A 115,343-nucleotide genomic window follows, 5' to 3' on the forward strand; every position below is an offset into this window, starting at 1 on the left:
GAGGGGGATGAGGGAGATGAGGGGGATGAGGGGGATGAGGGGGATGGGGGGGATGAGGGGGATGAGGGGGATGAGGGAGATGAGGGGGATGAGGGGGATGAGGGAGAAATAACTCCTGCCTTTTGTCTTGTGGGTAGTTTGCCAAACACCTCTTTAATTGTTTCCAGGGTATTTGCAGTTTGAAAATCTCCAACAACCACTAAGACGGCATTATCGGGACTGTAAAAATTGCGGTAATATTTTTCTACCTGCTCAACCTCAAATTTCTCGACATCAGCTTTAGTGCCACCTACAGGCAACCCATAAGCATGATTGGGAAACACCGCCTGCATGACGGCGCGGTTGAGGCGATATTCTGGGCTATTTTCGTAACCCTGCAACTCAGAAATTACTACCCGCTTCTCACTCGCTAGTTGCTCTGGCTCAATCTGGCAATTTTGCATTCTGTCAGCTTCCAGCACTAAGAGCGCTTTCAGCTTGTTTCGTTCCACAGTACCGTAATATGCAGTTTGGTCATAGCTGGTGAAAGCATTGGAATCACTACCCAAAGCACTAAACAAACGACCAAATTGAATTGGACGGTTTAGAGTACCTTTAAACATCATGTGTTCCAACTGGTGGGCAATCCCATTCACGCCCGGTTCTTCGTTGCGTGAGCCAACCTTGTACCACACCTGCACCGTCACTACTGGCGCAGTATGCACTTCCTTTGTCAGCACAGTTAGACCATTCTCCAGCACTGTCTTACGGACATTTTGTGTCAGTGTTGAGGGCATTATTCTTTTTGCTAGCAAGGTTGATTGGTATTTTTCTTTGTTAGATATGGCTGCATGTTGGCTATGAGCAGGTTTATTGCTTAACAAAAAAACTGCTACTAGCCATAAGCTTAAAAATAATAATGGCAAGGGATATTTATAAAATCTGGAAAATCCATACATGTATTTAGCAGATTATGTAAATTAAATTACATAGTTATTTTGGAAAGTGACGATAGTTTAATCTGTCCAAAAAATCTGTTGCCTCAGTAACAATACAGAAAAACAATATATTAGCAAGAAAGGTAATAAAAAAGCTAAATTATGGGAGTTTTGCTAAAACCCGAATGAATTCAAGAGGTAAGCCATCGGTATCGGCGATGAAAGCCACTTCGTAAATGCGATCGCCTATTTGCTGTTGTGTCGGTTCTAAAAGTACTTTCAACGGTTGTAATTCTTCAGTTTGACTCTCAGCAGCTAGTGATACACGCTCTTGTAAATTTGTCAACCAGCTAGGTAAATCTGATGTAATCTCAGTCAAATCAAACGAGAGATGATAATATCCCACATAATGCTCGTCAGCAAAGGCATCTGGGGCTGGTTTTGGTTCGGGAATTTGGATTAGTTCAATTCTGCCGCCCAATCCTTCCATCCAACAAGCTAGGGTGTAGCCTGTAGTAAAGCGTTCCGAAATTGTAAACCCTAAATGTTCGTAGAAGGCGATCGCTCGATGAATATTCGCAGTCCGAATAGAAGCGTGGTGCATAATTTAGTCATTAGTCATTAGTCATTAGTCATTGGTCATTTGACTAATGACTAATGACCATTACTCAAACAACCTGAAATAAGGGTAGCGTACAGGGACACCAGGCTCTTTTTCCAAGTCAAAATTAATCACTTCCCAACAGGGATCATCTGAGGTATCGGGGCTAAACTCCACAGGTAAGCCGTATAAACGCGCAGCAATAGCTTCTGGTTGTCCAGAACGCCAAGGTGTACTGCGTTCTAAGTAGCCACTCATCAATTCCTGATAGCGTCGAGCAATAATTACTCTTGTTGCTCGAAAGCCTTGGGTATAGAGCTTGTCTAATGCTTCGTGAATCTCAAACCGAATACCATCGGGATGAGTATGCTGTCTATACCATTCATTATTCCACCTCCGCCAATGACGCCCCGATTGCAAATGGATTAACTCTCCATTTTTAGGATTAGCTTCAAACGCGCCATGACGCGAACACAAATAGGTATCTGTTAATGTCAGCGCCGGAATAGTCTGGCGACAATGGGGACACTGTATTTCAGGCCCAAACATCGGGTACTGCAAGCCTGGATTCATCATGAAGTGCGTACAAACATAATTTTGTCTTCACCAGCACTAGTGTATTGGATTATACACTTTGGCTCCACCACTTTGGGTTACTTGCTCACTGCTGCACAGACACGGAGTTGTGGCAGGAACATTCTTCACTAGTGTTTTCCTCACTGTAGAGGCTTGACGCTGTGATATCCTAGTTGTGCAACCAGCCTCAAAGGTTGGAGTTTCTCCAGTGTTCCTGGGTACCATATTCAATATTCTATCGTGTCTACCGCTTCTTACTGGACATCTCCTGATTTTTCTCAAGCTGCCTTTATCGCAGCCAATGCTGTTGTTATGGGTTCGGTAAATATAGCAGCAGGGGTGAGCATTTGGTATGGAGCAGTGGTTAGGGGAGATGTAGAACGGATTGAAATTGGCGAATGCACAAATATTCAGGATGGTGCAATTTTACATAGCGATCCTGGTTTTCCGACAATTTTAGAAGATCATGTGACCGTAGGGCATCGCGCTGTGGTACATTCTGCTTACATTGAGCGTGGAAGTTTGATTGGCATTGGCGCAGTGATTTTAGACGGGGTAAGAGTGGGCGCTGGTAGCATTATCGGTGCTGGTGCAGTCGTAACCAAGGATGTACCGCCTTTGTCCCTAGTTGTGGGCATTCCTGGGAAAGTATTACGGCAAATAACAGAGGCTGAAGCCGCAGAACTGATTGAACACGCCCAACGTTACCAAAAGTTAGCTTTAGTTCATGCTGGTAAGGGTACTGATATTGGGTTTAGCAAGGCTTAGGGAGTGGGGAGTGGGGAGTGGGGAGTGGGGGAATGAGGGGGATGAGGGGGATGAGGGAGATGAGGGGGATGAGGGAGATCGGGGAGCAGGGCAAGCAGGCAAATAACTAATTACCAATGCCCAATGCCCAATGCCCAATACCCAATAATTTAATCATTCTTTACATATCTAGTTGGAAAAGTTGCCCACTTCAGCTAAAAATAAAAATGAGAGCAGTTGACAAAACTTTAATTTCTACTTAAGAGAGGGGTTCTAGATATGGATATCGATTACCGTATAGCGATCGTTTTAGCACCAGTTGTCATTGCTGCTAGCTGGGCAGTATTTAATATTGGCGCTGCGGCTTTAAGACAAATCCAAGGCTTTTTGGATAGAGAAGCTTAAATTCATTAATCGGGGATTGGGCATGGGGCATTGGGGATTGGGCATTGGTTATTTCTCCCTCATCTCCCTTATCTCCCTCATCCCCTCATCCCCCCACTCCCCACTCCCCACTCACCCTTCCTTGGATATCGACTCTGTAATACAACCCCTGCAACGCTTTGGTGTCCATTTGGGACTCGATCGCATCCTCAACCTTTTAGCAAATCTTGGTAATCCTCATCACCAAGTCCCCGTAATTCATGTTGCTGGCACTAATGGTAAAGGTTCAGTCTGTGCCTATCTTTCCTCAGTACTTACTGAGGCTGGTTATCGTACAGGACGTTATACTTCCCCCCATTTAGTCGATTGGACGGAACGTATTTGTCTGAACGAACAGCCAATTTCCTCTGAGGAATTGAGTCAATTATTCCAACAAGTCCAAGCTGCTATTCGCCCTGAAGACGAATCGCCAACTCAGTTTGAAGTAATTACCGCAGCTGCTTGGTTATATTTTGCCCAGCAGCAAGTTGATGTGGCTGTTGTAGAAGTCGGACTAGGAGGGCGCTTAGATGCTACCAATGTCTGCTTGGAACCCTTGGTTACGATCATAACTTCCATTAGCCGGGAACACTGGCAGCAACTTGGCCCTACCGTCGCTGATATTGCTAGAGAAAAAGCAGGTATTCTTAAACCTGGATGTGCCGTTGTGGTTGGAGCATTACCACCAGAGGCAGAGAAAGTTGTGCGATCGCGTGCTTTAAAATTACAATGCCCGATTTTTACGCCTCAAGCCGCCCGTCAAATCGCTACAGGATGGGCAGAATATCAAAATATTCAAAATTCAAACTTAATTAAATACCCTTTGCCATTAGCCGGACAAATTCAATTAGCAAATTCAGCTTTGGCAATAGCAGCTTTAGAAATTCTCCAACAACAGGGTTGGCAGATTTCTGAAGAAGCCATAATTAACGGCATGGCAAAAACTAAATGGCCGGGGCGGATGCAATGGGTTACTTGGAAAAACCATAAATTATTACTTGATGGCGCTCATAATACCGCCGCAGCCCAAGTTCTCCGCCAGTATGTCGATAGCTTAGACGCAGTTAACCTTAAGCCAGTCAATTGGGTTATGGGAATGTTTGCCGATAAGGATCATGCTGATATTTTTACCGCTTTACTGCGCCCAGGCGATCGCCTTTATTTAGTACCAATACCAATAGAATCTTGGCCAGGTAGAACTTCTGCTGATTTAGACTATTTAGCAAACCTAGCTTACAGCCTCTGTCCCAAATTAAGCGATCGCCAAATACATCCAGATTTATTCACAGCACTAGAAGCCGCTACCACAGACGATTTAATAATTGTGTGTGGTTCCCTTTATTTAGTAGGCGATTTTTTAGCAACAGCTATATCTATAAGTTCACTACAATGATTGTTGCAATTGCTTAAGCCTTTCTTATACATGTAAGAGTATTTGTTGCAAAGGTTAAAGTAATTGCAGCAAATGATTATACATTTCTTGCAAATACTTAAGCCTTTCTTATATATGTAAGAGTATTTGTTGCAAAGGTTAAAGTAATTGCAGCAAATGATTATACATTTCTTGCAAATACTTAAGCCTTTCTTATATATGGAATAACATTTGCTGCAAAGGTTAAAGTATTTGCTGCAAATGTTCAAAGTTGAGATACTAATACCATTTATTTTTGAAGATGCGCCTATAGGATTTAGGCACAACGACAAGCTGTAGCGGCAATTCATGTAGACGCAAACGCGAGTGCGTCTCGTAGAGAAGCGAAGCAATCCCAGCCCCTGCGATTGCTTCATTCCGCTTCGCTCCATTCGCAATGACATTGCAATACGGTTCGGTTAAGGTGCATAGGCCTTAAAGATCCCCCTTAGTCCCCCTTTTTAAGGGGGAAATACAGCCATTTTTAGCCCCCCTTTTTAAGGGGGGTTGGGGGGATCGAATCTTATCCGAACCGTATTGAATGACATTGTGTAATTAATTCTGGTCAGGCGATGATATTCTCATCGGTGGATTCGGCAATGATACTCTCCTTGGCGGTGCTGGCAATGACGTACTCACAGGTGGTACGGGTGCTGACAAATTTATTTACAACACTGATGCTGCTTTTGCCCTGAGTGGTATTGGTGTAGATGCGATGTCTACGACGGGCTATGACGCTCGAATACTCGCTAACGCAACGCTTACGGCGTCGCTGACTTTAAGAGTTCCCAAGGTGATCAAATTATCCTGGATAAAACTACTTTTAGTGCGTTCCCGCTTCGGGTTGCCGTAGGCATCGCTTCAACTGCGGGAGCAAGTTTTAGTAACAACAGTGATTTTGAAATCACTTCTTGGGCAGGAACTAGCACGGCAACAATTGTCTACGATCCTGTGAGTGGGCAGTTGTTCTACAACCCTAATGGCAGCGCGGCTGGTTTTGGTAGCGGTGGTCTATTTGCGACTCTAACTGGTGCGCCAACTCTTACGGCATTAAATTTTGTGGTGCTGTCTACTAACTCCTAGTACTGTTCCACTCCTGCGCCGCATCTTCTACAGCTTTATCTACAGTCTTCTGCCCTAACATTGCTGCTTGCAAGTTTTCGTAAATTGCCTTTTGCAGTTTGTTGGAATCCTTCAAAGTAGGGGTTAATATTTCTGCCTGTTGCAGTTGTTTAGCAGTGATAACTCGTGCTTTTTCTATTGTTGAAGCATTAGCTGGAACATCTTTAAAGTAACTATCAGATAATGCTTTGACTGTAGAAGGGAGGACATTCGCAGCTTTAGCAAAAGCTAACTGATTTTCGTCATTGGTGACAAATAAAGCAAACTTAACCGAGGCGTCTGGTTGTTTGCTATCGCGGGGAATAAGCATGTTCATCACCGCGACATTTTTCTTACCTGTGTCACCAGTGAGTTGAGGTGCTATTCCCGAAGCTTGAGCAATTTTCGGGGCATTATTAGCGATCGTTTTCAGAAACTCTGGCCCCGAAGCTAGAAACGCAGTCTCTCCAGATTGGTATAAATCGATCGCGTGGCGATGTCCTTGCGTCAAAGCTTCTTTAGGAAGCAACCCTTTTTTATACAAGTCTACCCAATACTGAAACGCTGCCTTCCCTTGTGCTGAATTAAACGCTGCTTTACCATCAGCATCTATTAGGGTGACTCCCATTTGCACGAAAGATTCCAGCACTTCACCAGAATCTTGCGGTACGAAAGTCACAAAAAAGGCATATTTGCCAGTCTTATCTTTAATTTGTTGCGCTGCTTGTGCCAATTCTGCGTAGGTTGCAGGTGGTTTATTGATACCTGCCTGTTTTAATAAATCGGTGTTATAAATGGTTAGCCGTGTGGTGAGATACCAGGGAATCCCAAAACTCTTGCCATTCAGCGTACAAGATTCCCAGATATTCGTTAGATAGGAGGAACGTACATCGTTTGGGACTTTCGCATCTAAATCTAACCAGGCATTTCGTCCTGCAAGTTGGGAAGCAAAACCCGGATTCAGGTTAACTACATCAGGTGGCGTTTTTGCTGAGACAGCTGTTAAAATTTTGTTCTCCATCGCTGCCCAAGGTACATCAACCCAGTTAATCTTTATACCTGGATTTTGCGATTCAAAATTTGCAATTAGGCTTTTGAAGTAGTCGGTAAATTGAGGTTGGAGTTGCATCGTCCAAAACTCAATAGTTGCCACTCCAGAAGTAGCCTGTTTTGTACCTGTACCAACATTACTTGTGCCGCAACTTACAATCCAACTGGTTAATAAGCCAAGCAGTGTAAAAGCAACAAGTAGTTTAAATTTTCGCAATTGAATCATTTTCCCAGTATTTTTACGCTTGCTCAGTGTGAAAAGCTTAGATCAGAATTGTCGAGATTATAGGCTAAATAAATTACCAGTAATAGAGGCGACTAGGGACTAGGGACTAGGGACTGGGGACTAGGGACTAGGGACTGGGGACTGGAGACTAGGGACTACGGACTAGGGACTGGGGACTAGAGAAAAGTTTTCTTAATACCCAATCCTAATGCCCAATGCCCAATGCCCAATGCCCAATGCCCAATGCCCAATGCCCAATGCCCAATGCCCAATGACGGCAGTTGCTCCACTTGGGGAGACCCCAAGACCGCACTGCCTCCCCAATGCCCAATTCAATTTAGCAGTCCAGCGGGCACAACTGTGGTAAAAAGCTTCAAAAGTCTGTTTGGCAAATCAAAAAAAGGGGTCGGCATTGAACTTGCTCCCGAACGGGTAAATGTAGTTCAGCTACGCAAGCAGGGTCAAGGCTTGAAGCTAGAAACCTTTACATCGGTAGCAGTTCCAGAAGGCGTAGTTACCGATGGTCAAATCACCGACCCCGCAGCAATGGCGCAATTAATCCAGCAGGCGCTAGCTGAGAGCAAAATCAAAACTTCTCGCGTTGCCACTGGTGTACCAGGGCGAGATTCCATCGTTCGGATTATACCAGTGCCAGCAGAGTTAGATGATAAAGAACTGCGAGAAATGGTTCTCAACCATGAAGCAGGTCTATATTTACCGTATCCTCGTGAAGAGGCTGATGTAGATTATCAGAAACTCGGGTACTTTGTAGATGAAGATGGCATTGAAAAAGTACACGTACTTCTAGTTGCCACCCGTAAGGAGATAACGGATACCTATATCAGTACATTCGAGCAGGCAGGATTGCAAATCGATGTTTTAGAAATTAACAGTTTTGCTCTGATTCGGACTATTCGTGAGCAACTGCGACAATTTGGCCCGCAAGAAGCAGCAGTACTAGTTGATATAGAGTTCGACAGTACAGAAATCGCCATCATCGTTAACGGAGTGCCACAATTTTCTCGCACAGTCCCAATCGGGACTTATCAAATGCAAACTGCCTTAGCAAGGGCAATGAGCTTACCCACATCACGAGATATGGAACTGTTACACGGAATGGTTATTCCCCCAACTTCTCTAGACGGCGGGAAAACTGGGGTTACTGAAATCAATCCTGGTATGGCAGCCATATTGAGAGTATTGGGAGAACTAACGGATGAACTGCGCCGTTCCGTCGATTTTTACCTCAATCAAAGTGAAAATTTGGAAGTAGCGCAGATTATATTAGCTGGCCCAGGAGGTGGACTCCAACAGCTAGATGAATTCTTTACCCAACGATTGAGCTTGCCAACTACCCAAATAGATCCAATCGGGGCTTTGTCTTTGGCAGTTGACACTGATAAATATCCACAGGTGGAACGCTCTGGCTTGGCGATCGTACTTGGTCTAGGAATGCGGGAGGTGTAACAAAATGTACAGCTTAGATGTTAACTTTCTTAAAGATCGCCCAGCATACCAGAAAAAGCCTGAGAGATCGGGAGGAATATCCCTAAAGTTTCCTGCTGGGAATTTGACACTACTGTATGTGGGAGTTGCAGTAGGTATAGGTCTTCCAGCTTTATTGGGACTTAGTTGGTGGTTGTTGCAAGGCAAGATTGTTGAATTAGATGGTCAGATTGCACAACTAGATCAAGAAAGCAAGAGGTTAGATACAGAAATAGGAAATATTAATAAAATCAAAGCCGAGACGAACGCAATTAAAGGGGAAACCCAAGCTTTAGTCACTGTATTTGACCAAATTCGACCTTGGTCAGCAATGCTGCAAGATTTGCGCGATCGCATCCCAGCAGCAGTGCAAATTAAGACCATCAAGCAAATCCCACCCATTGCGGCAGCGGAAGGTAAGCCAGCAAGCAATCCCGCTGGAGGGTTAGAAATTACCGGATTGGCTCGTTCTTTTAACGATGTCAATGATTTTTTATTGAGTCTACAACAGTCTCAATTCTTGAAGTCCACAGAAAGCAGAATTCTGACGGCAACGTTAGTAGATGCTCCCTTACCACCAGGTCTGGGTCAACCTACTAATGGTGTAACAATTAAGCCGCCACAAGTAGTTGAATACACTATCCAATCCAGTATGAATGATGTTCCAGCTTCGGAATTAATCCGGGAGTTGGAAAAAAAAGGCACAGTGGGGTTAGTGACTCGAATTCGTAGTATCCAACAAACAGGAGTCATTTCAAAATGACGCTGAGTGATGATTTAAATTTTGCCGAACAAGGTGGGGAATTCGATCAGGAAACGCCAGCATCCCCCGTGCTATTTGGTATTGCCTTTACACCAAAAATTATTGGCATATTGGTGGGGGTAATTGGTTTAGCAGGAGCAGGTTATATATTTTTAAACCTGCTGATGCCAGCTTTGGAAAGCTATCAGCAGCAGCAAGCCAAAAGCTCTGAACTGCAAGGGCAAATTGAGCAGAAAAAAGCCAGTATCAAAGAAATTGGCAAAGTTAAAGACGAGCTAGCACAGGCAAAACAGCAAAAAGTTCAGGTTTTAGGTTTATTCGCTAACGAAAAAAGCTTAGATACATTGCTGTTGGATATGAACCGCTTAGTTGAGTCTGGGAATACTCCAACTTCTGTTAATGCAGTGAGAGCCAAACTGAAGAAATTTGTGCCAGTTTCCCAAAAACCAGAACCAGTTACCGATGGAACTCTAGGACTACAGGTTGACGGTAAGTTGCAACGCAGCAGTATCAATGCCGAAATTACAGGAACTTATGAGCAAACACAATCGATAATTCGTAACATTGAGCGTTTACAACCTTTGTTAATAGTTAAAGATTATCAAGCAACTTTGGCTCCAGTAGAGTCAAGATCCCCATTAGATAAAACGCCTGTACAGGTAGGCCCAGCAGCGATTAATACATCATTCCAGTTACAGGTATTGATGCCACTTAGTCCAGAAGAAATAGCCGCCGCCGCAGCCGCCGCAGCTAAAACTGCTCCGAAAAAGTAGTTAGGAGTAGAGACGCGATTAATCGCGTCTGTACAGGAGTTAGGAGTTAGGAGTTAGGAATTGCGAGTTAAGAGTTAAGAATTACAAATTATCATTCCTAACTATTCACTCCTAACTCTTAACTACTTTTTCTCAACTTCTCAGAATTGTTTGTAAACAAGGTTTTATAAAGTGAGGAATGAACTGTGAAACAGCTTCACGGTAATAGTTTTATATTAGGTACTACCGCTTTTGTATTTTTGGCAGCTCAACCAGTTTGGGCACAAATTAGTCAAATTACTAATGTCCAGTTAAATCCAGTTAATGGTGGAATTAGCGTTACTTTGAAAACTTCTTCCGGGTCGCGCCCCCAAGTTTTCACTACAAAAAGAGGCAAGGTTTTAGTCGCAGATATTATCAATACTCAATTACGATTACCACAAGGTAATAGCTTTCGTCAAGATAGCCCAGCACCAGGAATTGCCTCTGTTGAGGTTAATCAGCTTGATGCCAATAGCATTCGGGTGACGGTAACGGGCAGCAACAACACACCTAATAGTCAACCTGTGGTGCGATCGCAAAATGGAATTACACTCAGCTTTAGCCCATCTGCTGGCACCATAGCATCAGCACCAACGCCAACAGCGCCAACACCACCTGTTACTACTCCAGCCCAACCGGGTCAAAATCCAAGTGTTCTCGTTCCCAACCCGGAAGTCACCATTGACGGACAACTTGCACAAGCTGCTGGCCCAGGTCAACCTGTGAGTCAGGCTCCACCTTTCTTACCTAGAGCCGTCGCCCCACCAGTGGGAGATATTGCCATCTCTAATACTGATGCTTCTCCTAGCACCATTGACTTAGGAACTCAGGAACGTGTACCCCGTTTAGTGCTGCGAGATGCGCCAGTGCGTGAGGTTTTGTCATTGCTTGCCCGTGCTGCTAATTTGAACCTAGCTTATATCGGAGGTGAGCAAGGTGCTGCTGCTAATGCACCGGCAGTTTCTCAAACAATCTCGTTAGATATAGAAAACGAACCAGTGCAAGATGTGTTTAACTACGTCTTGCGCTTGAGTGGTTTGGAAGCTAACCGCAGTAATCGCACGGTTTTTGTTGGGCCTAAACTACCTAATTCTACCCGTGACATGGTTATGCGTAGCCTGCGACTTAATCAGGTGACAGTGGGAGTCGCCCTGAACTTTTTGGTCGGCTTGGGAGCAGAAAGTGCCGTCAGCCGCGAACGACAAGTTACCAGTGTTAATGCTGTGCCTGTAGGGGCTGGAGCTACGCCTATCACCCAAACTCAGACCACCACAGAAACCAGAGTTGAAACTCAACGTGTTAATTTTACAGACTCTAACCCATTACTGAGAGGTTTACAGGCATTAGGAGATGAGCGTACTAATTCTCTAACCTTAATTGGCCCTCCCAGGCTAGTTGAGATGGCGATGGCTCAACTAACTCAGCTTGATATCCGCCGTCGCCAAGTGGTAGTCAACGTCAAGATTATCGATGTTAACCTCTTGAACACCCAAGACTACAACACTAGCTTTTCCTTTGGGGTTGGTAATAACTACTTTACTAGTGACGGCGGTGCAGCATCTCTAAATTTTGGCGGTTCGAGACCAGCTACAAGAGCTGAAGCATCAACTAGTGTGACTAGTACACCTGTCATCCAGAATCCCGTTACAGGAGGAACATTTCTGGGTGATGGGTTTTTTAACCCACAAGGCAACAGACCATCAGCTACTGCTGCTTTAGGCGATCCACTACAACCTGGTGTGACAAACTTTACCCCAGGAACATTTACAAATCAAATTGTGCCAATTGAGATTGATCCTGTTACTGGTACACCCACTAGGTTCGGCTTTCAACCCACAACAACTTCTGATACATATACATTTGGCCTGCCGAGTTTATTCCAGTTCCCTAAACGTCTTCTCGCTAGCTTGCAGGCTCAAGTGCAAAATGGCAATGCCAAGATTTTGACAGACCCGACGTTAATTGTGCAAGAAGGTCAAACCGCTAATGTCAACCTGACTCAGGAAGTGGTAGGTAACATTGTAAGGGAAATAGTTCGTGACGCAAATTTAGCCACAGAAACGATTTCAGCGCAAAAAGACCGAGTAGGTTTAACTCTAGGTGTCAAAATTGAGCGGATTGACGATAACGGTTTTGTCTCTCTATCGGTAGCTCCTGTGGTCAAGGCTCCCCAAGCTCCGGCTACCATAAATGTTGGAGGAGGCGGTAGCCAACAAATATTCTTGGTGTCTGAGCGCTCTCTTAATTCTGGCTTGATTCGCTTGAGAGATGGACAAACACTGATTCTCTCAGGAATTATTCAAGATTCAGACAGGACGACTATCTCCAAAATTCCCATCTTGGGCGATCTTCCACTAATTGGTTCGCTATTTAGAAGTACAAACAGACAGAACCAGCGCAATGAGGTGATTGTATTGCTCACACCTCAAATTATGGATGACTCTGAAAACTCCTCCTACGGCTATAACTACAACCCCAGCCCAGAGGTGCGGCAAATCCTTGAGCGTCGGGGGTTAAAGGTTCCTGGCAGGTAATAAAGATAATAAGCAGGTAAGTTACATCTGGCAAAAGCTCAGATCCCCGATTTCTTTAAGAAGTCGGGGATCTTCTTGTTCACGAGTAGGATTAAATTTAAATGTCATTCTAGAATAAAACTACCCAATCACAATAGAAGTAACAGTAGTGGGTGAATACTAATGAGTTCAGAACAAGAGTTATTAACAAAGTGGCGTTCTCTTCCACAAGACAAACAAGAGGAAGTTTTAGATTTTGTTGAATTTCTTGGTTTGAAAAACTCTGCAAATAAAGTCCCATTGGGAGAACGTTTGCAGCAAATTCGCACTAAGATTGTTGCTTCTGGTAAACATTTATTAGATGAAGATGAAATTGAAAAAGAACTCGCCAGTCGCAGAGGTGGGCTACAGAGTAGAGAAGAATGAAAATAACTTATATTGATTCTGGGGTATTACTCAGCGCAACAGATGGTATTGGTAGAATTGCCGAGAAAGCCCTTGAAATATTGGGAGCATCCCAATTTTGCTAAAAGACACAGAACTGGTACAAAAACCCTGTACAAACCTCTTTGCTTTGCGTTCTTTGCGTCCTTTGCGGTTCGTTATTTCATTCTCCGCCTAAGTCCAAATACCGTATAAAAATAAACTTGCACATTTGGGATGCTCCCGAAATATTAGGAGATTCCAAACGGGAATTTGCTTGTAGTGAGTTTGTCAAATTGGAGGTAAGTCCAAAAGCGGTTTTTAACAAGCAAACCGAAGAAGCTCAATTCTATGAAGAATTTTTTAGTGATGTTACCTACTGGGCGAGTGATTTGACTCATATTGTTCAAGAGGCTTACCAAATTGCTTCTCAGTATGGTTTAGCAGCTATGGACGCGCTTCATGTAGCTGCGGCGTTGTCAGTTGGTGCAGAAGAATTAGTCACAACCGAGAAAAGAACAAAGCCCATGCATCGATTAACTAGTATTAATGTAGTTTCTATTTTCGATTGAATTACTATGAGAAATGTCATAAATAATCTAGAAACTGTAATATGAAGACGACGATTTATCGCGTCTTTGTGATTTATAATTTTCATTAAAAATTTTTAACTGAAGGTTTGTAGCCAGTCAGCTAACAAAAAGGGAAATACTCTTATGACAGCACTTACATTAAACCTCAATTCTGTAATTAAACTGACAAGAGAGCAATTTTATCAGTTGTGTAAAGAAAACCCCGATTTAAAATTAGAACGCAATGCCGAAGGAGAGTTGATTATAATGCCACCTACGGGAGGAGAAACAGGAAAAAGTAATTCTACTATTAACGCTCAAATATGGTTCTGGAACGACCAAAATCAATTGGGCGAAGTTTTTGATTCATCAACTGGATTTACTTTACCTTCAGGGGCTGACCGTTCTCCAGATGTTTCTTGGGTAGAAAAATCTCGTTGGGATGCTTTGACTAAAGAACAAAAAGAAAAATTTATTCCTTTATGTCCTGATTTTGTTATCGAAATACTTTCGCCTAATGACAGCTTGAAAAAAACTCAGGACAAGATGCAAGAGTATATCGAAAATGGTTGTCGTCTAGGTTGGTTGATCAACCGAAAAAAACAGGAAGTAGAAATTTATCGTCCAGGACAAGATGTGGAAGTTTTAAAATCTCCTCAAACTATTTCTGGGGAAAATGTTTTACCTGGTTTTGTACTCAATATACAACGAATTTGGTAAAAGGTTCGGTGTGTGGACTTTAGTTATCACACACTTATAAAACAGCAAGTGTGGTTGTGGCTACGTTGGTAGACCTCCAGCTTTAAAAATCTGTTCGGCTGTTAAATTCAATTCCGGGAAAGTAGGCGAGACGATGCGATCGCTGCCTCTAAATTGAGTAACTTGGTATTCACTATCGATTAATTGATAAATAGATATAGTAGGCTGTTTAGGGTTGCCGGTAAACTTTTTAGCGCCTAGACCAAGATAATCTACAACCCAGTATTCAGGAATTCCAATACCCTCATACTTACCCTGTTTTGTGTAGTAGTCATCATCCCAGTTGGTACTAACTACCTCAACTACTAAGGGAATTGATGCTGCAAGGCTTACAGTTGATTCTTTTTTCCATAGCGGCTCATTTATTAAATTAGGGCGATTCAGTAATAGCACATCTGGGGAATAGGCAGATTCCGAATTAGTTGGTTTTACCAGCGCAGTTTTGGGGATTGTATAAGGTAAATTTAATCGGTCAAATTCTACTGTTAGTTTTCTTGCTACAAAACCAACAACATCTTCATGGTCTCCTACTGGTTGTGCCATTTCAACAATCACTCCATCATGTAATTCATATCTTCCACCTTCGGGTCGCCACGCGGCAAAATCTTCAAAGGTTACTAGTTTTGGTATGGCTTGAGTCATAATCTATTACCCCTAGTAGTCGTTTCGATCATATCGCTTTCTTACGTTCAGCCTTAACAGTAATATTAAGGGGTACAGTACTGGAAAAGGTTTGTTGCGGAGAACTAAACTATGGTGGCAATAACAACATCCGCAGAAAATAGGGTTTTACTGCAAAACATCAGCTGGCAAACTTTTAAAACCATGCTGGCTGAAATGGGTTCAGATCGTAACTCCCGACTGGCTTATGACAATGGAACCGTAGAAATTATGACCCCACAAATGCCGCACGAGAACTCAAACCGTGTAATTGAAGGTTTTGTTGGGGTGTTGTGCGAAGAGTTGGACTGGGAAATTAGACGCGCTGGTTCGCTAACTTTAACGCGGGATGATTTGCAGCGAGGAGCCGAGCCAGATAGTAGCTACTATATTCAAAATGAAGCATTAGTTCGAGATAAAGAAAATATTGACATAGCGATCGACCCGCCCCCTGACCTTGTGCTGGAAGTGGAATATTCCAGGTCTGCAATAAACAAGCTTAGGCTTTATGCTGCGATGGGAGTCCCGGAATTTTGGCGTTATAACGGCAGTGTGTTGCGAGTCTACACGCTTGCAGGTGGGCAATACTCAGAAGTCGAAACCAGCCCTACTTTTGCGCCTGTGTCAGTCAAGGAGATTCCTCGATTTATCCAAGAAGCTAAAAAGAATGGGGAAATTGCTACTACCCGTGTTTTTCGGGTTTGGGTGCAAGAGAAAATTTCTACTAAGAAACAGTAAAATCATGACTAAAGCTAGCCTAATGAGTCGGATTACGCAAAATCCTGGGCAATGTGGAGGTCGCCCTTGTATTAGAGGAATGCGAATCCGTGTAAGTGATATTTTAGAGATGCTGGCCGAAAATGTGAGTTCAGCCGAAATTTTAGAGGATTTTCCTGATTTAGAACCAGAAGACATCCAAGCCTGTCTGTTATTTGCAGCGCGGCGCACAGACTTTCCTCGATTGACTGCATGAATATCTGGATTGATGGGTAAGCAAGTTCGTAGTAAGGACTGAAGTCCTTATTTTTTTAAGCACTAAAGTGCTTACTACAAACTTTTTTTTATAAATATTAATTAATCTCAGCAATAACTCTTCACCATCGGTAATGAATCCCAACAAACGCTAACCATCTCTCACCTCATCACTATCCTGTTTTCTTGGCGATTGCGGGATTTACTAGGTATTTTTTCCTACTTTTGGGGTGGTTTTTAGTGAAACAAGTACCCTAAAATTACAAAAAATCCTGAAATCTATATAAATTAATGGTTTCATCTATCCACATCAGGCTACAACACCTTAGAATGATTCATTGAAAAGTCGAGCCGATGGGATGTACAGCCGTTTTGAGTAAAGCTACTCCCAAAGGATGATTTTTGTATTTTCGCAAACGAAGATTTCAGTACAGATGCATCAGGGTGCATCCGTAAAGAATCTCAAGTAAACTTTCAGGAGTTTGACATGAACAAAGGTGAATTAGTTGATGCCGTAGCTGAAAAGGCTAGTGTTACCAAGAAACAAGCGGATGCAGTCTTAACTGCCGCTTTGGAAACTATTATTGAAGCGGTTTCCTCTGGTGATAAGGTAACGTTGGTAGGATTTGGCTCTTTTGAATCACGGGAACGTAAAGCCCGTGAAGGTCGCAATCCGAAAACAAATGAAAAAATGGAAATTCCAGCGACGAGGGTTCCTGCCTTCTCGGCAGGAAAACTGTTTAGAGAAAAGGTAGCACCCCCAAAAGCATAGGTTCTGTCTTCGGGAACCCTTTTTTAATGCGGCAACCTGCACACGGGGGAAATTTAGCCTGGGCAGCAGCACTGGCTGGCTGTCCCCCTGATGCTATTCTGGATTTCTCTGCTAGCATCAGCCCGTTGGGGCCTCCAAATAGCGCGATCGCTGCTATACTGTCCCAAATCGGTAATCTTAAGCACTATCCAGACCCCAACTATAGTGAACTGAGACTAGCTCTCAGTCACTTCCATCAATTGCCGCCTGAGTGGATTCTGCCGGGTAACGGCTCCGCAGAATTACTCACTCTCATAGGTAGGGAATTAGCCCAATTAGCCGCGACAATTTTAATAACTCCAGCCTTTGGCGACTACTACCGAACCCTGAAGGCGTACAACGCTAATGTGCTGGAGTTTCCTTTGTCACTTGTACTGAGCGAAGCCGTTGGCGCAGCCTCTCGTAGAGAAGTATTGGTCACTGGTCATTGGTCATTGGTCATTGGTCATTTGTCATTGACAAAGGACAAGGGGCTATTGCTGAATAATCCCCACAATCCAACCGGAAAGCTATTTTCGCGGGACTCTATTTTGCCCTACCTAGAGCAATTTGCTTTGGTGGTGGTGGATGAAGCATTTATGGATTTTGTGCTGCCTAATGAGGAACAAAGCCTAATTTCGGTGGTGCAGGAATATAGGAATTTAGTAGTATTGCGATCGCTGACCAAATTTTACAGTCTTCCTGGACTGCGATTAGGATATGCGATCGCACACCCGGACTGCCTAGCTAAATGGCAGCTATGGCGTGACCCTTGGCCCGTAAACACGCTAGCGGTGGCGGCGGCAATTGCGGCACTTCAGGATACGGAGTTTCAGCAGCAAACCTGGGCATGGCTACCACCTGCACGAAACCAACTCTTTCAGGGTTTGGCTGAAATACCAGGATTGCAACCCCAAATAAGTGCTGCTAACTTTTTACTGATTGAGTCTCAACAGTCTACTTCGCAGTTACAGCAACAATTACTCAAGCATCACCAGATTTTAATCCGCGATTGCCTTAGTTTTAAAGAACTAGGCGATCGCTTTTTCCGGGTTGCTGTACGTTCCCACTCCGATAACCAACGCTTACTAACAGCGTTAAAAGAGAGTTAGGAGTTAGGAGTTATAAGTTAGGAGTTATAAATTGAAGAAGGGTTTTAATTCCTAACTCCCAATTCTTAACTCTTAACTCCTAACTCCTGTACAGACGCGATTAATCGCGTCTCTCCTGTACAGACGCGATTAATCGCGTCTCTACTCCTAACTCCTAACTCCTAACTTTAAATTCACGTGACCGTTGACTACGATGTTGTAATTATTGGCGGCAGTCTTGCTGGATACTACGCTGCCCTTGCTGCAACCCAACTACGTGCTACAGTTGCCCTGGTGGAACCTAAAGTAGACTACGGGTTTACTCATCACCATGCTCTTACCGAAATCGGTAAGCTGGCGCAGAAGTTGAATGATGCCGCTAGTTTTGGTATTCATGTCACACACACTGATACCTCAGAAGAATGCCACATATCTATAGCATGGCAAGAAGCTATGCTGTATGCTCAATGCGTTGCCTCAAATCTCAAAGAACAGCATTCTCCAGCCATCCTAGCCGCGTCGGGGGTAGATATAATCGTTGGCAGTGGTCAATTTCAATCTTCACCTCAACTGGCTTTTGCCGTTAACAATCGCCTATTACGCGCCCGTACCTATTTACTCGCTAGTGGTTCGCGTCCAGAAATTCCAGATATTGAAGGATTGCAAGCCACTGGCTACCTAACCCTATCTAATATTTGGCAATCCTTACAGCGAGGGACATTACCCAAAAATTGGGTAATTATAGGCGGAATTCCCCAAAGCATTGAAATTGCTCAAACTTTAGCGCGGTTTGGTTGCAGTGTGACGCTGGTAGTCAAGCACCCTTATGTTCTACCCAATATTGACCCTGAGATAGCCATATTGCTTCAGGCACAGTTAGAAGTCGAAGGTGTGCGCGTCCTCACCGATAAACCAGTGACTCAGGTGAGGCTAATTGAGGATAAAAAGTGGATTCAAGCAGGAGATAAGGCAATTGAAACTGATGAGATTTTAGTGGCGACTGGACAGCAGCCGAATCTTGAATCTCTAAATTTGGCAACAGTAAATGTGAAATGGCATCGGCGTAGCTTGGTAGTGAATGATAAACTGCAAACCACTAATCACCGCATTTACGCCTGTGGTGATGTAATTGGTGGTTACGACTTTGCCAATATCGCTAATTATGAAGCAAAAATTGCCCTGAACAATGCACTATTTTTCCCCAGGTTACAAGTAGATTATCGCTTCATTCCTTGGGCAATGTTTTCTGTGCCGATGGTGGCGCAAGTGGGTTTGACGGAGGCGCAGGCAAAACGCCTCTTTATTCGAGATGAAGTTTTAGTTTTGCGACAATATTTTAAAACAGTGGCAGCAGCCCAACTTCGGGACGAAACTACTGGTATGTGTAAATTAATTGTGCTAGACAACGGCGAAATTTTGGGAGCTTCGATATTGGGGGCAGAAGCTGGAGAGTTGATTAATTTGATTGCCTTGGCAATGTCCCAAAAAATTAAAGTCAAAGATTTAGCAAATTTATCTCCGGTCTATCCGAGTTTTTCAGAAATTCTAGAACAAGCTGCTAGAGAGTGGAGTAAGCAAAGGTTAAATAGCAATATTGCTTTGCAAGAGTTTTTAGAAGGCTTCTTCCATTTCCGCCGCAATTGGAATTTGTGAGTCAATACAGTTCAGTTAAGCATTTCTTCCTTCTCTTTGCGTCCTTTGCGTCCTTTGCGGTTCGTTAAAAAAATTGACTTTGACAAAGAGTTTTAGCCTTAAGTGAACCGTATTGATTTGTGAGTGGGGAGTCAGAGCTATTTCATTCTCATCTAGCCCACCTCAGAATAAATTCTGAGGCTAATAGCAAAAGTTGTCTAAAGACGACTAAGAAAGGCTTTTAGTCCACTTTAGTGGACTTGGGCTATTAGCCCGGAACTTTAGTTCTGGGCGGTTTATGTCTAGAACGAAATAGCCCTGAGTAGGGAGTAGGGAGTTAGAAGTTTGGAGTTGAGCCTCTGAACTCGGAAGTTGAGCCTCTGAACTCGGAAGTTGAGCCTCTGAACTCGGAAGTTGAGCCTCTGAACTCGGAAGTTGAGCCTCTGAACTCGGAAGTTGAGCCTCTGAACTCGGAAGTTGAGCTTTTGAACTCGGAAGTTGAGCTTTTGAACTCGGAAGTTGAGCTTTTGAACTCGGAAGTTGAGCTTTTGAACTCGGAAGTTGAGCCTCTGAACTCGGAAGTTGAGCCTCTGAACTCGGAAGTTGAGCCTTTGAACTCGGAAGTTAAATTTTGGTTTAAAACCCCTGCATTATTACCCACACTACCCCAGCCGCTACTAGAGGCACGCTGAGGTTATCTGTGCCGTGGGGCGAGACTGCCTCTGCTAGGGTGGCGAAAGTAGCAGTTATTACCGCCGTCAATAAAGCCCATGCCAAACTAAAAGGTTTTGCTAGGGGACTCAGCGAGGAACCTGGTAGCAGCAACAGTACTAAGAAAATCACTACTGTACTCGCTACAAACATTGCTGCTGAACCTTCCCAGGAACGCACAGAATTTCCCACTTGGTATTTATGCTGCCCGAAGCGTCTACCAATTAAGGCTGCCAGTGCATCACCCCAGGTCATCGCCATTATCCCAGCTACGGCGATCGCAACGCTATCTACTGGCCCATCTGGTCGCCATAGTAGCCCGAAAAGCAGCGTTACTGAGATAGCGAAATAAACTGTACCAGGGGAGCTATCCTGAGTATCCATTGCGCCGATGATTCGGTAGCGGTAAAACAGGTAGTTGAGTCCGATAAAGCTAGCAAAAGGTATAATTCCGATTTCCCAGTGGTTAAACAGTAGCAGGACGCCGAAAGCCCACATCCCTGCACCGATATGGATTAGCTTGCGAGTAAAATCCGGCTTTACACCAAACAGCCTACGCAGTCCCTCGCCAATAACGAGCAGACCAATAGCGTAAACATAAGAAATTGCTAGCCCGATAAAATCATTGTTAGTCATTAGTCATTAGTCATTTGTCATTGGGCATTCATCAATAATTCTTCTTCCCCTGCTCCCTCATCTCCCTCATCTCCCTCATCTCCCCCTGCTCCCTGCTAAGAGCTCCCTGCCCCCCTGCTTCTTCACTTGAATCGATCGCTATTTCGTCTAAAGTTCTTTTCTATTAACGAAGCACTACCAATACCTTGAAGAATACCACGACCGATTAAACCTAAACCTCTACCAATGATTTGGGTGAGAATGAAGACTATACCGCTACCGACAATAGCTAATAGTGATTTTAAACGCGGTGCGATCGCATCACTAAATTCTAAAAGCAATGTCACTACTAAAGGAATATTAGAAAGTTTTACTAGCTCCTCATTCCGAGGAGCATAAACTGAAGTAATGGCAATACCACGAGGCGCAATTACAAAGAGTTCGTAGCGACTTTCAAAAACGGCTTTTGGTTCATTTATATAATTATTTAATCGATATTTCCACGACAAATCATTTCTAAATCGTTCAATCTCTCTTGTGGAAATCAATTGCCGTCCATAAAAGTTGTGCTTAATCTCCTCTACATCTGCTAAAGAATTTAGCAGTGGTTGCACTACCCCATTCGCTACCTGAATCAACAAGTTCTCTAAAATCATTAATGCTTGGGACTTGGCTTCAGCGCTGACTACTGGATAGGAGGTATTATCAATGTTCAATTCTGTTTGAAATATTAGATAGGAATACAAATCACAAATTAACGGAATTTTATTAAGAATATCTCTTTGCACAACTTCTATACTTGGTAATAAATAATTAACAAGTTCTATGTTTTGATTCCCTAGTTTTATCCGAGAAAACTTGCCAAAGTAATCTGTAATTGCTGCTTGCCATAACTCGCGTAATAAGCTAAATTTTACCTCATATAATTGATTTATATCTATTTGAGAAGCACGCAATTCATCCAACTGTTCAGCCAATTTTTGCAGGATAAGATAAAGTAATTCCCGTTTTTTATCTTCACGAAATATGTCGATTTCTAAAGGTATATCTGTGACATTTCGTAAAGGAAATTGAAGTTTGGTAACACAAGATGCAAATAATGCAGATTGTAGTGTTCCCGGACTAAGTAAAGGTGGCACAGTTTGCCTTTGTTGAATGGCACTACTCAACGAAGCAGCCTGAGGCGGTTCATCAGCAACGGAGACATTTTCCTCTTGCCTTTCTTGTGATGAAACCAACAACTGATTTAGCAACCAACGAGCCGCTAGCAGTTCTCGCCTCTGTCCAGCTAGAATTGCTCGATCTAATACTGGTAGTCCGGGAACTTGTAATTGTGCTGTTACTGCGGCTAGGGTAGCTTCAATGTGAGCAATTCCTGACAAACGTAAATTATTTCGGAGTTTGGAGAAGGGAAGTGGTGAGTGGGTAGAGACGCGATTAATCGCGTCTGTACTATGAAGTAAGGAGTTAGGAGTTGTGATTGCTTCCATGTCCCGAAACCAATAGTCACCACCATCTGCAACTTCTTGCATGGCGGCGACTAACTCAGGAAGTGGTGTACCTTTGGGGCAGTAGCCATTAATACCAACAGATTTTGCAGCCAATAGCAGTCCTTGTTCTTGAACAGAACTGAGAAGTAAAATTGGCAGGTTGGGATATAAGGCTTTGAGTTGCCGACAGAATTGTAAACCTAACTGTTGACTGGTGGTAGAGCGACCATTACCGAATTCCAAAACCACCAAATTTACCTGATTTGGGTCTTCTTGGGCAATTTCTGCTAAAATCTGCAAGGCAGCAGTATTAGTTTCTACCACTCCTGTTACTTCTAGGTTAGGAATTGCTTCTAGAGCTACCCGTAATCCCAGACGAAAAATCGGGTCTTGGTCGATTAACAATAATTTTAGAGGGCGATCGCTCATAGTTTACTCAATTACACAAGCACTGTTTTTTACCAATCAGAAAACAGCTTTGATACAAAACTTTGTCTTCCCCATTGTCACCTGTTTTCGCAAACTGATAAATCGATCATAATTGCCTTATGCAGCCTTCACTGTGTAATTAAATGAACTTGAGTATTCGGCACTGGTTGGCGGAACGCTATATCGCAATCAATCAAATCAGAGGATTTTCGGCGGGACAATTGGCAGGTATTGCCTACCGGATTGTTCAGGATATGGAAGTCAAAAGCCTGATGCCTTTTGATATCTGTACCTTGGTAGAGGTTTTAGAACTGCCTTTAGGGATTGTTTGGGAAGAAATCAGTGTCATTTCCCAGTTGACAGAAAACCTGTTGCGTAGCCTCAGCCAAAAAAAACCGTTAAAACGTAACGAAGGCACATGGCTGGCGTTTCAAATTGGCTATCTCCAAGCTTTGCAAGCAATTATAGAGCAGGAAGCAAGCTTGCAAAGACCGTGGCTAGACCGGGCAAATATACCCATCCTGAAGGAGGAAATGGGTAAACTCACCCTCCAAGATTCACAACTGCAAGGGTTACTAAAAACTCTCAGTCCGGGTAAATTAACTGACACTCAAGCTGAACAAGCGCTGTCTTTGGTTGCCGATTCATTACTGGTGCAACAAATAAATAACGCTGCCATAGCTTGGTTAATTGCCAATGGTGCAGAGGAACCTGAAGCTAAACTCCTAACAGAGCGTTTGCTCAACTCACTTCCTGGTCACTTACTGGTAGTCGTTACCGAAAATGCTGCACCTTTAGCTCAACTGCAAAAATTTTTTCGTTTAGGGATTTCATTATCTCCCAATTTGATCACCCCAGAAGTGGGTTCTATAGTCGGTGAAAAAATTGATTTGCACCGAGAACATTACCGTGCAAGTTTGATTAAAAATCTCAGTATGCCTTTGCTCATGGAATCCTTTGCCCTCAAGGATATCTATGTTGCACAAAAAGGCTTACCAATAGAGGAAAGTATTTCTGAGCAGGATAAAAAAACTGTTAAGCCAGTTGATTTAAAAACATGGGCGCAGCAACAGCTAGCTGATTTAGAAACGATCGCTCTCATTGAATCGGAACCTGGTTATGGAAAAACTAGTTTTTGTCAACTTTGGGCAGCACAGGTAGCACAGGAATTTTACCCTAATTGGATGCCTATAGTAATTAGGTTACGAGATGTAACTTATGGCAAAACCTTCATCGAAACCCTAAATTCTGCCTTTGCTGTTAATCTTTCAACTTGGTTAGAGCAAGAAAATCTCCCTTGTTTGTTGCTGCTAGATGGTTTGGATGAACTGCCCCCTTCTGCTCATGGTATAAGGGCAAAAGCAATTTTTATTCAGCAATTACTGAACTTTCAATCTCAGCATAGACACAAAATTTTGTTAACGAGTCGATCAACGACATTACAAGAAATTGCCCCAGAGATCCCGTTGCCATTGAAGCGAATTATCATTCAGCCATTGGATGCGGAGGAACTCAAACAATGGTTTCAGCAATGGACAAAAGTGCAATCGTTGGCGAACGCTCAAAATTTCTTTACATTCTTAAAACAGGCAGGGTTGTTTGCCAGCCAATCAAAGTTAAGAGAATTATCTGCCCTTGTCCGTCAACCCCTAATGCTGCATTTGTTGGGCATTTTACACCGCGAGGGACTGCTAGATGATGAACTATTACACTTAGCTGCTCATAACCCAAAGTCTTCTCTGTTATGGGAAATTTATCATCGCCTGAGTCGATGGTTGTTGGGCTATCCGCTAACTGGCGGTATTAAGACGATGCTACTGCGATCAGGATTGGCTCATATCCACCGGACTCCAGAAGCGATCGCTAATTTACTCGCTAGTCGTCATCCCGAAGATTTACTTGAGCAGATGCAAGCGATCGCTCTGAAAATTTTACACTCACAACGTCATCAAATTAATTTGGCTGGTGAATTTAATTCTCTACCAGGGTTTTATTTTAAAATTCGGGATTTAGAAAGCTCAGGCAAAAGCGCAGCGAAAACTAGTTTAATTGAGTTTTCGCATATTAAGTTAGGAGAATATCTTTGTGCTGAGGCTGTGACTGCTGAGTTGAAATTACTGACTCAGTGCCAAGATGAGGTTTATGGCAAGCTCACCTTTGTGCTTGATTCTCCTAGTAGCGTTGCCCAGCATATTTACAATTTACTGGGTTACGGGATACTGAGCCAAGAAATTGAGGAATTGGGCATCGCAATTTTACGCCGGGAGCAAAAGCACAAGTTTTCCTTTGAAGTTTTGTTCCAACGGCTTTTGTCTTTCTGGCGTGCTTACTGTCAAGGCTGCTGGTTAAATGAAGGGATAGCCCACAAAGCTTTGACTCATTTCCACGAACTACAAAACCCAGTGAATGTTGAGCAGGTGAATGCTGCGGTGGGACTGAATGTGTTTTTATTGCTTTGTGCTTGCTACCGAGAAACAAAAGTTCCCTTTTGGCCTTGTGGGAATCCAGTCAATTTAGCAGAATTCAATCCAGAGGCTTTAAGTGCGCTGATTGCTAGAACAAGCCTTTTGCATAAGAATGCCTTCGCAACCCGAATTAAGTCTCTGGCTGGACTCAATTTATCGGGAGCCTCTTTGTTACAAGTAATGTTAACTGGGGTAAATCTTGAGCAGACAAACTTATCCAATGCGGAGTTAATCGGGGCGAATTTGGCTGGAGCGAATTTGCAACAGGCGAACCTCGCAGGCGCAAACCTGCAACAGGCAAACCTCGCAGGTGCAAACCTGCAACAAGCAAACCTTACAGGCGCAAACCTCCAACAGGCAAATCTTACAGGCGCAAATCTTAATTCTGCCAATCTCACTAACGCGTGCTTATTTGATGCCATTCTCGCTGAGGCTGACAAAAAATTAGCCATCGATAATGATGCTTTGTTCTCCCAAGAATCGTTTCAAAGATTGAAGCATTTGCGATCGCAACAGCCTTTCTTAAGTACAGTCAAAATTGCGACAAACACAGATAATTGGAACAAACTCCCTGCGATCGGACTAATTGAAAGCTCTGAAGGCACAATTTTACCAGTAGATTTATATGATGATGATGCCGATGATCAGACAATTTTTGGCAATAATTCTATTGGGGAATAGGGCATTGGGGATTGGACATTGGTTATTAATTCTTGTCCCTCACTCCCTCACTCCCTCACTCCCTCATCTCCCCCTGCTCCCTCATCTCCCCCTGCTCCCTGCTCCCTATCCCTCTTGCGGGTTACGGTAACCAAAAAAGTTAATACTGTAATCAGTAATCCGCACTCCTGTTTCTTCTTCAATTTTGCGGATTAACTCTTCTGGCAGTTCCACATGGACATCAAGAATTTGATTTGTATCTATACAGTTTACATGACTGTGAGAGTCACTGATATTGCCGTACAAACGCCCATCACAGCGTTCAATACACTCAATGATGCCCTGACTGGATAATGCTTCTAAATTTTGATAAACAGAAGTATGACCGATATCTTTACCTTGTTGGTTCAAGCGATCATAAATCTCTCTAGCAGAAAGATGTTCATTTGCTTGCCAAAGTAATTCCAGAATAAAGCGACGCTGGCGGCTGACGCGCATACCCAAGATTTGGCACTGCTCAAGCGCATCTTCTAGGGAACGAATTGGTTTTGTAGAAATTGTTTCTTTTTGCATATTACAGTTTCTTAACTGTTGAGGGAATTTTCCCATTTAAATGTTTATTGCTTATTTAATATATGCAATGATATTGCATACTACTTTTTCACCTGTACTTGTGTTTTGGCTTTTGATGCTGCGGAAGTTACAGGTTGCGATAATGATTTTTTTGCTTATTGACGGCTACTTTGTCAGACCTTAATCTAAAACAAACTCATTACAACTTTAACTTAAAATTGCTGTAAATGTCCACCTTGGGAAAGGCAACGTCTGCCCCAAGTAGGCTAATTCTAATGGCACACCATGTTAATCGTGTAGTAATTTTTTAGTTAAATGCGAGTATTTATCGCCATTACGAAAGTAACATTTAAGTGGAGAAATTTGGTGTACGTGAGTGGCGTAGGCTAGCAAAAACCGCAGGCATCACCATCTGCTCATATCAAGGTTAGCAACGAGATGTATATTTGTTATAACGAGCGGAAATTAAGCAAAAGTATCAAATAAATTAGAGAAGGTCAGACTTGTATACAGACCTTGTATATAACAGTCCTATTTGATTCGTGAAAAATATAAATAAAAAAACGAACCGCAAAGTATTGGCTTTGGGCGCAAAGGGAAGAAAGAAGAAAGAGATATATAATTTTCACAAATGATTTAGGACTGCTATAGGTTGACCAATTATCAGCAAAAAAAGTATTAGTAAATACTAATTTATTTCTAAAGGTTAATCTAGCGTCAATCCCTGAAAGCTGCTACTGTAGATTCTCGATCCTACAGTTGAGCATCAAAAAAGTGGCTGCTGAATCAAAGACAATCGCGATCGCACTCAATAATGACTTCATTAACAATCTGGATCTGTCGCCTGCGTCAACGGTGATTGAAGAACTGCTGCAAGATGGGGCCGCATCCCATGAACAGCAGCTACGCTTTGATATCAATTATGAACTCGAACCTGGCGACCCACGGGAACTCTCAGAAATTCCAGAGGTGCGGCTGTGGTTTGTGCGCCTAGATGCCAAATACCCTTGGTTGCCATTTTTACTAGATTGGAAAGCTGGAGAATTTGCTCGTTATAGCGCCATGCTTGTACCACACCAGTTCAGTTCCAAAGAAGGCATTCAGTACAATCCTGAAGCCTTAGAAATATTTTTGATGCACAAAATCTTTATTTTAGGTGATTGGCTCAAACAACAAAATATCCCCAGCCTCTCGCGGCTGAAGTCTATGGCCCAAATGCTGGGTTATGAATTAGAGGATGCTTTTTTTGAAATATTTTAATCCTGAGTTCTCGTTTACGTGAGGTATACCCGTAGGGGCACGGCACTGCCCATTGGTGTCAACTTAAACTCAAACGCTTATCCCACAGGCGTTTTACCCCCCTTAATCCCCCCGATATATTGGGGGGAAACAAGAAAATCCAGTTCCCTCCCCTTGGAAAGGGGAGGGTTAGGGTGGGGTAACGCGGATCGTGATGGGAAGTCAGAGAACTGAATATCACGTTTTGACAAGGGTTTCACGTTAAGTTGACACCAATGGGCACTGCCGTGCCTCTACACCTTGCGATGTAATGTTGTACCGCATCTGAATGGGAACCGCTATAACCGCAAAATCTAGCTGTCACGTCTAGGTTTTGCGGCCATTCAACAAACGCATAACTATATTGGATATCCAATAGACTGATTGCAGAAGTTGAGACAAACTGCTGGTTTAGCCGCCCCAAATTTTCTCCAAAACTGCGTTTGGTAAAACATCTGCCGTTTTTCCCGTGGGGGATTCAATAGCCAGGAATTTATCGTTTTTCGGCAACAACTTAGCTGGATCAGTGGGCCCAAATAGGGCAATGGTATAGGTTTGGACTGCAACACTCAGTTGTAGTGCCGCACTATCAGTAGACAACATCAGATTTGCCCCGGCAATTATGGCAGCTAACTTACCAATATCATCTGGGGCAGTCACCTTGATATCTAGAGAAGACCCCAGAAGCGATCGCACAAACTGCTCATCGTCAACTCCCTTAATCACCACCACAGGCAGATCCGGTTGCTTATCTTGGAAGTTTTGAATAATTTGATGCCACTTCTGGACAGGGTAGATTTTATCCAGTTCTTTAGCCTGGGATAACTGGCCAGAACCGCCATGAATCAAGATATAGCCTGTTTCATGCACCCCTAAACGTTTTTGTTCCTTTTCTGCCCAGTCAATATCTGTTTTTGGCACATTTACAGCTAATTCTGGAACAGGGGTTTTTATGCTTAATGGTTGCAGCAAATCATGATATAATGCCGCCGCATACCGGGATGGTTTGAATGGGACAGCGTGGGTAAGAAAAACCGCTCCTTTGCCTTGGTAGCCAATGCGTGTGGTAATTCCTGTCAACCAGAGTAAAAGACCCACCAACCAATTTTGCTTAACAGCAATGGCAACATCGTATTCGCGATCGCGAATTGTCCCCACCAAGTTACCCCAATCTGCCAGACTATTACGGTCTTGAAAATCAAAGGGCAGTACCTCGTGAACTGACTTGCTCACTCGGTAGGCAGCCTTTGACCGGGGTTCAACAACGACATCTATCTGAGCGTTAGGGTAATTGCGCTTCAGGTCATCTAGAGTCGGAAAGAAGAGAATTTGGTCGCCAATTCCGCCAGGTACAAGGGCTACTACTCGCATAATATTTATTGACGCTTACTCGCTCCCTATTTTAGGGGAAAATATATAGCTTAAAGATTGAGGAATTCTGTGTATTTACTAATTCCAGCTGCGGGAATCGGAAAAAGAATGGGGAGTAACCGCAATAAACTCCTACTCCTCGTGCGATCGCAACCAATTATTGCCTGGACTCTATTAGCCGCAGAAGCCGCCAGTACAATCAGTTGGATCGGAATTATTTCTCAGCCTACCGATTGGCCAGACTTCAACGCAATTCTCGCCGATCTGAAGCTGACTAAACCAGTGGAATTGATTACAGGTGGTTCCACCCGCCAAGAATCTGTTTACAATGGCTTGCAGGCGCTACCAATAGCCGCAGAACAAGTGTTAATTCATGATGGGGCTAGATGCCTGGCCACACCAGATTTATTTAACTCTTGTGCCGAGGCCATTCGCCATTGTCCCGGTTTAATTGCTGGTGTACCCGTCAAAGACACCATCAAAGTTGTCGATGAACAAGGCATAATTCAAAAAACACCCGACAGACGGCAATTATGGGCGGCACAAACTCCCCAAGGATTTGATGTCAAGTTGTTGAAACAGTGCCACGCTGAAGGTGTCCGTCAAGGTTGGGAAGTAACTGACGACGCCGCTCTATTTGAAAAGTGCGGTATTGAAGTGCGAATTGTCGAGGGAGAAGAGACAAATTTAAAAGTGACAACTCCCCAAGATTTAGCGATCGCAGAATTTATTCTCACAACAAGAGGTTTTTGAGGGAGTGGGGAGTGGGGAGTGGGGAGTGGGGGGATGAGGGAGTGAGGGAGATGAGGGGGATAAGGGGGATGAGGGAGAAGAATTAATAACCAATGCCCCATGCCTCATGCCCCATGCCCAATGCCCCATGCCCCATGCCCCATTTGAGAGTTTCAAACAATATTTTGACAATTTAGGATATAATGCCACACACTTGTTGATTGTTAGTTGTCATCTGCTAATGACCAATGACTAATGACCAATGACCAATAACTAAATGATTACAGCCACAGCGACGAAGATAGAAGCAATTCTCTATTTAAAGGGTAAACCCTTGTCGCTCGGCGAAATCGCCGAGTATGCCGCGTGCGATCGCGCCAGTGTCAAAGAAGGCATAATTGAACTAATGGACAACTATGCCCACCGAGATAGCGCCCTAGAGGTGGTAGAAACCCCAGATGGTTACAGTTTGCAACTACGGTCTGATTTTCATGACTTAGTGCAAACTATGATACCAGTAGAATTGGGTGTAGGTGCATTGCGAACTTTAGCTGCGATCGCCCTCAATAGTCCCATACTCCAGAGTGACTTGATTAACCTGCGCGGTTCAGGAGTATATCAGCACGTTCCAGAACTCGTCGAACTTGGTTTCATCCGAAAGCGCCGAGACAGCGATTCTCGTTCCTATTCACTCCAAGTAACCCCGAAATTTCATCAGTATTTCCAAATCGAACAACTCCCCCAAATACTTTCCACTAGCCAGAAAGAAGAACAACTAGAACTAGAACTGGAGGGAGTGGGGAGTGGGGAGTAGGGAGTGGGGGGATGAGGGGGATGAGGAGGATCAGGGAGATGAGGGAGCAGGGGAGGTAGGGGAAGAAGAACTATTGATTATTCCCGATTCCCGATTCCCGATTCCCGATTCCCGATTCCCCATTCCCCATTCCCCATTCCCCCTCTTTTTGACTTATACCTGTGGTGAATGCGCTACCCTTGTACTATGGTTTAGAGTAGAGTTAGCAATTAAGCTAAATAAAACTGCCAATGGTGTTTAATCCTGACTTTTTAAATGACAACTCTGAGGAACACCCTAATCAACTTCTTTCAGACCACTCTGAGCAATACCCCAATCAGTTACTCAAATATCTACAGCATCAGTCTCCTGATGTTTTAGCCAGGATTGCTCAGTCCGCCAGCCCCGAAATTAAACAAATCATCTCGCAAAATGTCCAAGGGCTTGTGGGAATGCTCCCGCCAGAAAGTTTCAACGTGCAAATCACAACAGATCGGGAGAATTTAGCTGGGCTTCTAGCGTCGGCCATGATGACAGGGTATTTTCTGCGCCAGATGGAACAAAGAATGCAGTTAGAGCATTTGTCTAATGGTCAATAATCAATAGTCAGTAGTCAAATATTCTGGGACTATTGACCAAATAAGTACTAATTCGTAATTCGTAATTCGTAATTAAAAAGGGTATAGCAGCCCACACTAAATTAAAAATTCAGTGGTTAACAAGACATGTGTGGAGAGTTCAAGCTTCCACTGATAGCGACGCCCAAAGCGAGTCCGCCAGCGTCTTGCAACTACGAATTACGAATTATCAATTATGAATTATTTTGACTACTTCGTTTCAGGATAAGCTCCTGATTGTACTTTGAAGGTTTGAATTTTACCGCTACGGTTGACTTCGATAGCTATTATGTCCCCAACTTTGCTGGACTCTACCAGCTTCTGAACTTGGGCTGAGATTTTGACTGGTTTACCGTTAACTTTTTGAATCACGTCTCCAGGAAGCAGCCCTCCACGCTTGGCTGGGGAATCCTCTGAGACTCCTTTAATCACAATCCCAGCTTCCTGCTGAATGTTCAGTTGATTTTCTTGATTAATCTGCTGTTTTCTGATGGGAGAAAGGTCTGCCATTTCAATACCTAAGAAGGGATGTTCCACACGCCCTTTGGTAAAAAGTTCGTTGGCGATGCGGGCGGCGGTTTCAATGGGGATGGCGAAACCGAGTCCTTGAGCATCAGCGCGGATGGCAGTGTTAACACCAATCACTTCGCCTTGGGCGTTTAACAAGGGGCCACCAGAATTACCAGGGTTAATTGCGGCATCAGTTTGGATAAAGCTGACTCGCTTATCTGGGACACCAACTTGAGTGCTGGTGCGATCTGTAGCGCTGATGATGCCGATAGTGACAGTATTATCTAAACCTAGAGGATTGCCAATAGCGATCGCCCATTGTCCTGGTATTAAGTTTTGCGAATTGCCTAACTTTACTGTCGGTAAATGATCTGCTTTTATTTTGACCACCGCCACATCTGTCACCGAATCAACTCCTACCACCTTCCCCTCTAAACTCCGACCATCCTTGAGGGTGACTTGTACTGTATCTGTATCTGCTACTACATGAGCGTTGGTGAGTAATTCTCCATCTTCGCTCAAAATAAACCCCGATCCTGTACCGCGCTCAATGCGTTCTTGGGGAATTGGTTGCTCATCCTCTCCAAAGAATCGCCGCAAGAGGGGATTTTTCAAAGCGTCAGAGATAGGATTGGCGACTTTGCGAGTGGCATTAATTCGCACCACAGCCGGGCCAACTTTTTGTACTGCCGTCGCAATAAAATTCACATTATCGCCCCCAGTAGCCCCAATCGCTCCGTTAGAAGAATTTGGCACTACAGATTCTGGAGGCGAAGCCATTGTTACATTTTTTAACTGTTGGAACGAAGAATTTTTGAGCAGGAGATAGCGACTGCCAAATAAACCTGCACCACAGCCAAACGCCAGTAAAAATACATAAACCGCCAGTTGCTTTAAGGATAACTTCATAATCATTCTGCTTAAGGACAGAAATGCAGTTGCTAATTTCTAAGTGTAGTCAAGCTAACGGCAAGTGGACAGATCAATTTACGAGGAATTGGGGATTGGGGATTGGGGATTGGGCATTGGGCATTGGTTATTCTTCTTGTCTCCCTGCTTCCCCTGCTCCCCCTGCTCCCTCCACTCCCCACTCCCCACTCCCCACTTTTCCCATTTAAAATTTAAAGTTAATGCGATCTTGACCTGTATACATGACTTTACCCTTTCGTCAACTGTTTCTCTGTAGCTTAGTTAGCGCCTTGAGCTTAGTATCCATACTGCCAAACATCAACAGCGCCAACGCTGCTGTGGGTGGTTGTCCAACTCCAGCCCTATCTCGCTTCCAACGCCATAAAGTTGTTCGTGGCGAAACTCTAGAGAGCATAGCCCAGCGCTACAATCTCATACCTACAACTATTATCGGCATGAATCCAGCTTTGCAAAGCGGTGCAATCGCAGCCGTTGGTAGTGTACTTCAGATTCCTCCTTACAATGGGATTGTCGTCGAAGTACCTCGCGGTCAAACTTGGCGACAAGTGGCAGCACAATACAAAGTTCGTGCTGATAGCCTTTTTGAAGTGAATGGCTGCCAACAAGACCCCAGAATTGTGTTTGTTCCGGGGGTAAATTGGTCGCCCAATGGTGTTGTAACTAAGTCCGCTTTACCTACTAATGCAGGTACGCCAAACCGTGCATCCTTGTCTGGCTATCCTTTGGAGGAAGTGGCAAATGTGGGATTAGCTTACGGCTGGCAAATTAATCCTGCTACAAGTCAAGTTTTCTTCCATAGTGGTGTTGATTTATTAGCACCAGTTGGTACAGATGTGCTAGCGATCGCGCCTGGAACCATAGCCTTTGCTAATGACCAAGGTTCATACGGCAAGTTGGTCATTATTAACCATAGTGGCGGACTCCAAAGCCGCTATGCCCAGCTTGACAGTATCAAGGTTACAGTTGGTCAACAAGTAAAAAAAGGAGACTTACTGGGAACAGTAGGCACTAGTGGACAACCAACCTCCAGTCAACCGCACCTCCATTTTGAAGTGCGTTCTAGCTCATCTCTGGGTTGGGTAGCGCAAGATCCAAAGGGTTATTTGAAGAAATGAGGTTTGTTTTGAAACGCAGAGGAACGCAAAGGAAAGCGCAAAGGAACGCAAAGGAAATCTCTGTGTTCCTCTGCGAAACCTTTGCGATCCTTTGCGTTAAAAAAAAGATGCTATATTTTCGCTAGATTTTACAATGTGCATTCCTGCCTCTGCAAACCTTGTAAATGCTGCATCTGCCTGTTCTGTGTAGTCCACAACACCGGGAACAACAACAGGCGAAGTAGAATCTTCTAGCAAATAGATTTTTTGAGCAAGGGTGGCATCTACCTGTTTAATTTCTGTTAATAAATCGTCAATTGTCCAGGCAACACAGTGACTTTTAGCTTGACCACCAATAATAACAGTATCAAATTCTAAAAGTTGCTTAATCAGACGCGTGTTCTTTTGGGCAAGTGGACGTTGCTCAAAATCTTCCAACACCTCTGGACGCAAAATAGAATAGTTTTCTGTTAAGGGATTCTCACCTTTGATTTCAAATTGAGTCTGACTCTGACGAGCAATACCGTGAAAAAATATCGTTTCTTCTACTGATGGAACTAAAGCATGACCAATACCACCTAACATAGAATGATAAGGCCAAACTGTGAGGGGATATTTACCGTCTTGACTTAGTTGCTTAACATAATGGTAAGTATGTTTTTCTAATAATTCATAATTCCCATTAGTAACAGTGTCAGCAACTGCTGGGTTGACTTTCCAAATACCTTGTTGAATATCTGCTGGGGTGATGCTAGTCGCTGCTGGAGTGGGATGTTCTCCGGCGGCGTTCACCCAAAAGATCGGATGGAAGATTTGTGTTGCTGTGTGGGTATCTAAAGTAGGTACAATTTTTGTAATTACTCCCAAGTTGCGATAGATAAACTCACATAATCTGACATTATCATCCACTGCTCCATTCCCGGATTTTCCACCTACAAATAATTCAAATCCAGGGATGCAGAAGGTGTTTTGGACATCAATTAACAGTAGGCAAATACGGCTTTTATCAGAAGATGCAGGTTTAATATCGTGTTGTTTTGCCCAGATTTCAGCTTCGGCGGCACGTTCTTGGTAAGATACGCGCCAGACTTCGCCCACTTCTTCAGGGTTAAAGTGTGGGGGAATTGGTAGTTGGGGGGTTATTTGGGTGTTCATAATTACAGCCGCTTTTATTCTGTAATAACATCTATGATTTCAATCCCCAAATTTTCTCAAGTCTAGCGTTACCTTAGTAAACATCATCATGAGAACCTAAGGTCAATAAAGAAATTACTAATTCCCCAGAATCGGGATGAGGAACAAACTCAAATAGAATACGATTGTTGTAGTCTATGGAACAAGCCCATGTACCCAATAAATCCCCTTTAAGTTTATGAGTACGCAAGCTAGGGTAAAACGGATCTTCAGCAAGTTGTTGTAATCTTTGCTCAACTACAGAGCGTAATTCTGAATTCCTACGGGCTAAACGCTTAAAATCTCGAATAAATCTTGCACTCCATAGCAGTTGCATCAATCATCTAACTCCGCCATTAAATCAGCAACAGTTCCACTACGTACTTCCCCTTTAGCATAGGCTTCACGAGCTTCTGCAACCGCCTTTAATAAGTCATCCCGTCGCTGTTGTTTGAGGCGCTTTTGGATAATATTTACAAGAATAGCCTGAGCTTCTGGATCTAATGCTTCTACGGCTTCTATGGCTTTCTGGAATGTAGATGTTTTTTCTAGCATGGGCGTCAAAGAATTTAGCGATAAGTCTAATTTAGCTGCTGGTGTGTGTAATCTGTTTACTCAATAGTATATTTTTATTAAGTAAAACGGCGTAAATAATTAAAGGTTTGTAGTAAAGACTTCAGTCCTTCTTTTAGGACTAAAGTCCTTACTACGAACTCGATTACAATAATTTTACATTACAAAACACATAGTTCGATTTATTTGCACCGACTTACTTATGAAAACATAAATTTAGCGTTAGCAAAGCTTAATGAAGTTATCGCTCTCATCCAAACTTCGCAACATTGCCAAACGTTGATCTAACCACTCATCTGTAAACCAACCATAAGGCAAAACATCGCCAACGACATTTGTGCTGATTCCCATCACCCAAATATGAGCGGCTTTCACAAACACAGGAATTGATGTCAGTTCAGCCTCACTCAGTTTACGAATAGCTTGATATCCTTTAATAAAACTGTTTCTGACTGTGATATCTATCTTCACCCTCAACGCTACGTGCAAAAACTTCGCTATCTCAAAAGCACGCCAACCATAGCCGCACTGGTCAAAGTCAAACAAAGTAGGTTCATTCTATTCTGTAAAATGAGCATTTCCTGAATGTACATCTCCAACACAAATTCCATATTCAGGTGCTGTTAGATGTAGTTTAAATCCTGCAAGTTGGCTTTGAAGTTTTTTTATTTATTTTTGAAGATAATCGATATCATTTTTTCGATATTCGTAGATATGTTTAATTGCTCTCATTGACCAATCGAGCAAGTATTCGTTGTTTAATGCAGGACGGCTAAAACTGCTATTAAAATTGTCTAGTTTCTGATGAATTTTTGCCAGTACCTCTCCCAAGATATAACTTTGTTTGCTATCAAGCTTGTCATCAACTGCGTGCCCAGGTGCGTAGTTAAATACTGCTATATAGCGCACGCCTTCAGGTGCTAAAATGTTTGTAGTAAAGCTACCATTTTTTTTTTAGCAATAGGATATGCAACTGGCTGTTTTTGCTCATGCAAAAATACTAATAATTCCAGTTCAAAATCAATTTCTTCTTTATTCCTCCACCCACGCCGATAAACTCGCAAAATATAGTTTTCTCTCTCGGTTGTCACTAGGTAAGTATCGTTTAGACCTCGTTTGTATAACTTACAGCTATGAGGCTTGGGAATTGGATACTCACAGAGTACAGTAGTAATTAAAGCCGCACCATCAGGAATTGAGTGAATTACAGGTATTGCAGTTTGGGTCATAGAATTACGATGGTATTGGTAGTATTTATGACTCAGGAATAAAGTGATCGCTTCCTTAAGCTTTCCTGCTGAACGCTGGGCGATCGCTACTCAAGCTACTCAGTTAAAAGAATTTTTCAGCAATATATCTTTATAAATGAGCAAAACCTTTGAATTGCTTTTTATTTGTTTGCCTGTCTTTTTTTCTTTTTTTTCTATATTAATCGTTCAAAAAAGCCCTAGCTGTGGCAATCTGGGAAACAGAGATTTATCAAATCTGATATTTTAACGACAGCAAATTTACCTAATCAGGTTATGCAAACTCTGCCCATAGTAGATACTTCAAATACTACATCCAGTCAACCTACCTTTGATACAACTATCAAGCGGCGTAAAACCCGTCCTGTAAAGGTGGGAAATGTCACCATTGGCGGTGGCTACCCCGTTGTAGTGCAGTCAATGATTAACGAAGACACCCTTGATATTGATGGTTCCGTGGCTGGTATTCGTCGTCTGCACGAAATTGGCTGCGAAATTGTCCGTGTCACAGTGCCGAGTATGGCTCATGCTAAAGCTTTAGCAGAAATTAAACAAAAATTAATAAAAACTTACCAAGACGTGCCCATTGTGGCTGATGTCCATCACAACGGACTAAAAATCGCTCTGGAAGTCTCCAAGCACATAGAAAAAGTGCGGATTAATCCGGGGTTATATGTCTTTGAAAAGCCCAACGTCAATCGAACCGAGTATACTAAAGCCGAATTTGACGAAATTGGCGAAAAAATCCGCGAAACCTTAGAACCTCTAGTAGTTTCTTTGCGCGATCAAGGTAAATCGATGCGAATTGGGGTAAATCACGGTTCCCTCGCTGAAAGGATGCTATTTACCTACGGTGACACCCCAGAAGGCATGGTGGAATCTGCCATAGAATTCATTCGCATCTGTGAATCCTTGGATTTCCGCAACTTGGTAATTTCCATGAAAGCCTCACGAGTACCAGTGATGCTAGCCGCCTATCGTCTTATAGCCAAGCGCATGGATGAACTGGGTATGGATTATCCCCTACATTTAGGCGTTACGGAAGCAGGTGATGGCGAATACGGGCGAATTAAATCCACGGCTGGTATTGCTACCTTACTTGCTGATGGCATTGGCGATACAATTCGCGTCTCACTTACAGAAGCACCAGAAAAAGAAATTCCCGTCTGTTACAGCATTCTCCAAGCTTTGGGATTGCGAAAAACGATGGTGGAATACGTTGCTTGTCCTTCCTGTGGACGCACTTTGTTTAACCTAGAGGAAGTGCTGCACAAAGTTCGGGAAGCCACTAAACACTTAACTGGTCTTGATATAGCGGTTATGGGTTGTATTGTCAATGGCCCCGGAGAAATGGCGGATGCCGACTATGGTTATGTTGGCAAAACACCTGGTTACATTTCTTTGTATCGTGGCAGAGAGGAAATAAAAAAAGTCCCAGAAGATAAAGGTGTAGAGGAATTAATTAACCTGATTAAGGGAGATGAACGCTGGGTAGAACCGTAAGGGGTTAGGGGAGTGGGGAGTAGGGAGTAGGGAGTGGGGGATGAGGGAGCAGGGGTGAAGTTGCAGTAAGTATTTTCCTTCTGCCTCCTGTGCCCAATCCCGATTTTCGATTTTCGATTCCCGATTCCCCATTCCCCACTCCCCACTCCCCACTCCCAAAAATTTTGTATCTTTCAACCATCAAGTTCGTCTGATTGTCAAGTATTTTGTTTAAATTAAGGATACATACTCGGTCTGTACAGTGGTAGCCTGTGTTAGATTGAGCATACTGACTATATATTTTCCCTCTGACGCAGCTGTCATTATGGTGATTACAAAAAGTAGGCTTGTTTTGGGTGCTACGGCAGTGACACTCTCCACGATCGCTGTTACTAGCCTTGGCATTCATTCGCGAGGTCAGGCTTTATTTAAAGCAAGTCCCAAAGAATTAGTAGATGAAGTTTGGCAAATTGTTCAACGTCAATATGTAGACGGTACTTTTAATCAGGTAGATTGGCAGGCTGTTCGTAAGGAGTATTTAAGCAAGTCCTACAGTAATCCGCAGGAAGCGTATAAGTCCATTCGGGAAATGCTCAAAAAGCTAGAAGACCCATACACCCGGTTTATGGACCCAGCGGAATTCAAGAATATGCAAGTGGATACCTCTGGAGAATTGACAGGGATTGGGATCACGATCAGCCAGGATGAAAAAACCAAGCAATTGGTTGTAATTGCGCCAATCGAAGATACACCAGCTTTTAAAGCTGGTGTTTTGGCAAAAGATATCATCCTCAAAATCGACGGCAAAAATACCAAGGGGATGGATACTAATCAGGCAGTATCCCTAATCCGAGGTGAAGCAGGATCGAAAGTCAGCTTAACGATTCAGCGCAATGGTCAGACAAAACAGTTTGACATCAAAAGGGCGCGGATTGAAATTCATCCAGTTAAATTTTCCCAAAAGAAAACTCCAGCAGGTAATCTTGGCTACATTCGCCTGAACCAGTTCAGCGCCAATGCTGGTAAAGAAATGCAAACCGCTATCAAAGATTTAGAAAGCAAACGGGTAGCTGGATATATCCTTGATCTGCGTGGTAATCCAGGTGGCTTACTCTTCTCCAGTGTAGACATTGCCCGGATGTGGCTAAATAAAGGCACAATTGTTTCTACCATTGACCGCCAAGGTGAACGAGAGCGAGAAGTGGCAAACGGACGCGCTCTGACAAATAAACCGTTGGTAATATTAGTGGATAAAGGTTCAGCCAGTGCCAGCGAAATCCTTTCAGGAGCGTTGCAGGACAACAAACGTGCTACTTTGGTGGGAACTCAAACCTTTGGTAAGGGATTAGTGCAATCGGTACGTCCCCTAGAAGATGGCTCAGGATTAGCGGTGACAATTGCTAAATACCATACGCCCAATGATAGAGATATTAATAAGCATGGTATTGATCCAGATGTGAAAGTGGATTTGACAGATGCCCAGCGACAGGATTTGTGGCTCAACGAACGTGACAAACTCGCCACTCTAAAAGACCCTCAATTTGCTAAAGCAGTGGACGTGATAGGTAAAAAAATTGCTGCTCAGGGCGCAGCCACAGCAGAAAAATGAAGAGTTAAGAATAAAGTTAGGAGTGAATACTGAGGAGTTAGGAATAAAAACAATCATTGTGAACTCCTAACTCCTGTACAGACGCGATTAATCGCGTCTTTACTCCAAACTCCTAACTTAAACTGGTTGGCACTTTCCAGCCCTAATAAGTCCGACACGCCGAGCGATCGCTTCTTCTTGCGAACTAAAAGGCCCCCACTGTTCTATAATCTCTAGATTATCGTCTTCAGCTTTGTTGGTGGGGACAATTTTGCAGTTACCAGCAGAATGCTTGACAATATACCAAGTTTGTGAATCATTCATATTTGTTTTTTACAGTAAAGATTCTACGGCATAGAGAAAATATTTTCGCACGTATCCGATGCTTACGGTGGTTACTGAGCTTTGTCAAAGTGCGGGCTGCGCCAACGCATCGGATCTGATTTAGCTATAGACTACACTCACCAACCAGTTCCGTACAGTCATAAATTTGCTATTTGCCCTTGGCTACCCACTGATGAATTTTAATCAAAATATAAAGTGTACTTAAATAAGTAGATGAATTAATATATAATACATACATAATACTTTTGAAATTCAAGGGATTGATATGCGTTTACCTATTATTATCAGTGCCGGGTTATTGCTATCTTTCGGACTGAACCTACCAGTAATGTCCCAATCTCCCATAGAGATAGCACAATCGCCAACGAAAAATAACTTGAATTTAAGGCGATTAGAAAAGCGATTAGAATTTAATCGCCGTTTCTGGAATCAGCAAAATATTTCCAACTATAGTTATGAACTTAGCAATAGTTGCTTTTGTATAGGCGATGCTAGGGGGCCAGTAGTAATTGAAGTACGTAATGGTCAAACAACTTCCATCACTTCTGTAGCTACAGGTCAACCAGTTAATCCAGAATTCTTTCAAAATTACAACACAATTCCTAAGCTGTTTGATGTGATTCAAGATGCTATCAACCGTAAAGCCTTCAGTCTGAATGTGCGGTACAATGCTAGATTCGGCTATCCAACCCAAATTGATATCGATTACAACAGTCAGATAGCTGATGAAGAAAGATATCTTACAATTGAGAATTTTAAGGTAATTAAATAGCTGCCATTGCAACCAAAAAATTAGATATTAAGGCAATAGGTATGCTCACCTTCATGATTAGACCTCTTGCATAAATGCTTAAATTGTCATCTTGAACGGAGCGAAACATCGGGTGAAATTTTTCTCTCCCCTGCGTTCCGCTCAAAATGACACTAACGCCGTTTTAGTTTCTCCCAGTTTTAAAAGCTTCACCGCTCAAAAATTCCTCATTTATCAGTGACAGGATTTTATCTATAGGAATCCTATTTGAGTTTTGAACAAATTCCGTACATCTGAAGGGTGGTAAAATTTCACGCAAGTTAGCGGTTTACGAATCATTTTACAGATTAAATAAAGATTCCCGAATTCTGAGAGAAGTTGGAAATCTCAGCCTTGGAGCGATTGCACCTTACTAGCACGTAATGTATAATGTAATGTATACATTATGTAAAATTTAAATTGTGTCGAGTAAAATTCGTAAGCAAATTTATATTGAACCGCATCAAGAACATCTGCTAAAAGCGATCGCCCAACAAGCGGGTGTAAGTGAAGCAGAGATTATTCGCCAAGCTATTGACCTTCATCTTGGTGAAATAACTGCACCCCAAACCAATCTTGCAATGTGGGAAGCCGAAAGAGAATTTATTGATCAAATCAAAACTCGACCTGCTCAACTTGGAGGTCGGGACTGGCAGCGTGAAGACCTTTATGAACGGTAGGATTTTACTTGATACCAACATTCTCGTTTACATCTATGACCCACTGGATACAGTAAAACAGGAACGCGCGATCGCACTTACTGACCAATTGATTCGTTCTGGTAAGGCGGTAATTAGTACCCAAGTGTTGGGAGAGTTTTTTATGGCCACAACCCGGACTCGGCGTTCGCTTTTAACTCCTGCTGAGGCGCTAGTGCGAATGCGTAACTATTTAGCTGCTTGCCATGTCGTTGATATTACACGGCTCATCTCTTTAGAAGCAATTCGCGGTGTGGAAACCCATCACTTCGGGTTTTGGGACGCGCAAATTTGGGCAACGGCGCGACTCAACCAAATTGAAGAAGTTTATACTGAGGACTTCGCATCAGGTGCGACGGTTGAGGGCGTGCGGTTTACGAATCCTTTTATAGATTGAAAAAGATTCCCAACTTCTCTAACAAGTCGGGAATCTCAGCCTTGGAGCGATGCCTACGGTGGGCATTGCCTACGCTACTCTACATTTAGGACTTACGCATGAGTTACGGAATAACGAACCGCAGAGGCACAGAGAAGCCAGTGCGCCCTTGCGGTTAAGAGACTTGTTCGCGCAGCGTCTCCGACAGGAGAAGCAACTGGCGCGGCACGGAGAAATCAGAGTTTGAGAGATATTTTGCGTAAGTCCTACATTAATCCAAAATCCAAAATCTAAAATCCAAAATTACTTGCCGTTGCCGTTAGCACCATTACCATTGCTGTGAATAACGCGTTCGGCGAGTTTTTCTGGCACTTCTTGGAGATGGTCATATTCCCAATGGAAGGAACCAACGCCCAAGGTGAGCGATCGCAGCTCTACAATAAAGTTTTGCATCTCTGCTTGTGGCAAGTATGCAGAGATATTATCCCAGCCTTGCCAATCGTTTCTGCCTTCATAGCCTAAAATTTGCCCCCGTCTACCACTCAACAGTTGCAGCACTTTGGAAGTAAATTCGCTAGGTGTAGTCACTTCCACCCGCAAAATTGGTTCTAATAGAGTAGGTTCCGCTTGGGGTATTCCCGTTTGCATTGCCAATCGCGCAGCTTGTTTAAAGGCTTGTTCGGAACTATCAACGTTGTGATACGAACCATTAGTCAGAGTTACCGCTAAATCCACTATTGGGAAGCCCAAAGGCCCATGTGTCAGAAATTCCCGCACGCCCATTTCCACCCCAGGAATGTACTGCTTAGGAACCACGCCGCCGACAATAGTTTCATTAAAGTTGAAACCTGTACCCCGTGGTAGGGGTTTGATGTCGAGAAAAACATCACCAAACTGTCCGTGACCACCGCTTTGGTGCTTGTAGCGTCCATGAACTGAAGCCACCGTTTTGCGGATGGTTTCTTTGTAAGGCACTTGCGGTAAGTGGGTTGTCATCGGCAAGTTATATTTGCGGCGCAATCTGTCTAGGGCGACTTGTAAATGAATCTCGCCTTGACCCCACAAGATAACTTCGTGAGTATCGCCATGTTGTTCCCAAGCAAGTGAACAGTCTTCTTCTAATAACTTGGTGATGGCACCGCTAAGTTTGACTTCATCGTTGCGCTTTTCTGGGGTAATGGCGAGGGCATACACTGGTTCCAACTCTACAGCTTTGGGTAATTTTATTGCCGACTGCTGTTCTGTGGAGATTGTATCGCCTGTCTTGATTCCTTCTAAACGGCTCAATGCCACAATTTCACCAGCACTAACTTGGTTAACTGACTGCTGTTGTTGTCCCATGAGGCGGTAAATTCCACCAGTGCGAATGCCATTGAGGACAATGCCATCAGTTAATTTGCCCCGCCAAACACGCACGAGGGAAAGTTTGCCACCTTGGGGAGTGTAGTAAGTTTTTAATACCTGCGCTAGAGGTGTATCACCTTTTATGTTTTTTAAACGACGTTCTGCTGTGGTTTCTGGTTCGGGGGCTTCCCGTAGCAAGGCTTCTAATAGAGGTCTAACACCATAATCTTGTTCTGCCACACCAAAGAAAACGGGCACTACTAAATCTGCCCCTAATTCCATTTTTAAATCTTTGAGGATTTCCTCTTGAGGAGGTTCGATGTCTTCTAAAAGTTCTTCGAGTAAATGGTCGTCAAAATTTGCTAAGGCTTCGAGCATTTCTGCCCGCGCTGTATGTTCTTCTTCTTTTAAACTTTCCGGGAAGGGAATGGGGTCAGCAGGTGCGCCTGGATGATATTGATATGCCTGTTCACTCACCATATCAATAAAGCCGGTGAGTTGTTCCCCGTTCATGATCGGATATTGATGCGCTACCAAAGGACGGCTAGATACTGCTTTCAGGGCGTGTAAACTTTCCAGGACGTGAATATTTGCCCGATCCATTTTGTTGACGAAGACGAGGTGGGGAATTTCCCAATCGTCGAGGAATTTAAATAGAGGGGCGAGGGTGAGGACTCGTTCGCGGATGGGTTCGCAAACTACAATTGCCGCATCCACTCCGATTAAAGCATTGTACGTTTCTTGGGCAAATTCTACACTTCCCGGACAGTCAATAAAAGTAAAGCGAATGTCGTTATACTCAGTGCTAGCGGCGCTGACTTCTACACTCATGTGGCGATCGCGCGACTCGGCAGCACTATCTCCTACTGTATTGCTATCCTTTACACTCCCTTTGCGAGAAATTGCCCCTGTGACAAATAACAAGCTTTCTAGTAAAGTGGTTTTTCCACTTAAATAAGGCCCGACAATTGCAACATTCCGCGAACCCGATTTTACTTTTTCGTTCATAAAACCTCCCTTGCGGTAAGTTTTTCCTAACCGCATTATTCTGTATATATCAGGGATAAAAAATGATTCTCTGGAGTCAAACTTACCCCTTCTTTAATTTGTTATTATCCTCCCTTTAATCGAAAGTTAAAAAAATTGTAGCCTGTCGTAAGATTTAGCTTAAGAAAAGTTAACTATCACAAATTTTCATAGCAAAATAAAAACTTTTGTAAAAAACTTTTTATAAAGTAAATTTAACTGAAAGTGTTGCAAGTCAGAAAATCAATGGGATTATCATTCTTTAAATATCGCATAGCCGGGTTAGTAAGTTTGACTTTGATAGCTGTTAGTATTTCCTCCCCCTCTGTTTCTCTATCTGCTCCTGTCCCCTCAAAGCTGGCACAATCTAATGGTAAAACTGCTATAGACTGGTTAAACCAAGGCTTACAAGCAATTCAGGCAAGAAAGGTACAAGATGCGATCGCAGCCTTTAAACAAGCAACTCAATTAGATCCGGCATTAGCACCAGCACACTATAATTTAGGGTTAGCATTCCGACAAACGGGACAATTACAACCCTCTGCGGATGCATTTTATCGAGCAACGCAAGCCGATCCTAAGTTTGCTCCAGCTTTTGCTAATTTAGGTGGTGCGTTGTTAGAGGGGAATAATTTACAGTTAGCTAACGATTACTTGCAACGAGCGTTAGAACTTGATCCCAAACTAGGATTTGCCCACTATAACTTGGGGTTGGTACGAGAGCAGCAACGAGATTGTGAAAAAGCGATCGCATCTTTTAAAAAAGCCATAGAATATAGCAAAAATGCACCAGAGCCTCCTTATCATATAGGGATGTGTTATCTCCAACAAGGCAAACTCGATCAAGCCAGAGATGCCTTTAATCAGGCAGTAAAAATTAATCCGAAGTATCCAGAAGCTTACTATAATCTCGGCTCAATTTGGTTTCAGCAACGCAAATTACAAGAGGCATTAGAGGCTTTTAGAAAATCAGCTGAAGCTAACTCTAACTATCCCAACGCTTATTATGGTGCAGGGTTAGTTTTTATGCAGTTACAGCAATATGGGGATGCAGTGCAAGTATTGCAATTTGCTAGAGATTTATACAATGCTCAGAAGAATCCTCAGTGGGCGAAAAATGCCGAGCAATTGTTGCAACAAGCACAAAATTTAAATTACCAACCTCGCTGAGGCGCAAAAACTTAATATTGCATAACATAAAACTATTGGGTTGACTCGCTGGTGTTGTCTGAACTTGTCCCGATTGGAATGAAACGTACATGCAAAAGCGCCAGAAAAGTCGATTTTTATTTAGCGATCGCTGGCTTGATCGGCACTCAATTGTTCGCAACATGGAAGCCTTTCAAGACTTAATTGTGATCGTTTTATGCTTGGGTTTATTCGCCGTCATGCTAATCCAATTGTGGGGGATAGCTATCGCCCTCATGCAGCCACTAGACTATAAACATGTGACTGCAAAAATACTATTTGTGTTGATTTTAGTCGAGTTATTTCGACTATTAATGGTCTACTTGCAAGAACATAGTATCTCTGTGGGAGTGGCAGTTGAGGTAACAATTGTATCTCTACTGCGAGAAATAGTAGTTCACGGAGCGCTGGAAATGCATTGGGTTAATACGCTTGCAATTTGTGGTTTGTTGTTTGTTCTGGGTGGACTACTCGTAGTCTGTGCTAAGACGCCACACATGGATTGCATGAGTGCTAACACTAAGTTTTGCCCGATTGTCTATAGAGGAGGTAGGGAACGGCAAAATGAGTTGGAATTCCAGTATTCACGTCAATGTGATGAGAATCAACCGCTTGGATAAATTCTTATGAAATATGGGGAGTGGGGAGTTGGGGGATGAGGGGGATGAGGTAGAATTTTCTCCCTTGTCTGTCCTATCTCCTTCTATAGAGTAACGGCTATTAATTACGAATTACGAATTACGAATTACGAATTTATATAACCTACCCTCGTAAGGTACTTCCGACGTATTTAAATATACTCTTTTTGGAAGATGAATTGCTCTTTAAAGGTAAGTATAAAGTTAATTAGAAATTCTAAAAGAGGATCAAGCAATGGTTACAAATACAGGTAACGGACAGTCTCAACAAGCGATTAGCGACTTGGAGTATGATTTTGTCACCGTTTTGCACAACAAGGCTGAAGCCGTTAAAGCTTACGATACCTACATCAAAGATGCAGAACAAGTAGGTTCTCAGCCTTGTGTAGAGTTGTTCCAAAAATTGCGTCAATCTGATATTGAACACGCACAAGAGATTCGCCAACATCTACAACAAGTGCTGCAACACGGTAAGATGTAACCCAGGTTTTAAGTGCGATCGCTTCTGGTTTAGTGAAACTAAATATAAAAGAGGCGATCGCACTTGCTGATTACATTAAAGCCAAGCAGCGGCCACTATGATCTAGACTGATTCTCAGCTATTTGCTGTACTTGCGCCACCGTTAAATCGAGAGCCACCGCCACTTGTTCTACAGTCAATCCCAATGCCAACAACCGGGGAATAGCTTCTAACTTAGCCTCTTGGCGGCCTTCCTGGCGACCTTCCTGGCGACCTTCCTGGCGACCTTCCTGGCGACCTTCCTGGCGACCTTCCTGGCGACCTTCTTCTAAGCCGTCTTCCTTGATTGATTGATACATCCTTGTCTTTTTGAATTCGTCGTCTATACCCAACATTTCTGCTAACTCCTCTCGGCTTAACCGGGTAAATTTGTACAACAGAATAGTCTCTATCAATTCTACAATTTGCTTGGTGGTAGTTTCATCTGCCAGTTGTTGCTTTGCTTGTAAAATCAATTCTCTACCTTTGTCAACGGCTGTCTCTTCTCTTTCGATAATTAATTTAACGATCGCAACTTGAAGTGAGTTCTCACCTGTATCTAATTCATCTAGATAAATGCGTTGTACTTGTGAACTGTCTAACAGCAACTGATACGGTAGCCGATCATCCGGATCTAAACTTCGTTGTGGATAGATGACAACAGCACGCCAAAAATTGACTGATTCGTTTTGACGCAAATAAAGGAAGATTTCGGCAAAGAAGCGTCTATAAAAAGTTGAGTCTAATTGAAACTGAACTTCAACAAAGTAGAGGGGTTGGTTTGTGGTTTCACTTGTGGGGATAAATACTCCATCAATCCTAAAAGCAGTTTCTTTTAGTTCGATTGAAACAAATTGATATGCGTTGACATTGACAGTCGTATCGCCAATTATTGCAAAAAATATGCTAGGGAAAGTTTGAAATAAGCTATAAAATATTTTGTCAGTCTGCACCTGGATTTAGTCAAGCAAAAATTGGATATTAAAAGTTTATCAAGAATAGTGTATATACGTTTCTGACTTTTCACGGTATCTGGAAAACCTCTCTTCTATTTCTCTCTCCTAAAAGGAGAGAGACTTTGAATTTTCCCCCAACGCTAGCAGGGAAGGGGGTTAGGGGGTTAGGTCAATGGTTAGCTTTTCCACATAACCTGAATTGTCAGATATACGTCTGTTTCAGCATAAAAAAGCAGATGGTTAATCCCATCTGCTTTAATAAAAGATTAGTTATCTTATTTACTTGGATACCAACTGATTAACTGGAGCAACCCCAGCCAAATCTAGAATTGGCGCGATCGCATCTTCTCGCTTCACCGCCATCATGTGAACTCCTTGACACAATTGCCGCGCTATTTGCACTTGCTCTGCGGCAATTTTTATCCCTTCCTCAAAAGGATCTTTGGCTTTTGCTAATCTATCAATAATATGTTGGGGAATATTTACACCCGGAACACATCTATTAATAAACTGGGCATTTTTTGCCGATTTCAACAGGAAAATTCCTGCCAAAATTGGTTTTTTATAGCCAGAGGCAATGGTATCCATGAACTTTTCTAAGCGTTCAAAATCTGTAATTAACTGACTTTGAAAAAACTGCGCTCCGGCTTCGACTTTGCGTTCAAATCGACTTTGCAAACCCGACCAACTCTTACATTGCGGATCTACTGCTGCACCAACAAATAAATCTAACGCTCCATCAGTCAAAGGTTTTTCGTTGCAATCAACGCCTTGATTCATCTTCCGAATCAGTTGCAGCAGTCGCACCGCTTCCAAGTCAAACACTGCTTTAGCATCTGGATGATCGCCTGCTTTTACTGGGTCGCCAGTCAAAGCTAAAATGTTATTTACGCCCAAAGCATGAGCGCCCATCAGGTCAGCTTGTAAACCAATGCGGTTGCGATCGCGGCAAGCAATTTGACAAATCGGCTCTATACCGTTTTGTGACAAAATCACCGACGCCATTAACGAAGACATCCGTAACACTGCGCGGCTACCATCAGTAACATTGACAGCATGAACCCTTCCCTTAAGAGTCGCCGCCATTTGAATCATGTGCGCTGGATCTCCCCCTTTCGGCGGTGCTACCTCGGCAGTAACTAGAAATTCACCTGCTTGTACAGCTCTCTGGAAGGCTGTGGGGCTATGGGTGTGATGCATAAAATTAATAATTTCAATTTCTTAAATGGTATAGCCAATCACACCGAAACGGGAAAACTTATAGAGGAAGAGAATAGCCTAAAGCAGTTTTTACTTGTGATAAAGTTTGATTTGCGATCGCTCTAGCTTTTTCCCCTCCATCTCGCAACACAGACTCCAAATAGCCTTTATCCGCCGTTATTGACTGATATTTTTCTTGGATTGGTTTTAGAGACTCAATAATTGTGTCCGTCAACAATGGCTTGAATTGTCCCCAGCCCATATCCTGACACTCAACTGCTACATCTTCCTTCGCTTTACCAGACAGCAATGTATACAGCGTTAACAAGTTATTACACTCTGGACGCGCTGGATCATCGAAAGTCAGCCCACGGATGGGATCAGTTTTACAACGCTTAATCTTGTATTGAATCTGTTCTGGTAAATCTAGCAAACTGATTCGGCTTAACTCCGAAGGATCAGACTTCGACATTTTGCGTGTACCGTCGGCTAAACTCATCACCCTTGCCCCTTCCTTACGAATCAAAGGGTCTGGTAACTTCAGAACTGGTTGATCTGGTTTACCAAATTGATGATTTAACCGAGCTGCAATATCCCGTGTCAATTCCAAGTGTTGCTTTTGGTCTTCACCCACTGGCACTTTATCGGCTTGGTAAAGCAAAATATCAGCTGCCATCAGCACAGGGTAATCTAATAAGCCTGCACTCACATTTTCTCCCTGTTTAACAGCCTTTTCCTTAAACTGGATCATGTCTTGCAGCCAGTTTAGAGGTGTAATGCAGTTGAGCAACCAGGTGAGTTCACTGTGGGCCGAAACGTGGGATTGTACAAAGATGGTAGAGTGATTTAAATCAAGACCACAAGCTAGATAGAGAGCAGCAAGGGTGTAGGTATCAGCTGCCAATTGTTTTGGCTCGTGTGGCACTGTAATCGCGTGCAAATCAGCCACAAAGACGTAATTTTCGTATTCGCTCTGACCTTCTACCCAGTTGCGAATGGCTCCCAAATAGTTACCTAGATGGTAATTGCCCGTTGGTTGAACTCCAGAAAGAACACGTTGCTTGCCCATAAATTTCAACTTAGTTATCTCAAATCCGCGCTAGTAAAGTGGCGATGTCTGGTGACAAGTCGCAACTCTTGGAGACGCACTCGCGTTTGCGCCTACGCAAAACTCATTTAATTTTGACATTTTCCAGGGCAACTCGCCGTTGCGCGATTAGATATTTAAGCTGTTATACAAAAATTTTAATAAAGGGTGGGTTAATTTTTGCAGGTCGAAACAATCGCATTGTTCGTCGAAACAATCGCATTGTCAGTCGAAACAATGGCATTGTCAATCGAAACAATCGCATTGTTAGCCGAAACAATCGCATTGTCAGTCGAAACAATCGCATTGTCAGTCGAAACAATCGCATTGTTAGCCGATGCATTGGCATTGTAAGCCGATGCATTGGCATTGCAAGAGGTTGCCTTTACATAGCACGGCAATACAAATGGGCGTTGCAGAACAGTGGGATGAATTGGGGCAAGCTTTTAAGGCAAGGGATGCTGGCGTTGCAGGGGAGGAATTTTGGAACTTGTTATAATCATCCCGCTTTCTCTGCAACCCCTACAAATGATATGGCAGTTGTTCGCTCCACAAATTCGCCATTAGGTTTTAACGCGGTGTGCAACTTTCCCTCAAACCTAACCCCCAACCCCTTCCCTAAGAGGGAAGGGGAGCAAGACTTAAAGCCTCTCTCCGCTTCGGGGAGAGGAATGGAAGTGGGGTTTTAAGAATAAGTTGCACATCGCGTGTTTTATTACAACGCCACTAAAAAATCACCTTTGCCGATGCAAATGTCTATCTAAAGACAGATGGAGAAAGAATAGGGGTAGTGGGATCGTAGCATCATCTCTGCAATCTGCATCCAAAATACGGATTTATCAAAAGTAAAAATTTTTCAAACAAAATTTAATTAGAGGGCTACAGCAATGAAAGTACTCTTACTTTACCCCCGCTTTCCCAAAACGTTTTGGTCTTACGACGAATTCATGAAGATAGCGGGGCTTAAGGCATTTATTCCACCGCTAGGAATTCTGACTGTTGCGGCTATGCTACCAGCAGACTGGCAAGTTCGGTTTTATGACCGCAATGTTAACCAAGAAACGGATGCTGATTGGCAATGGTGCGACATCGTGATTCTTTCTGCGATGCTTGCACAAAAAGAAGACTTTCTCGCCCAAATTCACAAAGCAGCGCAACTGGGGAAAAAAGTTGCTGTGGGTGGGCCTTATCCAACCTCAGTGCCAGAACCTGCACAAAAAGCAGGAGCTAACTACTTGATTTTAGATGAAGGGGAGATTACAGTTCCACAGTTTTTAGATGCGATCGCCAAAGGTGAAGAACAAGGAAGCTTTCGCGCCCTTGAAAAACCAGATGTAACCCAAAGCCCCATCCCTCGCTTTGATTTACTCAAACGAGATGATTACTTAATGATGGCAATCCAGTTTTCTCGCGGTTGTCCTTTTGAATGCGAATTCTGTGACATCATTAATCTATACGGTCGCAAACCACGTACCAAAGAACCTAGTCAAACCCTAGCAGAACTCCAAACCCTCTATGACTTAGGCTGGCGCGGATCTCTGTTCGTAGTGGATGATAACTTCATAGGCAATAAGCGCAATGTGAAACGCCTCTTACAAGAATTAATCCCCTGGATGCAGGAACGCAATTATCCCTTTACCTTCTTGACTGAAGCTTCCGTCAATCTTGCAGAAGATACTGAGCTATTAGAATTAATGGTTAAAGCTGGTTTCTACGCAGTCTTTTTGGGTATTGAAACACCAGATCAAGACAGCCTACAAGTCACTCGCAAGTTTCAGAATACCCGTAATCCCCTCTTAGAAGCCTGTCGTACTATCAATAAAGCTGGATTACTCATCTATGCAGGATTTATCATTGGTTTTGATGGAGAAAAAACTGGCGCTGGGGAGCGGATTCAAGCTTTTATTGAAGAAACCAGCATTCCTCAACCGATGCTAGGTATACTGCAAGCCCTTCCTAATACTGCCCTCTGGGAAAGACTAAAACGAGAGGAACGATTATTAGAAGGATTTGGAGGTTTAGAGGTAGGGGATCAGAATTCCTTAATGAATTTTGTTCCTACCCGGCCGATGGCTGAAGTTGCTAAAGAATATTTAGAGGCAATTTGGAGAATGTACGAACCCAAAAACTATCTCCGACGTTGTTTTGAACAATGCCTCAAGATTACACCTAATCCCCAATTACAGCAGACGATGTATTTTCCTCCTGGCAAAGGACTGCGACTACTTGCACATTTGCTCTGGCGTCAAGGTTGGCAACGGCAGGAAATTCGGGGTCAATTTTGGCAACAACTTTGGGCTATTCTCCGCACCAAGCCGCAATTTGTGAATATGTATTTGGGTTTATGTGCTGCTGGCGAGCATTTTTGGGAATACCGCCTTTTAGCCAGAGAGCGCATTACTGAGCAGTTAGGATTTGATCCGCTAACCACGCCTACCCCTGTTGAAAAACCATTAGTCTCAATTTAAGATTAGTTGATTGTGGAGCGATCGCTAATGTGTTTTATAAATAGCGATCGCATTAATTTTGCTCACAAAAACCAAACTCTTAAATTCGATTTACCTTTCTGCCAAACCTACCTGTCCTCCAATTAGCCCCAAAAATCCTGTTCCAAAGTGCTGAATCTCCAAAAAACTTGCTTGCTCTGGTGAAGTTTTGTAAATCCGAAATGTCTTCATAATTCCCAAGGTTGCAGCGCTTTCTAGAGGCCCAACAAAGCTAATATCCCGGTCAAGAAAATAAGTTTGATTAGCCCAATGAGCCATCTGATTTGCATTCAAAAAATAGCAGCCTGCATGGGGATTGAGGGCACGACAAAAGGTAATTGGTGCATTCAGAATTGTACCCTTGAGTTCCGGTTGCTCCTGCACATTTTGAAAGGGAGCAGTTACTCGCAAAGCCAAATCCCCATCAATATAAGCTTTATGAACCAACGCATAAGGGGAGATTTCATAACGATTTGGCTGGAGCAAATTTAAATCACCTGCTTGTTGGGTAAACCAATTTAATTTTATAAAAAACCAAGGGTCATGGATAATTAGGTCATCTTCTAAGAAGCAGTAGTAATCATATTGACCGAGACAACTTTGCAGAACAGCTTGGCACTCAAAGCCCAAAAGCAGAGGTTCTACATTAGTAGAATGATGCTTATATAAATGGGATGGTAAGGAAAGCTGATTCAAAAGATGATTATCTTTGGTTGTACAAATAACAATATCTAGCTCGTGCGACTGCGGCTGGTTAGCGGGAAAAGCTATTCGTTGAGCAATGTTAATGATACTTTGAGATTTACCAAATAATTGGTGTAAGGCGGTAAGGCTATTAGTTAACGCCTGCAAGCGGGGTTGCGGGTCTTTGCGTTGGGAAGCATGACGACCCTCACCGCTTGGTTTGAAAAAATGGGCAATGGTAAAAAGAATTCGCATTTTAAATATCGTTTTTTATTTCTCTGTCCTTTGTCCTTTGTTGGTTGTAACTAATGACCAATGACCAATGACTAATAACTAATGACTAATGACTAATGACCAATGACCAATGACTAATGACTAATGACTTTTGCCAAATCCTTTAGAAACTGAGCGCTTTTTCAAACTATCAGAACTTTTACCAGCGAACATCCATTGCAAATGCTGTGGTAACAGTTTCGCCAAATCATAACGCTTTAGAATTGTCTCTCGCGCATTCGCACGAATTGCTTGCATCTCCTGAGGATGATTCAGCGCCTCTTCAACCCTATTAGCAATATTATGGGGAGAAAAGAAATCTACCAGCAGTCCATTCACCCCATCCTGTACGACTTCCAATACTGGCGGAGTCTTAGAGGCTACTAGTAAACATCCTGCTGCCATTACTTCTAACATTGACCAGGATAAAACAAAAGGACGAGTTAAATAAACATGAGCAGAAGAAGCTTGCAAAACCTGAAGATACTCATTGTAAGGAAGCCTATCTGTAAAGTGCAGCCTCGATAAATCCAAAGATAATTTTTCCAACATTAATTGTTTATAAGTCTTACCATCAGGAAGATTCTTCCCATAAGCCACCCTATCTTCTCCCACAACTACCACATGGCACTTAGGTCTTCGCTGCTGAAGTAGCGCTACCGTTTCCATAAACTGCGGAAAACCTCTATAAGGTTCCATCCCGCGTCCCACATAAGTTACCAACTCTTCCACATGGGAAAGGTCGAGATTTATTCTTGGTAAAATTAACTTTGCGCCTGGTTTGGGAGCAAAATATTTGGTATCAACACCATCATGAATTACAGTGAGTTTGCTATGATATTCTTTGGGAAACTGCTGACGCTGCCAATTCGTTGGAGAAAGACCGCGATCGCAGCTATATAAATCAGTCAAAATCGGCGTATTTTTCACCCTGATGCGGCATTCATCATCAGCATTCAGTGGTTCACTGGGATCAAAATCTGCATCCGAGCCGTGAGCATGGTAAAACCACTCGAAATAACACAATAATTCTGCTTTGGGGAAAATATCTTTCATAAACAAAGTCGGCCCCCAACCAGAATGGCCATAGACTATATCTGGAACGAAACCCTCAGCTTTTAATTTTTCTGACACGCGATAGACAGCCTGCCCTGTGAGAACAGCATTTTCCAGGTTGCGAACGTAATGGTGAGTTTGGGGAGCAGCTTCACGAGAAGGAGTGTAAATAGCTTTAAAAACACCAGGTATTTCGCCTTCACGACGATTTGTCCCAAAGACGACTTGGTAATTAGGATCTTTACCTAAAACCGTCGCTAGATTGCGAAATTGCGAGGGGAAATTAGGATGTAAAAATAAAACTTTCATGGGAATAATCTTGATTAATTTATCGCCAGATAAAATAAATTAAGACAAGCTGTTTAAGATTATAAGATTATTTCTCACAATTTTTAGCAAGTAAATTTAGGTGAATCGTTGCCGCGAAATGCGAAAATAATCGCCAATTCGTGTTATAACCATAAAATTTATTGGCATTGATTTAGGCTGGAAATCTCAACCAAGTGGACTATGCTGCTTAGAATGGATAGATGGACAACTGCAACTACTTGATCTAGACCGTAAAGAAGCCATTGCAGACATCCTCACCTGGATTGATCAGAGCGTACAACCAGACGAACCAGCCATCATCGCCGTAGATGCGCCTACCCTCATACCCAACGTCACCGGAAGCCGCCTCCCCGACAAACTCAGCCACAAATACTTTGGTAAATATCATGCAGGATGCTACCCAGCTAATCAAAACCTACCCTTCGCCGATCGCACCATCAACTTTGGCTTAGAATTAGAATCACGCGGTTTTGCACACGCACCCACCATTGAACCGCAAAAACTCAGTAGATATCAAATAGAAGTCTTTCCCCACCCAGCAATCGTTAACCTATTCAACTTAGTACAGTTTTGCGTAAGAGCGTAGCGTTTCCAATGCAGGGGAACGCATTGGCATTGCATTGAGATGCATTAACAATGCAAGCCGACGCATTAACAAGGCCGCCGACGCATTAACAAGGCCGCCGATGCATTAACAATGCAAGCCGACGCATTAACAAGGCCGCCGACGCATTAACAAGGCCGCCGATGCATTAACAAGGCCGCCGATGCATTAACAATGCAAGCCGATGCATTAACAAGGCCGCCGACGCATTAACAAGGCCGCTGACGCATTCATTGCCATTGCAGGGTATTGCCAAATTTAATTCGCTACGAATTAATGAAATGCTGTACTTAGAACGCATCCTCAAATACAAAAAAGGACACCTCAGCGATCGCCGCCTAGAACTAACCAAACTCCAAAATTATCTTCTTGATATCCTCCCCTCCTTCTCTCCTCCTCTGCGCCCTCTGCGCCTCTGCGGTAGCCTACGGCAAGCCGCTGGTGCGTCTACGTTTCTTCTTGAAATCTCCACCACAGGCGCAGCCCTCAAAGCAACCGAAGATAAACTAGATAGCTTAATTTGCGCCTATGTTGCCGCTTATTGGTGGTATTGGGGAGAACAACGTAATCTCGTATTAGGCGATGTCTACGACGGGCTATTCGGCGTCGCACCACTGGCTACATTGTCATCCCTCAAAGAATGTTAGCCTAAAATTGTAATCTCGTAAGATTTAACTCAAAGAGGTTTTATGCAAGGAGTTAGTTCTAACTTGAGTTTAAAAGAGCTTTATGAAATTGATGATCATCTCTGGTTAGAGGAAACAATCAAACTATTGAAAGCTAACCATTTAGAAGAATTAGATTTAGAAAATTTAATAGAGGAGCTAGAAGATTTGGGTCGTAGAGACAAAGCCAAGGTTGCTAGTTTATTAGAACAAATTATTAGACATTTTTTATTGCTGCAATATTGGACAGAAGAATATCAATATAATTCTGGACATTGGAAAGCAGAAATTAGAAGTTTTAGGAATCAATTAAAACGTCATTTGACAACGAATTTATATCAATACTTAGAAAAGGAATTAGCATCAATTTATGATGATGCTTTAGGATATGTAATTGATAAAACTGAAGGCAAACTAGATAACTTACCTCAATCTTGTACTTACACCTTAGAAGAGCTACTAGATATTAATTATCTACCTAAAAATGTTTGATATAAAAGGCGTTGCTAAACTTAAATCAGCATTATATCACCAGGTGTAGGGGCAAGTCTTTGCCCATAGGTGTCAACTTAACGTGAAACCCTTGTAAAGACGTGATATTGAGTTCACTCACTTACCCATCACTCGACGCGTCACCCCACCCCAGTTTTGTCTAAAGCCAAAACTTCCCCTCCCCGCTCTTCGGGAGGGGATTAAGGGGAGCCAGTGCGGTCTTGGGGTTCACCTGCGTGGAGCCGGATAGCGTGTGGGGTAAAATGACTGTGGAATGAAGCTCTCTGACTTAAGTTGACACCAATGGGCAAAGACTTGCCCCTACGGGTGTACCTCACGTAAACTAGAACCGCTATATATCCTGTCCTCTTCGTGAGGTCATTTTACGAGGCGTTCCGACTCTGGTTGTCGCAAAGTCAAAATAACGATCAACGACTTCCTCTCCTGCATCAATTTTCTCCTTAAGTTCTTTAATAGAAATATTGTTCATAGATTTCTCTCCCGTCTCGTACTTTTCCAATAAGTAAATAAAAGGCGTTGCTAAACTTAAATCAGCAACGCCTAATCTTGAGTATTCAACAATTACTCAGCACTCTTATTCTGCCCAAGCAATCAACCTTGGTTCATAGGGATTAGCCAGGTTTTTATTTTTCGGCAATACACGCAAAGACAAGCCTTGCAAACCAGAAGCGGTATAGGTGATATTACCCGTGTAAATACTCAATTGCTGTGCATCTTCACCTTGATAATCCATCACCACTGGTACAGCGTTGACAATATCACCATTGGCATCGATCGCACCTTGATATAACTCCACCTGCACATCATCATTCTTCAAAGTTGCTAAGTCAACCTTGGCTTTGACAGCAACGGTTTGGTTAACCTCAATGTCTGAAGCTGCCGATACGTCAATATCTTTGATTCTGATGTTGAACCAGTGTTCTCTCAGTTTTTCTTTCCAAGCAGCTAATTCTTTAGCTGGGGCATAGTTATCAACTGTCAGGGTATGATAGCGATCGCTAGCCGGGAAATAAGCTCGCCCGGCATATTCTCCTACCATCCGCGCTGTATTAAAGAAGGGACAATTCAGGCGAATTGCATCCTTCATTTTGGCAACCCACGGACGGGGTAAGCCATCACTATCCCGATGTTCATAAAATAACGGTACAACTTCCTTCTCTAACAATTCGTAGAGAGCATTTGCTTCTACTTCATCCTGGTAGTTGGGATCGTCGTAATTCTCTCCATGTCCAATTGCCCAGCCTGTGCGGACGTAATCAGCTTCATCCCACCAGCCATCTAGTACACTTAAATTAGGCAATCCATTCATTGCTGCTTTCATACCACTGGTACCAGAGGCTTCCCGTGGACGACGCGGTGTATTTAACCAAATATCGCAACCCGCAACCATCAACCGGGATATGTGAATGTCGTAATTGGGAACAAACACTACCTGTTTTTCTAAATGTTGTTCGCGGATAAAGTGATTGATCTCGCGGATGAGTTCTTTACCGGGAATATCCTTGGGATGTGCCTTACCAGCAATCACAAATTGCACTTTCCGGTCTTTGTTAGCTAGTAAAAGCCGCTTAATGCGATCCAAATCACGCATCCAGAGGGTAGCGCGTTTGTAGGTGGCAAACCTACGGGCAAAGCCAATGGTGAAAGCGTAAGGATCTAAAACTTCTTGTGCCTGGATAATTTCGGAAGCCGAAGCGCCGCGATCAGTTAAATGCTTGACCAAATGCTCCCGCACATACAAAATCATATCCAAGCGGCAGCGTTCGTGATTGCGCCACAATTCCTCATCGGGTATGGCGTCCATCCGCTCCCACAATGGGCTATCTGGTGGTGCTGATGACCAGTTTGGCCCTAAGTAGCGATCGTATAACTCTTGAGTAGATTTCGCAACACAACTCCGAGCATGGACACCATTAGTAATTGCTGCGATCGGCACTTCTTCTACTGGCACATTCTGCCACAAACCCTTGAACATTTGCCGCGACACCACACCATGCAGTTGGGCGACACCGTTAGAAAATGTTGCCATCTTCAGCGCCAGCACCGCCATACTGAAAGGCCCAGATAAATCGCCTGTATTCTCGCGCCCCAGTCCTAAAAATTGCTCTTTGGGCAACCCAAATATTTCTGCATAGTACCCCAAGTAGTACAGCATTTTGTCGGGAGCGAACAAGTCAATCCCTGCTGGTACTGGCGTGTGGGTAGTAAAGATATTACTAGAAGCCACCACCTGTTTAGCTTGGGGATAATTCAGTCCCTCTTCTTGAATCAGCAAGCGGATGCGTTCTAGGGCAGAGAAGGCGGCGTGGCCTTCATTCATGTGGTAAGCGGTGACTTTCAGCCCCAAAGCTTTGAGCATTTGCACACCACCGATCCCCAGCATGATTTCCTGGTGGATACGCATATCGATGTCGCCACCGTACAGCTGGTCTGTAATGTCGTGGTCGTAAGTGTTGTTGGGTTCAATGTTGGTGTCCATCAAATACAGGGGCACCGTTCCTACCTGTACGCGCCAAACTCTGGCATACACCTTGCGTCCTGGATAATCTACCGCAATCCGCAATTCTGAACCATCAGGATTGCGCTCTAGATGCAAGGGCATATTGTAGAAATCGTTGAGCAGGTAGCGTTCTTGCTGCCAGCCATCGGCATTGAGATACTGGGCAAAGTAGCCTTGCTGATACAGTAAACCTACGCCCACAAGCGGTAGCCCCAAGTCACTGGCAGATTTGAGGTGATCCCCCGCCAGAACACCCAAGCCCCCAGAATAGACGGGCAAACAATCTACAAGTCCAAATTCCGCCGAAAAATAGGCGTAACATTCCTTTGGTTTCTGCTCTCGTTGTTTCTGATACCAAGTGCGCTCTTGCAAATAATCGTCTAACTGACGGTTAGCTCGATCCATTTGTGCTAGGAAGCCTTCATCTTCGACAACTTCCAGAAGCCGCGATTGAGAGATAGTACCCAGCATCAACACCGGATTATGATGGCTAGACTCCCATAGGTCAGAGTCTAAGCGACGAAATAAATCTTTAGTGTCAACGTTCCAATCCCAGTGCAAGTTATATGCCAGCCGCCGTAGTGGTTCGAGTCGCGGCGGTAGTGAAGGGGATACGTTAAATGTACGAATTGGCTGCATAGGTTGGCAAAACTCCAAGTTTAGCTATGGTTATTGTTTACTCTCTTTACCAATGTTGCCAATTCTTTATACAGTAGTTTGTGAAAAAGCGATGACTTTGTTAAGCATTGAGAATCTTTTTAACCTAGTTGCTAAAGTTTACACTAAGGTGTTTCTAATTCTATGCCTTACCTTCAGCCATGTACTTGGTATATTAAAATTTAATCATTTACTGTCATGTATCACTTAAAAAAATTTAGTTTAGAATAAATAATTTATATTTATTTTAGAATTGATTCCGGGGATCAATCTTAGTCCTTGGCTGTGGGTGAAAATTAATCATACCTGCGTCAAGGAACAGTTAAAATTTTAATTATTTTTTAATAAAATTGCCCTAGCGTAGAGGCAGTGTCAGAGAAAAGAGTTAACTTAACTTAAATCTTGCACCAATCTCAAAAACCGCCATAGGTTAGAAACCTATGGCTAATAGCGAAAGTCCTTTTCAGAGGACTCAACTTTATTGATGGTATGGATTTTAGTCCACTTAAGTGGACTTTCGCTATGAGCCAGAGAATAAATTCTCTGGCGGAAGATTGGGGAAGTGCAATATCTGATACCAATTCACGAAAATCCTGATACATATAGATTTATCGTAGGGGCATGGCAAAGACCATAGGTGTCAACTTAAGCTAAAAATCGCTTATCTGTTGGCTTCCACGCCCGCCCAGAAATGAATTTCTTTGGCTTTTAGCTAAAGTCTACTCAAGTAGACTAAAGATTTTTGAATATATTTAGTCATCTTCAGATGACTTTCGCTATTAGCAAGGAACTTCAGTTCCTTGCGGGACATAGCTTTGACGTTAAGTTGACACCAATGGGCAAAGACAAGCCCCTACCAGCGTATTTGTATCATTATTAAAGTGAAATGGTATGAGTTAAGTAAAAACCATACCAAGCAGTTAACTAGGAAAAGCGATGCCTGCGGCGGGCTACGCCTATGCTAACTACTTAGTATAAAAGTTGAATACTAAACCAGCAAAAGAACTTAGTAAGGTGTTATTTTACGCGCCTAGTGAAGGCTGATCTTTGGTATTTTTTGTCATTGACAAAGCTACAGCTGCTGCATAAGCAATCTCGGCTGCCATTTGATAAGCAAGTTTGATACTAGATGAAGCGTCCTTGGCTTTAGGAGAGAGAGAAGCTTTTTTTCGGCGCGACTCAAGTTTTACATCACCCGCCGCAATAGCTCGCTGTAAAATGATCCAGGCATCTAGGTCTTCTGAGTCATAATTACTTTGAAGTTGCGATCGCAGTTGATCTTCGGCTACAACACTTAGATAGCCGATATTTAGAGCTTCTTGGGCAATTTCTTTAATTAAAGCCATAATTTGAACCAAGTGTGTGAGTTAAAACCGATACTTCAATCTGGGCATTTGATGTTTTTTCTGGACTTCTCCTGGAAACTAAGCTACTTTTAGCTTTCTTTCAATAAAATTTATAATGAGTAGTGCCAAGCACGCATCACCCGCTTGGCTCACCCGAATGGGTGATTTACAAATTTTTATATATCAGTAATAGGGAAGAGGAAAATTTTTAGCTTTTTAACGAAGAGGGTGTCATAAGTATAGTAGATATCATTCTCAGTTAACACAAAAAAATAAAATTACTTGGACAAGCAACGGTAGAAATATAGACATAAATGGTAATTAATCGCTTAGAGCATTTTTAAAGTTACCGCTTTCAATAATTTTTCTCTAAGTGTATAAAATTAATTTAGAGTAGCGTAGGCTTTGCCCGCCGTAGGCATCACTTTAGTAAAAAAGTTAACTAATCTCACCATTATGATCAACAAGCAACTTGGAAATCAACTTATTTAATAAGAGTGTTCCACTAAAAATAAAATGTGCTATCGTTAAAAACAATTGTTATTAAAAGCCATTTATGTAATTAAAAACATGAATTGGTTAGTCTATAAATCATCCGTGTGCAACATGATTGGAGCAGCATACTCTAGAAATTCGTTGCAAGAAAGCCGTCATAGCAGTCGGGGAAGCGCTTACTTGTTTGCACCGATGGTTAACTTCAATGTGATGGCTGATGTGGGAGATAATCCACCCTAGTTGGGTTTTATTTGGGCAAAAATACCCATAAAAATCCAACAATAATTACATTGTCATGCTAGGCAGAAATTTTATCTAATTTTTGAATATAGTCTAGTTAAATGTATTTTTTGTTGCAAAATAGCTTGTGGAACTAAGTTGTTTCAAAAGACTAAAACCGCCTGAGAAAAATTAGCCTCAAGGCAAACAACTTTATCCCTATTTGCGTAACAAGCTTTGCAAATTTGCCAGAGAACCGAAACAGTAGCCTATCTAAACCAGCAAATTTCCCCATCAGACAATTTAAGAGTCTGAGGTTTGACTCTGCAATGCACTGAAATTGTTTTGTTAATTGTTATGGTGAAAAAGAAGCCAAATTTTTACGTACATATAGTAGAAAAGCTTCTAACGACTTAACGCAATTGTGCATATCAATTGGGTGATTATACACATCTACAGCAGATTTCAAGTTGGTGAGGTACACAAGCTAAGTCTGTTACCCAGGTATAAAGGGTGTTTTGCTCCTGAATTCTGCTGTAAGTTCAATAATTGCTCACATAGTCAAAGCCAGACTCTGGTTTTTCAATTGGAAAACCATCTAAAAATATGGGTAAATTTCGGTAATACTGCCAACTCACTTTCATGTATTAATAAATACAAATTTTTCTAGTGTTGGCAGAAGATTAGGATACAGCCAAAACAACTTTCAATACTCCCAACAACAATTGATTGAAGAGATATATAGCCATGCATAACGAGAAATATTTTTCAAAATTGCAGCGCGTGCAAGAACTTTTAGTAACTACTGTGTTAGGGGATATTCCTACACTTATTCTGGGGCCGAAGTTGCGTAATTTGGGATATCGTAGTATTTTTGCCCAGATAGGCAGCCCAGTTTATATTCAAGATGGTGTTGAATTTAACGGTACTTGCTGTATTGAGATAGGCAGTGGAATATATATTTTCAAGGGTGTGCGGATGGATGCTAGAGGACACAAAAATAATAAAATTCATCTAGGAAATAGAGTCGCTATTGAGCGTAACGTTGATATAGGGTGTTTAGAAAATACGTGTATACATATTGATGAAGACACATTCATTGCTCCCAACGTGTGTATTGAGGGGCCAGGAGACATTAAAATTGGTAAACGCTGCTTGATTGCTGCCCACTCAGGGATATATGCCAACAATCATAATTTTGCCGATCCGATGGAGCCGATTAAATACCAAGGTGTTACTCGCAAGGGAATTGTAATTGAGGATGATTGTTGGTTAGGGCATGGAGTAACAGTATTAGATGGCGTTACTATCGGCAAAGGCAGTGTTATTGGTGCGGGAGCAGTTGTCAATAGAGATATTCCTCCTTTCTCCGTTGCTGTAGGCATACCTGCACGAGTAATCAAAAATCGAGTTGGCAAAGACTTAAGCATTACTTCAAGCTGAGAAATAGGGCATGGGGCATGGTAGCTATCTGACAATTCAGGTCATCTGGAAAACCTCTCTCTAAATCTCTCTTCCTTTAAGGAGAGAGACTTTGAATTTTCCCCCTTCCCGCCACGGGTTGGGGGTTAGGGGGTTAGGTTTTTGGTAGACTTTTCCACATAACGTGAAAAGTCAGGGTAGCTATCTCCTGTAACAATTAACCTGTTCCCTTTTTGAAGAAACTTTTGCCCTCAGTTAACGTCACAAGAGTAACTAGTCTCCAAGTTATTTTTTAGGGTCATCTAAAAGTCAGACAACCGCAAAAGCCCGGAATACAATTCTTTTGACTTTTGAGAGCCAGTTGCTACCCTGCCGGAACCCTAAGAGCGAAAAGTCGGCAGATCCGACGCCCGACGCCAGTGGCTCATGGGGGAAACCCCCTTCTCTACAAGACGCTACGCGTTGGCGCTAGCCTCTCCCTTTGGGAGAAGAACGCACTGGCTCCTTTTGACTTCCGCCTTGCGGCAAGAGTCCTCTCAAAAAGGGACGAGATTTGGGTAATATAAAGGAGCTATCTTTTCTGCATGGCAGATCCTGAAAGAAAAGCTTTCTTTGTCTTACCCCTTGGAGATATTTCTATGTTGACTTTAAAAATCGCTGTTTATATTGTTGTTGCCTTCTTCGTAACTATCTTCGTCTTCGGATTTTTGTCAAACGATCCAGCTCGTAACCCCGGCCGTCGGGACTTAGAGTAAAAGAGCGATAAATTATCCGCGACTTTAGAAGGCGGAAGATATTAAACGCCACGGAAACTTACTAAACTTTCGCCTAGTAAGTTTCCTGCTCAAAGTGGCTTGCTACCGGTAGCAGAAGGCGACAGTCGGAAGGCAAAATGTATATTTAATCCTTCCGTCCGTCATTTGGCTGTTTGTTAGCCCGATTATGCTCAAATATGCTTCATCCAGTTCTGCCGCCTGATCCGCCTTTTATCCTCGAATCTTTACAAGTTGTAAATCCCGCCTCATCTGCTAGTCATACAAATTTTCTTTCAGGTGTAGATACTGGAATACACGAAAAGACAGACAAATCCAAGCAGCCCAAGGATTTGGCCCAGTTGGCAATTGCGGGTGACACCAAGAGTGATCCGCCATTGTCAACTCCGATAAACTCAACTCAGAATGACTTGGTAGTTGCCGAAACTCCCTCTGTACCCCATCCACCAGAAACCCTCCCACCAGAAATTTCCCCCATCAAGAGTTCTGGAACTGCTACACTTTTCGGGCGATCGCTAATCGTTGGTTATCCCACGCCGGAGGTTAAAACCTCTAATTACCAAGATAAAGAAGACACTTGGACTTGTCCAAGTGTCGATGTTCGGCGCTCGGAACTTCTCCTAAGAGCGGCATTACGCAAACGGGAGATGCAAAGAGAAGCCACTGTATTGCCAATAAAAGTTGGAGCGGAGGCTTCCTCTGTAAACGTAAAAGGTGAATCTTCTCAAAAACTCGGTGAGCGATCGCTAGATCCAAATTCTAGTGGTGGAGAAAAACAAACTTTTTTGGATGGTAGCTTTAGCTATAGAGTTTCCCCAAATCCCCAACTCGCCCAATCTCCGCCTCCTCTTCAAATTGTCCCAACTGCCACAAACAGCAACAAGTTAGTCGAATCCAAGGCGGGAATTTTAGCACAGAAGTTAACCCAGCAAAAACAGCAAAGTCATATTACTGCACCACAGTCTTCAGCAAAAGACAATATCTCTGTATCTGCTGCTGATCTAGCACCGAGTTCTCAATCAGTACAAAATTTTCTAAAATTCAAGTCTCGTAACCCGAAAAACCAACTCTCATCGCCCATCACTGTAGGATTCAAGTCCCAAGCCCAACAACAAGCTCAAGCACCAACGCCTACACCAGAGGTAGACAGCACTAATCAGCTAGAAAGTCAACCATCTGGTACAACTGCGCCAGCTAGCACGCCGCCAGCTAAACCGAGAATTGTGGAAGTCACTTCAGATCGGCAAGAGTATGACGAGCGACGGCGAATTATTACAGCTGTTGGGAATGTAGTTGTGCGATTTGATGGGGCGGTGGTGGATGCCGATCGCCTGCAAGTCAATTTAGACAACTTGATTGCTGCGGGGGAAGGTAATGTAACTTTAACACGGGGCGATCAGGTACTGCGTGGACAACGCTTTACCTATAACTTTGTTCAAGATAGTGGGGAACTGCTAAATGGTAGAGGAGAAATTTATGTACCCTCAGCACAAACAGATTTTGCTTTTTCACCCACAGGTGTAACTGCTGGTGGAGTTCCAAAACGTCCGCCGAGCGATCGCATTAGAGCCAATCAGCCCCTTTCAGGTGTGAGCAGCCCTGGAGGAATTGATGTGGTATTTGGTGGTCAGGCAGATGCTAGCAACATCCCGGCATCAAAAACAGGGGGTCTAGTCAATCGACTCAGGTTTGAAGCTGAACACATTGACTTTTATCCGCAAGGCTGGCAAGCAAGGGATGTCCGCATCACCAATGATCCTTTTTCGCCCCCAGAACTAGAGTTGCGTGCAGATACAGTAACTTTGACGCGAGAATCACCCTTGGTAGACCGCATCAGAACACAGAAGCAGCGTTTAGTATTGGATCAAAGAATCTCCTTACCAATTCCAGTGAATGAGCGGACTCTTGACCGCCGGGAGCGGGAGGTTACACCTGCAATAGTCTCCCCCGGCTATGATGGAGAAGATCGGGGTGGTTTGTATATTGAGCGTGGCTTTCCAGTGATCGATACAGAGCAGACACGCTGGACGATCACGCCCCAGTTGTTAGTACAGCAAGCTGTGCAAGAAGGCACGGGTGACTTAGGCGCACTGTTTGCTGTGAAGACAAGGATAAATTCTGTTTTGAGTCCACGAGCAGTAATTGAGGGGACTGGGGAGTTAACTAGTTTTAACTTGAATAAGGTAGAAGATAATTTGCGGGTGAGGTTAGGATTGCGCCAGACATTAGGGACTTCCCTTCCCCATCTTTTGAATCTGGAGTATAGCTACCGCGATCGTTTTTACAACGGTACCCTCGGCTTTCAAACCGTTCAGAGCAGTCTTGGCGCTATTGTTACCTCTCCTGTAATTCCTTTAGGCAAGAGTGGCATTAACCTCACCTATCAGGGAAGCGCTCGATATATCAATGCCAACACCGATCGCCAAGACTTACTAGAACCAGTGCGGGAAAACGATCGCATCTCACTAGGTCGTTTACAAGGCAGTGCTTCCCTCAGTACTGGAGTGTTGCTGTGGCAGGGAAAACCATTACCACCCACTGCCACTCAGGGATTGCGATACACGGCGAACCCTGTAGTTCCTTACTTGCGAGCGATCGCTGGACTTACAGGCACTACCAGTTATTACACCAATGGTGATAACCAAAGTACCCTAACTGGTACAATTGGCTTACAAGGGCAAATTGGTCATTTTTCTCGACCTTTTTTCGACTATACCGCCTTTAATATTAGTTACTCTCAAGGCTTAAACAACGGATTATCACCCTTTTTGTTTGATCGCTCCGTTGATAACAAAGTGTTGAGCGCTGGGATATCACAGCAAATCTACGGCCCTTTTCGCTTAGGCTTTCAAACATCTGTTAACTTGGATACTGGTAGAGAAACTAGCACCGACTACATTTTGGAATATAGCCGTCGCACCTATGGCATCACCTTGCGTTACAATCCGGTGTTGGAGTTAGGCGGCATCAGCTTCCGAATTAGTGATTTTAACTGGGGTGGCGGCACTGATCCATTTACTGAAGTTAAGCCAGTGGTAAGCGGCGTAGAACAGGATTATTAGTCAAATTTGACAAGTTTTCGATCTACTGCAAGTGTCTGGCTTAGTTTTCCCCTGTTCCCTTTCATATCCTCAACTGGCATGACTCCCCTGTAATCTCCTAACATTAATTTCCCATTTATATGATAATGATAATCAATATAACTAGAGTCATCAGATTTATGATATCTTACAAACTACGATTGAAATCCCTAGCAGCTCTTGCTCTCACGTGTGGGGTAGTTGGATATAGTCAAACCAGCCAATCGACTCCCACGCCTTGGGATAATGCGTCTGCGAATCAAACTGTTATTTCACTAGGGTCAGAAGCCCCTGTTAAAGGCCCGTTAGTAGTCGCTACCAATAGTATTACTTGTGGGTTAACTAAAGAAATTGCAGGTGATACTATTGACCTCAAGTGTTTAATCGACCCAGGCTCAGATCCGCACGTATACCAACCCAAGCCTGATGATAGCAAAGCAATTGAGCAAGCAAAGTTAATTCTCTACGGCGGCTACGATTTTGAGCCTAGTTTAATCAAACTAATTAAAACTACTTCAAATTATGCTTTCAAGGTTGCTGTACATGAAGTTGCAGTCCCCAAACCCCAGAAGTTTGAGGAGGATGGTAAAACTGTTATCGACCCCCATGTATGGCAAAATGCCCAGAATGGCATAGCCATAGCAGAGGTGATTTCCCAAGAATTAATAAAGGTAGCCCCAAATAATGCTGCAACCTATACCAGAAATACTCAGAAACTCACCAACGAAATCAGCCTGGTAGACACCTGGATTAAATCACAAATTGCCACAATTCCATCCAAGCAACGCAAATTAGTCACCACCCATGATGCTTTTGGTTACTATTCCAAAGCTTATGGAATTCCCATTGAAGGGGCCTTAGGGAATATTAGTACAGAAGAAGCGCCGACATCTGCACGAGTGAGTGCATTAGCAATATATATTAAACAACAGGGTGTGCCGACAATTTTTGCAGAAACAACAATTAATCCCAAATTGATTACGGCTGTAGCAAAAGAGGCAAAAGTTCAGATTTCAGACCGAGAATTGTTCGCTGATGGTTTGGGAGAAAAGGGCACAGAAGCTGAGACTTACCAAGGAATGTTAATTGCCAATACACGCACGATTGTGGAAGGGTTAGGAGGCAAATATACAGAGTTTAAGCCTAGATAATCAGAGTTAGCGACGCCGATAGCGTAGCGGTAGCGAGTCCACGAGCGTCATAGCCCGCACTTCTCTACGAGACGCTGTGCGTAGCTTGCTTCTAGGGTGTTGACTATGAACACTTTAACCCATAAGACTTCAGGCAAAAAATGTGTCGCGTGTTTGTGGGAAAGCGGCTGTTCCAGGCGCTTTCCCACAAACAAAAGTAGCATAAATAATTTTCTGGAAAATTGCCTCAAAACACCCAAATTTTATCAAAATCATCAATAAAAATGATTAAAAAAAGAGAACGAATTACTATTACGGGTCTCATTTGGATGCATACACGGTAGGGGCACAGCATTGCTGTGCCCCTAGGAATGGTCTGTATTCTATGTAATTGAGAACCGCTAGATTACGGCTGGCAAATATCATTGCTTTAGGTTGTGAATAAGCTGCTTTCTAGCTCGTAATCACTAGAAGCGATAGCCTAATCCAGCTTGGAAGCTGACAGCATCAGCATCACTATTTCTGTAGGCATCAATGCCCCATTTAGTATCGCCATAAGCAATGACATTGTTGCTAACTTCTGATTCAATACCAAGGGTGACTACAGGTGAATTCTGATTGCCTAATGGGGTTTTTTGACCTTCGTCAGTTACAAAAGAATAACCACCACCGAAGTAAAGGTTAGTGTTTCTGGCGATGGGCGCATCGTAAGTCACTATGGGCATAATTGCGGCGGCATCACCACCATACAGCACAGAACCCCGCACTGAAACAGGCGCATTGGGAAGGGCGTAACGTCCTTGAATATTACCACCAATTTGTGCTTCATCGTTTCCTTGTCCGCCACTGGTTGCACCAACCGCAACACCAGCACCGATGTAATTGCCGTTTGTGCCAGCTGTTTGAGCAGAAGCAATTCCAGCCGAGAGGACAATGGAAGCAACAGCGAGGAAAGAGGCAGCTAATTTTGTAAGTTTCATAGAATTCTTCTCACTAGAGTTAGGTAAAATCAATATTCTCTAGTACTAGAATCTCTTTTTTTACAAAATGTAACCTCGCACACCTGGTTCACCCAAGTGGCTGAATTCTTTCTCACCCACTTGGGTGTACCAGGTGAAATATTTAAATAACATTATTTCTTCAAAAAGCGCTGACGTAGACGAGATATAAAAGTATTTACCTCTGGTATTTTCATTGATGAAGCGATCGCAGCAAACACTGCAATCCCCACGAAGCCTGATACACACAATTGCAACACCAGAATCAGGAAGCCCGTTTTACCTAAAAATTGCCCAGAAGCAACCAATGTCCCATAGCTTGCTACCCCAGCTACCAAGCTACCCGCAGTCAAACCCAGAATTGGCACACTCCACTCACGCCAAGGTAAACCATTGAGCTTGCGATCGAGTAACCATAACAGCATCAACATTGAACTGCAATTTACACCCACTGTTGCTAATACCAAACCGGGAGCGCCAAAAGGTTTAACGAAAAACCAATCTAATATGATGTTGAGCAAAATGTTAAAAATGCTGATGCGAAAAGGTGTCTGTCCATCGCCTAAAGCATAGAACACCCGCACCAAAACATCACGTCCCAAATAGACAAACATCCCAATTCCATAAGCGACTAGCAAGGATGAAACTAGCTGTGTAGCTTCTGGCTTGAAAGCACCGCGCTCATATACTACCTGCACAATAGGTACAGATAGCGCCACCATCAGCGCCCCTAGCGGTAGCATGGTGAAGGCAGTAAGTAGCAGTCCTTGGCGAATGCGTAATTTTAAATCTGGCCAATTTTCTGGGCTGGCAAGTTTGGCAAATATCGGTAATAGGGGCAGCAAAATGATATTAGAAATAATCCCTAACGGAGTTTGTACTAATAGATTCGCATAGTTAAATCCTGCCGCAGCACCAGGGATAGGGCTGGCAAAATAAAGGTCAGTGGCAACATTAATTGGCATCATTCCAGAAGAAATTGTTGCTGGAGTCATGATTTTAATGACTTCTTGAACGGCTGGAGATTTAAAATCAAACCGCAGGCGTAATGTGCCTAATCCTAACCGCCACTGGACAATTAGCTGCACTAACCACTGGAGAATGGCTCCTGCCAAGGTTCCCCAAGCTAAAACCATTCCACCGATTAAAGCGTACTCCGGCTTAATAATGTCTTTGCCCAGTTGCATAGCCAAGATCCCAAGGCCGGCAACAACGGTAATACTGGATAATAAGGGACTAATGGAGAGTAACCAATATTGATTGGCTGCATTAAGAGTACCAAAGCCAATGCCAATTAATCCGGCAAATAAAGCCATTGGTGCCATAATGCGGAGTTGTTCAATTGCGATCGCTCTGGTTGTCTCTTCCAAACCATGACCAACTAAATCAACGATCGCATCCGCAAATAAAACTTGAGCAACCGTCACCAACAACAGCAATCCAGCTACCAGCGTTGTCACGGTTTCCACTAGGGGAGCCGCTTCTTCTCGCCGCCGCTTGGCTAAAACGCTGACAACTGCACTGTGTAATGGCCCATTGACACCACCGAGTAATATCAATAGAAAGCCAGGGATAATATAGGCATAACTATAGGCAGTGGCAGCAGCACCAACACCAAAAGCGGCAGCGATCGCTTGCTGCCGCACTAAACCGAAGACTTTACTAATTAATGTGGCTGCGGCAACAATGCCAGCAATTCCAGCGAAAGAACGAGAGGGTTTTTGGTCTTGTTGTGTCACGAATATTACCCGACAACTCTTGCAGAGTGCATATCTTAAAACATTTAACCTGAAATTCCGCAGTCTGTCAGGTAAATTTTGACAAATTACTTATTTTAAATGCTTTCGCCCTACAGCCCTCCCTTGCATCCTACGGGGGGTATTGGCGCGATGCCGAAGGCGGGCTACGCCTACGCTCAAAATGAAATTCCTGCGATCGCTGATACTTATTTACAACAGACGCAAGGAGGACGTTACGTTGACAATCAGACATTTACAGTCAATGACATTTACCAAGCCGGATTAACAAAGTGTCATGTAACCTTGTTAGAGCAATTCCAGGCAAAAGCCTTTGCAACTGCCCCCATTCTCCAAGGAGACAAAGTTTGGGGAGTCATTGCTGCCTATCAAAATTCCTCACCCAGACAGTGGCAATCTTATGAAGTCGAATCACTGACCAAAATCGGCACACAAATTGGTGTGGCAGTGCGACACCATAAGTTGCTGGCATACGCTCAGTACCAAGCAGAGCAACAAAAGACATTAACTAGCGTGATTACTCGAATTCGGGAGTCTTTAGATTTAGATACAATCTTCCAGACTACTGTCACTGAGGCACGGCAAATGCTGCAAGCAGACAGAGTGACAATCTTTCGTTTTGACCTTCAAAAAGATTGGGAAGGAGAGTTTATTTCTGAGGACGTTGTACCTGAATGTAACTCAGTAATCGCAGAAAAAGTTTATGATTATTGCTTCGGTGAAAACTTTGCACCCCTTTATGCACAAGGTCGAGTAAATGCGATCGCTGACATTTATCAAGGAAAGTTTCCAGGTTGCTACATCCAAATCCTAGAAAAATTTCAAGTGCGGGCAAATATGATCGCACCTCTGTTAAAAAAAGGTGAACTTTGGGGATTACTGTGTATTCACCAATGCACCGCTCCTCGTCACTGGCAACCCTCTGAAATTGAATTTACCAGTCAAATAGCCGAGCAATTGGGAGTCGCATTAAAACAGGATTCTTATTTAAAGCAAGTTCAAGAGCAAATTGACAAGACTGATTTGGACTTTCTCATCGAAGATTTACCCAAAACCCTTGAGTCGATGAAAGTAGGAACAGAGCGGATTTGTGAGATTGTCCTATCACTGCGAAACTTCTCTCGTACAGATGAGGCTGAATTGAAGCCAGTAGACATTCGTGAAGGATTAGATAGTACTTTGCTAATCTTAGGGCATCGGCTCAAAAACAATAATGAACGCCCAGCTATTGAAATTGTGAAAGAATATGTTACTTTACCTTTGCTCGAATGCTATCCAGCGCAATTAAATCAAGTGTTTATGAATCTTCTAAGTAACAGTATTGATGCATTAGAGGAAAAGTTTAAAACTATACAGCAAAGGTATTTGAAGTTATCCCAAAGGTGTCCGAAAATACCTTTAACTATCTGGATTAGTACGCAAGCCGTTAATAACCTGATTGTAATTAGAATAGCTGATAATGGTCTGGGGATTCCAGAAGAGGTGCGATCGCATATATTTGATCCCTTCTTCACTACCAAAGCACCAGGTAAAGGTACGGGGTTAGGATTGTCCATCAGCTATCAAATAATAGTTGAAAAACATCATGGTCAAATTAAATGTTCCTCTAAACCAGGAGAAGGAACAGAGTTTTTGATTGAAATTCCCAGTGGTAATTAGAGGCAACTGGTATCGCAAGGCAAAAGTCAAAAATCAAAAGTCAAAAGTCAAAAGTTAAGAATATTTGTAGGTTGGGTTGAACGAACACGAACAGCGTCCCGTAGGGAAGTGAAACCCAACAAACCCTGCAATATGTTGGGTTTCGTTTCTCAAACGCCACTTGCTTCAAGTCGGGAAACCCGCCCAACGCAGTGGCTCCCCAACCTACACATTTTTATTTTTTGGGCTTAAGGGAATTTACAGATGAGTTTATAGTGTGTGTTGAAAATATTGATTTTATTCAAGAAATACCTTTTGCAATCAATAAAGTTTTATGTTGTCTTGCTAGTCTCAATTTTAAACTTGAATTGCATGATAGAATAGTCGATGTAGAAAATTACATCAATTACATTGCTAAATCTAAAAATACTAATATTGACTCTAGAAACACGGATTTTATAAAAGAGAAAATAAAGTATTTTATCAACTCCCCCTATAAATAGTAGTGTTTGTTATCGCAAGCCTAGCATACCGATTCTAAGGTGTTGGTGCTGTACTCTCCCCGCTAACCACTTTACTATCGACAACCTAAACTATCTCGCGTTGACATACCCGTAACCGGATTTACCCCATCAGCCCTTTCACACATTAGCGACACTTGATAACGGTCAATTAAAGCGTCGGTAAAATCAGCGCCTGTAATTTCGGCGTCGTAAAAACGGCTGCGGGTCAAAGTGGCTTCTGTAAAAATGGTATTTTTCAGGTTAGCACCATCCATAGTGACGCGATCAACTAAAGCGCCTGTTAGATTCGCACCTTCCAAATTTGCCTTTAACAAAACTCCTTTAGTGAGAATTGCGTTGGTTAAATTCGCTCCTTGGAAATTCGTCCCCCGCATTTCTGCTGCTACAAAAGTCACACCTGCCAAATCAGCATGAGAAAAATCACGATTTTCTAAATTTATATTGTTGTAATTGATTGTGTTTATCTGAGCAAAAGCAGGTTTGGGATTAAGTACTATCCACCCAAATGCCAGTATCAAAATCACAATCAAACCAAAAAAGCGCAGTAAAATCTTTTTCATAACTTTATTATTTATCAGCAGTCCTTTGTCATTAGCCGCTTGTCATTTAACTAATGACTAATGACTAATGACTAATGACTCTTGACTATTTCCAATCTTTACCAATCCGAATTGTGAGATCAGATTCTAAATCACCAATCGCCGCTACCTCAATTTGACCCAAGCCTAAGACTTTTTGCAAATCAACTCCAACTCGTCGGTTGCCTTTTTGGACAACAATCTGAGTTTGACGTTGGGTATCTGGCCAATCAGGCACTTTGTAAATATTAGTAAAGCCTTTCTGTTTCAGATAAGCAATAACTTTTTCAGTTAGCTGAGGTTGATTGGAAGCATTTTGAATAGCAATTTTGAGGTTAGGAACCTGACGCATATCTGGTTTCAGACCAGGTACATTTACCCCAACATAATCATTCAACAGGCTTTGTTGTCCAGTCATATTTAGCCAATAGCTATCAGGGTCTTTGCTAAAACGGCTAAACGTACCAGGCAACACGGTCATTTGGAAATTATCCCGATCTAGGTTGAGGCCAAAGTTCACCAACGCCATCATTTCTTCCATCTTCAGGTTGGTATCAAAGTATTTTCGCATTAAGCGAGTTAATTGAGGCAACCTGGGTAAGACGGTAGGACTATTTAAGCGTTGCAGCAATGCTGCTGTTAGTGCTTGCTGACGCTGCACTCTCGGCAAATCTCCCAAACCTGGTTCGCGGAATCGGGCAAACTGTTCTGCTTGTTCGCCGTTGAGGGTTTGCCAGCCACTGACTAAATTAATCGACAGCCGACTGCTAGAGTCTTTATATTCCATTGATTGCGGAACAAAGACCTCTATTCCACCTAACTGATCGACTAACTGCCGTAATCCACTAGTAGAAATACGGATATAGCGATCAATTGGGGCATTGTTTAAGGTACGGCTAACTACCCGTGCTGCCAAGACTGGGCCGCCTTGGGCATTGGCATCAGATACCTTAGTTAATCCCTTTTCTCCCTTTTCGGGGATGGCAATCATCGTATCTCTGGGAATCGAAAGCACCCGTACAGATTTTTCATTAGGATTGAGGCGTACCAGCAGCATGGTGTCGCTTTTCCCAGCAAAACTTTCTGGTGAACCATCAACAGTACCCCTAACTGGTTCAATCCCCATAATTAAAATATTCATCGGTCGTGAAAGCTGGTACTGGGAGAGTTTGCTCCATAACTCTCCTGGTAGTGGTATTTTTACCTCGTCTTTAGCAGTACCTAAATCCTCATCTGTTCGATCTAGATTGCTCCACAACGGAGTCCAAAGGGCTAAGGTTGATACCAGCAAACCAGATAAGATGATACCGATGACAACCGTCATGATCCACAACAGCCATCGAGGCATGGTTAAGCCCAGTCTCTCGTAAAGCTGATTGGGAATTGCACCCACTGATTCGACAACGCTACGGTTGGGATTCGCTGGCGGGTTTAGTTCTACCTCCTCCTCTAAATCCTCTACTGGTGCAGGTGTTACTTGATTTTCTGTTCGTTGAAGTTGCTGCGATCGCACCTCAGTTTCAAATTCTACAACTTGCTGAGATCCAAGCGGATTTTCCGACCATTCGACTTGTTTTATCACAATTATCTCCCCACTCAACCACTCCCTAAAAGTATGTTAATCCAAGCTACAAATATTGCCAGTGGAAAAGCTCACTGTAAACTTGTAATGTTCTTCGGTAAGCCTGTATGACAACATGAATACTTTATTGTTCCCCGTAATCCTTGCTGGTGGTAAAGGTGAACGTTTTTGGCCCCTGAGTCGCAAAGACCGACCCAAGCAATTTTTAAGTCTTGATGGTAGCTCTAGAAGTTTATTACAAGCAACCGCCGATCGATTGATTGAACTCGGTGGCGGGTGGGATTCCTTGTGGGTAATTACTTCTAATCAGATAGCTGAAGGGGTAAGACAACAATTACCTGATCTACCATCTCAGAATTTATTGATTGAGTCGGAAGGAAGAGACACCGCCGCAGCCGTTGCTTGGACAAGTTTAGAAATCAAACAGCGCTATGGAGAAGACGCTGTTATTGGCTTTTTCCCTGCTGACCACTGGATCGCTGACCAAGAGGCGTTTGCACACACATTAAGCGCGGCTACGCAACTGGCAGCAAGCACAGCAGCGATCGTTACACTGGGGATCAAGCCTACTTTTCCATCAACCGGTTACGGCTACATTGAACAAGGTGAAAAAATAGGTAGCTTTAATGAGTTGCCAGCTTATCACGTCAACCGTTTTACTGAAAAGCCCAACCGTGAAACGGCAGAGACTTTTTTATCTACGGGACGTTTTAGCTGGAATAGTGGAATGTTCGTTTTTCGGGCAGGGGTTGTTCTCAAGGAACTACATACCCATGCACCAGAAATTATCGAACCTTTAGAACAACATGGCCCTGATATCTATCCCCAGTTGCCTAAGAAGAGTATAGACTATGCGCTAATGGAAAAGACAACTCTAGCATACGTTTTGCCAGTTGATTTTGGTTGGGATGATTTAGGAGATTGGAATGCGATCGAACGCTTACTCAAGACAGAAGAGACTCCCAATGTGGAACTTGCTACGCACGTAGGGCTAGATACGCAGGGGGCGATTATTTACGCCTCAAATCCAGAGGATGTAGTTGTTACAATTGGTTTAGAGGACGTGGTGATTGTGCGCGATCGCAATGTCACCCTCGTTGTTAAAAAAGAACGTACCCAGGAAATCAAGCAGATCCTCAAAATTCTCCAAAGCGATTCCCGATTTACCGACCTGCTATAAAAGTTAAAACCCTTGGTAGAGGCGAAAAAGCCTATTTTTCCATTATAACTTGACTGTCGAAAAGCAGAGCATTGGGAATGGGGCATTGGGCATTGGGCATTGGGCATTGGTCAATAATCAATAGTTCGTCTTCCCCTGCTCCCCCTGCTCCCCCTGCTCCCCCTGCTCCCCCTGCTCCCCCTGCTCCCCCTGCTCCCCCTGCTTCCCCTGCTCCCCCTGCTCCCCCTACTCCCCACTCTCAAAAATGTTCCTCACCCAAACTGTTCCCCGTCAACGAGAAATTCTTGAAGTATTCCTTCGCAATGGCTGGGACTATATGCGAAGGTTACTTACTGGTGGCAAAGCTGATGAACCCCAGCTACCTACACCTGCGGTTTTAAAAAATATCCTGGTAGACTTGGGGCCAGTTTATGTTAAACTTGGTCAGCTACTTTCTACCCGTCCAGATTTACTCAGCGCCGCCTATATTGAGGAACTATCAACTCTACAAGACGAAGTACCGCCAGTTCCTTGGTCAGAGATAGAAATAATCCTCCGTAAAGAATTAAAACTTCCACTAGCAGAAACTTTCAGCACAGTTAACCCAATTCCAGTAGCGGCAGGATCAATTGCTCAGACACATCGCGCTACATTAATAGACGGTCGAGAAGTTGCTCTGAAAGTGCAACGTCCGGGAATTGATCTGACCATTGCCCAAGATATTGCTTTAATTCAAGGTATTGCCGATTTAGTGGCGCGGACTGAATTTGGGCAAACCTATGAAATTAAATCCATCGCCGAAGAATTTACCAAAGCTCTAGAAGCCGAGTTAGATTTTACACGGGAAGCAGGTTTTACAGACCAACTGCGGCGCAACTTATCTAAAAGTCGCTGGTATGATCCCACACAAATAGTGGTTGCGGAAATTAATTGGGAATTGACCACAGCAAAATTACTGGTGATGGAATGGCTGGATGGAGTGCCGTTCTTGTCGGCGGATTTGGACAACAATAATAATGGTAAAGACCCTGCCGTAGAGCGTAAAGAAATAACTACTTTGTTATTTCGGGTATTTTTTCAGCAACTATATATTGATGGATTTTTTCACGCTGATCCCCATCCGGGAAACTTATTTTATCTCAAAGATGGTCGTGTTGCGCTCTTAGACTGTGGCATGGTGGGAAGACTTGATCCCCGCACACAGCAGATATTAACAGAGATGTTGTTAGCGATCGTTGATTTAGATGCTCAAAGGTGCGCTCAATTAACTTTGCAGCTATCAGATTCTGCTCAACCAGTAATTTTGTCGCGGTTAGAAAATGATTACGATCGCATGTTGCGAAAGTATCACAATGTCAGCCTCACGCAAATCAACTTCAGTCAGATAATTTATGAAGTTTTACAAGTTGCCCGCAACAATAAAATTAGATTACCTAGTAATATGGGTTTGTATGCCAAAACCCTAGCGAATTTAGAAGGTGTAGCGCGAACATTCAACCCAGAGCTTAACTTTTTTGATGAAGTAAAACCATTAATTACAGACTTGTTTCGTCGGCAGTTACTAGGCGATAATCCAGTGCGATCGCTATTACGGACAGCCTTAGATATTAAAAGTCTCTCTCTCCAATCTCCTCGCCAAATTGAACTGTTATTAGACCGAGTTACCTCGGAAACTTTACAGTGGAATTTATCGCTGCGGGGGTTAGATGGCGTGCGGCGCACTATGGACGATGCGGCTAACCGACTATCTTTTAGTATATTAGTGGGTTCACTGATTATGGGTGCAGCAATTATTTCCACCAGAGCGCAGACAACACAGTTATCTTTTTTAAGCACCACCCTGTTTGCAGTCGCTAGTTTATTGGGTTTGTGGTTAATTATTAGTACATTGCGATCGGGACGTTTACGGTAAAGTGTATGTATCGTACTTGAGTAATGCCCACCACAGTAAATCATGATATGTCACTGGCGAAAATCCCTGCTTTAGTATTTGGAACCAGAGATAAATAGTGATAAACACCAACTATTTATATGTGTTTACCTGTGTACATCTGTGGTTCTAATATAAAAAATATGTCAATTATCATTGCTGAAAACCTGAGTAAATCTTATCCAGTGGCAGTTAAAAGTCCGGGTATTAAAGGTACAATCAACCACTTTTTTCGCCGCACCTACCGCTCAATTAAAGCAGTTCAGGATGTTTCCTTTGAAATTGCCCCTGGTGAAGTAGTGGGGTTTTTGGGCCCAAATGGTGCTGGTAAAACTACCACACTCAAAATGCTCACGGGGCTGATTCATCCCTCTAGCGGTACAGTCAAAGTTGCTGGACAAATTCCGTTTCATCGGAAGGAAGCATTTTTGCAAAAAATTACCTTGGTAATGGGGCAAAAGCAGCAGCTAATTTGGGACTTGCCAGCGCTGGATTCTTTGAGAATTAATGCTGCTGTATACAACATCTCTGATAAAGAGTTCCAACGACGGGTGGGAGAACTAACAGAGATGCTTTCCCTAGAAGGCAAGCTTACCCAGCCAGTACGGAAGCTATCTTTGGGTGAACGGATGAAGGCAGAATTGCTAGCAGCACTTTTGCACCGTCCGCATGTATTATTCCTAGATGAACCAACGCTGGGACTAGATGTAAATGCTCAGGTAGCGGTGCGCGATTTTTTGCGCGACTACAATCAGCGTTATCAAGCCACAGTGCTGTTGACGAGTCATTACATGGCTGATATCACAGCTTTATGTCAACGAGTGCTGTTGATTCACGAGGGAAGGCTGATGTATGACGGTAGTTTAGATGGGCTACTAGAACGTTTTGCCCCATATCGGGAAGTTCATATAGAGTTAGCCCAACCTCTACCGATAGAAAAACTTATGACCTATGGTGATGTGCAACACTTAGAAGGGCGATCGGTTCATTTTATGGTATCAAGAGAGGTGCTTACCCGCACCGTTTCTAAGATTTTGACGGATTTAGAGGTAATTGATTTAACAGTTACCGAACCGCCTGTAGAGGAAGTAATTGGACGAGTTTTTCAGGCAGGTGTTGTGTAGAGACGCGATTAATCGCGTCTCTGGGTAATTTTTGTAGCGGGAAGTGAATAAATGAAGCGGATAATCAGAAAAGCCTTAACTTTGCTGTCAGTATACTACGCCTACATGCTTGAGTATCGAGCAGAACTAATCTTATGGGTTTTGGCTGGGTCTTTGCCGATTATCCTTATGGGTATCTGGATACAGGCAGCACAAGGCGGGCAGTTTGGGCTATCACCTGTGGATTTTGCTCGTTACTTCATCACAGTTTTCGTCATTAGGCAATTAACAGTTGTTTGGGTAATTTGGGACTTTGAAACAGAGGTAGTGGAAGGCAAGCTTTCGCCCAAGTTGCTGCAACCACTCGACCCAGTATGGCATCATGTTGCGCGTCATGTTTCTGAAAGATTTGCTCGGCTAACGTTTGCTTTTCTATTAGTGGGATTATTTTTTATTCTTTATCCCCAAGCTTTTTGGTTGCCAAGTTTGAGTAGATTTTTGCTGTTTACATTGGCGGTGGTGCTAGCTTTTGCTTTGCGGTTTACGATTCAGTACACCTTTGCCATGTTTGCCTTTTGGACAGAACGGGCTAGCGCTTTAGAAAATTTTTGGTTGTTGTTTTATCTATTTTTATCTGGTTTGATAGCACCTTTAGAGGTCTTTCCAGAACCTGTGCAGAAAATAGTGATGTTTACGCCTTTTCCCTATTTGATTAATTTTCCTGCGAGTCTTTTGGTAGGGCTACCCGTGGATATAGGGCGGGGATTTGGGTCAATGGTAGGATGGATATTAGTGTTTTTGGGTGCGAATCGCTTTCTTTGGCGTGCAGGTTTAAAGCGGTACTCTGGGATGGGAGCTTAAATAATTTAACATTCAACTAAAAAAATCTCATCCAATGATTTGGCTAAGTACAGCTTGCGTCAATCTAATTCATAATTAATAATTACTAATTCATAATTGCAATCAGTGGGGGCTTGAACCCACCACTGATTGTAGACCACTGAAATCAAAAATTTCAGTGGGGGCTTGAACCCATAAAATTTATGAATTATGAATTATGAATTAATAATTATTTGGTCAAACAGTGCAGAATTGAGGGTTATGAAACGCAGAGGGTACGCAAAGGTTTGATATGTGGCAATTTTTTCGTTACGAATTTATAAAATCATGTACTAAGTTGAGGAAGTTTGAATACTACTGATAAGTTCACGCAATTCGTCTAGAGTATTTAGCGTCTTAAATCTTCGCTTAATTACCTCTAGTTGCTCTAAATCATAAATTTGAGAGATTTCTGGCATTAATTCTAATCCCTCACTGCCAAATTTTATCTCCAAAAGCAGTTCAATGGTCAATAGCCTCTCCTCTTGTATCGCTTTTTCCCGTGCCTCGTGGAAAATTTTCTGATATGCCTCTTGGAAAATTTCCTGATAAAAGAAAGATTTCTCGAACACTGACATATCTCACCTCATGATTTGCCAAACTCAAAGAAGTTCCATTAGTTCATAAATTGCCGTAATTCATCTAGAATATTCACGCTCTTAATTCCCTGCTGAATTGCTTTTAATCTATCTAAATCTGAAATTTGAGAGATTTCTGGCATCAGTTGCAATCCCTCAGCACCAAATTTTATCTCCAAAGCGAGTTCAATACCTAAAAGCATCCCTTCTTGCCGTCCTTCTTGCCGTCCTTCTTGCCGTCCTTCTTGCCGTCCTTCTTGCCGTCCTCGTTCTTCCCCACGTTGTTCGCCCTCTCTCAAAATTTGCTGATACCAGGGAGATTCGCGTAACACTGCCATATCCCACCTCATGATTTGCTGAACTAAAGCGCTGTCTAATACGAAGGTAGCAAAAAAAGCCATAACAATTTCTAACTGGCTCAATTGCTCATCGGCGCGGAGAATTTGCAATGCCCGTTGCACAGTGGATTCTTCTGCACCTCCTTTGAGAATTGGGACAAAGGGAAGCAAGGAGGGAACAGGTTGAGTAAAAGCGATTTCGACATCGACTTCCCAAAGGTTGATAACACGGTAGTCTTGACGCGCCTGTAAATCTGCAAATTGCGATTGATAGCTGGTGGGAATTTGAACATCACTTTCTTTGAGGATGTTAACTAGTACCGGATAGGTGGGCAAATTGTACTTTTCTTCAGCTAGTGCTGCATAAGCCCGCATCCGTTTAGGCATTTCAGGTTTGTAGCGTAATTGTAACTCGTTGAGTACGATAAATTCGCCATATTGGGGACTGGTAGCGCGGACTAAGACATCACTCTCACGGCTAATCCACTGGAATTCGGAGTTGATAATTTCTCCGCATACAATATCGGGAATTTGTGTTACCCATTTTACCCAATTTTCGGGTGCGAGGCTGATTAATCGCTTGGTGCTAATATCTGCTGCTTTAGCCATAGGGGGTGTAGATGAGCATAGTTGTAGTTTATGGCTAAAGTGGCGATATCTACGATGGGTTACGCCTATGTACTGTTGTACTTTGCTAGAGATTTTATAAATTACTCGATATTGTCTTAAACTTTTCTGCCGTCCCCAAAGAATAATCTTCTAACTTAAAATCAGCAAAAGGCTTCTTTTCTAACCTATCCCGTAATGCTTCATCAATAATTACACCTGCTGATTGTTTTTTAACACCAATGATTATAATACTTCTCTGATATTTAGTTAAATCCTGATTTGCCTGACAATCACTCCGTTGAAATTGTCCCAAATTTAATATACGATAACCTTTGATGCTTGGTGTATTAATAAATAATTTTTTTACTAAAAATTGTATTTGTTTGGAACGTTCTAGAGCCATTCGCTGTTGAACTTCTATATTACCTTTACAAGAAACTGTGCCTACAGAAATAATCTCACTAGGGTCTTCCATTATATTCTGTATACCTTCTTGTTCTAAGCTCAACTTTAAAAGGTCAAGACTAATAATTTCATCATTATATTTAATTTGAAAATTGCTACCTAAAAGCCATTTATATTCTAGTGATAAAACAGCTACATTAAATTCGGCTACCCTCCCTTGACTATCCCTACCTTCTTGATAAGAAAAATAATCAATATTACCTTTGTTTTCTGGGGATTGCCCGTAATTTTGCCTTACAGAAAATTTTGATGTCCGCGTTGCTAAGGCCGCTATACTAAGTAATCCTAATATCACTAGCAGCGTTGCAAAAAATTTCAGTAATGGTACTTCTTCTGGTTTTTTCTGTGGAGCAAATGAAGTTTTAGTAATTGGTGGTGGCAATTGCTCAATGTTACAATTATCTAATAAATTAAGATTTTCAGCCGTAGTTTCTGTTAGTTGGGTTTCAATTTCTTCTAGGCATTGTAAAATCTCTTGGGCATTAGCGGGACGCTTTTCTATATCGGGTGCTGTGAGCCAATCAATTAAATTCAATAGTAAGGGTGAGATATGGATAGCATGATTTTGCCAGTGCAATAAATTTTGCTGCATATCATACATATCTAAGGGATGGTATCCCGTGAGTAAAAATACAAATGTGCGCCCCAAGGCAAAGAAATCTGATTGCGGTACTGCTTGAGCATTCATTTGTTCTGGAGCGCTGTAGCCAGATGACATCAGTGCTGTCATCCCGTCGCCGTTGCTGAGTTTGTCTGGGTAGGTTCCATCAATTTCAGTGGCAGTGCCAAAATCAATCAGTACCAAATCCCCCCAGCCCTTCCCAAGGGGGGATCGAATCATGATATTAGATGGCTTAATATCTCGATGCAGGTACTGTTTACTATGCACTAAATCCAAAATTTTTACCAATTGTTTTAACCAGGCTACAGCTTGTTTCTGCGAAATAGGGTAATTCTGCTGTAACCACTGTTCTAAGTTGTATCCACCGATTTTTTCCATTGCAATGCAATGCAACACTAAACCATTTCGGGTTTGATACTGGAAGTAACTATCCTCTTTGGGAATGCCGGGATGATTGAGTTGTCCTAATACGGTTACTTCTTGCTGAAATAGTTCTACTGCTTTGGCGTCGCCTGATAAGTCCTCCTTGAGTATCTTGAGGATTTTAGGGGTATCTTGTTCATAAGCTTCATAAACTTTACTAAACCCTGTTTTGTCACTCAACAGGCTCGTCACCCGATAACGCCCTAGCAATTCCAAATGGGAACCACAACTTTGACAAAAGCGGTTTTGATGATTATCCGGGTGATTTGGTTTAGGGCAAACGGGATTGATACAAAGGCTCATGAGTGGGGAGTGGGGAGTGGGGAATGGGGAATGGGGAGATGAGGGAGATGGGGGAGATGGGGGAATAACCAATGCCCAATGCGCCATGCCCCATGCCCAATCTCGCTAGACATCACTCCTATTAATTCTTCTGTTGCTGTATGATAATCCCGTCCAATAATTATGAGATTTTCTATCTGTGTTCTGCCAAAAAAGCTGCTACAGTTTGGTTAAATGCCTCTGGTTGTGTCAAAAACGGCCAATGGTTGCCGGGAACTTGGCAGATACGTAAGTTTTTAAGATAGGTTTTGTATGGTTGAATTTGCCAATTTTGGCGGTTCAATCCTTGTTCTGGCTGGACGAAAATGGCAGGGGTGTCAAGGGGAATTGTAAAACCAGGCACTTGCATTACTGCTTCAAAAATCCCGTCGCGGGCGGCTATAGTAAATTTGCTGCCCCAACTACCATCGAGTTTTTGTTCTATTCCTGCTTGGAAAACTTGCTGTTGTAAGGAACTCCATCCTTGATATTGCTTTAACTGCTGTGCTTGTTGTTCGGCTTCTTCATAACTGACAAAGGGGCCCATGCTTTTGAGAAAAGGCAAGAAGCGATACAACATGGGAAAAGTTACCCTGAAAAGGCTGGGCATTTTCCAGATAAAAATTGGATCGACTAGAATTATACTCCGCAAACGCTTTGGGTTTTGCCTTGCCCAGATGGCGGCTAATTTGCCTGTCCACGAATGACTTACAATATGGGCAGATGTCCATCCGAGATGATCCATGAGTGCTTCGAGGTCTGCGATCGCACTCTCAAAGCTATAATCTCTCTCAGGCTTACTACTTTGGCCATGTCCGCGCATATCTGGTGCAACTATGTGGTAGTCTGCCGCTAAGTAATCTCCTAAACTAGACCACACTAGAGCATGGTCGCCTAAACCGTGTAACAGCAGTAAGGGTTCTTGCCCTTGGTTCCACTCTAAGTAAGAAATTTGAATATCAGGCTTTGATAAAGTTTGACGTACAGGCATCATTGCACATCCACCAATGAAGAGATAGTTTCGCGTTTATATATTACTGCGAAAGAAGATGGACGCAAAAAGATGGGACTTGACAGCTATAATCAAGGTTTGAAAATTCTTCTCCATCTCAACTTTTATCATAGGTCAAATTACCTGGATGCGATCGCGCATTTGGAGTCAGAGTAATTAAATCGTCAATATTGCGTTTCATCGTCTCGCAAATCGCATCTAGAGGTAAGTCGTTAGAATCATAACCAAAGGGGTTTTCTATCTCCAAGCCGATGGCTTCAATGCCAAATACTGTAAAACCAACAAAAGCAGCAATTAAACCTGTCCACCAACCCAGACTCTCCACTATTTGAAATGGGAACAACAAACAATATAGTAACAATAATTGCTTCAGATGAATGGAATAAGCTAATGGCATAGGTGTTTTTAAAATACGTTCGCAAGCTCCTAAGTTATCCACAAGATTATTCAATAATTCTTGCATAGATGTTAACTGATAGCTATTAAGGCAATTGCGATGATACTGTTGCTGTAAATAATCTCCTATCCAAAAGGCAACCTCTATGGGAGGATTATTCATAATCTTCAGTTTTATATACTTACTAGATGGCATTAAATCCTCTAACTCGCTATTGACTGCTTCTCCCCGCAAATGTAATTTAGTTGTCACAGCAAAAGCTACCAATAAATTTAGTGCTGTAATTTTATTTTCTTTATCTTCTGGAGAAATTTCGTCAATTGATACCCAAATTTGACGTGCCAGATTTCGGATGTTATTTACTAGAGAACCCCAGCATTTTCTCCCTTCCCAAAATCGCTCATAAGCAGTATTGGTACGAAATACAAGTAACAAACCTAAAACGATACTAGGAATAACACTTCCTAAAATAGGTTGGGATACAGGCATCTTAAAATGGTAAAGTAGAGAAATCAAAAAGCCGAAAGCTCCACACCATAAAATATGTTTGTAAATTGCTTTGAGAACTGAACCTTTAAGTTGTAATTTTAGGCATAGCCATGTGAGTTTTTCGGCTGTCATGTAGTCACCCTAAGAGAATATTTAGTGAACCGATAGATAAAATATCGATACTTTAAAAATAATAACTATAGTAATAGCACAATTGACAAAGAGGATACTGTAAAAAATACTGTTGCGAAGCTCACAATATATGCTGGCGGTAATGACTGTATCTTACCTTCTGTTACAATCCGCTGAGGTAGCTAGGGGAGGCTGATCCCAAGCGTATTGCCTTCTGCTATATAAAAGTCAAAAGCAATCGCGGCTAATTGTAAGGAAATGTAAAGATTTTTCGGCAGATGCATAAATCTCGCGCCTCACGCCGATAAATCGATAGAAGAAAAGGTACATGGCTATCGATGATTGTCAGTCGGTATCATCTATCCCAGTAAATCAAAAAGTTCTAACCTGTACAAATCCTGACTTTTGATGTCATGTGCAAAAGCCCACGAAAAACCTAACCCCCAACCCGTGGCGGGAAGGGGGAAATTCAAAGTCTCTCTCCTTAAAGGAAGAGAGAAATAGAAGTGAGGTTTTCCAGATGCCATGAAAAGTCAGGTACAAATCCTGCCCTGTAAATTAAACCTTTAGACATAACTTATTTAGTTATGTCTTTTTTGTTAGTAGTCTCAAAACGTTGAATTTCAATTAAATAACCACTGGGATCACGCAAAAAACAGTGGTAAATGTTGTACTTTTCGTTTAGTGAAGGTAGTTTTTCAAATTCAACGCCACGATCTTTGAGATATTCAAACCATTCATCTACCTGCTGTGTTACCAAGGTAAAAATGACACTTGATTGCTTGTCGGCTGGAGGAGTTGAGATTTCGCTTGTTTGACAAAAACCTAAGTATCCAGAACCACTGACAGTATAAATCCGACAGGTTCCTTGATCAAGCCATAACTCCAAACCGAGTTTTTGTTCGTAGAATTCTGTAGATGCATTGAGATTATGGGTATAAAAGAAGGTAATTTGTTGGTCGATTTGCGGATAAACAGACATAAATACATTTGAGTATATACCCTAACGACATCTGGCGATCGCATAGGTGAAAATTAATTGATGTTAGAAACCTGTTACTGCTCCAGATGCCTTAAACGCATCTGGAGTTTCTTTTTGGAAATAAGCGATGTCTACGACGGGCTGTTCGGTGTCGCAATTTTCCAAATCATCCGGATATGCCAAAACACGGCTGAATAGGGATGCATACTGAATTATCTATATCTAAACATGGGGCATCAGTTATTGATGTACCCCTCCTGCCAAACAACTCTCGCAAAACAGCCTCAGATTAACTGGGGCTGTTTTGCGTTACTTCCGATAGAGAAGTTGGTAAACGAGAAGCACAGTGGTTTGTCCTCATAGACTTTTATTTACATTTGAGTGTATACCCTGATGACGTAGGATTCTCTTACGGTGAAAATTTGGTATAGGTAAATGCGTATCTTTCCTGGCTCCAGATTTGCCACAAATATTTCTGGAGTTTTTTCATTATTGGTGTTTAAAATTACCCATCTAATCTAAACTCTACTGAAAACGGCTGAATTGCAAAACGTACTTGGCTTCGACAATACTCACAGCATCCTTTCGCACGTTCAGCAACAGCCTTTTTCTGTTGCATCGTGACTCGATTTTCAGACATACATTTGCGTCTGAATTCCTAAATTTCCCATCAAAGCAATGAGTGAAATACCACGCAGACGCGCCAACTCTGCTAAATATTCAATGCGTTGTGCTTGCAGTTTTTCTATCTGTTCAGTTAAGTTCAATAACTCTCTATATTCATTGCTTGTGATATTTTCAGCCTCTCTTTTACTAAGTAATTCGTTGTAATGGTTCTGAGTATCTGAAGGAATACCTTGATTAATTTTAAGTAACAATTCAGCCTCGGTTTGCGGCAAGCTAGAAGCTTTGCGTTGCGCTTGTAAGGCGAGAACTTGAGATACAAATCGCTCTAAATCTGGTTGATTTAACTGCTCAACTGCCTTTAGTAGTTCTTCAGAAGATAGTTGTATTTCAACTTTCGCTGTTGACATTTTTTAGATTTAACCAGCTAACTTATTGATATTCTATCAACTGACTCATAACAGTGAGTGCTTACGGGCAAAGCAAAATAGTTAAGCGATCGCACCCCCAATTTTGACTAAATCAAAGTGCGATCGCACTAAATATAAATGTTTATTTCGTTATATATGTCACAAAAATATCCTTTTTCATCTCTACTTCCGCCGCAGCATCTGGATTATAAGTCGGTGATAATAAAAAACTAACAAATGACGGTAAAGGAACTCCAGTTTTGGAACTACATGAGGGATACAATAATGTATAAAAAGGTTCGGCTACAGAAGGAGTACCAAGTTTAACACCCATAGCAGTTGCTAAAGCCTGAGCGCGACTTTGAGCGTCTTTCATCGCTGATTGATAAACTGAACTCTGTAAAGCCTGACAATCATTTACTGCATACTCAACGCCCACACTCTTGACAGAAAGATTTTCAATTTCGCTTGTTGCTTTGTTTGCTGTACCAACAATTTCCTGCACGCGCTCGCGTGTTGGTTTTTCGAGTCTCACCAATATCTTTGCGTTATTTTCACTGGAATTTGTGCTAATTTGCACTTGAATCTTATCAGCATTAATCCCTTTGGCAACTAGGCTATTAACTACAGGCTGAAGAGTTGCTTTAGTTAGTGATTTTTTGCTTGGTAAAGATTCTGCTGCTGTTTTGTAATTTAAAAGTAGAGTCGGTGAGGATATGCGGCGGGTTTCGGGTAGAGATGACGGTTGCGTTTCTAACTGATCAGTGCTAGCTCCCCTACTGAATACCAATTCAATATCGGCTGTATCTGCTGGCACTCTCACGGCCCCTTGACCGATTACCATTAACGAATGGCGATCGCTTGCTGGTGGGTAAAATAATTGGGCATTAGTGACTTTGGGCGTTAATGCTCCCACCCCGACAGTCATGGTAATACTTACCACCATTAGAGCAGTTATTTTTCTCATGTCCTGGGAATATCCTTTGAACCTAGTAATTGTCAAAGTTTACACCTCAAGGGGAATATACTTAAAAAAATATTAACTCATCCCATGTCTACGAAAACATCGCAAGTCTTTCCGACACGCTCCTGCGATCGCTCCTTTTCATAGCCGTAGGGAAATCGAAGTCATTAGTCATTCATACCAATAACTAAGGACAAATGACTAATGACTAAAGATTTTCGTTAACCAAACCAGTGAGAGGGTTCACAAGCTGATTGAACTGTTTCACAAACACGATGGCTAATCCAATCTGACTTTTCTTGAACAATTAAACAAATGCCTTGGTGAATCAAATTCTGTAAATGTAGTTGCTGCTCTAAGGGTTTACGAGGCAATTTGTAATAAGCCAAGCTTCCTTCTTCAGCCTCCGCTAGCGGAATATGTCCGTCAGACATGGCGCTGTAAAAGGAGGGAATACGGTTGAGAACGAAAGTTGGCTTCGCTTATTTTAGTTAAAATTTATACTGTTTTACAGCATGATTTATTAAAGCAGCGTCCAATATGCTGGTAAATTCGCTACATTTTATATTTATAATCCTAATTATTTCAAATTTATGCCAAAAAGGCATAAATCTACATAAAACGCAGCATAAAAGCTAGGGGATCAAGATTAACGGTAATAAAACAACTTGAATTAGGAACAAGTTTTTAATGAAGTTAAGCTCTGTTGTTAATTTACATCACTTTTTAGAATTGTGGCAAAATTTGCTGTTTCATCTAAAAAACTTATTTGTTGCATGTTGATTTAGTAACTCAGAAAAATAGCGACTCGCTAGACGGAAAAATCAGTCTAGCGACAGATGAAGGGATCAGACAAAAACGTTTAGAAAGTTCACATTATCTAAAGGTAGATGACGCAACTTATTATTAATTTCATCAGCAGCAGCTAATCCAGAAAGCATCGCACCTTCGGCAAGATTGCCGCCACACCAATCACCACAGCAAACTAAAGGTAAGGGAGTTCCGGTAGACAAAAAAGCTTCATGCCAAGGACGGCTAGGAAAGGCATAACGCCAACGATGTACTTGCATCCATTCAGGAGTATTCAGCCAAGGAAGGGACAGAGATTCAGCTGCTCGTTGCAACATAAGCTGTCCGACAGGTTGTAAATCCTGGGATTCTAGATGGCGTTGAGCGAAATCAGCGCTACTTTGCACCACAAAATGTGGTTGCTGAGGGTTTGGACGCTTGCTACTGTCCAAACCAATCCATGCTAAATCAGCATCATCTACAAAAGTTAGAGCTTTCCACTGAGGGAGTGGTTGGGATGTGGAAGGATATCCAGCGATCGCACTAATTGAAGGGTAAAATTCCACAGAACGCAAATTATCAAGAAAGACTGCATCCAATACACTTTCACCCAAAGGTTCCAACAGCATCACAGCTTGGGGTGCAGGAATGGCGACGACTAAAGCTTTTGCAACTAATTCTTCGTTGCTAGATTCGAGAGTCAAACGCCAACTATTTTCGACAGTTGGGGTAATAGCGATGACACGCTGATTCAGTAATATTTCTAAACCTGGGGCGAGGGATTTAGCTATCGCACTCATTCCTCCAGGTGCAACATATCGCGGACTGCGGTTTTTGGGTTCAGATAAAGGAACGCCTGCTGTGAGTTTGTAAACCTCCTCTGTCCAAACTTCCAGGATATGGCGCGATCGCAATATCTCCACAAAACGTCTAAATAATTCACCCTTTGGCTCCAGGTAACAAGCCCCATGATCCGCGCAAGTTCCATGCAAGCGGCGTGTAGCCAGCCTTCCTCCCAAACCACGGGACTTTTCCACCACTAACACCGAATATCCAGCTTTACTTAACTGCTGGGCGCAGACTAAACCGGCTATTCCGGCACCAATCACTGCAATATCAGTCATGAGTCAATAGTCCCTAGTCATTGGTTATTAGTTATTGGTCATTAGTTATTCGTTATTATCAAAGGACAAAATTACTACTAATGACTGCTGAAAGCTAATAGTAGAATAAGGTACACAAAGCTGCATAGAAGGGAGGAAGGGAAATTGGATGAAATGAGGGCGGCGCTAGAGTTAGCGACCGAAGAAGAATTGCAAGATTTAACGGCAATTCTATTTAGTCGTAAGTTCAATCCCCTAGACTATGTACACACACCCGAACCCATCGAAGTGCAAAGCCAAGACCGCAAAGCTTGGCTAGACGCACTAGAGGGCCGCTTTCGCTTTTTGGCGGCAGACGGGATGACAGTATTGCGGGGACGCACAGGCCAGGTAACTTACCGAGAAGCATTAGTTCACGTATGTAAGTATCTAAAAATTCCCTATTCTAATCAGCTGGCAACCATTGATTTAGAATCAGAAGTATTTTTGCATCTGCTAGGACAGGTGTGGAAAAAATTGCCTGAACAGGAAAAGCAAAAATTGACTGTACAAGTGCAGCGTCAGCTTGTCAAATCAGAATTAAAAGAACCGCTACCACTTTTATTGCAACGTGACCCCTTGGGCTTACTTTTCAAAGGCGGTAGTGCGATCGCTGTTACTTCTATGCTCCAGCCATTTGTACTTAAGCAAATTGCTCGTCAATTTGCCATCCACTTTGCTACTTATGAAGTAGCCAAACAAGCGGCGATTACAGGCTCAGAAGCAGCTACAAAGCAGTTTCAAAGCTATGTAGCTATGCAAATGGCGCAACGGGGTATGACTGTGAATGCAGCTCGTTATGGGGCAGCCCGCACCATGTTTGCTGTGATTGGGCCGATAATGTGGACTTGGTTTTTTGCAGATTTAGGGTGGAGAGCGATCGCCACTAACTATGGTCGGATCATCCCGACTATTTTCACTTTAGCTCAAATTCGCCTCACTCGTGAGGAATGTTGGGAGCCAGCTTGAACAAGGTTTTTGACTATTTCAAGTCTCGTTGGCGATCTTCTTGGAACTACTCTCTATGGGCACTGTTAATCTTCCCATTGAGTCCTTTAGTGGGGGCTGTGACTATCGGTTTTGTCTCATTAATCACTTGGTTGAAACAATCCCGCAAAATTAGTCGCCGCCCCCTCAACTGGGGATTTGCCCTTTTGAGTGTCTTGCTGATCGTGAGTGCTGGGTTTGCCGATGACAAGACAGCAGCTTTCCTCGGCTTATTTAATTTATTACCCTTCTTTTTACTTTTCGTTGCCCATAGCGCCCTGATTCAAACATTTACCCAATTGCGGCAAATGGCTTGGGTTTTGGTGATCGGTTCTATGCCCCTGGTAATTATCGGCTTGGGGCAGTTATTTTTAGGCTGGAGTTTGAATTTAGAGATTTTATGGGTTGTGTTGAATTGGATAATCGTACCAGGAGGAAATCCGCCAGGTCGCATAGCCTCACTCTTCTTGCACGCTAACACCTTCGCAGCTTATCTAGCGATAATTTTCATTCTTGGTTTAGGGTTGTGGCTAGAAAACTATCAGCAACTAAGAGTCAAAAGTAAACAGTCATTTCTCCCCCATCTCCCCAGTAGAGACGTGATTAATCGCGTCTCTAGCCACTCCCCACTCCCCTTTCTCTTCCTAAGCGTGGCGATGATTACAAATTTCATCGCCTTGATTTTTACCAACTCGCGCAATGGGTGGGCGATCGCTATTTTTGCCTGTTTAGCTTATGCACTCTACCAAGGTTGGCGCATTCTTGTGGGTGGCGTCGCTGCGATCGTCTCTAGTGTGCTTTTGGCAGCTTTTGCTCCCTCGCCAGTCGCTCAAATTTTTCGTCAGTACGTTCCTGCCTTCTTTTGGGCAAGGTTAAATGATGACATGTATCCAGATAGACCAGTCGCTTTAATGCGAAAAGCTCAGTGGCAGTTTGCCTGGTCTTTAGCTCAGGAACATCCTTTGACTGGCTGGGGGTTACGCAGCTTTAGTGGACTCTACCAAGCGCAGATGCAGATTCCCTTAGGTCATCCCCATAACTTGTTTTTGATGTTATCTGCTGAAACTGGTTTTCCCAGTACTCTGTTATTTTTTGGCTTACTCGCTTGGATTTTGATTACAGGTGTCCAATTCCTCCGAAAGTCAAAATATATAAATAAAGAAGACAGATTGATATTTTTCAGTTATCTTCTGGCTTTTGTTGGGTGGGTTCTATTCAATACAGTAGATGTAACCATATTCGATTTTCGTTTGAATGCGTTTTCATGGTTAATTTTGGCTGCCATCTGTGGAGTAGTACATCGTTATAACCTACATGACAGGCTTGCATCTCATCCAAATTAGTCAAGTCAGGAAACGACAAACAGCAACTTCAAATATCCATCATTTCATTTTCAGTGTATGCACTGGGGACATTTAGAGTTTCAAGTTAATAAGATTACTATATTCACGTCTGTGAGTGTGACTAATACCTAATTAGTTACTGTTGCTGATTGTTGGGAAGGTGTAGGGACAACCCTTTGGGCTTTTCCTGCATGACGGGCATCTCTTGTAGATGCCCTTTTGTATATATATTTATTATTTTTATTCAGTTAAAGCACAATTTTAAAACCTATTGATTTGACGGAATATCTAAAAAAATCTTATCTTTCATAAAGGAATGTAAAACATGGTTACTGAAATGAAATTAGGTCTTTGTAACCCGCCAGAACCTATTTATTTGCATGTGAAAAGCGGAGAATTAAACGGAGAATCCTACCTATGGTATAACTACGATATAAATAATGATCAAACTATTCCTGTCCACAAAACAGGGCTAACTGGGTATATCTCTGAACTGAAATTAAAATCGGGAGAATTTAAGGGAAATGTCAACAATAAATTACACATCGTTGTTAGAGCGGATGAAATTTATGTTGTTAGGACTGGAATAGAAACAAACTTTGCTAAAACTTTCCTTTTAGCTGCATCATGTGTCCAGGATTTTTCCAAGCCCCTGATTATCGCTGCAATTGCTGGAAAAGAGAATGTGGTTTTTTGTAACCTCTACGACGCGGCGACTAAAACCAGGATTCGCTCTGAATGGAACAGAGATGCCGATTGGCTAGCAATCATTGATAGTGTTCAAACTAAGTTGCAGACATCTCAAAATTCCCATATTGTCTCTGGTGAGCCAATACTATTCTAGAAAAATTGTGGAGGCTGGGGAAGTTGGTTAAGCAATTTATTTCCCAGCTTTATTCGCTACAACCTAACAAAATCGCATTGCTCCCTAACGGAGTGATGATTTGTTTTTTAGTTATGGCTCTAAGCCTTGGTTACGTTTTTCTTGGATGACTTGTTGTAGTTCATCTACTGAATTGAGACGTTTGCCATTAGACTGAACGTGTAATGCTAGGGCGTGAATTGCTTCGGTATCGCCACGATTTTGTAAAATATAATCTCGCAATTGCTTGCGTGTCATTTCTCTAAAGTTAGGCTTATTCATAATCAACCTCTGCTTCTGGATTAATTAAGCTGTTACGCATAAAACTAGTACATTTACCTGATGACTGTTGACCGTTGACTGATGACCGATAACCGTCAACCGTCAACCGTCAACCGTCAACGATTATAAAGAATGTTTATATAATTTAGACGCATATCAGCTTACTACAACTGTCTCTTCACCTGCTATTACTACGATGTTATTTGTTCGCTCATCTAAGGTAACTAGGTAAACCGGGAGATATATTCGCGTTAGCCAAGTCAAGACTCGGTATAACTGTTTCAATTGTTCTGAGGTTGGCTCCATTTCACCGCTCAACTTAGGCTAAACCCAAGTTTAAACTTTATTATGACTGCGATGTCTGACGACAAGCCGAGGAAGCGTCTACGCACCCAATATTCTGATTGGCATTAAAGACTACGATAATCAGTATGGTGTAAGCTCTCGGTAAAATGGGTGTGTCGGTAACGAAAAAAAGACGCATCCATAAGCAACCTTATGCTCACAACAGCTAACTTTCTTCAGTACACCCAATGGTCAGGTATAGCTACCTTGCTATTTGCTGCTTTAACAGTTTTGGCTTTTATTCTCAAATGGGGCATTCGCTTTCGGCTGGTGGGTACGACTGGCTTTATGCTGGTGCTGACGGCTGGTTTATTTGCACTCTCGATAGTCCCCTTGAGTCGGACTGTGATTCCAGGAGCAGCCCGGTACACTTTAGTTTATGACAATGGGTCAACACAAGCCGTGATTGCCACATCACCCCAAATTACACCCACACAATTAGATGCAACTTTACGTCAAGCAGTTAGTAATCTGTTTTCTTCTGGTCGCTCAGGTACACGGGAAGAGGACAAGTTGACAGTTCGCGCTCGTACCATTATCCACCCGGAGCCAGGGACTTCTGTACCAGTTTACTTGGGTGAGGCCAAGCGATCGCTCGTTTCTCGTGAAAATTCTGCGATCGCAATCGAAATTTACACAGAAAAATTCGCCCAATTGCCTAAACCTACCGCTTAAGAGGCAGGGGGCAGGGGGAATTTTTGTACAAGTTTCTCCTTATCCCCTGTCTCATGCAAGAGGACAAAAATAATTTACCTGTTATCAGGATGACATAATTCATTTTGTATTTACCGATACATTTATAGTTATTTTTAGATTAAGATATTCACACTTTTAGTGGTTACACTTTGGGAAAAAGTTAATTAACGTACAGGTAATGGGTACTGACAGTTGTGATTTGTCAGTTGTTATCCTAATTACCACTGTTGACATTTTCACAAGTCTTTGCAGCAAATGAATTAGCTGTCGGGGCGTACAGATAAATGTTCGCCCCTACGCACCTATCCATAGCTAAAATGACTATCGACAGATTATTCAGTTCTCAATCCCTTTTCTTGAGAATCTGAGAATGGTAATGTTAATTAATTATACGGTTATTCAAAACTTTGATAGTTCGGAATTTCAAGCTAATGGGCATTATAGATTCAAGCAACTTCGTGAAACTACTCTGTCTAGTTGATTGCTTGGCTCAAATCCAAATGAGTCGGGTGTAAGGTTGGAGCTATCCAAAAACCAGTTTGGCAACAAGTATTCCTTGTCACCAGTCTATTAGATTAAGAAATATCAAGGTTTTGGCAAACTAGATTATATGTCTAATCAACTTTCTACTCAACCTTCTTTGTCTACTCAAACCTCTAGTTCATTATTTACGCTCACAGTTGCCCCAGCAAAGGTAATCCGTGGTTCTGGGGTGTTGCAAGCAGCCGCAGCAGAGATCGCCTGTTTGGGAAGTCGTCCCTTTGTTGTGGCAGGTGATTCTACTCTCGCCATCAGCCGAAAAAATTTGCTCCCAGTTTTAGAAACGCAACAGTTACATACTGCCCAAGCTTCATACAGTGCAGATTGCTGTGAAGCTAGCCTGAAATCTTTACACAAGAAAGCAAAAGAACATAAAGCTGATGTAATTATCGGTGTTGGCGGTGGTAAAGCCTTAGATACGGCGAAATTAGTCGCGCATCAGTTACAGTTACCAGTGGTGACAATTCCTACATCAGCGTCTACTTGTGCAGCTTGGAGTGCCCTGTCGAATGTTTATTCGGAAAATGGGGCGTTTCTTTACGATGTGGGGCTGTCTCGTTGTCCCGATTTATTGATACTTGATTATGACTTGATTAAAACTGCACCACAACGGACTTTAGTCGCTGGAATTGGTGATGCGATCGCTAAGTGGTATGAAGCCTCAGTTAGCAGTGGGCATTTGCAAGACACTTTAATTATTGCGGCGGTGCAACAAGCACGAGTTTTGCGAGATATCTTGTTGCAAAAGTCAGCCGCAGCCCTGAAAGAACCAGGTAGTGAGGTTTGGCGAGAAGTCGTAGACGCGGCTGTTTTATTAGCTGGGGTAGTTGGAGGGCTTGGAGGGGCACAGTGTCGCACAGTTGCGGCCCATGCCGTGCATAATGGTTTAACGCACATTTCAGGACATGGCAGTATTCATGGCGAAAAAGTTGCTTTTGGGATTTTGGTGCAATTGCGTTTAGAAGAAATGCTACAAGGCAATCAACTAGCAGCATCGGCACGGCAACAGTTGTTAAAGTTCTACACAGAAATTGGACTGCCCCAAAAATTAAGCGATCTGGGATTGGGCAATATTACATTAGGCGAGTTGCAAACAGCCTCTGAAATTGCCCTAGTTCCTAATTCTGACATCCATCGACTTCCGTTTAAAGTCGCGCCAGAACAGTTAATGGCGGCAATGGTTTCCACCACTGCACCCATAGATAGTAGAGATATGAATCGAGTTTCGCCCAAGGGAATCAGTGACGAGGTTGAAGCATGAGTTTAAATTGGATTGTCCCAGCAGAACGTATACAAAAACTGCCGCCCTATGTATTTGCCCGTTTAGATGAACTAAAAGCTAAAGCACGGGAACAAGGGTTAGATTTAATTGATTTGGGTATGGGAAACCCCGATGGTGCAACACCAGCACCAGTTGTAGAAGCTGCGATCGCAGCCTTAAAAGATCCCGCCAATCACGGTTATCCTCCTTTTGAAGGCACTGCTAGTTTCCGCCGGGCGATTACCAACTGGTATCATCGCCGTTATGGTGTGGTTCTCGATCCTGATAGTGAAGCTTTGCCGCTACTCGGTTCTAAAGAAGGATTAACCCATTTAGCACTTGCCTACGTTAACCCTGGCGATTTAGTTCTAGTTCCTTCCCCAGCTTATCCCGCACATTTTCGGGGGCCAGCGATCGCAGGCGGAAAAATTCACAGCTTGATCCTCAAACCAGAAAATGACTGGTTAATTGATTTAGCGGCTATTCCTGATGAAGTTGCTAAACAAGCTAAAATTCTCTATTTCAACTATCCCAGCAATCCCACTGCTGCCACCGCACCCCGCGAATTTTTTGAAGAAATCGTCGCCTTCGCCCGCAAATATGAAATTTTGCTGGTGCATGATTTGTGTTATGCCGAGTTAGCTTTTGATGGTTATCAACCCACTAGCTTGCTAGAAATTCCCGGCGCGAAAGAAATTGGTGTAGAATTTCACACCTTATCTAAAACCTACAATATGGCTGGTTGGCGCGTTGGGTTTGTGGTGGGTAATCGCCACGTAATTCAAGGTTTACGGACATTAAAAACTAACTTGGATTACGGCATTTTTGCAGCATTACAAACAGCAGCCGAAACCGCTTTGCAATTGCCAGATGTGTATTTGCACGAAGTACAACAACGCTACCGTACCCGCCGCGATTTCCTGATTCAAGGGTTAGGAGAGTTGGGTTGGGATATCCCCAAAACCAAGGCGACTATGTATCTTTGGGTGAAGTGTCCCGTTGGTATGGGTTCTACGGATTTTGCCTTGAATGTGTTACAGCAAACTGGCGTTGTTGTTACCCCAGGTAATGCCTTTGGGATTGCAGGTGAGGGTTATGTCAGGATCAGTTTGATTGCCGACTGCGATCGCTTGGGTGAAGCTTTACATCGCTTCAAGCAAGCTGGCATCCGCTATCAACCTGAAAGCGTAGTTTCTACTTCAGAAGCGATCGCCGATCTCGTTAGTTGATTAGAGAAAGGAAACCCAACATTACATGACTAAAATGATTGCTGATCGTGTTTGGTATAATGTAAAAAAATAGAAAGAGTTAACAATGATTGGTACTAATATTTACATCAGTCAAGAAACTCAAGAATCTCTAATTAAAGCTGCGGCTTTAAAAAAAATGTCTGTTGAAGAACTAGCTTCTTCTATTTTGAGTGAAAGTATCCAAGAAAAGTTGGGGCAAATCAGGTATTCTTCGGAAAATAAAAGCAAATTTGCCGTTAATCCTCTTGGAGAAATGCAACCCTATGCTTATTTGGCAGATCCTAATGAACCCGTTATTTCTGATGATGATTGGGAAATGAATCAAAATTATGAAGTGAACGATTTGTGATCATTCTTGATACTCATATTTGGGTTTGGTGGAATCACAATGATTCAAAGTTGACTCCTCCCTACCGTGAAGCAATAAATAGGGAAAGACCTCATGGTTTAGGTGTTTGCTCCATAAGTTTGTTAGAGATTAGCAGACTTGTTACCCAAAATAAGTTAATTCTTCCATGTTCGATTCAAGAATGGTTCGATATTGCTTTGGCACAAGAGGGAGTAATTCTTCTATCAATCACTCCCCAAATTGCCATTGATTCATAGTTCTAAATCACATAGTCAAATATAGTCAGACGGAAAGCGATTTAGATTTAAGCAACTTCACTTTTAGCACAGACGCGCCGAAACAATGGAGTTATTCGCCTTGGATGCACTACCAGACATCCCCTATCCCTTAGAATAGACTTGAGACAGTCGAAACCTTCGGGATTACTTTTTCTGCCAATGTTAAATGCAGCATTTACGTCGGCATGAATTTTAAAACCATCCTTACTCACATACCATGCGCGTTGCACACGCTTACCGGAGAATGCGTATTTTATCTTGTTGTTAGGTTCATAGGTTGGGATGATATCCCAATCAATCGCAGAAGCCTTGCTTGTATAACTCTCTTCTGCAACCTTAACTGTAATACCGACTCGTTCTAACTTATAAGTCAGCATCTCGATAAATTTAGCGTGTGGTATCTGGGTAAAGTTCTGGTTTGTACACTTGCCTAAATTAAGATGAGTTTTCCATTGCTCGTTTTTTCCTATTGATACGTGAGTTACTCCCAAGCGGAGAAATTCATCCACAATCATTTTCGTGGATTGATGCAAGTAAGAATCTACGAAATTATTCCGATTGCGAACTATATTTGCAATACGCCGCGACTTACCTTTTCCGTTTAGTAGAAAACCTCTGAACTTTGCAAGCTGCTTATTGTAAAACTGGTTTACTGATTTTAGTGGTTTGCCGTTTACAGCAATGGGTTGAATACTTGGGTCGTTAAAAACAATGGTAGCTAAGTTATCTAAACCAATATCAATAGCAGCATTGAGTTGCGGATTTAAACTGCCGCATAATTGTGAGTGGTCTGGGATTTGATAAACTACTTCGATAACAAAGCATCCGGTTTTTGGGATAATTCGTAGCTCGGACAAATCTTCAAATTTTAGTCCAGACTTTACCGGAATCCTGATTGGTGACATAGACGGGATTATCCAACCTTTCTTGAACTCCCTCTTTCCAACTGCTTGATGATTAAATTTAACTAGGTTTTTATCCTCAATGTAGTTAGGTGGTTTGGGTCTACCTGTGAATTTACTTGAATCGATTTTGTAGGCTGACAATGCTTTGTAGTAAGCAATCCAAGCGTCTGCATTTTGCTTTAAAACAAGTTGTGCTACCTTCGCTGGTATTGCTTTGTAGTTCTCGTTTTGTTTAAATAAGGAATCTAACTTTGCAAGAGGTTGCGTACTCCAACCATAAAAAAATGCCTGACGTTGGGTGAATTGAGCGGTGTTATAAAGCTTGCGAGAAACTGTGGTAATTTCAGTGCAATAATCAAACCATTCATGTGCCTCTTTTATTATGTGCTTTTCGACTTGATGCATATTTATCAAATTTTGGCAATGAAATAAGTATATCACTAAAGATACAAGAAGATATATTTGACTATAAAATATATTTTAGTCCGTCTTGGAATTCAGCGTTTCCACAATTAAATCTATTTTCCGTTTTGCCCTGCGCTGACCATATAATCGCGCAGCAAAGCTGGTAATTATCGCCACCAAGTCTTGCATTAATTCATCCCGACCCTCCGGGTTCGCAGTCCCCTGCGACGGGAAACCCGTCTTCAGGGCTGTCTCCCCATTATCAGCTAGATTAACAACCTCTAGATTTACTCCTAATCTTTTAAGTAAAATGTCTATGTAATGTGTACCAAAACGTCCTAGTCTGTCTTTGTGTTCGACTAGCAAAATATCATAATCATCTTTAAGAAAAAGCTTTTCTAGTTTTTTGCGGTTGTCGTTTAATCCGCTCCCTACTTCCTTTATGACATAGGCGATCTGATATCCTTTGGCGATAGCGTATTGAGACAACCTTTCTGCTTGTCTATCTAAGTTATCTTTATTCTCAGCACTTGAAACTCTGGCATAAATCGCAACTTTAACAACACCCCTTGATATCTTTTTTGGATCGTAATCAACAATTACCGTGCCTGTAGGGAGTTGTTCTGTTGGGTATGGTATTTTACCTGCTTTGTAATGTCGCCAAGCTGTAAGATAGGAAATCCCCAAAGTTTTAGCATAATCAGACAATTTCATCAGACTGAAGTTTAGACTACATCTGACTATGTTAGACTATATTTTCTTGAAAGTTTTACAATACTCCCTTCCAGGAAATTTTCATAAAGATCCAGCCGATAGAATTATCGTTTCAACAGCAAGAATGTATGATGTTCCTTTGGTGAGTGTAGATGAAAAAATACTTGCCTATTCTAATGTAAAAAGAATTCTGCCTTGATGTTAACTGCGATCGCCCAATTTTATATCTTATATCATGTCCGCCAAATTACCCATAATAAAAGAACCCCACCCCCAACCCCTAAGAGCCTGCGGGGAGGGGAGACAAAGCGCAGCTTTGGCGGGGTGGGGTTCTTAGGGTTTAATAAGTAATCAAGCGGACATGATATTAATAGGGACTTGATATTATTTCTTCGCCTGAAGTACAATAATACGGCTATCTAGTTTAATGACTTGGATACCATTTTCTAAAGTGATCATCGGAATTTTCCAATAAGAATGACCAAAGATAACTAATAAATTATTAGTTAATGTCCAGATCCTTGACTTCGTAAAAGTTGTCGGGGATCTAACGCAGATCGCTACAACTACAAATCAAGTTAGCGATCGCTTGAAGTAACTTAGCTGGTTCCACAGGCTTGGTGATATGTTGCCCAAATCCGGCGGCAATTGCCTGTTGGTAATCAGCCTCAGCTGCGTAAGCTGTAAGAGCGATCGCTGGAATTGTCCCTCCCATCTCTTGTGACATGGCTCTGATTTGACGGATCAGCGTATAGCCGTCTACTTCCGGCATTCCAATGTCGCTTAACAGCAGATTTGGCTGGAACTCAGGCATAATTTGTAGTGCTTCCATAGCAGATGCGGCCTGAGTTACTACCGCGCCAGACTGCTCCAGAATGAAAGCAATTAACTCTCGCGTATCACGCTCATCATCCACAAGTAGAACTTTCACCCCATTTAGATCAGGCGAATTATCAGGTTGTCTATCAATTTGATGGCTATTGAGATGAATGTTTATTAGAGGTAACATGACTGTAAAGGTTGCTCCCTGTTCTTCGCCCAAACTTTCAGCCTTAACTGTGCCGCCATGTAGCTCTACGATGTGACGAACAATAGCTAATCCTAATCCCAGTCCGCCGAATTTCCTGGTAGTTGCGCCATCAGCTTGTCGAAAGTAATCAAATACAAATGGTAAAAAATCGGGGCTAATTCCCTTACCTGTATCACTGACTCGAAGTTGAGCCTGAGAACCAACAGACTGTAAACTGATTTCTACCTGTCCACCTTGGGGCGTAAACTTAATAGCATTGGAAAGTAGATTCCAGATAACTTGCTGCAAGCGACCTGAATCACCAGTTATTAGGAATTTTGGATCGTACCTTTGGGACGCTGGAAGTGCAACTTGGATTTGGGATTTTAGATTGTCAGGTTGGTTGTTAAAATCGATAGATTCTAAATTTCTGTGAGAATTTTCTAATCCAAAATCGTTCGACTGAGCGTAGGCGTTCGCGTAGCGTTCCGCAGTAAAGTCTAAAATAGTAAATCGCAAATTGATAGATTTGGCTTGGGCGGCTAGACGTATAGTTTCTATTGCAGATGCGATCGCAGTTTCCAGATTCACAGAAGCAATATTCAGACTGAGTTTACCTTGCAAAATGCGAGAGACATCCAACAAATCTTCAATTAGTTGAGTCTGAAGCTTGGCATTGCGCTCAATGGTTTCCAGAGCGCGAGTGGTGGTTGCTTGATCATACTTTTTAGTTTGCAGTAACTTCGACCATCCCAAGATCGGGTTTAGCGGGGTGCGAAGTTCGTGGGAAAGAACCGCCAAAAATTCATCTTTGATCCGATTAGCTTGGACTAATTGCTCTTTTTGCTGCTGTAACGAATCCATCAACTGAGCGCGTTCCAGAGCAACCGCCTGCCGTTCACGAAGGGTGCGTTCGCGTTCAGTGATGTCAACTGCAACCCCTCCTACCAGACATTGCCCAGATGCATCGGCAATGGGAAACTTATATACTAAAAATTCCCCCAGAGTACCATCTGTGCGTGGAGCAGACTCGATCGCTTCAATAACCTGATTCGTCTGGGCAACCATTCTAATGTTATCAAGGAAGGGTTGAGCGATTTGGACTGGGTATAGGTCAAAAATGTTTTTATTAATCGCCTTATTTGTTGCTACATCGAATGTATTCAGATAAGTGGGGCTGAGGTAAAGTACACGTCCGTCTGCATTCGTAATCCATGCTGCGGCTGGAATATTGTCCATAAAAGCTTGAAATTGCTCTTGACTCTGACTCAGCGCTTTTTTAGCTTGCTGGAGATCACTAATATCAAGAATGAATGCAACTGAGTTCTGTTGAGATTCGCCTAACAGAGAGTAGCCAACTACAACCGGCACACTGGAACCATCCTTGCGAATGCATTCCTTCTCATAAGGAGTACAGGTTCCCTTCGCTGTTGCCTCGGCAATAGCCAGTTCATCTAAATATTGGTACTCAGGAGGCGTAATATCAGTCCAGCGTAGTCTGCCTGCTTGGATATCTGCTTGGGTATAGCCCACAATTCGCAAGAACTCGTCGTTGGCTTCAGTGATGCTACCGTTCACATCACCAAAGAGAATGCCAACTATATTCGCTTTTACAAAACTCCTGAGGCGTTCTTCACTTGCTTGGACTGCCTTCTCTGCTTGCTTACGTTCGCTGATATCTGTGGTGATGCCAACTAAGCGGACTGGTCTTCCATCACCATCCCGTTGCACCACTATTCCCTGATCCAATACGTAGACGTACTGGTTATCTTGGTTGCGAATGCGATACTCGGCAGCATAGCGATCGCCATTTGCCAAAGCGATCGCCGCATCTTCTTCTACACGTTGCAAATCCTCTGGATGGACAAGCTGACGCCACCAACTACCTGTTGCTTGGGCGATGTCGAGAGAATAACCCAAAATTTTGGTTAACCCCTCGGTTCTTTCAACGGTATCCTGCTCGATATTCCAGTCATAAATGAGACAGTTGACCGCAGCAGATGCTAACTCAAAACGCTCGTTAGCTAATCTCAGGCGTTCCTCTTTCTCCCGCAAAGTTTGTTCTACTTGCTTGCGTTCGCGTAGTGCAGCTTGCTGTTCGCTCAAATCAACAACAAAGCCAATGACCTTTTCTTGAGTATCTCCCACGAGGACAGAACCGAGCAAAACGGGAATGCGATCGCCATTTTTGCAGATGTATTCCTTCTCAAAGGGTTTACATACTCCGGTCGTTCTAAGTTCTTCTACCGAACGTTCACTCAAAAGAAGATACTCGTGTGGGGTAATTTCACGCCAGTTCATTTGGTTAGCGGCAAAATCTTCTCGCGTATAGCCGACCATCTTCAAAAAAGCATCATTGGCTTCTATGATAGAGCCGTTGTTCATATCAGTTACGATAACTCCAATGATGTTGGATTCTGCTAGTCGGCTAAACCGCATTTCGCTATTTTGCAACAACTTTAAGCTTGTCTCTGCTTTACGTCTGGCAGTTCGTAACTCTGAAGAGAGGGCGGTAATTAAGAAGGATACTACTGAGAACGTGGTTAATCTTACCAAGACGTTCGGGCTGAGGAAATCGAAGGAGTAGACTGGCTCGATCAAAAAATAGAGCGCAGTTGTAACAGAAAGAGCGATCGCTAGTACTCCAAGTGCCATGCCACCATACCAGGCACTGATTGCCACGGCAGCATAAAATAATGTAAATACGCTCGGATCGAAGACTGGCAACAACAGTCGCGTCAGCAGCAGTGCCGCCATAACTGCCAGAATCATCACACCATAGGTTAGTAACCAAGAGCGCATCATCAAAATTTTTTCGAGTACTTTCACCATCATCTTAAGAGTCCTCCCGTTGCTTTGCCTTTAGGAGATACTCGTTCAGTAGTCTTTTGCCTGGTTCGCCCATTTTCTGTAACATTTCTTCAATTAGCTTTAGTGCCATCTGTGAAGGCACTGTAGATCCGTTCTCCCAGCGATTAACTGTTCGCAGGGAAACTCCCAACTTGGCTGCAAACTTTTCCTGAGAGAGATCGAGCTGCTGCCGAAGTTCACGGATTAAATCTGAAATTTTTAGTGACTTTCCTAGTTCCATAATAGGAAGAGTAGGACAGGTGTCTCGCCATTTGTCTCCAGCTTGAGGAAGAATTTAAACTGTCATTAGTTATTATCAATTTCATCTTTTGGCTAAATACCAATATTATTTATTAGTCCTCATGAATTCCTGTTCACTGATTTAAGTCCTCACCATACTTTTGATAACTGTTAACTGTTTTAACATGGTGCAACAAAAACTTCTTGAGACAAAATAACTGTAGAAGGTAACTATAAAATAAATATTAATTTTTGTCAGGTGCGTGATGCAAAAATAGTATTATAGGCGCTTTGATAATTTTCAAGGATCATGCACTGCCAAAAATCCATGAGTAATCTACTATATGTAATACTTCGTAACTTACTTAATATTTTATAATATATATAGCAGCAATCTAAATGATTCGTGAAAAGTTAGATACGGCGAATTTTGACAACTTAGATAGGATTTCTTAAGTTTTATCTAATACTTTGCATTTATAAGTGTTTCCAAACAGAGCTATTTCGTTCTAGACAGAAACCGCCCAGAACTGAAGTTCACAGGCTTTTAGCTAAAGTCCGTTAAAACGGACTATAACCTTTTCTCAGTCGTCTTTAGACGACTTTCGCTATTAGACTCAGAATTCATTCTGAGGCGGACTAGATGAGAATGAAATAGCCCTGTGTTTCCAAATCATGTAGTTAATTTTACTTCTAAGGTAAGATACCAATGGTAAAGCTATAAAGCTATAATAAGATTTAAATAAAGTTTTTGTTTGCCTAATTAATATCATTGTTTTGATTAATCAACACTCTGAAAACCTCCTAAACACTCAACTGGAAAATGCACCAGGTGAAGGCTATATATTTAGCTGGTTTGATTGGTTTTGTCTTTGGTATCCTCCAGGCTGGCTAATTTTATTCAACCGCCATTGGCAGCACTATCATACCGATTCAGACGGTTGGAATTGGCTCGAATATGGATTATTTTTAATTCCTGGCGGATTTTATTTGGCGCTGCTGAGTCGTTGGTTGCGTCTGGGTTTTCGTTCACCCCGAACAGAAGTTAGTGAATTTGATCCCAAATATCAACAAGCTTTTCGCAAAGAAGTTCTCGGCCCCATCGTGAAATACTATTTTCGTGGAGAATTGCAACAAGTCGAAAACTTGCCGCAAACAGGGCCATTGATTGTGGCAATGAACCACGCAGGGATGAGTTTTCCTTGGGATTTTTTGGCCTTGGGTTATTTATTAAGTGAAGCCAGAGGATGGGGAGTGCAACTCCTAGCAAATCCAGCATTATTTGAGCATCCTTGGATGATTTGGTGGTTACCACCTAAATGGTCGCAGGTTTTGGGTGGTGTGCGAGCCGAATTAGATGATTTTGAAGCAGCTACCGCCCAAGGTAAAACTGTCTTATATGCACCCGAAGGTATCCGCGGCCCTATGAAGGGTTGGAGGAGACGCTATCAACTAGAAAAGTTTGATGTAAGTTTTATGAAGTTGAGCGATCGCTATCAAATTCCTATTCTCCCAGTAGTTTGCATCGGTAGTGAATCTTTACATCCTTGGGCTGTTAATTTCAAAAAATTGCAACGACTAGTCAAATTACCATTTTTGCCTATCTCGCCTTTAATGCTTGCCTTAATTCTGTTTCCTTCAATGGGAGTTTGGGCAATGAGAACTCGCCTGCATTACTTTATTCAGCCTTTGGAACCAGCACAATTGCACAACCATTCAAACAAAGGGCATAAAGTAATTTATCGGCAAGCACAACAATTACGAGAAAAACTGCAAATTAAAATTAATCAGTTATTGAGAGGAATTTAATCCTATAGCAATCCGATTTGATTTTTGAACTTCTTTACGTGGTGCGCGTTCGCGTTGGCGAACGCGAGTGCGTGTCGCAGACAAGCCTCTCCGTCAGGAGAAGCGTCTCTAAGAGTTGCGCAGCGCAAGCACGATAGGCAGGCAGTAGGAAAGACACGATTAATCGCGTCTGTACTGGGGAGTAATACCATTTCTTTGTGAGGCTGCGCCAAACCCTTCTAACTTCTTTCTTTCTTTCTTTCTTTCTTTGTGTCCTTTGCGTCCTTTGCGGTTCGTTTTTCTTTATTCTTTTTTCTTTTTTGTATTTATATATGGTTTAGCGCATCTTCATACAGAATTGGTATAAGGAAATTTATCTGTTTAGATAGGCAGGGGAGGCAGTGCGGTCTTAGGGTTTCTCCTAGTGGAGCAACTGCCGTGGAGCTGGCGTTGCAGGGGAGGCAGGGGGAGAGAAAAAGGCTTATCCCAAGCGTATTGTCTTATAAATAACCTGTATCGTGCGCTTTTTTACCAAAGTTTACGCCAACACGCAACGCAAACGCAATATTCAGGCTTCCTACCCTTTCTTACGGAACGCCAAAAGCAGACGGGATTTTGTCAGTCTTCTTTAGAAAACTTTAGCTACAGCGCGTTTTTCAAGTAAATGAAGTACACAGGTAGGGGCACAGCACTGCTGTGCCCTTAAGATCATCTGTACCTCACGCCTGTTGCAATCTGCTGTATTAGCCTCACAATTCATTCTGAGGCGGTTGTTGGAACTCGTGCAAGATATCAGTTTGACCAAAATCACGATATTCATAACCAACATCACGACATTCATAACCAACATCACAATATTTTTTATGAACATCACGATATTCCTTATGAACATCACGATATTCCTTATCAACATCACGATATTCCTTATGAACATCACGACATTCCTTATCAACATCACGACATTCCTTATCAACATCGTAATATTTCGGTTTAACTCATCCCCCGGCTTCAAGCCGGGGGGAAATCTAGGTCATTAGTCATTAGTAGTTATACGCAATTTGTCGTGTTAAATAATACTAATGACTATTGACCAATGACTAATGACTAAGACGGCAAGCGGCGATTCATCCCATACATTGAAGTTCGGGGGCTTTCTCGCCGTCTTTTTGTAATTATTCAATTGATTTTTCCATAATAAAATTTATTAGCTTTTGCCCTCTACGTTCTACCTCTTGCTGTTTCACAACAATAAAGTGATGGCTTTCAAAAAAAGGTTTAGCTGTAATGCTGGCTTCTGTAAATAACTTTTTAATCCCCAAAGAGTTTGCTTTTGATTCAAGCTGTTCTAAGATTTTCTTACCAATCCCTTGTCTTTGAAAATCTTTATGACAGTAAAAACGGTCTATATGTCCATTAGCTTCTAATTCCCCAAAACCAATAATTTTGCCCTCCTCTGCTACATAAGTAAACTTACTTCCTAAACCTTTAATCCAAACGTCAATATCCATATTTGCTGGCGCCCAAGCGTCTATTTGTTCTTGTGTGTAATCGTGAATATTCACTTCATGAACAGTGTCGTAGAACAATTTCATAATTTCTTCGGTATCAGCTATTTTGTATATTCTTAATTTCATAAAGAAGGTAATTAATCACAAATAACTCTACTAGAAATATTATCAGCGCTGGTGTGACTACTTCAGCTTGCGAGTGCAGTCATTTTTGCTTATAGCGGTTCTCGGTTGAGTAGGTAGAGAACCCCACCCCCGTCCCCGCAAGTGCTACGATGTACACACAAGTCGAAAGAAAAATCTTCTACCTACACAGATTTTTCTCCGAGTGAAACTGTCACACTCACCGACATCCCGCCCTGAACTAAAGTTCAGGGCTGATAGCTGAAGTCCACTAAGCGTGGACTAAATGATCAATTCAGTCCACGCTTAGTGGACTTCAGCTATGAGACTCGGAATTCATTCCGAGGCGGGATAGAAACGCAGTGCGAGATTTATTAATAAAGATGTGGCTGCGGCAAGACTTGTGTGTACACTGTAGACTCTTCGAGAGCTTGCTCTGATGTACCTCATTTGATTAGGAAAAGCTATATACAGCAGAATTTCTCAGGTTAAACTTCATATATACAATTTATATAGTACAAGTATACTAATTACTGCTAAAATGCCTTAAAAGTCAGCTAGCTTTGCTTGAGGTAGTATGAAAAAAATCCAAGACACGGACAAAAAGCCCATTTTGCTTTTCCAGCCTACATCTGTAATTACTGCTATAGTGCCACTGCAACCCCAAGAGGAAAAAATCATCAGTGAACGGGAGCGTTTTATAACACAAGTCGAACGCATCAATCAGATGGCGGGAGAGTTAGAAGCAGCGATATTAGAGTTGAAAGCGATCGCTAACACACTGAATACTCAAAAACCTTACCCATTCTTAATAAAGGAGCTATGCAAAAATATTTGTCAGTATTTCGCAGTTAGGGTGCCTTGGGTGAAACGAAAGTCTGGCGAATCATTTATTTTGACAACGCGAAAAGTTGATTTATTCCGAGCTGAAAGGGAAGCCGCACTGCTAGCACAGCAACTTCGTCAGCAAACCAAAAAAAGATTAGCATCGCAGCAACACAGAAAAAACAAGAGTAGGGCTGAGGCTGACACAAAACGCTTGTTCAAAAAGGTATTAGTCAACAAATCTTAAAATTATCAATATTCAACGGCAGATCACCCCTGAGGTTGTAACAGTTATGCTGATTGAAGTGGCAGAAGAAAATTCTTGCTCAAAATTACTTACCATACTGCCATTGCTAATTGCTACCAACTGTGGTAGGAAGTAGGCAAAGCTACCCTAATATTTGCACTTCCGTAAAACCAGAGTGCAACATCAGGGACAATCAATCAGCGCACAGAAGAGGTAAAAAGAAGGTGTTAAAGACACTTTTAGTGATTGCCGTTGGTTTTTTACCGTCCCTGATTTCCCTGTGGGCGATCCGCAAAACCCATGCGCGATCGCGCTTACGGATGAGGCAAGCAGCTATGAATTTTCCAGCAGTGCAGGGACGACAAAACCTTAGACCTGTAGAAGGCGATCGCTATTATTTAGAAGGTGTGGGTTATCTAATTGGCGATATCAGCTGCAAATTTAATGCCCGATCTGGCTACATGCGTTGTGCTGTCAATCCCGAAGGCCCCTGTAATGGTTGCCGTCACTACGAACCCAAAGGATTAGCTAATAGTGAAAAAAGGGCTTAATAAATTTTACCTGCCTAATACTCAAACAATCTCAAATTACTAAAGAAGGGAAGGGGATAACTGGGCAGAGAGCAATTTATCCGATGTCCTAAACTAACCCTACCCTTCACCCTAGACAAAGACCTCTGTAACTATGGGCCAGCATTAACAAAAAGTGCATTATTGGTTCCTAGACCGGCACAGATAACCTGACTTGTGCCTAAGGAAGCACAACTAGGATCTGAGACGTATGTACCTCCCAGACCCTGAGGCCCGCTCCATGAAATGCCATTGAATTGATTAACAAAAAGTTCATTATTGGTTCCAAGACCCGCACAGATAACCTGACTTGTGCCTAAGGAAGCACAACTAGGATTTGAGGCGTATGTACCTCCCAGACCCTGAGGCCCACTCCATGAAATGCCATTGAACCGATTAACAAAAAGTGCATTATTGGTTCCAAGACCCGCACAGATAACCTGATTGGTACCTAAGGAAGCACAACTAGGATCTGAGGCGTATGTACCTCCCAGACCCTGAGGCCCGCTCCATGAAATGCCATTGAATTGATTAACAAAAAGTTCATTATTGGTTCCAAGACCCGCACAGATAACCTGACTTGTGCCTAAGGAAGCACAACTAGGATTTGAGGCGTATGTACCTCCCAGACCCTGAGGCCCACTCCATGAAATGCCATTGAACCGATTAACAAAAAGTTCATTATTGGTTCCAAGACCCGCACAGATAACCTGATTGGTACCTAAGGAAGCACAACTAGGATCTGAGGCGTATGTACCTCCCAGACCCTGAGGCCCGCTCCATGAAATGCCATTGAATTGATTAACAAAAAGTTCATTATTGGTTCCAAGACCCGCACAGATAACCTGACTTGTGCCTAAGGAAGCACAACTAGGATTTGAGGCGTATGTACCTCCCAGACTTTGAGGCCCGCTCCATGAAATGCCATTGAACCGATTAACAAAAAGTGCATTATTGGTTCCAAGACCCGCACAGATAACCTGATTTGTCCCTAAGGAAGCACAACTAAGATTTGAGACGTATGTACCTCCCAGACTCTGAGGCCCACTCCAAGCTGCAAGAACTGGTTGGCTTACCAACGATAAAATTACCGATGTTGTGCCTGCTAAAATTGTAAATTTCCTTTTCATAGAATCTAATGTCTTCCTCCTTAATACTGCTCTGTGTTTTGTTGCAAATATTTAGACAGATGTAAAGTTTTAATTCCTGAATTTTTCTTTCAGTTTGACTGGTATTGTACGATCAAACCACGTGCCTATTTTGGATTCAGTTTCAGTTCTAAAAGCTACAGAAATCAGTTACAAACCTTTACATGATCCAGTTCCAACTCATAATCTTCGTGCGATAGAACTGCTATTATCAGCCGTTATATCAACACTGATCGAATTCAACTCTACTAAAGTAAACTTTAGGTAAAACTTTGTTTATACCATTTAAGTCTGAATAAATCATGCATCAACTTAGTCTGATACTCCGCCGTTAATCGGTTGCATGAGTTGAGACACTTAAGTTTGACTCGAATATCTGACACCTGACAGCGCTCACGCTTAACGGTTCCCAAGTTTTACCTGTGAATGGTAAAATCATGGCTAATTATAATTTGTATTTACAAACACTTTGAATATTTGTGTTTGCATGGTCAAATAAGAATGATTTAATATAATTCGTGCAAAAGTGTAAATCTGCGTCATTTTGTTTGCAGATGATGAAAATTACTATTAGCTTTTGCCGAATATCTAATAACTACATGATTATCTAACGATGAACAACGCGATCGCTCAGACAACAGCATTATTATCAACTTGCGCTTTGCTACTAACAGGCTGTGGTGGTGGCGGTGGCTCTGTGACAAATTCTCCAGATAGTACCACAAATAACACTACAACTAACACCGCCCAGACTACGACTATATCAGGTGCTATTCCCATCGGTATTGCCTTAGCACAAACCAGCAACGTAGCATTACTTGGTCAAGAGGGATTCGTGGGAGCCAGAATTGCCGAGAAGTATTTCAATAGTAAAGGTGGTATTAATGGCACTCCGATTAGATTGGTAAGCCAAGATACTAGCGGTGATGAAGCTGGAGCAATTAACGCTTTTCAAACTTTAATTAACAAAGATAAAGTTGTCGGTATTGTTGGGCCTACTTTGTCACAGCAAGCTTTTAGTGCTGACCCCATCGCCGAACGTGCTAAAGTCCCAGTTATTGGCGCATCAAATACCGCAAACGGAATTCCAGAAATTGGTGATTATGTAGCTCGTGTATCTGCTCCTGTCTCTATAGTTGCCCCTAATTCGGTAAAAGCTGCACTCAAGCAGAATCCTCAAATTAAAAAAGTGGCAGTTTTTTACGCCCAAAATGATGCATTTAACAAATCAGAAACGGAGATTTTTCAAAAAGCAGTTAAAGAACAAGGGCTAGAATTAGTAACAGTTCAAAAGTTCCAAACTACTGATACAGACTTTCAAGCTCAAGCTACCAATGCAATTAACTTAAAACCAGATTTGGTAATTATTTCGGGACTAGCGGCTGATGGTGGTAACTTAGTGCGACAACTGCGAGAACTGGGTTATAAAGGCATAATTATTGGTGGTAATGGTCTGAATACACCCAATGTTTTATCAGTGTGTAAAGCACTTTGCGATGGTGTACTAATTGCTCAAGCTTACAGTCCTGAATATCCTGGTGAGATTAATAAAGTATTTCGCCAAACCTATATTGAGCAATATAAGAAAGAACCAGCCCAATTTACTGGTCAATCTTTTGCTGCGGTGCAGGTGTATGTTGAAGCTCTTAAAGAGTTGGATAAAAAAACCAAAATCAGCACATTACCTCTTGATAAACTGCGGACAGAATTGAACAAGCAAATACTTGCTGGAAAGTATAATACTCCTTTAGGTGAGATTGCTTTTACACCAGTAGGTGATGTAATTCAAAAAGAATTTTACGTCGCCCAAATTAAGATGGATAAAGATGGAAACACTGGAAAATTCGTATTTATAAAATAGTTGCAATATGGATATAACTCTATTTCTGCAACAATTTTTGAACGGATTATCTATCGGTAGTATCTATGCAATTTTTGCTTTGGGCTATACCTTAGTTTATTCCATTTTGGGCATCATTAATTTAGCTCATGGTGCGATTTTTGCCTTGGGTGCATATTTCACTTATGCACTCATGGGTGGTAACTTTGGATTTAACGGCTTGCTAGCTAATGCAGCCTTACCGATAAAATTACCATTTGTTATAGCCTTGATTTTAGGAAGTACCTTGGCGGGATTGGTAGGGGTAGTGATGGAACGGGTTGCTTTTCAACCTTTGCGCCGTCAAGGATCTGATCCCTTGCTAACTGTTGTTTCCAGCTTGGGGGTAGGAGTGGTAATTGTAAATTTAATCCAGTATTTAGTAGGCGCAGAAAGTTACACATACCCTGCAAATACTTACGGTAATTTGCCACCTGCGATTAATTTTGGTAGTCCAGATAATCCAATTCCTATTCGCAGCGTTCAGGTGGTAATTTTTGCTGTATCAGTGGTGATTGTGGCAATTCTTACCTATTTTATCAATCGGACTAAATATGGTAAGGCAATGCAAGCGATCGCAGAAGATCCAACTACAGCTAGTTTGTTAGGAATTAATAGCGATCGCTTTATCATTCTAACATTCTTCATCAGTAGTTTTTTAGCAGGATTAGCAGGAACTTTAGTCGCCTCTAGTGTTAGTATTGCTGGGCCATATTTTGGCATTACTTTTGGGTTGCGGGGTTTAGCGGTAATTGTCTTAGGTGGTTTAGGTAGTATTCCCGGTGCAGTGGTGGGAGGCTTAGTAATTGGATTAGTCGAGGCGTTTGTTCCTTCGGAATTCTCTGGATATAAAGACGCAGTAGCCTTTGGAATTTTGTTTATCATGCTATTAGTTAGACCCCAAGGTTTGTTAGGGCGGCGGTTTATTCAAAAAGTTTAAAGAGACGTAGCAGGGCTATTTCATTCTCATCTAGCCCGCCTCAGAATGAATTCTGAGTCTAATAGCGAAAGTCGTCTAAAGACGACTAAGAAAAGGTTATAGTCCGTTTGAACGGACTTTAGTTAAAAGCCTGTGAACTTTAGTTCTGGGCGGTTTATGTCAAGAACGAAATAGTCCTGGGAGACGTAGCGCCATGAAAACATACACCAAACCTAAATTAACTTTTGAGCAATTTTTGTCACAGTGTCCAGAAGAAGGTTTATATGAACTTGTGGATGGAGAAATTATAGAAGCGCGTGCAACTAGAAATCATGATGATGTCGCTGACTTTATATTGTTTAGTTTCAATAATGAAATTAGGCGAATAAACCTAAATTACGTAGTAAAAAATACAGTAGTATTTAGAACTATAACTGGTGATGGGACACAACAAGGGCGCAAGCCTGATGTAAGTGTTATAGATAAAGATGTATTAAAATGACTTATTTTTTAGCTACTTACGGTTCTCTAATTGTCTCGATGGTATTGGGGGCGCTAGTAGGGTTATCGCTTTACTTACCGCTAATGACAGGACAATTGTCTTTAGCTAGTCCAGGATTTTATGCTTTAGGTGGGTATATTGCAGCAATTTTATCCACAAAAGTTTTGACATCTAGCAGTAGTTTATTTCCCATTCCATTGTTATTATTGGAGATGTTAATTGCTGGTGTAATTTGTGGCTTTTTGGGTGTAATAGTGGGAATTCCCGCGTTGAGATTGCGAGGAATTTATTTAGCGATCGCTACTATCGCTTTTGTGGAAGTTCTCCGCGTCATCTCCCTCAATCTAGATATTACAGGCGGTGCTGTTGGAGTTTTTGGCATTCCTCAACCTTTCCAAACATCAATTGAATATTTATGGATTGCTTTGCCCTTACTATTAATTAGTATGGTGCTGCTTTACCGTTTAGAACGCATCCGTGTAGGAAGGGCTTTTATCGCTATCCGCGAAGATGAATTAGCTGCGGGTGCAATGGGAATTGATCCTACTTATTACAAAGTTTTGGCATTTACATTAGGGGCTATTCTTGCAGGGGTTGTAGGTGCAATTAGCGCCCACTTTCTCAACACCTGGAATGCTCGTCAAGGTACTTTTGATAGCAGTATTATATATTTAACTTTTGTTTTGATTGGTGGTTCGAGAAGTTTTTTAGGGCCGGTAATTGGAGGTATGGTGTTTACAGCCTTACCAGAGATTCTGCGAAGCCTAGCTGATACTGGTGGTTTACCTAATTGGTTAGCACAATTTTTACGCGATGGGAGATTAATTATTTTTGGTTTTTTAATAGTAATAGGTACA

The 115,343-nt window shown here is 42.5% G+C and carries 113 protein-coding genes and 3 pseudogenes (1 of these 116 running past the window's edge); 68 read left to right on the forward strand and 48 right to left on the reverse strand.

The window, feature by feature from the left end:
* The 3 genes from LC586_RS12655 to LC586_RS12665 form a co-directional block, all read right to left on the reverse strand.
* The coding region (locus LC586_RS12655; RefSeq protein ID WP_229484978.1) for a M16 family metallopeptidase at positions 1 to 938 on the reverse strand (938 nt) is incomplete at its 3' end.
* A gap of 139 nt (positions 939 to 1,077) precedes the next feature.
* Complete coding sequence (locus LC586_RS12660; protein WP_229484992.1) at positions 1,078 to 1,521, reverse strand: VOC family protein; 444 nt, start codon at positions 1,519 to 1,521, stop codon at positions 1,078 to 1,080.
* A 60-nt stretch (positions 1,522 to 1,581) separates the two neighbouring features.
* Positions 1,582 to 2,091: a TIGR02652 family protein gene (locus LC586_RS12665; RefSeq protein ID WP_438822896.1), complete on the reverse strand. Its 510-nt coding sequence runs from the start codon at positions 2,089 to 2,091 to the stop codon at positions 1,582 to 1,584.
* Between the two features lie 243 nt (positions 2,092 to 2,334).
* Between LC586_RS12665 and LC586_RS12670 the strand changes: the two genes are divergently transcribed.
* The 5 genes from LC586_RS12670 (at position 2,335) to LC586_RS40590 (ending at position 5,758) form a co-directional block, all read left to right on the forward strand.
* Positions 2,335 to 2,862: a gamma carbonic anhydrase family protein gene (locus LC586_RS12670; protein ID WP_229484995.1), complete on the forward strand. Its 528-nt coding sequence runs from the start codon at positions 2,335 to 2,337 to the stop codon at positions 2,860 to 2,862.
* Positions 2,863 to 3,120: 258 nt separating this feature from the next.
* Entirely contained in the window at positions 3,121 to 3,246 is a 126-nt protein-coding gene (locus LC586_RS12675; RefSeq protein WP_012411301.1) for a photosystem II protein Y, read from the forward strand.
* 121 nt (positions 3,247 to 3,367) lie between these two features.
* Positions 3,368 to 4,657, forward strand: a complete 1,290-nt coding sequence (locus LC586_RS12680; RefSeq protein ID WP_229485266.1) for a bifunctional folylpolyglutamate synthase/dihydrofolate synthase — start codon at positions 3,368 to 3,370, stop codon at positions 4,655 to 4,657.
* A 601-nt stretch (positions 4,658 to 5,258) separates the two neighbouring features.
* Positions 5,259 to 5,528, forward strand: coding sequence for a hypothetical protein (locus tag LC586_RS40585; RefSeq protein WP_309143375.1), 270 nt, complete (start codon positions 5,259 to 5,261; stop codon positions 5,526 to 5,528).
* A 98-nt stretch (positions 5,529 to 5,626) separates the two neighbouring features.
* Complete coding sequence (locus LC586_RS40590) at positions 5,627 to 5,758, forward strand: hypothetical protein (RefSeq protein WP_267921664.1); 132 nt, start codon at positions 5,627 to 5,629, stop codon at positions 5,756 to 5,758.
* Here LC586_RS40590 and LC586_RS12690 read toward each other — a convergent pair.
* Positions 5,748 to 7,052 carry an ABC transporter substrate-binding protein gene (locus tag LC586_RS12690; protein WP_229484996.1) on the reverse strand — a complete coding sequence of 435 codons (1,305 nt, stop codon included), beginning with the start codon at positions 7,050 to 7,052 and terminating at the stop codon, positions 5,748 to 5,750. The two genes, LC586_RS40590 and LC586_RS12690, sit on opposite strands and share 11 nt — an antisense overlap.
* 360 nt (positions 7,053 to 7,412) lie before the next feature.
* Between LC586_RS12690 and pilM the strand changes: the two genes are divergently transcribed.
* The 7 genes from pilM (at position 7,413) to LC586_RS12725 (ending at position 14,322) form a co-directional block, all read left to right on the forward strand.
* The gene (gene pilM, locus LC586_RS12695; protein WP_229485267.1) at positions 7,413 to 8,519 is read left to right on the forward strand and encodes a type IV pilus assembly protein PilM; all 1,107 of its coding nucleotides are present in this window, start codon (positions 7,413 to 7,415) and stop codon (positions 8,517 to 8,519) included.
* Positions 8,520 to 8,523: 4 nt separating this feature from the next.
* Entirely contained in the window at positions 8,524 to 9,300 is a 777-nt protein-coding gene (locus LC586_RS12700; protein WP_229484998.1) for a PilN domain-containing protein, read from the forward strand.
* Positions 9,297 to 10,073 (forward strand): pilus assembly protein PilO, encoded by a 777-nt coding sequence (locus LC586_RS12705; protein ID WP_229485000.1) that lies wholly within the window; start codon positions 9,297 to 9,299, stop codon positions 10,071 to 10,073. Before LC586_RS12700 ends, LC586_RS12705 begins: the two co-directional genes overlap by 4 nt.
* 185 nt (positions 10,074 to 10,258) lie before the next feature.
* Positions 10,259 to 12,628: a type IV pilus secretin family protein gene (locus tag LC586_RS12710; RefSeq protein ID WP_229485001.1), complete on the forward strand. Its 2,370-nt coding sequence runs from the start codon at positions 10,259 to 10,261 to the stop codon at positions 12,626 to 12,628.
* Positions 12,629 to 12,790: 162 nt separating this feature from the next.
* A complete protein-coding gene (locus LC586_RS12715; RefSeq protein WP_229485002.1) occupies positions 12,791 to 13,033 on the forward strand; it encodes a DUF2281 domain-containing protein in 243 nt (80 codons plus the stop codon).
* Between the two features lie 221 nt (positions 13,034 to 13,254).
* Positions 13,255 to 13,602, forward strand: a complete 348-nt coding sequence (locus LC586_RS12720; protein ID WP_229485003.1) for a type II toxin-antitoxin system VapC family toxin — start codon at positions 13,255 to 13,257, stop codon at positions 13,600 to 13,602.
* A 144-nt stretch (positions 13,603 to 13,746) separates the two neighbouring features.
* Positions 13,747 to 14,322, forward strand: coding sequence for a Uma2 family endonuclease (locus tag LC586_RS12725; RefSeq protein ID WP_229485005.1), 576 nt, complete (start codon positions 13,747 to 13,749; stop codon positions 14,320 to 14,322).
* Between the two features lie 60 nt (positions 14,323 to 14,382).
* Here LC586_RS12725 and LC586_RS12730 read toward each other — a convergent pair whose 3' ends face one another.
* Positions 14,383 to 15,003 carry a Uma2 family endonuclease gene (locus tag LC586_RS12730; protein ID WP_229485010.1) on the reverse strand — a complete coding sequence of 207 codons (621 nt, stop codon included), beginning with the start codon at positions 15,001 to 15,003 and terminating at the stop codon, positions 14,383 to 14,385.
* Between the two features lie 111 nt (positions 15,004 to 15,114).
* Here LC586_RS12730 and LC586_RS12735 point away from each other — a divergent pair, with 111 nt between their 5' ends.
* The 6 genes from LC586_RS12735 (at position 15,115) to LC586_RS12760 (ending at position 20,198) form a co-directional block, all read left to right on the forward strand.
* On the forward strand, positions 15,115 to 15,759 hold the full coding sequence (locus LC586_RS12735; protein WP_229485011.1) for a Uma2 family endonuclease: 645 nt from the start codon (positions 15,115 to 15,117) through the stop codon (positions 15,757 to 15,759).
* Positions 15,760 to 15,763: 4 nt separating this feature from the next.
* A complete protein-coding gene (locus LC586_RS12740; RefSeq protein WP_229485013.1) occupies positions 15,764 to 15,994 on the forward strand; it encodes a DUF433 domain-containing protein in 231 nt (76 codons plus the stop codon).
* A 486-nt stretch (positions 15,995 to 16,480) separates the two neighbouring features.
* A complete protein-coding gene (hbs, locus tag LC586_RS12745) occupies positions 16,481 to 16,765 on the forward strand; it encodes a non-specific DNA-binding protein Hbs (RefSeq protein ID WP_010998076.1) in 285 nt (94 codons plus the stop codon).
* A gap of 26 nt (positions 16,766 to 16,791) precedes the next feature.
* A complete protein-coding gene (gene cobD, locus LC586_RS12750) occupies positions 16,792 to 17,895 on the forward strand; it encodes a threonine-phosphate decarboxylase CobD (RefSeq protein WP_229485014.1) in 1,104 nt (367 codons plus the stop codon).
* A 177-nt stretch (positions 17,896 to 18,072) separates the two neighbouring features.
* On the forward strand, positions 18,073 to 19,527 hold the full coding sequence (locus LC586_RS12755; protein WP_229485016.1) for a dihydrolipoyl dehydrogenase family protein: 1,455 nt from the start codon (positions 18,073 to 18,075) through the stop codon (positions 19,525 to 19,527).
* Positions 19,528 to 19,991: 464 nt separating this feature from the next.
* Positions 19,992 to 20,198, forward strand: coding sequence for a hypothetical protein (locus tag LC586_RS12760; RefSeq protein WP_229485018.1), 207 nt, complete (start codon positions 19,992 to 19,994; stop codon positions 20,196 to 20,198).
* Here the strand turns inward: LC586_RS12760 and LC586_RS12765 are convergent.
* A complete protein-coding gene (locus tag LC586_RS12765; RefSeq protein ID WP_229485019.1) occupies positions 20,143 to 20,853 on the reverse strand; it encodes a diacylglycerol/polyprenol kinase family protein in 711 nt (236 codons plus the stop codon). The genes LC586_RS12760 and LC586_RS12765 overlap by 56 nt on opposite strands.
* A gap of 122 nt (positions 20,854 to 20,975) precedes the next feature.
* The gene (locus tag LC586_RS12770; RefSeq protein WP_229485032.1) at positions 20,976 to 22,751 is read right to left on the reverse strand and encodes a DUF3685 domain-containing protein; all 1,776 of its coding nucleotides are present in this window, start codon (positions 22,749 to 22,751) and stop codon (positions 20,976 to 20,978) included.
* Positions 22,752 to 22,894: 143 nt separating this feature from the next.
* Between LC586_RS12770 and LC586_RS12775 the strand changes: the two genes are divergently transcribed.
* On the forward strand, positions 22,895 to 25,897 hold the full coding sequence (locus LC586_RS12775; RefSeq protein ID WP_229485034.1) for a pentapeptide repeat-containing protein: 3,003 nt from the start codon (positions 22,895 to 22,897) through the stop codon (positions 25,895 to 25,897).
* 105 nt (positions 25,898 to 26,002) lie between these two features.
* Here the strand turns inward: LC586_RS12775 and LC586_RS12780 are convergent, their stop codons facing one another.
* Positions 26,003 to 26,449, reverse strand: coding sequence for a Fur family transcriptional regulator (locus LC586_RS12780; RefSeq protein ID WP_229485035.1), 447 nt, complete (start codon positions 26,447 to 26,449; stop codon positions 26,003 to 26,005).
* A 774-nt stretch (positions 26,450 to 27,223) separates the two neighbouring features.
* Here LC586_RS12780 and LC586_RS12785 point away from each other — a divergent pair.
* A complete protein-coding gene (locus tag LC586_RS12785; protein ID WP_229485043.1) occupies positions 27,224 to 27,709 on the forward strand; it encodes a CRR6 family NdhI maturation factor in 486 nt (161 codons plus the stop codon).
* 429 nt (positions 27,710 to 28,138) lie between these two features.
* Here LC586_RS12785 and LC586_RS12790 read toward each other — a convergent pair whose 3' ends face one another.
* Positions 28,139 to 29,098, reverse strand: a complete 960-nt coding sequence (locus tag LC586_RS12790; RefSeq protein ID WP_229485045.1) for a glycosyltransferase family 9 protein — start codon at positions 29,096 to 29,098, stop codon at positions 28,139 to 28,141.
* A 69-nt stretch (positions 29,099 to 29,167) separates the two neighbouring features.
* Here LC586_RS12790 and ispD point away from each other — a divergent pair, with 69 nt between their 5' ends.
* The 5 genes from ispD to LC586_RS12810 all read left to right on the forward strand — a co-directional run bounded on the left by ispD (position 29,168) and on the right by LC586_RS12810 (position 31,222).
* Positions 29,168 to 29,851 carry a 2-C-methyl-D-erythritol 4-phosphate cytidylyltransferase gene (gene ispD, locus LC586_RS12795; RefSeq protein ID WP_229485054.1) on the forward strand — a complete coding sequence of 228 codons (684 nt, stop codon included), beginning with the start codon at positions 29,168 to 29,170 and terminating at the stop codon, positions 29,849 to 29,851.
* 106 nt (positions 29,852 to 29,957) lie between these two features.
* Positions 29,958 to 30,086: a hypothetical protein gene (locus LC586_RS40595; protein ID WP_267921666.1), complete on the forward strand. Its 129-nt coding sequence runs from the start codon at positions 29,958 to 29,960 to the stop codon at positions 30,084 to 30,086.
* 21 nt (positions 30,087 to 30,107) lie between these two features.
* On the forward strand, positions 30,108 to 30,644 hold the full coding sequence (gene scpB, locus LC586_RS12800) for an SMC-Scp complex subunit ScpB (RefSeq protein WP_229470682.1): 537 nt from the start codon (positions 30,108 to 30,110) through the stop codon (positions 30,642 to 30,644).
* A complete protein-coding gene (locus tag LC586_RS12805; protein WP_229485056.1) occupies positions 30,634 to 30,885 on the forward strand; it encodes a hypothetical protein in 252 nt (83 codons plus the stop codon). Before scpB ends, LC586_RS12805 begins: the two co-directional genes overlap by 11 nt.
* On the forward strand, positions 30,875 to 31,222 hold the full coding sequence (locus LC586_RS12810) for a DUF760 domain-containing protein (protein ID WP_100902714.1): 348 nt from the start codon (positions 30,875 to 30,877) through the stop codon (positions 31,220 to 31,222). Before LC586_RS12805 ends, LC586_RS12810 begins: the two co-directional genes overlap by 11 nt.
* Before the next feature lie 228 nt (positions 31,223 to 31,450).
* Here LC586_RS12810 and LC586_RS12815 read toward each other — a convergent pair whose 3' ends face one another.
* On the reverse strand, positions 31,451 to 32,659 hold the full coding sequence (locus LC586_RS12815; RefSeq protein WP_229485058.1) for an HhoA/HhoB/HtrA family serine endopeptidase: 1,209 nt from the start codon (positions 32,657 to 32,659) through the stop codon (positions 31,451 to 31,453).
* Between the two features lie 242 nt (positions 32,660 to 32,901).
* Between LC586_RS12815 and LC586_RS12820 the strand changes: the two genes are divergently transcribed.
* The gene (locus LC586_RS12820; RefSeq protein ID WP_229485064.1) at positions 32,902 to 33,795 is read left to right on the forward strand and encodes a peptidoglycan DD-metalloendopeptidase family protein; all 894 of its coding nucleotides are present in this window, start codon (positions 32,902 to 32,904) and stop codon (positions 33,793 to 33,795) included.
* A 96-nt stretch (positions 33,796 to 33,891) separates the two neighbouring features.
* Here the strand turns inward: LC586_RS12820 and LC586_RS12825 are convergent, their stop codons facing one another.
* The 6 genes from LC586_RS12825 to LC586_RS12850 all read right to left on the reverse strand — a co-directional run bounded on the left by LC586_RS12825 (position 33,892) and on the right by LC586_RS12850 (position 36,749).
* Positions 33,892 to 34,929 (reverse strand): cysteine hydrolase family protein, encoded by a 1,038-nt coding sequence (locus LC586_RS12825; protein ID WP_229485066.1) that lies wholly within the window; start codon positions 34,927 to 34,929, stop codon positions 33,892 to 33,894.
* A gap of 73 nt (positions 34,930 to 35,002) precedes the next feature.
* Complete coding sequence (locus LC586_RS12830) at positions 35,003 to 35,284, reverse strand: type II toxin-antitoxin system RelE/ParE family toxin (protein ID WP_229485079.1); 282 nt, start codon at positions 35,282 to 35,284, stop codon at positions 35,003 to 35,005.
* Positions 35,284 to 35,502, reverse strand: a complete 219-nt coding sequence (locus LC586_RS12835; RefSeq protein WP_229485083.1) for a hypothetical protein — start codon at positions 35,500 to 35,502, stop codon at positions 35,284 to 35,286. The genes LC586_RS12830 and LC586_RS12835 overlap by 1 nt, the downstream gene beginning before the upstream one ends.
* A gap of 240 nt (positions 35,503 to 35,742) precedes the next feature.
* A complete protein-coding gene (locus LC586_RS12840) occupies positions 35,743 to 36,066 on the reverse strand; it encodes a protein kinase family protein (protein ID WP_229485084.1) in 324 nt (107 codons plus the stop codon).
* Positions 36,067 to 36,189: 123 nt separating this feature from the next.
* Positions 36,190 to 36,429: a hypothetical protein gene (locus LC586_RS12845; RefSeq protein ID WP_229485086.1), complete on the reverse strand. Its 240-nt coding sequence runs from the start codon at positions 36,427 to 36,429 to the stop codon at positions 36,190 to 36,192.
* Between the two features lie 11 nt (positions 36,430 to 36,440).
* A complete protein-coding gene (locus LC586_RS12850) occupies positions 36,441 to 36,749 on the reverse strand; it encodes a phosphotransferase (protein WP_229485088.1) in 309 nt (102 codons plus the stop codon).
* A 294-nt stretch (positions 36,750 to 37,043) separates the two neighbouring features.
* On the opposite strand from LC586_RS12850, the gene ispG reads away from it, so the two are divergent.
* Together ispG and ctpC are read left to right on the forward strand one after the other, a co-directional pair.
* A complete protein-coding gene (gene ispG / locus LC586_RS12855; RefSeq protein WP_229485089.1) occupies positions 37,044 to 38,270 on the forward strand; it encodes a (E)-4-hydroxy-3-methylbut-2-enyl-diphosphate synthase in 1,227 nt (408 codons plus the stop codon).
* A gap of 304 nt (positions 38,271 to 38,574) precedes the next feature.
* Positions 38,575 to 39,858 (forward strand): carboxyl-terminal processing protease CtpC, encoded by a 1,284-nt coding sequence (gene ctpC, locus LC586_RS12860; protein WP_229485091.1) that lies wholly within the window; start codon positions 38,575 to 38,577, stop codon positions 39,856 to 39,858.
* Between the two features lie 117 nt (positions 39,859 to 39,975).
* On the opposite strand, the gene LC586_RS12865 is transcribed toward ctpC, so the two are convergent.
* A complete protein-coding gene (locus tag LC586_RS12865; protein ID WP_229485092.1) occupies positions 39,976 to 40,161 on the reverse strand; it encodes a DDE transposase family protein in 186 nt (61 codons plus the stop codon).
* A gap of 286 nt (positions 40,162 to 40,447) precedes the next feature.
* Here LC586_RS12865 and LC586_RS12870 point away from each other — a divergent pair, with 286 nt between their 5' ends.
* The 4 genes from LC586_RS12870 (at position 40,448) to LC586_RS12885 (ending at position 42,293) form a co-directional block, all read left to right on the forward strand.
* Positions 40,448 to 40,954 (forward strand): DUF6174 domain-containing protein, encoded by a 507-nt coding sequence (locus LC586_RS12870; RefSeq protein ID WP_229485094.1) that lies wholly within the window; start codon positions 40,448 to 40,450, stop codon positions 40,952 to 40,954.
* Positions 40,955 to 41,394: 440 nt separating this feature from the next.
* Complete coding sequence (locus LC586_RS12875; protein ID WP_229470660.1) at positions 41,395 to 41,652, forward strand: ribbon-helix-helix domain-containing protein; 258 nt, start codon at positions 41,395 to 41,397, stop codon at positions 41,650 to 41,652.
* Entirely contained in the window at positions 41,642 to 42,067 is a 426-nt protein-coding gene (locus LC586_RS12880) for a PIN domain-containing protein (protein ID WP_229485100.1), read from the forward strand. The genes LC586_RS12875 and LC586_RS12880 overlap by 11 nt, the downstream gene beginning before the upstream one ends.
* 49 nt (positions 42,068 to 42,116) lie before the next feature.
* Positions 42,117 to 42,293 (forward strand): hypothetical protein, encoded by a 177-nt coding sequence (locus LC586_RS12885; RefSeq protein WP_229485102.1) that lies wholly within the window; start codon positions 42,117 to 42,119, stop codon positions 42,291 to 42,293.
* 56 nt (positions 42,294 to 42,349) lie between these two features.
* Here the strand turns inward: LC586_RS12885 and LC586_RS12890 are convergent, their stop codons facing one another.
* Positions 42,350 to 44,398, reverse strand: coding sequence for an elongation factor G (locus tag LC586_RS12890; protein WP_229485110.1), 2,049 nt, complete (start codon positions 44,396 to 44,398; stop codon positions 42,350 to 42,352).
* Positions 44,399 to 44,662: 264 nt separating this feature from the next.
* Here LC586_RS12890 and LC586_RS12895 point away from each other — a divergent pair, with 264 nt between their 5' ends.
* The 3 genes from LC586_RS12895 to LC586_RS12905 all read left to right on the forward strand — a co-directional run bounded on the left by LC586_RS12895 (position 44,663) and on the right by LC586_RS12905 (position 46,723).
* Entirely contained in the window at positions 44,663 to 45,586 is a 924-nt protein-coding gene (locus LC586_RS12895; RefSeq protein WP_229485124.1) for a tetratricopeptide repeat protein, read from the forward strand.
* 89 nt (positions 45,587 to 45,675) lie between these two features.
* Positions 45,676 to 46,224, forward strand: coding sequence for a phosphate-starvation-inducible PsiE family protein (locus tag LC586_RS12900; RefSeq protein WP_229485126.1), 549 nt, complete (start codon positions 45,676 to 45,678; stop codon positions 46,222 to 46,224).
* 253 nt (positions 46,225 to 46,477) lie between these two features.
* Positions 46,478 to 46,723, forward strand: a complete 246-nt coding sequence (locus LC586_RS12905) for a hypothetical protein (protein ID WP_229485133.1) — start codon at positions 46,478 to 46,480, stop codon at positions 46,721 to 46,723.
* Between the two features lie 95 nt (positions 46,724 to 46,818).
* Here the strand turns inward: LC586_RS12905 and LC586_RS12910 are convergent, their stop codons facing one another.
* From LC586_RS12910 to trpS, 3 genes are all read right to left on the reverse strand, one after another.
* On the reverse strand, positions 46,819 to 47,694 hold the full coding sequence (locus LC586_RS12910) for an Rpn family recombination-promoting nuclease/putative transposase (RefSeq protein WP_229485135.1): 876 nt from the start codon (positions 47,692 to 47,694) through the stop codon (positions 46,819 to 46,821).
* 282 nt (positions 47,695 to 47,976) lie between these two features.
* Positions 47,977 to 48,897 carry a methylenetetrahydrofolate reductase gene (locus LC586_RS12915; protein WP_229485145.1) on the reverse strand — a complete coding sequence of 307 codons (921 nt, stop codon included), beginning with the start codon at positions 48,895 to 48,897 and terminating at the stop codon, positions 47,977 to 47,979.
* A gap of 58 nt (positions 48,898 to 48,955) precedes the next feature.
* Positions 48,956 to 49,966, reverse strand: a complete 1,011-nt coding sequence (trpS, locus tag LC586_RS12920; protein ID WP_229485147.1) for a tryptophan--tRNA ligase — start codon at positions 49,964 to 49,966, stop codon at positions 48,956 to 48,958.
* Between the two features lie 198 nt (positions 49,967 to 50,164).
* Here trpS and LC586_RS12925 point away from each other — a divergent pair, with 198 nt between their 5' ends.
* Positions 50,165 to 50,338, forward strand: a complete 174-nt coding sequence (locus LC586_RS12925) for a hypothetical protein (RefSeq protein ID WP_229485149.1) — start codon at positions 50,165 to 50,167, stop codon at positions 50,336 to 50,338.
* Between the two features lie 533 nt (positions 50,339 to 50,871).
* Positions 50,872 to 52,452: a B12-binding domain-containing radical SAM protein gene (locus LC586_RS12930; protein WP_229485160.1), complete on the forward strand. Its 1,581-nt coding sequence runs from the start codon at positions 50,872 to 50,874 to the stop codon at positions 52,450 to 52,452.
* A gap of 90 nt (positions 52,453 to 52,542) precedes the next feature.
* Here LC586_RS12930 and LC586_RS12935 read toward each other — a convergent pair whose 3' ends face one another.
* Together LC586_RS12935 and LC586_RS12940 are read right to left on the reverse strand one after the other, a co-directional pair.
* Positions 52,543 to 53,409 carry a calcium-binding protein gene (locus tag LC586_RS12935; protein WP_229485162.1) on the reverse strand — a complete coding sequence of 289 codons (867 nt, stop codon included), beginning with the start codon at positions 53,407 to 53,409 and terminating at the stop codon, positions 52,543 to 52,545.
* A gap of 120 nt (positions 53,410 to 53,529) precedes the next feature.
* Positions 53,530 to 54,792 (reverse strand): glycosyltransferase family 4 protein, encoded by a 1,263-nt coding sequence (locus tag LC586_RS12940; protein ID WP_229485163.1) that lies wholly within the window; start codon positions 54,790 to 54,792, stop codon positions 53,530 to 53,532.
* 151 nt (positions 54,793 to 54,943) lie between these two features.
* Here LC586_RS12940 and LC586_RS12945 point away from each other — a divergent pair.
* The 3 genes and pseudogenes from LC586_RS12945 to LC586_RS12955 all read left to right on the forward strand — a co-directional run.
* Positions 54,944 to 55,375: pseudogene (locus LC586_RS12945) on the forward strand (DUF429 domain-containing protein); the annotation flags it as partial.
* A 323-nt stretch (positions 55,376 to 55,698) separates the two neighbouring features.
* The gene (locus LC586_RS12950; protein ID WP_438822894.1) at positions 55,699 to 56,064 is read left to right on the forward strand and encodes a hypothetical protein; all 366 of its coding nucleotides are present in this window, start codon (positions 55,699 to 55,701) and stop codon (positions 56,062 to 56,064) included.
* A 42-nt stretch (positions 56,065 to 56,106) separates the two neighbouring features.
* Positions 56,107 to 56,574, forward strand: a complete 468-nt coding sequence (locus tag LC586_RS12955) for a DUF29 domain-containing protein (protein WP_229485165.1) — start codon at positions 56,107 to 56,109, stop codon at positions 56,572 to 56,574.
* A 352-nt stretch (positions 56,575 to 56,926) separates the two neighbouring features.
* Here the strand turns inward: LC586_RS12955 and LC586_RS12960 are convergent, their stop codons facing one another.
* The 3 genes from LC586_RS12960 to LC586_RS12970 all read right to left on the reverse strand — a co-directional run bounded on the left by LC586_RS12960 (position 56,927) and on the right by LC586_RS12970 (position 61,098).
* Positions 56,927 to 57,064, reverse strand: a complete 138-nt coding sequence (locus LC586_RS12960; RefSeq protein WP_229485177.1) for a hypothetical protein — start codon at positions 57,062 to 57,064, stop codon at positions 56,927 to 56,929.
* Between the two features lie 105 nt (positions 57,065 to 57,169).
* The gene (gene glgP / locus LC586_RS12965) at positions 57,170 to 59,734 is read right to left on the reverse strand and encodes an alpha-glucan family phosphorylase (protein WP_229485179.1); all 2,565 of its coding nucleotides are present in this window, start codon (positions 59,732 to 59,734) and stop codon (positions 57,170 to 57,172) included.
* Positions 59,735 to 60,774: 1,040 nt separating this feature from the next.
* Positions 60,775 to 61,098 (reverse strand): hypothetical protein, encoded by a 324-nt coding sequence (locus LC586_RS12970; protein ID WP_229485180.1) that lies wholly within the window; start codon positions 61,096 to 61,098, stop codon positions 60,775 to 60,777.
* Positions 61,099 to 61,668: 570 nt separating this feature from the next.
* On the opposite strand from LC586_RS12970, the gene LC586_RS12975 reads away from it, so the two are divergent.
* The 5 genes from LC586_RS12975 to LC586_RS12995 all read left to right on the forward strand — a co-directional run bounded on the left by LC586_RS12975 (position 61,669) and on the right by LC586_RS12995 (position 68,238).
* Positions 61,669 to 61,833, forward strand: a complete 165-nt coding sequence (locus LC586_RS12975; protein ID WP_157816823.1) for a hypothetical protein — start codon at positions 61,669 to 61,671, stop codon at positions 61,831 to 61,833.
* 726 nt (positions 61,834 to 62,559) lie between these two features.
* Positions 62,560 to 63,255, forward strand: a complete 696-nt coding sequence (locus LC586_RS41095; RefSeq protein ID WP_229485182.1) for an acyltransferase — start codon at positions 62,560 to 62,562, stop codon at positions 63,253 to 63,255.
* 617 nt (positions 63,256 to 63,872) lie between these two features.
* On the forward strand, positions 63,873 to 63,989 hold the full coding sequence (locus LC586_RS12985; RefSeq protein WP_015114068.1) for a photosystem II reaction center protein I: 117 nt from the start codon (positions 63,873 to 63,875) through the stop codon (positions 63,987 to 63,989).
* Positions 63,990 to 64,186: 197 nt separating this feature from the next.
* Positions 64,187 to 67,069 (forward strand): DUF3769 domain-containing protein, encoded by a 2,883-nt coding sequence (locus LC586_RS12990; RefSeq protein ID WP_229485184.1) that lies wholly within the window; start codon positions 64,187 to 64,189, stop codon positions 67,067 to 67,069.
* A gap of 158 nt (positions 67,070 to 67,227) precedes the next feature.
* A complete protein-coding gene (locus LC586_RS12995) occupies positions 67,228 to 68,238 on the forward strand; it encodes a metal ABC transporter solute-binding protein, Zn/Mn family (protein ID WP_229485186.1) in 1,011 nt (336 codons plus the stop codon).
* 446 nt (positions 68,239 to 68,684) lie between these two features.
* Here LC586_RS12995 and LC586_RS13000 read toward each other — a convergent pair whose 3' ends face one another.
* On the reverse strand, positions 68,685 to 69,197 hold the full coding sequence (locus tag LC586_RS13000) for an outer membrane beta-barrel protein (RefSeq protein WP_229485188.1): 513 nt from the start codon (positions 69,195 to 69,197) through the stop codon (positions 68,685 to 68,687).
* Positions 69,198 to 69,349: 152 nt separating this feature from the next.
* On the reverse strand, positions 69,350 to 70,954 hold the full coding sequence (gene murJ / locus LC586_RS13005) for a murein biosynthesis integral membrane protein MurJ (protein ID WP_229485196.1): 1,605 nt from the start codon (positions 70,952 to 70,954) through the stop codon (positions 69,350 to 69,352).
* 150 nt (positions 70,955 to 71,104) lie between these two features.
* Between murJ and LC586_RS42605 the strand changes: the two are divergent.
* From LC586_RS42605 to LC586_RS13015, 3 genes and pseudogenes are all read left to right on the forward strand, one after another.
* A pseudogene (locus LC586_RS42605) lies at positions 71,105 to 71,410 on the forward strand (GAF domain-containing protein); the annotation flags it as partial.
* Positions 71,411 to 71,485: 75 nt separating this feature from the next.
* Positions 71,486 to 72,631 carry a GAF domain-containing sensor histidine kinase gene (locus LC586_RS13010; protein ID WP_438822897.1) on the forward strand — a complete coding sequence of 382 codons (1,146 nt, stop codon included), beginning with the start codon at positions 71,486 to 71,488 and terminating at the stop codon, positions 72,629 to 72,631.
* Positions 72,632 to 72,822: 191 nt separating this feature from the next.
* On the forward strand, positions 72,823 to 73,113 hold the full coding sequence (locus LC586_RS13015) for a hypothetical protein (protein ID WP_229485207.1): 291 nt from the start codon (positions 72,823 to 72,825) through the stop codon (positions 73,111 to 73,113).
* A 74-nt stretch (positions 73,114 to 73,187) separates the two neighbouring features.
* On the opposite strand, the gene LC586_RS13020 is transcribed toward LC586_RS13015, so the two are convergent.
* Together LC586_RS13020 and LC586_RS13025 are read right to left on the reverse strand one after the other, a co-directional pair.
* The gene (locus tag LC586_RS13020) at positions 73,188 to 73,694 is read right to left on the reverse strand and encodes a pentapeptide repeat-containing protein (RefSeq protein WP_229485217.1); all 507 of its coding nucleotides are present in this window, start codon (positions 73,692 to 73,694) and stop codon (positions 73,188 to 73,190) included.
* An 85-nt stretch (positions 73,695 to 73,779) separates the two neighbouring features.
* On the reverse strand, positions 73,780 to 75,294 hold the full coding sequence (locus tag LC586_RS13025) for an LCP family protein (protein WP_229485219.1): 1,515 nt from the start codon (positions 75,292 to 75,294) through the stop codon (positions 73,780 to 73,782).
* Between the two features lie 115 nt (positions 75,295 to 75,409).
* Here LC586_RS13025 and LC586_RS13030 point away from each other — a divergent pair, with 115 nt between their 5' ends.
* The 4 genes from LC586_RS13030 to LC586_RS13045 all read left to right on the forward strand — a co-directional run bounded on the left by LC586_RS13030 (position 75,410) and on the right by LC586_RS13045 (position 80,347).
* Positions 75,410 to 76,474 carry a mannose-1-phosphate guanylyltransferase gene (locus LC586_RS13030; RefSeq protein ID WP_229485221.1) on the forward strand — a complete coding sequence of 355 codons (1,065 nt, stop codon included), beginning with the start codon at positions 75,410 to 75,412 and terminating at the stop codon, positions 76,472 to 76,474.
* 244 nt (positions 76,475 to 76,718) lie between these two features.
* Entirely contained in the window at positions 76,719 to 78,365 is a 1,647-nt protein-coding gene (locus tag LC586_RS13035) for an ABC1 kinase family protein (RefSeq protein WP_229485225.1), read from the forward strand.
* 161 nt (positions 78,366 to 78,526) lie between these two features.
* Positions 78,527 to 79,507, forward strand: coding sequence for an ABC transporter ATP-binding protein (locus tag LC586_RS13040; RefSeq protein WP_229485226.1), 981 nt, complete (start codon positions 78,527 to 78,529; stop codon positions 79,505 to 79,507).
* Positions 79,508 to 79,558: 51 nt separating this feature from the next.
* Positions 79,559 to 80,347, forward strand: coding sequence for an ABC transporter permease (locus LC586_RS13045; RefSeq protein ID WP_229485227.1), 789 nt, complete (start codon positions 79,559 to 79,561; stop codon positions 80,345 to 80,347).
* A gap of 311 nt (positions 80,348 to 80,658) precedes the next feature.
* Here LC586_RS13045 and LC586_RS13050 read toward each other — a convergent pair whose 3' ends face one another.
* The 10 genes and pseudogenes from LC586_RS13050 to LC586_RS13095 form a co-directional block, all read right to left on the reverse strand.
* Complete coding sequence (locus tag LC586_RS13050) at positions 80,659 to 80,943, reverse strand: hypothetical protein (protein WP_229485228.1); 285 nt, start codon at positions 80,941 to 80,943, stop codon at positions 80,659 to 80,661.
* Positions 80,944 to 80,981: 38 nt separating this feature from the next.
* A complete protein-coding gene (locus LC586_RS13055) occupies positions 80,982 to 81,890 on the reverse strand; it encodes an RpnC/YadD family protein (RefSeq protein ID WP_229485229.1) in 909 nt (302 codons plus the stop codon).
* Positions 81,891 to 81,984: 94 nt separating this feature from the next.
* The gene (locus tag LC586_RS13060; RefSeq protein ID WP_229485230.1) at positions 81,985 to 83,703 is read right to left on the reverse strand and encodes a serine/threonine protein kinase; all 1,719 of its coding nucleotides are present in this window, start codon (positions 83,701 to 83,703) and stop codon (positions 81,985 to 81,987) included.
* Positions 83,704 to 83,875: 172 nt separating this feature from the next.
* A complete protein-coding gene (locus LC586_RS13065; RefSeq protein WP_229485268.1) occupies positions 83,876 to 84,712 on the reverse strand; it encodes an alpha/beta fold hydrolase in 837 nt (278 codons plus the stop codon).
* A 118-nt stretch (positions 84,713 to 84,830) separates the two neighbouring features.
* Positions 84,831 to 85,751, reverse strand: coding sequence for a bestrophin family protein (locus tag LC586_RS13070; RefSeq protein ID WP_229485231.1), 921 nt, complete (start codon positions 85,749 to 85,751; stop codon positions 84,831 to 84,833).
* A gap of 577 nt (positions 85,752 to 86,328) precedes the next feature.
* The gene (locus tag LC586_RS13075) at positions 86,329 to 86,733 is read right to left on the reverse strand and encodes a VOC family protein (RefSeq protein ID WP_229485232.1); all 405 of its coding nucleotides are present in this window, start codon (positions 86,731 to 86,733) and stop codon (positions 86,329 to 86,331) included.
* A 632-nt stretch (positions 86,734 to 87,365) separates the two neighbouring features.
* Positions 87,366 to 87,767, reverse strand: coding sequence for an STAS/SEC14 domain-containing protein (locus LC586_RS13080; RefSeq protein ID WP_229485233.1), 402 nt, complete (start codon positions 87,765 to 87,767; stop codon positions 87,366 to 87,368).
* Positions 87,768 to 87,909: 142 nt separating this feature from the next.
* On the reverse strand, positions 87,910 to 88,770 hold the full coding sequence (locus LC586_RS13085) for an SIMPL domain-containing protein (RefSeq protein WP_229485234.1): 861 nt from the start codon (positions 88,768 to 88,770) through the stop codon (positions 87,910 to 87,912).
* 182 nt (positions 88,771 to 88,952) lie between these two features.
* Positions 88,953 to 89,201: pseudogene (locus tag LC586_RS13090) on the reverse strand (hypothetical protein); the annotation flags it as partial.
* Positions 89,202 to 89,579: 378 nt separating this feature from the next.
* A complete protein-coding gene (locus tag LC586_RS13095) occupies positions 89,580 to 90,644 on the reverse strand; it encodes an NAD(P)/FAD-dependent oxidoreductase (RefSeq protein ID WP_229485235.1) in 1,065 nt (354 codons plus the stop codon).
* A 144-nt stretch (positions 90,645 to 90,788) separates the two neighbouring features.
* On the opposite strand from LC586_RS13095, the gene LC586_RS13100 reads away from it, so the two are divergent.
* The 3 genes from LC586_RS13100 to LC586_RS13110 all read left to right on the forward strand — a co-directional run bounded on the left by LC586_RS13100 (position 90,789) and on the right by LC586_RS13110 (position 93,836).
* On the forward strand, positions 90,789 to 91,631 hold the full coding sequence (locus LC586_RS13100) for a YaaW family protein (RefSeq protein ID WP_229485236.1): 843 nt from the start codon (positions 90,789 to 90,791) through the stop codon (positions 91,629 to 91,631).
* Complete coding sequence (locus tag LC586_RS13105; RefSeq protein ID WP_229485237.1) at positions 91,613 to 92,992, forward strand: O-antigen ligase family protein; 1,380 nt, start codon at positions 91,613 to 91,615, stop codon at positions 92,990 to 92,992. The genes LC586_RS13100 and LC586_RS13105 overlap by 19 nt, the downstream gene beginning before the upstream one ends.
* 325 nt (positions 92,993 to 93,317) lie before the next feature.
* Positions 93,318 to 93,836, forward strand: a complete 519-nt coding sequence (locus LC586_RS13110; protein WP_229485238.1) for a hypothetical protein — start codon at positions 93,318 to 93,320, stop codon at positions 93,834 to 93,836.
* 111 nt (positions 93,837 to 93,947) lie between these two features.
* On the opposite strand, the gene LC586_RS13115 is transcribed toward LC586_RS13110, so the two are convergent.
* Both LC586_RS13115 and LC586_RS13120 read right to left on the reverse strand, forming a co-directional pair.
* Complete coding sequence (locus LC586_RS13115; RefSeq protein ID WP_229461752.1) at positions 93,948 to 94,136, reverse strand: DUF6887 family protein; 189 nt, start codon at positions 94,134 to 94,136, stop codon at positions 93,948 to 93,950.
* 156 nt (positions 94,137 to 94,292) lie between these two features.
* Positions 94,293 to 94,442 carry a DUF6888 family protein gene (locus LC586_RS13120; RefSeq protein ID WP_229485239.1) on the reverse strand — a complete coding sequence of 50 codons (150 nt, stop codon included), beginning with the start codon at positions 94,440 to 94,442 and terminating at the stop codon, positions 94,293 to 94,295.
* A gap of 192 nt (positions 94,443 to 94,634) precedes the next feature.
* On the opposite strand from LC586_RS13120, the gene LC586_RS13125 reads away from it, so the two are divergent.
* The 5 genes from LC586_RS13125 (at position 94,635) to LC586_RS13145 (ending at position 98,834) form a co-directional block, all read left to right on the forward strand.
* Positions 94,635 to 95,156 (forward strand): Ycf51 family protein, encoded by a 522-nt coding sequence (locus LC586_RS13125; RefSeq protein WP_229485240.1) that lies wholly within the window; start codon positions 94,635 to 94,637, stop codon positions 95,154 to 95,156.
* Positions 95,157 to 95,787: 631 nt separating this feature from the next.
* Positions 95,788 to 96,978 (forward strand): iron-containing alcohol dehydrogenase family protein, encoded by a 1,191-nt coding sequence (locus tag LC586_RS13130; protein WP_229485241.1) that lies wholly within the window; start codon positions 95,788 to 95,790, stop codon positions 96,976 to 96,978.
* Positions 96,975 to 98,207 carry an aspartate aminotransferase gene (locus tag LC586_RS13135; RefSeq protein WP_229485242.1) on the forward strand — a complete coding sequence of 411 codons (1,233 nt, stop codon included), beginning with the start codon at positions 96,975 to 96,977 and terminating at the stop codon, positions 98,205 to 98,207. Before LC586_RS13130 ends, LC586_RS13135 begins: the two co-directional genes overlap by 4 nt.
* An 85-nt stretch (positions 98,208 to 98,292) precedes the next feature.
* Complete coding sequence (locus LC586_RS13140) at positions 98,293 to 98,577, forward strand: hypothetical protein (protein ID WP_229485243.1); 285 nt, start codon at positions 98,293 to 98,295, stop codon at positions 98,575 to 98,577.
* A complete protein-coding gene (locus tag LC586_RS13145; RefSeq protein ID WP_229485244.1) occupies positions 98,574 to 98,834 on the forward strand; it encodes a PIN domain-containing protein in 261 nt (86 codons plus the stop codon). Before LC586_RS13140 ends, LC586_RS13145 begins: the two co-directional genes overlap by 4 nt.
* Positions 98,835 to 98,881: 47 nt before the next feature.
* Here LC586_RS13145 and LC586_RS13150 read toward each other — a convergent pair whose 3' ends face one another.
* A complete protein-coding gene (locus LC586_RS13150; RefSeq protein ID WP_229485245.1) occupies positions 98,882 to 100,165 on the reverse strand; it encodes an RNA-guided endonuclease InsQ/TnpB family protein in 1,284 nt (427 codons plus the stop codon).
* Positions 100,166 to 100,240: 75 nt separating this feature from the next.
* Positions 100,241 to 100,879 carry an IS607 family transposase gene (locus tag LC586_RS13155; protein WP_438822895.1) on the reverse strand — a complete coding sequence of 213 codons (639 nt, stop codon included), beginning with the start codon at positions 100,877 to 100,879 and terminating at the stop codon, positions 100,241 to 100,243.
* Positions 100,880 to 100,925: 46 nt separating this feature from the next.
* On the opposite strand from LC586_RS13155, the gene LC586_RS13160 reads away from it, so the two are divergent.
* A complete protein-coding gene (locus tag LC586_RS13160) occupies positions 100,926 to 101,078 on the forward strand; it encodes a PIN domain-containing protein (protein ID WP_229485246.1) in 153 nt (50 codons plus the stop codon).
* A 348-nt stretch (positions 101,079 to 101,426) separates the two neighbouring features.
* On the opposite strand, the gene LC586_RS13165 is transcribed toward LC586_RS13160, so the two are convergent.
* Together LC586_RS13165 and LC586_RS13170 are read right to left on the reverse strand one after the other, a co-directional pair.
* A complete protein-coding gene (locus LC586_RS13165) occupies positions 101,427 to 104,723 on the reverse strand; it encodes a hybrid sensor histidine kinase/response regulator (protein WP_229485247.1) in 3,297 nt (1,098 codons plus the stop codon).
* Between the two features lies 1 nt (position 104,724).
* Positions 104,725 to 104,979: a helix-turn-helix domain-containing protein gene (locus tag LC586_RS13170; RefSeq protein WP_229452375.1), complete on the reverse strand. Its 255-nt coding sequence runs from the start codon at positions 104,977 to 104,979 to the stop codon at positions 104,725 to 104,727.
* Between the two features lie 776 nt (positions 104,980 to 105,755).
* Here LC586_RS13170 and LC586_RS13175 point away from each other — a divergent pair.
* Positions 105,756 to 106,787 (forward strand): 1-acyl-sn-glycerol-3-phosphate acyltransferase, encoded by a 1,032-nt coding sequence (locus LC586_RS13175; RefSeq protein WP_229485248.1) that lies wholly within the window; start codon positions 105,756 to 105,758, stop codon positions 106,785 to 106,787.
* A 1,151-nt stretch (positions 106,788 to 107,938) separates the two neighbouring features.
* On the opposite strand, the gene LC586_RS13180 is transcribed toward LC586_RS13175, so the two are convergent.
* Positions 107,939 to 108,400 (reverse strand): GNAT family N-acetyltransferase, encoded by a 462-nt coding sequence (locus tag LC586_RS13180; RefSeq protein WP_229485249.1) that lies wholly within the window; start codon positions 108,398 to 108,400, stop codon positions 107,939 to 107,941.
* 574 nt (positions 108,401 to 108,974) lie between these two features.
* Here LC586_RS13180 and LC586_RS13185 point away from each other — a divergent pair.
* Both LC586_RS13185 and LC586_RS13190 read left to right on the forward strand, forming a co-directional pair.
* Positions 108,975 to 109,469: a hypothetical protein gene (locus tag LC586_RS13185; protein ID WP_229485250.1), complete on the forward strand. Its 495-nt coding sequence runs from the start codon at positions 108,975 to 108,977 to the stop codon at positions 109,467 to 109,469.
* 224 nt (positions 109,470 to 109,693) lie between these two features.
* Complete coding sequence (locus LC586_RS13190; RefSeq protein WP_229485251.1) at positions 109,694 to 110,020, forward strand: DUF6464 family protein; 327 nt, start codon at positions 109,694 to 109,696, stop codon at positions 110,018 to 110,020.
* A gap of 131 nt (positions 110,021 to 110,151) precedes the next feature.
* On the opposite strand, the gene LC586_RS13195 is transcribed toward LC586_RS13190, so the two are convergent.
* A complete protein-coding gene (locus LC586_RS13195; protein ID WP_229485252.1) occupies positions 110,152 to 111,168 on the reverse strand; it encodes a DUF8189 domain-containing protein in 1,017 nt (338 codons plus the stop codon).
* Between the two features lie 631 nt (positions 111,169 to 111,799).
* Here LC586_RS13195 and LC586_RS13200 point away from each other — a divergent pair.
* From LC586_RS13200 to LC586_RS13215, 4 genes are all read left to right on the forward strand, one after another.
* The gene (locus LC586_RS13200) at positions 111,800 to 113,047 is read left to right on the forward strand and encodes an ABC transporter substrate-binding protein (RefSeq protein WP_229485253.1); all 1,248 of its coding nucleotides are present in this window, start codon (positions 111,800 to 111,802) and stop codon (positions 113,045 to 113,047) included.
* Positions 113,048 to 113,054: 7 nt separating this feature from the next.
* Complete coding sequence (locus LC586_RS13205; RefSeq protein ID WP_229485254.1) at positions 113,055 to 114,005, forward strand: branched-chain amino acid ABC transporter permease; 951 nt, start codon at positions 113,055 to 113,057, stop codon at positions 114,003 to 114,005.
* A gap of 193 nt (positions 114,006 to 114,198) precedes the next feature.
* Positions 114,199 to 114,486, forward strand: coding sequence for a Uma2 family endonuclease (locus LC586_RS13210; RefSeq protein WP_229485255.1), 288 nt, complete (start codon positions 114,199 to 114,201; stop codon positions 114,484 to 114,486).
* Positions 114,483 to 115,343, forward strand: the 5' portion of a protein-coding gene (locus tag LC586_RS13215; protein WP_229485256.1) for a branched-chain amino acid ABC transporter permease. The gene runs 96 nt beyond the window's last position; only the first 861 of its 957 coding nucleotides appear in the window; its start codon is at positions 114,483 to 114,485; its stop codon lies beyond the right edge, outside the window. Before LC586_RS13210 ends, LC586_RS13215 begins: the two co-directional genes overlap by 4 nt.

Source organism: Nostoc favosum CHAB5714 (assembly GCF_020829495.1).
GTDB classification, from domain to species: Bacteria; Cyanobacteriota; Cyanobacteriia; order Cyanobacteriales; family Nostocaceae; genus Nostoc; species Nostoc favosum.

Coding starts and splice junctions, on each gene's coding strand:
- LC586_RS12995 (WP_229485186.1), top strand. CDS start 67,228: ATGATATCTTACAAACTACGATTGAAATCCCTAGCAGCTCTTGCTCTC.
- LC586_RS13035 (WP_229485225.1), top strand. CDS start 76,719: ATGTTCCTCACCCAAACTGTTCCCCGTCAACGAGAAATTCTTGAAGTA.
- LC586_RS13150 (WP_229485245.1), bottom strand. CDS start 100,165: ATGCATCAAGTCGAAAAGCACATAATAAAAGAGGCACATGAATGGTTT.
- LC586_RS12930 (WP_229485160.1), top strand. CDS start 50,872: ATGAAAGTACTCTTACTTTACCCCCGCTTTCCCAAAACGTTTTGGTCT.
- scpB (WP_229470682.1), top strand. CDS start 30,108: ATGATTACAGCCACAGCGACGAAGATAGAAGCAATTCTCTATTTAAAG.
- LC586_RS13125 (WP_229485240.1), top strand. CDS start 94,635: ATGCTCACAACAGCTAACTTTCTTCAGTACACCCAATGGTCAGGTATA.
- ctpC (WP_229485091.1), top strand. CDS start 38,575: ATGGTGATTACAAAAAGTAGGCTTGTTTTGGGTGCTACGGCAGTGACA.
- LC586_RS13075 (WP_229485232.1), bottom strand. CDS start 86,733: ATGTCTGTTTATCCGCAAATCGACCAACAAATTACCTTCTTTTATACC.
- LC586_RS12850 (WP_229485088.1), bottom strand. CDS start 36,749: ATGACCCAAACTGCAATACCTGTAATTCACTCAATTCCTGATGGTGCG.
- LC586_RS13080 (WP_229485233.1), bottom strand. CDS start 87,767: ATGTCAACAGCGAAAGTTGAAATACAACTATCTTCTGAAGAACTACTA.
- LC586_RS12775 (WP_229485034.1), top strand. CDS start 22,895: ATGAACTTGAGTATTCGGCACTGGTTGGCGGAACGCTATATCGCAATC.
- LC586_RS13135 (WP_229485242.1), top strand. CDS start 96,975: ATGAGTTTAAATTGGATTGTCCCAGCAGAACGTATACAAAAACTGCCG.
- LC586_RS12735 (WP_229485011.1), top strand. CDS start 15,115: ATGGTGGCAATAACAACATCCGCAGAAAATAGGGTTTTACTGCAAAAC.
- hbs (WP_010998076.1), top strand. CDS start 16,481: ATGAACAAAGGTGAATTAGTTGATGCCGTAGCTGAAAAGGCTAGTGTT.
- LC586_RS12725 (WP_229485005.1), top strand. CDS start 13,747: ATGACAGCACTTACATTAAACCTCAATTCTGTAATTAAACTGACAAGA.
- LC586_RS12815 (WP_229485058.1), bottom strand. CDS start 32,659: ATGAAGTTATCCTTAAAGCAACTGGCGGTTTATGTATTTTTACTGGCG.
- LC586_RS12985 (WP_015114068.1), top strand. CDS start 63,873: ATGTTGACTTTAAAAATCGCTGTTTATATTGTTGTTGCCTTCTTCGTA.
- LC586_RS13070 (WP_229485231.1), bottom strand. CDS start 85,751: ATGACAGCCGAAAAACTCACATGGCTATGCCTAAAATTACAACTTAAA.
- LC586_RS12870 (WP_229485094.1), top strand. CDS start 40,448: ATGCGTTTACCTATTATTATCAGTGCCGGGTTATTGCTATCTTTCGGA.
- LC586_RS12895 (WP_229485124.1), top strand. CDS start 44,663: ATGGGATTATCATTCTTTAAATATCGCATAGCCGGGTTAGTAAGTTTG.
- LC586_RS12830 (WP_229485079.1), bottom strand. CDS start 35,284: ATGCAACTGCTATGGAGTGCAAGATTTATTCGAGATTTTAAGCGTTTA.
- LC586_RS12825 (WP_229485066.1), bottom strand. CDS start 34,929: ATGAACACCCAAATAACCCCCCAACTACCAATTCCCCCACACTTTAAC.
- LC586_RS13110 (WP_229485238.1), top strand. CDS start 93,318: ATGGTTACTGAAATGAAATTAGGTCTTTGTAACCCGCCAGAACCTATT.
- LC586_RS13045 (WP_229485227.1), top strand. CDS start 79,559: ATGAAGCGGATAATCAGAAAAGCCTTAACTTTGCTGTCAGTATACTAC.
- LC586_RS13105 (WP_229485237.1), top strand. CDS start 91,613: ATGTTGGGAGCCAGCTTGAACAAGGTTTTTGACTATTTCAAGTCTCGT.
- LC586_RS13065 (WP_229485268.1), bottom strand. CDS start 84,712: ATGCCTGTACGTCAAACTTTATCAAAGCCTGATATTCAAATTTCTTAC.
- LC586_RS12740 (WP_229485013.1), top strand. CDS start 15,764: ATGACTAAAGCTAGCCTAATGAGTCGGATTACGCAAAATCCTGGGCAA.
- LC586_RS12950 (WP_438822894.1), top strand. CDS start 55,699: ATGCTGTACTTAGAACGCATCCTCAAATACAAAAAAGGACACCTCAGC.
- LC586_RS13170 (WP_229452375.1), bottom strand. CDS start 104,979: ATGGAACTAGGAAAGTCACTAAAAATTTCAGATTTAATCCGTGAACTT.
- LC586_RS12690 (WP_229484996.1), bottom strand. CDS start 7,052: ATGATTCAATTGCGAAAATTTAAACTACTTGTTGCTTTTACACTGCTT.
- LC586_RS12700 (WP_229484998.1), top strand. CDS start 8,524: ATGTACAGCTTAGATGTTAACTTTCTTAAAGATCGCCCAGCATACCAG.
- LC586_RS12935 (WP_229485162.1), bottom strand. CDS start 53,409: ATGCGAATTCTTTTTACCATTGCCCATTTTTTCAAACCAAGCGGTGAG.
- LC586_RS13205 (WP_229485254.1), top strand. CDS start 113,055: ATGGATATAACTCTATTTCTGCAACAATTTTTGAACGGATTATCTATC.
- LC586_RS12865 (WP_229485092.1), bottom strand. CDS start 40,161: ATGAATGATTCACAAACTTGGTATATTGTCAAGCATTCTGCTGGTAAC.
- LC586_RS13115 (WP_229461752.1), bottom strand. CDS start 94,136: ATGAATAAGCCTAACTTTAGAGAAATGACACGCAAGCAATTGCGAGAT.
- LC586_RS12905 (WP_229485133.1), top strand. CDS start 46,478: ATGGTTACAAATACAGGTAACGGACAGTCTCAACAAGCGATTAGCGAC.
- LC586_RS12955 (WP_229485165.1), top strand. CDS start 56,107: ATGCAAGGAGTTAGTTCTAACTTGAGTTTAAAAGAGCTTTATGAAATT.
- LC586_RS12975 (WP_157816823.1), top strand. CDS start 61,669: ATGAATTGGTTAGTCTATAAATCATCCGTGTGCAACATGATTGGAGCA.
- LC586_RS13020 (WP_229485217.1), bottom strand. CDS start 73,694: ATGAAAAAGATTTTACTGCGCTTTTTTGGTTTGATTGTGATTTTGATA.
- LC586_RS13000 (WP_229485188.1), bottom strand. CDS start 69,197: ATGAAACTTACAAAATTAGCTGCCTCTTTCCTCGCTGTTGCTTCCATT.
- LC586_RS13210 (WP_229485255.1), top strand. CDS start 114,199: ATGAAAACATACACCAAACCTAAATTAACTTTTGAGCAATTTTTGTCA.
- cobD (WP_229485014.1), top strand. CDS start 16,792: ATGCGGCAACCTGCACACGGGGGAAATTTAGCCTGGGCAGCAGCACTG.
- LC586_RS12675 (WP_012411301.1), top strand. CDS start 3,121: ATGGATATCGATTACCGTATAGCGATCGTTTTAGCACCAGTTGTCATT.
- LC586_RS13195 (WP_229485252.1), bottom strand. CDS start 111,168: ATGAAAAGGAAATTTACAATTTTAGCAGGCACAACATCGGTAATTTTA.
- LC586_RS41095 (WP_229485182.1), top strand. CDS start 62,560: ATGCATAACGAGAAATATTTTTCAAAATTGCAGCGCGTGCAAGAACTT.
- LC586_RS13095 (WP_229485235.1), bottom strand. CDS start 90,644: ATGACTGATATTGCAGTGATTGGTGCCGGAATAGCCGGTTTAGTCTGC.
- glgP (WP_229485179.1), bottom strand. CDS start 59,734: ATGCAGCCAATTCGTACATTTAACGTATCCCCTTCACTACCGCCGCGA.
- LC586_RS12770 (WP_229485032.1), bottom strand. CDS start 22,751: ATGAGCGATCGCCCTCTAAAATTATTGTTAATCGACCAAGACCCGATT.
- LC586_RS13030 (WP_229485221.1), top strand. CDS start 75,410: ATGAATACTTTATTGTTCCCCGTAATCCTTGCTGGTGGTAAAGGTGAA.
- LC586_RS12960 (WP_229485177.1), bottom strand. CDS start 57,064: ATGAACAATATTTCTATTAAAGAACTTAAGGAGAAAATTGATGCAGGA.
- LC586_RS12705 (WP_229485000.1), top strand. CDS start 9,297: ATGACGCTGAGTGATGATTTAAATTTTGCCGAACAAGGTGGGGAATTC.
- LC586_RS13165 (WP_229485247.1), bottom strand. CDS start 104,723: ATGATGGTGAAAGTACTCGAAAAAATTTTGATGATGCGCTCTTGGTTA.
- ispG (WP_229485089.1), top strand. CDS start 37,044: ATGCAAACTCTGCCCATAGTAGATACTTCAAATACTACATCCAGTCAA.
- LC586_RS12665 (WP_438822896.1), bottom strand. CDS start 2,091: ATGAATCCAGGCTTGCAGTACCCGATGTTTGGGCCTGAAATACAGTGT.
- LC586_RS12915 (WP_229485145.1), bottom strand. CDS start 48,897: ATGCATCACACCCATAGCCCCACAGCCTTCCAGAGAGCTGTACAAGCA.
- trpS (WP_229485147.1), bottom strand. CDS start 49,966: ATGGGCAAGCAACGTGTTCTTTCTGGAGTTCAACCAACGGGCAATTAC.
- LC586_RS12835 (WP_229485083.1), bottom strand. CDS start 35,502: ATGCTAGAAAAAACATCTACATTCCAGAAAGCCATAGAAGCCGTAGAA.
- LC586_RS13155 (WP_438822895.1), bottom strand. CDS start 100,879: ATGAAATTGTCTGATTATGCTAAAACTTTGGGGATTTCCTATCTTACA.
- LC586_RS12780 (WP_229485035.1), bottom strand. CDS start 26,449: ATGCAAAAAGAAACAATTTCTACAAAACCAATTCGTTCCCTAGAAGAT.
- LC586_RS12990 (WP_229485184.1), top strand. CDS start 64,187: ATGCTTCATCCAGTTCTGCCGCCTGATCCGCCTTTTATCCTCGAATCT.
- LC586_RS13200 (WP_229485253.1), top strand. CDS start 111,800: ATGAACAACGCGATCGCTCAGACAACAGCATTATTATCAACTTGCGCT.
- LC586_RS12820 (WP_229485064.1), top strand. CDS start 32,902: ATGACTTTACCCTTTCGTCAACTGTTTCTCTGTAGCTTAGTTAGCGCC.
- LC586_RS13060 (WP_229485230.1), bottom strand. CDS start 83,703: ATGAGCCTTTGTATCAATCCCGTTTGCCCTAAACCAAATCACCCGGAT.
- LC586_RS12940 (WP_229485163.1), bottom strand. CDS start 54,792: ATGAAAGTTTTATTTTTACATCCTAATTTCCCCTCGCAATTTCGCAAT.
- LC586_RS13180 (WP_229485249.1), bottom strand. CDS start 108,400: ATGAAATTAAGAATATACAAAATAGCTGATACCGAAGAAATTATGAAA.
- LC586_RS12880 (WP_229485100.1), top strand. CDS start 41,642: ATGAACGGTAGGATTTTACTTGATACCAACATTCTCGTTTACATCTAT.
- LC586_RS12970 (WP_229485180.1), bottom strand. CDS start 61,098: ATGGCTTTAATTAAAGAAATTGCCCAAGAAGCTCTAAATATCGGCTAT.
- LC586_RS40595 (WP_267921666.1), top strand. CDS start 29,958: ATGCCCCATGCCCAATGCCCCATGCCCCATGCCCCATTTGAGAGTTTC.
- LC586_RS13185 (WP_229485250.1), top strand. CDS start 108,975: ATGAAAAAAATCCAAGACACGGACAAAAAGCCCATTTTGCTTTTCCAG.
- LC586_RS13040 (WP_229485226.1), top strand. CDS start 78,527: ATGTCAATTATCATTGCTGAAAACCTGAGTAAATCTTATCCAGTGGCA.
- LC586_RS13120 (WP_229485239.1), bottom strand. CDS start 94,442: ATGGAGCCAACCTCAGAACAATTGAAACAGTTATACCGAGTCTTGACT.
- LC586_RS13055 (WP_229485229.1), bottom strand. CDS start 81,890: ATGGCTAAAGCAGCAGATATTAGCACCAAGCGATTAATCAGCCTCGCA.
- LC586_RS12885 (WP_229485102.1), top strand. CDS start 42,117: ATGCCTACGGTGGGCATTGCCTACGCTACTCTACATTTAGGACTTACG.
- LC586_RS12810 (WP_100902714.1), top strand. CDS start 30,875: ATGGTGTTTAATCCTGACTTTTTAAATGACAACTCTGAGGAACACCCT.
- LC586_RS12660 (WP_229484992.1), bottom strand. CDS start 1,521: ATGCACCACGCTTCTATTCGGACTGCGAATATTCATCGAGCGATCGCC.
- LC586_RS12890 (WP_229485110.1), bottom strand. CDS start 44,398: ATGAACGAAAAAGTAAAATCGGGTTCGCGGAATGTTGCAATTGTCGGG.
- LC586_RS12715 (WP_229485002.1), top strand. CDS start 12,791: ATGAGTTCAGAACAAGAGTTATTAACAAAGTGGCGTTCTCTTCCACAA.
- LC586_RS12790 (WP_229485045.1), bottom strand. CDS start 29,098: ATGCGAGTAGTAGCCCTTGTACCTGGCGGAATTGGCGACCAAATTCTC.
- LC586_RS12765 (WP_229485019.1), bottom strand. CDS start 20,853: ATGACTAACAATGATTTTATCGGGCTAGCAATTTCTTATGTTTACGCT.
- LC586_RS13050 (WP_229485228.1), bottom strand. CDS start 80,943: ATGTCAGTGTTCGAGAAATCTTTCTTTTATCAGGAAATTTTCCAAGAG.
- LC586_RS12730 (WP_229485010.1), bottom strand. CDS start 15,003: ATGACTCAAGCCATACCAAAACTAGTAACCTTTGAAGATTTTGCCGCG.
- LC586_RS13130 (WP_229485241.1), top strand. CDS start 95,788: ATGTCTAATCAACTTTCTACTCAACCTTCTTTGTCTACTCAAACCTCT.
- LC586_RS13140 (WP_229485243.1), top strand. CDS start 98,293: ATGATTGGTACTAATATTTACATCAGTCAAGAAACTCAAGAATCTCTA.
- LC586_RS12900 (WP_229485126.1), top strand. CDS start 45,676: ATGCAAAAGCGCCAGAAAAGTCGATTTTTATTTAGCGATCGCTGGCTT.